This window comes from Methylomonas sp. ZR1 (assembly GCF_013141865.1).
GTDB lineage: Bacteria > Pseudomonadota > Gammaproteobacteria > Methylococcales > Methylomonadaceae > Methylomonas.
This window is the reverse complement of the sequence record NZ_RCST01000001.1, coordinates 3,971,421-4,086,763: the sequence shown is the minus strand read 5'-3', so window position 1 is coordinate 4,086,763 and position 115,343 is coordinate 3,971,421. Positions and strand designations below refer to the sequence as shown.

The following is a 115,343-nucleotide window of genomic DNA, read 5'->3' as shown; positions in this document are numbered from 1 at the left end:
AAAAACCAGACCTAGACAATAGACCGGCTAATCAAGCGAATCAACCCGCCAGGCCAAAAAACACTATTTGGCAATCTATTGGTTTGAACGAGAATTTAAGCTGGAAGGTTTCTCTACTAAGCGACCTGAAACATATTTGTGCAAAACACTGGCAATCAGTGTTTGATACGGAATACCTTCTTCCAACGCACGAGCCTGAATATCCATCAGATCGGGAGAAGACAATCGGATATTGACTCGTTTATCTTTGATGGTGGTGGCTAAGGCTGCGGTCTTGAATTTAGCCAAATCGGCTTTCGATGGCTTTGTCGATTCAAGTTCGCCCTGTTCATAGGCTGTCAGAAGATCTTGTTCAAAGTCATCAAGTTTTATCATTGGGTTTTTTCCTGGTCAGATAATCTCGGGTTGCTTTTCTGCTTGGAATGACTGTCTTCAAGAAAAAATAATTGGCTTCCTCGACGTAAGGTACCAAGTAAACATAACCATCCAGCGCTACCACGAGCACAAATTGATTGGGATATTTTTCCTGGTTGGGGTGGCTTAATTCATCCAGCAATCCGTCAGCTTCGATAGCCAATACTATTTCTTCGAAAGAGATGCTGCGTTCTTTCTTCAATAGTTCATTTTTCTCATGATTCCAGCGAAACGGTTTCATGGATAGAGTTTACGCCGGCGTGTGCCTATTGTCATCATTTATAGGGCAAATGCTGCCGCTCAAGAGTAAGCAATCAACGCCTCAAACTTAGCCAACGCACTCCCATCCGCCAACACCTGATGCGCCCGGCGAATCCCCGCATCCAGCGAATCGGCCAAATCGGCGGCATAAATCGCTGCGCCGGCGTTTAATGCCACAATGTCGCGGGCCGGGCCGGCTTGATTATTTAATACCGCGCGCATAATTGCCAGGCTATCGGCTGCGCAAGTAATCGACAAGGTTGCCAGGCTGGCGCGCGGCATGCCGAATTGTTCCGGGGTGACGGTGTAGCTGTGCACGATGCCGTCGATCAACTCGGCGACGTCGGTGGGTGCGGCGATGCTGATTTCATCCAGGCCGTCGCGCGCATGCACCACCAGCACATGCTTGCTGCCCAGTTTTTTCAAGACTTCCGCGACCGGCACCAACCATTGTTTATCGAACACGCCGATCAATTGATGCGGCGCATTGGCCGGATTGGAGAGCGGGCCGATCAGGTTGAACAGGGTGCGCACGCCCATTTCCTTGCGCGGACCAACCGTGTGGCGCACCGCGCTGTGGTGCTTGGCGGCAAACAAAAAGCCGACGCCGATGTCGTTGACGCATTGCGCCACTTGTTCGGCGGGCTTATCCAGATTGATGCCGGCGGCTTCCAATACATCGGCGCTGCCGCAACTACTGGATACCGAGCGATTGCCGTGTTTGGCCACCTTGCCGCCGGCCGCCGCGACCACGAAGGCGGCGGTGGTGGAAATATTGAAAGTATTGGCACCGTCGCCGCCCGTGCCGCAGGTGTCGATAACATGTTCACCGTGCACCGGTACTGGCCGCACCAACTCGCGCAATACGCTGACCGCCGCGGCGATTTCCTCGATGGTCTCGCCCTTGCAACGCAACGCGATCAAAAAGCCGGCGATTTGCGCGTCGGTCAGCTCGCCTTGCATCATGGTACGCATCACATCGCGCATTTCCTCGGTGCTGAGGTCTTGTTTATCCAGAAGTTTTTGCAGCGTGGCTTGGATTTGCATGGAGTGAATAGCCGGTGTTTTGGTCAAGGCAGGGATGATAACAAACGACGGCTCATATCGAAAACCTTGCGGGCCGTCAATCCCTCGCGAGCGAGGTCACTTGCTTACACCATCTCGAGAACGGGTAGATAAAAAGGCGATTTTATTCCAAGCCAGCTTATAAATTTCAAGTTTTATTGACGTAGCACATTGATTAAGCCGTTATGTTTTTATGGTAATTGACGGTGGTTAACTTAGCTGTTAAATGACGCTCAAGACTAGCATTTTAAATAAGCGGCTTATCGCAAAGAGCTAGTCTTGATCAGCATGGCAACGGTTTTTGGCCGTTTGGCCGTGCGCTGAAAATTTGTGCTCGTTAATCAATGGAGACATTACCATGAAACACCTTGCCAAGCCGATTCGGCGACCTTACTTTAAGACTAATCTGTTCAGCATTCTGGTGCTATCGCTTTGCCTTGCCCAATCTGCTGAGGCGGCGACGGTTTCTGCGAGCGCGGTCATTGACTGGAGTACCTTTAAAATTACCGCCATTGATATTGGCAATGGCCTGCCAACTGTGACCTGGAGTAATCAGTACGACACTAGCCAAGTGAATAATGGCTACTACAATAACGCCTATGATAGCGCGGCAAATTGGAGCTCAGGGACTTCGACTACAGAGTCACTGTCCACATCGACCTATAGCAGATCTGCTTCCAGCGCTACATCGATTAATCAAATCAACGCCAATGCCGCTCTAAACGGTTCTTTTCCGTATCAAAGCTTATCGGCCAGCAGCAGTAGCCAGCGATCCGGCAGTTTTACCGTGCAAGGCAGCGGACTGTTAATTTTCGAAGCGAACTACAGTTTGATGGGGGACCTGGGGGCCTCAAGTAATGCGTCGGCAAGCTTCAATTTGAGTTACTACAATGGCGGAAACTCCGGGTCAGTCAACCAAAATGTAAATCAGTACCTGTCAACCGGCTCCGCGGCCGTGACGGAAAACGATATATTGTCTGTTGCTTTGGTCTTTAAAGACGGTTGGAGCGGAAGTTTTTCCGCGAATACCAGTGCATCGGTTTACGGGTACGACTACGGAACCGGAGGCGGCGGCAGCGTGCCTCTACCGGGGGCTTTCTGGCTATTTGGCAGTGTATTGGCCGGAGCCGCCTCGTTGCGGTCGGCTAATACAATGCGCAGAATGCGGCCATTCGCAGAAGTCGCACGCTAAACAAGATGTTGAAGGGGTGGCGCCGGCTACCCCTTTTTTGCGTCCGGCTACGGAGTGGGGAGTTCTTTAAAACTTTTGATGCCGGTTTAGCCAGTCGCACACGCCCAGTCCGGCACTGCGGCCGGTAGCGAAGCAAGCCGAGAGCAAATATCCCCCGGTCGGCGCTTCCCAATCCAGCATCTCGCCGGCGACAAAAACGCCGGGTAGCGCGGTAAGCATAAGATTTTGATCAAGACTGTTAAAACTCACGCCGCCGGCGCTGCTGATCGCTTCGGCGATGGGCCGGGTGGCATTGACAGTGATGGGCAAGGCTTTGATCGTCTTCGTCAGAATGGTGGCATCGGCAAATTGCGCCTGGCTGAGCACTTCGCGTAGCAAGGCTGCTTTGACGCCGGAAATGCCAACCCGGCTCTGTAAATGGCTGGACAAGGACCGGGAACCCCTGGGGCGGCTGATTTCGGCCAACACCCGTTCCGCATCGCGTCCTGGCAGCAGGTCAACGGTGAAGGTGGCGCTGCCGTGAACATGCAGATATTCGCGCAGCCGCCGCGAAAATGCGTAAATCAGGCTGCCTTCCACGCCGTGCGTGCTAATCACCATTTCGCCTAGCCTGCGTTCGGTGTGGCCCTGGATGTCGGTAAAGGTTAGTGTGATCGATTTGAGCGGCGCGCCGGCAAACTTCTCGCGCAGATGCGCACTCCACGCTACTTCAAATCCGCAATTTGCGCTGCGCAAGGGTGCAACTTCCACACCGCGGGCCTGTAACCAAGTCACCCAAGCGCCATCCGACCCTAGTTGCGGCCAGCTGGCACCGCCCAAGGCCAACACGGTTGCCCGTGGCTTGACCGAAATTTCGCCATCCGGATTGCGCAGGCGCAACGCCCCATCGTCATCCCAGCCCAGCCAGCGGTGGCGCATATGAAAATGCACACCGTTTGAACGCAAGCGGTGCAGCCAGGCGCGCAGCAGCGGTGCGGCCTTCATCTCCGTTGGAAACACGCGGCCGGATGTGCCGACAAAGGTGGCTATGCCCAAGCCTTGCACCCAGGCTCTCAGGGCCTCTGGAGAAAAGGCGTTCAGCATCGGTTTCAGTGCGGCACGCTGTGTGCCGTAGCGAGACAAAAACGGCTCGAACGGTTCAGAATGGGTAATGTTTAATCCACCTTTGCCGGCCATCAAAAACTTACGCCCGGCAGAGGGCATTGCGTCATACACAGCGACGCTCAAGCCGGCCTGGCTTAGCACTTCGGCGGCCATCAATCCGGCGGGGCCGGCGCCGATGATAATTGCTGAATAGCTAATGGCGGCCACTTTGGGATCAGCGGTAATGATATTTACACGCGACAATTAGGCACTCACCATTTTGCACCCGGTAAACCAAACGATGTTCCTGATCGATTCTCCTAGACCAAAATCCTTGCAGCTGATGCTTCAAAGGCTCAGGTTTACCCAATCCACTATGAGGATTGCGGGCTATGTCGTTAATCAGCGAAACGATACGCTGGTAGATTTTTCTGTCGGTTTGCGCCCATTCATTGAAGTCTTGAAATGCACTTTGCTCGAAAGCGATTTTCATAGCTCGGATAGGTCAACGCGAACGATATTTTGCTTTTGCTCGATATTGTTAATGGCTGTTAGCAAGCGTTCGCTGTTAACCGGATTTTTCAGCAAATATGTGGTTTCGTCTTCTTCGGCCTCCAAGCTATCGCAAATGGCGATTTCCACTACTTTATCGTGGAACAAGGCTTTAACAGATTGCAGAAAATCGTCGTTAAGCTCGCTGGCTTTGAGTTTGTAAGTCGTGTACATGTTAATGCGCTCCGGAAATTTTGAGTTGGCGGTAACAAAGTCAGCATTAGTAACAGGAATTGCCGTTACTCCCTAATTCAAGAAGAGACTGGTTTTTAAAACTTGGGAAATCAGCATATGACATGTACAAGGTATTTTCCCTAGTTTTCAACCAAAGGCCATGACTGGAAATTTGGGTTACTTCAACGCTGAAAGCTGTATCGCTATCCGGAGCATCCGATCTGGGTGCCGTAGAATTTCTTCGGAGCTTTGAAATTTCCTGCCAAATAACAGGTATTGCGGCTAAACCCAAAATGAATTGAAACCAAAAAGCAAACCAGAACCATTCGGGACGTTTGTCAATATGAATAATCGAGCTACTGCGACCAAAACCGATTTCGCCGGTAAACAATGCTGTCAGACAGCTGTATACGAAATATAAGTCCCAAGCGAAAATCAAGAACCAAAAGCTCAAGCCAAGCAATGTTGGAATGCGGGACCTAGCTCCTGTAATTCCAATTTTACCGCGCCAAAAAATTCCGCAACATATCATGTCCATGCTCGGTCAGGATCGACTCGGGGTGGAATTGCACGCCTTCAATATCCAGCGTTTTATGTCTTACGCCCATGATTTCGTCGATGTTGCCGGCCTCGTCCTGGGTCCAGGCGGTCACTTCCAGGCAATCCGGCATGGTCGCTTGTTCGATCACCAGCGAGTGGTAACGGGTGGCGGTGAACGGATTGCTCAAGCCTGTGAACACGCCCAAATCTTTGTGATACACCGGCGATACTTTGCCGTGCATGATCTGCTTGGCGTGGATGATGTTGCCGCCGAAGGCGTAGCCTATGCTCTGGTGACCCAGGCAGACGCCAAGAATCGGGTATTTGCCGGCGTACCGGTGGATGGTTTCGACCGAGATGCCGGCCTCTTTGGGGGTGCAGGGGCCGGGGGAAATGACGATTTTGTCCGGGCGCAGCCCTTCGATGTCTTCCACCGTCACTTCGTCGTTACGCACCACCACCACCTCGGCACCCAGTTCGCCGAAATATTGCACCAGGTTGTAGGTGAACGAATCGTAGTTGTCGACCATCACCAATCTGACGCCGCTCATGTTTGTGCTCCTTTAGATTGAGCCGCGCTGCTCAGGATGCCGGCTTCGGCCATGCTGACGGCGCGGAACACCGCGCGGCCTTTGTTCATTGTTTCATCCCATTCGTTGCGCGGCACGGAATCGTAAACGATGCCGGCGCCGGCTTGAATGTGTAAGGTTTGGTCTTTGATGATGGCGGTGCGGATCGCGATCGCGGTATCCAGATTGCCGGACCAGGAGATGTAACCCACCGCGCCGGAATAAATCCCGCGCTTGACCGGCTCCAGTTCGTCGATGATTTCCATGGCCCGGATTTTCGGCGCGCCGCTGACGGTGCCGGCCGGGAAGGTGGCCGCCAACACGTCGAAGGCATTTTTACCTTCCTGCAATTCGCCGGTGACGTTGGAAACGATGTGCATCACGTGCGAATAGCGCTCCACGATCATTTTGTCGGTGAGTTTGACGCTACCGATTTTGGCGACTCGTCCGGTGTCGTTGCGGCCCAGGTCGATTAGCATCAAATGCTCGGCGATTTCTTTGGGGTCGGCCAGCAGTTCCTTTTCCAGCTCCAGATCCTGCTCGTGGGTTTCGCCGCGTTTGCGGGTGCCGGCAATCGGTCTGACAGTGACTTCATTGTCTTCCAGGCGCACCAGAATTTCCGGCGACGAGCCCACTACATATAGATCGTCCAGGTTCATGAAAAACATATACGGCGACGGATTCAAGCACCGCAAAGCCCGATACAAATCCAGCGGCGCGGCTTCAAACGGAATCGACATGCGCTGCGACAACACCACCTGCATGCAATCGCCGTCGGTGATGTATTGTTTGGCTTTTAACACCGCGTCTTCGTAGCCTTGCTGGGTAAAGCCGGAGACAAAATCGTGTTCGAGCACGTGTTTAACGGCAGGATGCGCTTGCGGATTGGCTTGCAGTTCGCGCAGTTTCACCACCAGTTCGTCGAGTCTGGCTTTGGCGTTTTCGTAGGCATTGGTTTGCGATGGATCTGCGTGGGTCAGCAACAGCATTTTGCCGGACAGGTTGTCGAATACCAGCAGGTCTTGCGACACCATCAACAAAATGTCCGGCGCGCCGATAGGGTCCGGCTTGCCGCTGGGCTTTAAACGCGGCTCGATATAGCCGATGGTTTCATACCCGAAATAACCGACCAGGCCGCCGTTGAAGCGCGGTAAACCCGGCACATCCGGCACATTGTAGTTCTGCCGAAATTCTTCTATCCATTCCAGCGGTTGAGCGTGCTCAAAAACTTGGGTGTCCTGGCCGTCTTTTTCGACCGTGATGCGGTGGTCGCTGATTTTGATCCGGGTTTTGCAAGGTAAGCCGATGATCGAATACCGTCCCCACTGCTCGCCGCCGTGTACGGACTCAAACAAATAGGAATAAGGGCCGTCGGCCAGCTTTAAGTAAGCGCTGAGCGGCGTGTCCAGATCGGCCAGCACTTCGCGGCAGATCGGGATGCGGTTGTAGCCTTGTTGGGCGTATGCGGTAAATTCGGCGGGTGTCATTATTATTCTCTTGAAGCAACCGGTTGTGCGACTCGCGATTGTAACGCACAACGCGCCCAGCAGCGACCCGCGCGGCTGAAAACTGAGCCTACTGCGAAATTGTAAACTGCTTGGACGTCCAAAATTAAACTGGCTGCACGTTGACAGCCTTATATTTTGCACCTCTATCTATCGGGCTGATAAAAATGGAGTTGTTACAGCGTGACATTGAGGCGCTGGAGCAGGAAAGGCATCAGCGCTTGGGACAAGACGCGGCAGCAGCTGATCAAGGGCCTTCGGCAGCTGATAGCCCTGTCGGCAAGGTTAAAACATTGGCGGTGAATAAAGAGTTTGGCGAATCCATGCGCATTTCGGGCATTGCACTTCGGTTTTGAATCTGCAGTTTGTGCCGAGCCATGCAAGGCGCAACGGTCGCGAACGATGCGCCTGTCGGCAGCATCCTATAGATCAGCGCACGTTATCGCGTTGGAACCAAAACTATAGCGAGGAAGATTTGATTTGACGGGCAAGGCCGTAAGACATACGGCGCAAACGCCCTACCGATTGCGACTTACGGCCTTGTCGTACTGGTGCTGGGTGGCATGGCCGTTAGCGTCCGTGACCTGGGTCAGGTTGCCGTTGGCGTCGTATTGGTAGCGTGTGGTCTGGTTGTAGGCGCCGATGTCTTGGGCCAGGCGGTTCAAGGCGTCGTAGACGCGGCGACGCTTCTTGAAATGCGGCTTATTCGCCGTAAACATGGTTAGTAGAAAAAGCACAATAAATTAGCCATGAGGAAAGGTTTTATCGTTTGCATCTGGTTATTTCCTATCACTAAGCCATGAAATTCCCGATTCGGTCAACGGCCATCCCCACAAACGTCTGCGGATTGTCTGGTGAATACCGGCATACGGGGGTGCCCAACATCCCTCCGATTACGCTATCGCTAATCGGAGCTTGTATTATCCAAGCGTGCTTTTCAAAGGATAATAAACCATGAAAACACACCTGAGGGGCACCTCAGGTTTGGGTCGCTGGATGCCGTATCGGAGCTTGGATTTCGAAATCCCCGGCGTAGATCTTTGCAGCAGCGACCCACTCTCGATCAACGATCGGACAGTCTCTTCGGCCCGGTTTCCGGCAGCCTGCATTCACAAGGTAGATCATTTGAGGTTTTCATGTCCCATTTTTATCTCGGTATCGATGTTGCTAAAGCCAAGTTGGATTGCGCATTGCGTCTGCACAGCGGTAAGTTTCGCGCCAAAGTCATTCCCAATTCTCTCGACGGCTTCGCGACGTTGTTGACGTGGTTGGCCGCTCAAAAGGCCGAATCGCCTCATGTCTGCATGGAGGCGACCGGCATTTATTGGGAAGACGTTGCTCAGCATCTGGCAACCGCTGGTTTCACCGTGAGCGTCGTCAATCCAGCACAAATTAAGGCCTATGGCGCTTCACGGCTCACCCGCAGCAAAACCGATACGGTCGATGCTAAACTCATCGCCGATTTCTGCGCCGAGCGCCAACCGCCTACTTGGCAGCCCCGTAGCGAGGCGGAAGTCACACTGCGCGCACTAGTATTACGGCTGGACGCCTTACAAACCATGCGCACCCAGGAAAACAACCGCTTGCTAGTGGCGCGCGAGGCCGTGCGTGAGGACATTCAACAGCATCTGAATTGGCTGGATACTGCGATCCAACAATTGATCGACGCCATCAACGATCACATTGATCGCCATCCCGATCTCAAGCAACAGCGCGAACTGCTCGATAGCATTCCCGGCATTGGCGAGCGCACCAGCGCCATCATCCTCGCGTTCTACGCCGATACCTCGCGCTTCGCCAATAGCCGACAAGCCGCAGCCTTTGCCGGACTCGATCCTAGGCAATACGAATCGGGCAGCAGCCTCAAGGGCAAGCCCAGGCTCTCCAAAATAGGCCATGCCTTCCTGCGCAAAGCGCTCTATATGCCGGCCATGGTGACGCTTTATAAAACAGCCTGGGGTAAACAATTCCGTGGACGATTAGCCGGTGCTGGTAAACCCAATAAGCTGATTATCGGTGCCATGATGCGTAAATTGATTCATGTGGCATTCGGTGTCTTGAAATCCGCAAAACCCTTCGACTCGGCTATTCATCTGGCTTGACTTGGATAACAGTATCTACGGCCCTAAGAAGACTCCAAGGCTATTTAATTCCAGTGTTGGGCAATGAGATTACCACCTCTCCTGTCGATTGTTCTTTTACTTGTCGAGCAGGTGGGACTGTGGGATTTTCTGGATATGTTTTGCCGTTAAATATGAGTTCCGCGTCGTAACCTGTTTTGATACTTCCACCCTGTACCCAGATACTAATGTTATGCCATCCATGTGATGTATTTGATAACACGCGAATAGGGGGGCGGCTAATAGTTATCTTTGTTACGATTTTCCAAGAGCTTTTGCCTTGCGTTAGGATTAATGTTGTACAACCACCACTTCCACACCATTTACTACCGGTCAAATAAACTATAGCTTCTGGTGTACCATCAGTATTAAGGTCTTGGAAAGCAGCGATATATCGTGTCGCCTTATCTCCATCCCAAGTTTGAATAAAGTCCTTAATCGATTCTTCTGTTGAAGATGTTTTGAAATCAGGTTGCGCCTGCACTCCTGCAAAACAAGTATTCATCAACAGTAATGAACAAATCATAGTAATAAGGAAAGCTATCAAGTATTGGGGAACAATTTTCATAGAATCCTAGCCTTTAAGGATTAAAACAATTAAACATTATATTTAGCACGTTGCTCCCGTAGTTATTGCCCGTACTTCCTATGTCTATAGTGTTCGGGTTGCCACTAATATTTCCAGTACCAAAATTGTAAGACGCAGCAGTAGCCTGTAACAGTTGAGACGAGTTTAGATTCGGGTGTGCAGCCGCTAAGGTACTCATATTCGTAGCCAGCATGTTCGCAGCAAAATTTGCGGAAAATGAAATGTTGTAAGCCTGAGATTGCGTGACAGATGGGTTTTGTCCTAAATCAATCTGAAATACCCCAGCACCAAGGCCACCGCCACTCTGCGGAATGTTTTGGAAACCAGACTCGCGAATGCCTATTGCTGCTAACAAATTGGGATTTATTCCATTAGCATCAGCGGCCCCTTGAATCGTAGCCCAGTTGTCATTGACTCGCGTAAGTGCGCTACTATTCGTATTGGCAACTAACAATGCATTCAAGCAGTTTTGAGAAGGGTTTGACGTAGCGCAAAGTCCAAGCAGATCAATGTAACGTAGTGGATTATTCCGTACATAGGTGTAGGTATTAATGCCCCCCGCCAAGCCAATCGGATCGGATTGCAGGTAGCGCCCGAGGTTAGGATCGTAGAAACGGGCGATATTGTAATGCAGGCCGGTTTCTTCATCGTAGTATTGACCGGGGAAACGCAGGTTCTGGGTGATGAAGGCCGTGGTCGGCGTGGCCTTGCCGAACGGATCGAAATCTGCTGCCCAACTGACGTTGCCCGTGCGGTCCGTGGTTTTTTGGGGCGTGCCCAACCGGTCGTTGTGGTAATAATGGATAGGCCAGGGTGTCTGGTTTGGATCCGAGTCCACGTCATAGTTGATCCGCGCCAGCGGCTCGCCTTCCAAGTAAACATAACTGTGTGAGAAGGCCGTCCCTCCCCACTTGGTTTCATCCAGCAGCGTTCCGCTCAGCACGTCATAATCAAACGCGACGTTACCGCTGTTTGTCAGTTTCATGCTGCGATAGCCGAAGGCGTCGTACTTATTAGCCTGAACCGAGACTAGGCTTCCGCCCGCCTCATCCTTGATGGCCGTCACCAAATGGTCGGTGGCCTGGTAAAAATGCCGGCTGCCTTTCTGGCTCGCGTCGCCGTTCGCGTCGTACTGGTAGCTGGCCTGCTGCGCGCCCGTGAGCGCCAGCAGTTTCTGGCTGCCGAGGTCGTAGGTATACGAGGTCTGTGCGCCATTCCGCTCGCTGCTCAGACGGTTGCCTACATCGTCATAGCTAAAGGTATGGGTGTTCACGCCGGTGGCGCTGGACAGCCGGTCCAGCGGGTCGTAACCGAAATTTCGATGACGCCCCGAGGGGCTTAATTCGTCGGCCACACTGTCGAGGTTACCGTTCAAGTCATAGCCATAGGTGGCGGCCATGACGCCCGGCACGGTGCGCCCGGTTTCCCGGTAGTCTAAGTCGTAGCGACGGCTGATCTGTTTGCCATTGCCGTAGGTGAGCGATTTGACCGGGCCGAACGGCAGATGGGTGATGTGAGTTGCTAGCGGTGTTGTTATGTCGTAGACCCAGCTAACGGTACCATCATCCCAGTCGTGCAGCGATACCGAGTCGACTTGGCCGGCCGCATCAAAGCCATAAAGAACTTCACGGTATCCCGAATGCGATATTTTTTCTACCTTGCCATCGGCGTCGTAGGCATAGTAAATAAAGCTATCGTAGGTATGCGGCAAACCCTTGGCGGTGATGGAAGTCAACCGTCCTGCCCGGTCGTACTTGAGAGTCCGGTTACCGTTGAAGCCCGAACGTAAGGCGCGCGACAGCTTGCCCAGGTTGCCGTTTTCGTCGTAATAAAACTGCGCGCCGCCATCGCCACTTTTAATCCGATTCAGCGCATCGTAGGTATATGTTACCGACACATTGGCCGCATCCGTTTTACCGATCCGGTTACCGGCGCTGTCGTAGCCGTATTGAGTAATCCCGGTATTGGGACTGTCCAGTTGCATCAGGTCGCCGAGGCCGTTGTAGCTGTAGACGGTGTCGTGGTTGTTGGCATCGGTGACTTGGGTGAGGCGGTCTTGGCCGTCGTAGCGATAGTCGGTCAAGCCGGCGAGAGCATCGGTGCTGCGGATCAGCCGGTTCAGGCTGTCGTATTGGTGCTGGGTGGCATGGCCGTTAGCGTCCGTGACCTGGGTCAGGTTGCCGTTGGCGTCGAATTCGTAGCGCGTGGTCTGGTTGTAGGCGCCCATGTCTTGGGCCAGGCGGTTCAAGGCGTCGTAGACGCGACTGCGGGTTTTAACCACTGCGCCGCTGCTATCGAGAATTTCCTCTTTGGTGCGGTTCCCCATCGCATCCAGCGTGTAATGAATCTTGCCGCCCAGGGCGTCGGTGATGTCGGTCAGGCGGTGCGCAGCGTCGTAGGTAAACGTATGGGTCACACCGGCTGCCGAGGTAGTTTGAGTCAGGTTGCCGGCTTTGTCGTAGGTGTAGGCGGTGGTGTTGCCGTCGACGGTTTTTTGGGTCAGGCGGCCGCGGGCGTCGTAAGCAAAGCCAATCACCAAGCCGTTAGGATCGGTCAGGCTCAGCAGGCGGCCGTTGGCATCGTAGGCGGTAAAGGTGGTGGTGTGGCCCAGGGCATTGGTGATTTTCCACAGGTCGCCGGGATGGTGAGTGGCCGTGGTATCCGAGTAATAGCTATAGGCGGTGATGTCGCTAACGTCGGTACGCGGGCCGTCGGCGCTCAGCACTTGGCCGAGGTTGTTGTAGGTGTAGGCCCATGTGCGGCTTTGCCCGGTCGCGGTATCGGTGACGGTTCTACTCAGCAGGTTGCCACCCGCGTCGTAATTGAAGGCGGTGCGCCGGCCGGCCTCGTCGATTTGGGTGGGCAGGCGGTAGTTGGCGTGCCACTGGGTACTGCGTTTGCGTTCGATGCTGTTCGGCGCCGGCGTGTAAGCACTGAGGTTGGCCGGGCAACTCGAACTGGGCGCCAGGCCTTCCACCCGGACGGTTTCCAGGTTGCGGCTCAGGTCGTAGGCATAGCAGCTGAGGTTGCCGTTGAAGTCGGTGCGGCTGGCAAGGTTGCCGTTGGCGTCGTAACTTTGGGTGTGGGTTGCCGCAACACTACCGGCTCCGGCGGGCTGGCTAATAGCGGTTAGTTTCTGAACGTTTAAGATAGTCTGAAACGTGTAATGCCGGCTGGCATTGAAGCTATCGACGACATCGGTGCTATTGTCGTTGTTATAGCTCAGCGCTACTTGTTCAACGTCGCCGGCATGTTTGGATAAATTGGCGCGGCCTTGGCTGTCGTAAGCCCAAGTCGCATAGCGGCTACCGTTTTCATCGGTGATGCCGGTCAGGGCATGCGGGAGGGAGGTGTTTTCGTAATGGTAAAGTTTGAAGCTGCCATCCTGATAGATCACTTTGCTGAGATTGCCGGCGCTATCGTATTGATATTGGCTACTCAGGCCGTCTGGGTAGGTGACGCTGCCGATTCGGTTGGCGCTGTCGTAAGCCAGTTGCAGGCTGTGGCCGAAGGGACCGGTGACCGTAGCCAAGCGTTGGCTGCCGTCATAGCTGTATGTAGTGGCGCGACCATTGGCTTCGGTGCGAGACACAATGCGACCGGCGGTATTGTAGCGTTCCACCGCACCCAGTTGATTGGTTAGGGTGTAGCCGCTAGCGTCTTGCGTCAGTCTTAACTGACTATCGGCATCGCCTTGCCAAAGGCCGTTGCTCAAAACAAACCATTCGGCGCGGCCATCCGCCTGATGGATAAAAATCTTGCCGGTTAGAATTTCCAGGCTGGGCGCTAGTTGGTGGCTCCAGCCGTAGCCTAGTGGACTATTTACGTTGAAAGCACCGCTGTTGTAATGGCGGGTGAAACCCAGGTCAATGACATCGCTATCAAAATCGGTTTCGGCTTGGTATTTGTTGCCGGTTGCTGGGTTACAAGGGTTGCCAACGCAGATTTGGGGTTTGCCTATGGTTTTGGGTGGGACGCTATAAGCGGTGTAGCATTGGTTGGTGGCAGGGTCTAGGGTTTGGCCGGTAGGGCAAGTAACAATGCATTGTGTACCCGATGCATCAAGAGTTTGATTTGCAATAGTACAGTTTGGTTTAAAACCATAAGCGCAAAATGTATGCGGTATGGAATATGCGGGATAGGCATAGTGCCAATATAGCCAAGCAGCGACTCGCCCGGTTGCACAAGACGGGCCAGAAGACCAGCCGCCGTACAACTTACATTCAGAAATATTCCAACCAATATTATTTCCAGTTGCTATGCAGGCATTATGGGCGCTAGATTCATCAACATATTCAGCCGGATATGCAAACGCGGTTGATGAGACTATTTGAATGATCAAGAAAAACAATTGTTTTGGGACAATCCGCACAAAAGCTCCTAATGCAATATTACTTTGCTTTTTCTAATAAAATGTTTAAAAAGTAGAACTCACCAACACCCCTTCTACGTTTTGTCAACTTAGCTTAGTCGCAAAAACTAATTTCAAGAGTGAGGTTACCCACTAACGGGTATTTTTGTGACTGAATCTACGCCAGGTCTATTATTATCAGCGCTTCAGCCAGCCCAACAAACAGAGAAAAAATCATGGGTAACAGCTCTGAAAACTAACCAAAAAACATATTAGCCAATTAACTAACGGGTAAAACGGGTCAAGCAACGGGGAATCAATGCGGTAGCTGAAAGGCAAAAATACGACCGAAAACTGTCACTTACGCGCCTCTCGAATCAGTGTGCTTCTTACCCGGCCTTAGAATGTTCCCGCCAGTCGATTTTATCCAGCCCGAAGCGCTCGATTTTTCGGTACAGCGTGGTGCGAGTTATGCCTAAGTTTTTCGCCGCCAAGGAAATATTGCCCGCGCATTCCCGCAGGCTGGCTTTAATGCCGTGTAACTCCCAGTCTTCCAGGGTCATGGTACGGCCCGCAGCCGCCGATATTGGATAAGTCAGCGTGTTGTCCAAAGCGTTATTGTCGTTCCCCGGCATCACCTTACCGAGTTCCTCGACAAAATCCAGCGGCAAATCCTGGCGGGTAATCAGCGTGTCGCCGGCGGTGTATAGCGTCGCCCTGATGACGTTGATCAGTTGGCGAATATTACCCGGCCACGGGTGCTGCTCGATCAAGGCAATGACGCTAGGGCAAATACTGATTGCCTGCGGATTGGGCAGATTAGCCAGTTCGCGCTGCAAGATGTGGTGAATGATGTCGAGTTTGTCTTCGCGTTCGCGCAAGGGCGGCAGATGAATTTGCGCGCCGTTCAAACGGTAATACAAATCGCGGCGGAAGCGGCCGGCTTCGACGGCTTCCAGCAAGGGTACGTTGGTGGCCGCGACTATCTGCACATCCACCTTGATCGGTTTGCTACCACCGACTGGCGTAAATTCCGAGGTTTCCAGCACTCGCAGTAAAGTCGACTGCAAATCCAGGCTCATATCGCCGATTTCGTCCAGAAACAGAATACCTTTGTCCGCTAACAGAAATTTCCCCGGTTTGCCGGCACTGCGCGCGCCGGTAAAGCTGCCGGCTTCGTAACCGAACAGCTCGCTTTCGATTAAGTCGTGCGGAATCGATGCACAGTTGATCGCAATCACAGACTGATTTTTCCGCGGTCCGGCGTGTTTCAGCAGATTGACGAAATGATCCTTGCCCACGCCCGATTCGCCGGTAATCAGCATGGGAATCTTATGGTGTTGCAGCTTCACCGCCTTCTCTACCAAGGCGGTTAATTGTTCGGACATTGCCGATTCGTATTGGCTGGGCGGCCTTTTGGCGGGTTTGAACGGGATTTTTTCCAACACCCGCGCTTGCGCAACCGGACTCCGGGTTAAGGGCAGATTGGTATTTAGGAGTACGCACAACAAATGCAAGAATGCGAACAAGGAGTTCATGCTTTCCTGTCTATCGCTGATCAAGCCGATCACGGCTTGGACGTTATCGTCCTCATCCAACAAGGGGTAACCGACCGTGGTGAAGGGGTGTAACAGGCTGACAAAATGCTCCATGCCCTGAAAAGCAATCGGTTTTTTCAGTTGCGCGGCGGTGCCGATGCCGTTATTGCCCAACACCGCTTCGCTCCAGCGGCTGTGCTTTTCGTACAAACTCAGCATGAAAGGGCTGGCAAACGGATTTTCGCCCAAGACTTGTAACAGGTGTCCGTCGGCATCGGTCAATACCAGCATGACGCCGGCTTCTTTCAAAAACACGTCGAACTGATGCCCCAAATGCCGGAGCATTTCGGCAATATCGTGAGCCGCACGGTTGATGCGCGGCTCCGGATCGGTGGTGAAACGCCAATGATCCCAGCGCGCGTAATTGCCCAATGGCAATTGGTATTCTTCCAGACAGCGGCGCCAGGATTCCGAGACTTCCGGGCGTACCCAGTCCGTGTGATCGGGCACGCAACGGCTCTGTGCCATCCAGCGCCAGGCCTGTATCGGGCGGTCAACTTCAAACGCTAGTGAGGTTTTGAACGCGCAGGCTTCTTTGATGATTTTAACGTTGTGGGGCAAGTGCAAGGCAATATCCATTTTTCCTCTTGTATTTTGGTGCGCCAATTTAGTATCGGCACAAAACAAAAATATAAAAAACAGAGGTTTAGCTGCTTTTTACGGCGATGTTGTCCAAAATAACAAAATCAAAAAAAGAGGCAATGCGACATAACGTCACATTGCCTTACTCCATTGCAGAATAATGGATAGCTCTAACTTTCGGAGAGAGGAGGTTGAGGTAGAAATAACAATTACATACGGGGATCTTCGCGGGTGGCGGCAGCCCATTCCGGCGAATAACCGGCCATGATGGACAAGTCCGGCACGTTCATGATCACCGTCTCGCTGCTGATCAAAGTAGCCACCACGCTCACTGCATTGCGCAAGGCGGTGCGCAACACTTTGACCGGATCGATAATCCCAATATCCAGAAAGTGCCCGTAGTGTAAATATTGCATATCCACGGCAAATGCCGGGTCAGCCTGGGTAGCTAAGCGCATCAGCACGTCTTCGTTGTTCAGGCCGCCATTGTTCAATAATTGCCGGAGCGGCGCGCCCAGTGCCTGCTTGACGATGGCGATGCCTTGCTGCTGCTCGGCATTTTCGGCAATCACTTCGTCCAGCACCGTGGTGCAACGCCACAAACCCACGCCGCCGCCGGGTAACACGCCTTCTTGCAGCGCAGCCTTGGCGGACAAATAGGCATTTTCGATGCGCACCAGCCGCTCTTTGATTTCCACGTCGGAGATACCGCCGACCTGGAAGCTGCCGGTTTTGCCGGACAGGATAGCGATGCGCTCTTCCAGCTCTTCGGCTTCGTGTAAATTGCCGGTGGCGGAACCTTCGCCGGGTTTACGGGCGCGAACTAGTGCCAACTCGCGCCGTAACGCCTCTATGCGCGTGTTAACCGGTTCGCGCGAACCCACGGCGCCGATGATAGTCGTATTACCTTCCAAGATGACCGCGCGCTGCGCCTGACCCAGTTGCGCCAGCGTGACGTCTTCCAGCCGCATGGCCCGCTCCTGCAAAATAGCGCTGCCGCCGGTCAACAGGGCCAAATCGTTCAGCCGATTGATACGATTGTCGCCAAAACCCGGCGGCTTGACCGCCACCACTTTAAAGACGCCGCGCACATGATTCAGCAATAAGCCCGTTAACGCTTTCTCGGCGACCGCTTCGGCGATGACCAATAAGGGCCGGCCTTCAGCAGCCACTTCTTCCAGAATAGGCACCAGATCCATAAAGTCACTGATTTCACGGTCGTACAACAGAATATAGGGCCGCTCCAAAACCGCTTCGGCGCGGGTTTTATCGGTGATGAAATAGGGCGATAAAAAGCCTTGCTCGTAATGGATGCCTTCCACAATTTCCAGCTGGTCTTCGCGGCCATTGCCCAGATGAAAGGTCAGGGTGCCCGCTTCGCCAAGCTCGGCCAAGGCCTGTTTCAACAACTTGCCGACACCGGCTTCGCCTTTAGTAGCGACCAGGGTGATTTTTTCGACCCAGTCATCCGTGCTGTCTGTGACAGCGGTTTTTTGCAAATGCTGCTCCACCAAAATCAGCGCCAACTCCATGCCTTTTTGCAATTGCAGGGGATGAAATCCGGCCGCGACGCTTTTCAAAGCTTCGACCGCCAGGCTGTGCGCCAGCACAATTGCCGTGGTGGTGCCGTCGCCCACTTCGCGAGACACCGCGCCGGCGACATCCCGCAACATGCGGGCACCCAAATCGGCAATCCGGTCTTCCATGACGATGGCATTGGCAACAGTGACGCCATCTCGGGTAAAGACGGGCATGATGCTGTCGGTTCGGTGTTGAATCATCACGGCAGGGCCGGCGCTACCCAGCGTAACGCTCGCCGCGCGTGCTACCGCATTGATGCCTTGCAGCAGACGTTGGCGAGCTTCCGGGTTGTAAATAACGTGTTTACTCATTTCTAGGGTGTTCCCATCGGTTAGAGGTGCGAATTTAATTTCATCAGGGTTTGCCCCACCTGGGCACGGGTTTGCCGAGCACGTTGCGCATTGGCCCAGGTACGCATCAAGATTTTGTCCCAGTAATCCAGGCTGCGTTTAAAGTCCTGCTCTTCTTCGGCAGTGAGTTCCTGATTCCAGAATTCCTTTAATTCCTGAACCCTGGCATCGCCCAATTTTTCAAAAATCTCCTGCTCATCTATCACCAGTTTTCTGATCGTTTCGTCTAGTTGCACCGCCATACCAACCAGAAACTCTACATCGTCGGCTTTCATAGTCGCCTCAGCGTGGTTGCGCGATTTTTCGATAGGAAAAAAAGGCTGATTTGGATCGGCAAACAGGGTGGCTGCGCAGAGAAACGGCAGCGCAGCACCCTGTTTGCCCGTGGCGTTAAGGCGAACCGCTAGGCAGGAATTTTTCAAGGTAGATACGTTCCTTAGGGATGCCCATTTCCGCGCACACCGCAAAGGTGGCGTCGACCATGCCCGGCGGCCCGCACAGATATAAATCGGGCTTGGCGCCGGTATCCTGCAAATCGCGGCGCAGGATGTCCACCACGCTGCCTTTTTCGCAATGCCAGTCGTCCGAACATTTCCAGACGCAGTTTCTCAGCTCCAGCGTCGGCATTTGTGCGGCCAGTTGATTCAGTTCATCCAGATGGAAAATTTCGGCTTCGGTGTTTACCCCAAAATAGATGATGCACTTTTGCGGTTCTTCCCATTCGTGCATCCGCCGCACCATCGATAATATCGGCGCCAGTCCGGTGCCGCCGGCCACAAAATAGCGCGGGGTAAAACCGTTTTCCTTCAAACCGAAAACGCCGGACGGGCCTTTGACGTTTAATTTCTGACCCAACTTGGCGTCGTTTTTTAAATATTCTGAAAATTTGCCGCCATCGACGATGCGAATCAAAAACTCCAGATCGCCGGTTTTATTGGACGTGTTGGCGGGGGAGTATGAACGGGTGATGGTGGTGCCGGGAATTTCCAAATCAAAAAACTGCCCGGAGTCGAACTTGATGGTTTGATCGTCGCCCGTGCGCCGCAGCAGCAGTTTCACCACATTGATGGAAATTGGCGTTAGCTCAATTACTTCCGCTACAAACGTCAAACCTTCCGGTGAGAATGAAATCCGGTCGTAGGTATAAGGTACTTCGACTTCTAAATCGCTTACGGGGTAACAGCGGCACAACAACACTTCGCCGGCCTCTTCTTCTTCGTAGGGCAAAGCCTGCGAACTGCATTTGCCCAAAACGTAATCGCCTTCCGCGCAAAATCCTTTGCAAGTCGCGCAACCGCCTTCGCGACACGACGACATCAAATAAATATCCTGCCGTACCGCCGCAGTGATGACATCCTCGTCTTCGTAACAATCAAAGCAAACGGATTCACCGTCTTGCGTAATGATTTTAATTTGATGGGCGCTCATATCATTCTCCAAGGCATTGGCTTTTGGCCGACACGCTGAAAAACGCCAATACGTGCTCAACCGCGCGCCGCGATGCGTCCAGGGTTAGCGAGCAACCTTCCTGCACCAATTTTTGGTCGCGGTAGATGGTCCAGCGCCACATGAACTCCAGATCTTCGCAGAAAGCAGCGTAAGGCGCGGTGTCGTATAGCGTGGTGAGTTTGTCGGCTTCACTGGGAAAAGCGGGCGCAACCGCCGACTTAAAATTTGAGAAAAAATCCATAATACTGATTCTATGAAATGGTTCGTTGAGATCGAAGCGCACACAAACGCCCTCTCGCTCACGGGGATGTAAGCGACGAGTAGGTTTTGTCCGCTATCGGTTTGTTGGCTATAAAGGATGCGCCACGCGCAAGTGCGGCGCATCCTGCCGAACGATTACTGCAAGGTGACCACTTTCACGCCGCGTTTCTGACGCAATGCCTCTAACGGCAAGGCGTAGTAGTCGGTGTTGCGCAGTTCCATCAACTTGGTCCCCAACTGGCGGTCGGTGTCCAGAAACACATTGACCGGCATCACAGGTGGTTTGCAGGCCAGTCTGAAATTGATGTGAATGCGCTCTGCTTCGTACATGTCCGTGCATGCCTCCATTTTGGCAATTACTTCATTTGCCACTTGCTGGGCATTGGCGCCGCAGGTGCAGTTGTTGAGCAGTTGAGTGTCATTGAATTCCTTGTGCTTCAATAGCGCCAGCTTCTCTTCGATTTTCAACTCAATCCACAGGCCATCCAATTCCAGCGACCAATCGGTTTTAAACGGGCTCATGTGCTTGGCGCGGAAGTCGGTAATGAAGGCGTGCGCTTTTGCCAGCGTATCCAGCGTGGCAATTTTGGCCATCCAGGCATTGCGGGTGGGGTTGTCATGAATATTTGCCATGGTGTTCTCCTACGCCGCAGCCAAGTCTTTCAGTTTCACGTCAAGACCCATTAACTCGGAAGTGATGGTGAAGGTCTCGCCCAGGGTATAAGCACGGCCGATGGTGGACGACACATCCACCAACAGGTCGTAAACACTGTAGTGCTTGCCCAGTAATTCCGAAACTTCGACGCAGTCGATCTCGATTTTGCCGGTCGCTTTCAGCCACCAGAAACCGGCGCGGTCTTCCACCACCAGCGTGGGGTTGTCCGCCTTGTGCGAACCTTGCAGAATTTCTTCCACCACGGTGTTGAGTTCATCGGATTTTTTTAAAACCAGCACCACTTCGTGGCTTTCATGCACGACCTGGTTATCTTCGGCAAAGTATTCATCGGCAAAGGCTTTGCCGGTTTTTTGCATAATGCCTGCGTTGTAAGCATTTGAACTTTTCGACATGAGTTTTCCTTATTTGAGTCCGCTTAACACGGTTTTGACGAGGGCATTGGTATCGACTTTAAAGTTGATCGGATCGGCAAAATCGCGTTTCCAATCGGCAAACACCCTAACCAGCGCCGCTTCGATGGCGGCTTTGTCGCTGACACCTTTGATTTCCGGAATGGTGGCGTAAATCGCCATGAAATCCTTCAGTGCATCGACGGTTCTGGGCAGCCACTTATTGGCCCAAGCCCGCATCAACCGGTTGTTGTAATCACCAAATTCCACGTCGGCACCGAGACAGGTATAGAACATGTCGGTGGTGATGCCTTTGGTTTGCGAGAAATACAACTGCATTTGATTGATAAAGAACGGGGTCAAGTTATCGCCGTAATAAGACGACAAACGCATAAAGAACTCTCTGCGTACAAATTGCCCGAAGATGGGGTCGCAAATCATATGGCCGGAGAACAGGATTTCGTTCCAGTCATAAGTCGCTTGCCAAATATCCTGGACCAGTTCCCTGGCGCCTTTGAAAATCGCCCCTTTAGTCCATTCCTGTTTAGGAATGTCGGTGGACTCGGGGAAACCCGGCACCAATTTAGACAAAAAGGTACGTTCCGCTTGAATCATTTGCGCGTTGTCGACCTTGTCCAAACCGATCATCGCGCTGCTCATCCGCAAGGTGTCGCCCAGGCAATCGCGCACCACCGAGGAATGCGCATTGAACAAGCCATACTCGTAAAAACCGAAAGCGCCGAGATAATCGCCCAATACTTCATCGCGCCAAACCGGATCGATCGAGCGCACATGGCCGTCGGCGGAATAGGCTTTCAGAAAGCGGTCGGTATAACGCCACTCTTCGGCTTTATCCTTGACATACAGCGCATGCCAACGGAAAGCCGGGTCGCGGTGCGCCAGCCAATCCGAGCTGCGCATTTCGGTGGACTCGTTACTCCAGGATGGGCGGCCGCCGTGGAATTTTTGGGTCCAATCGCCCCAGTCCAGGCCGCCGGGAATCCAGTCCGGCGTCGGTTGGCTATAGCAGCACAACACTTCGTATTCATTGATCCGCTTGCCGCGCGGCTTCATGAAGTAATTCATTTTGCGCTGGGTTTCCAGAGGCTTGTCCGGCACTGCGGCCATGATCACTGCGGCGATTTCCGGATCGGTCAGGCCGCGTCTGCCGCCATTTACTTCTATAGACATAAGCTATTTCCTTAAAGAATTGAAACGATTACAGGGCTTTCAACGGATCGGAAAACACGCAGTTAATCCGTTTGATGTCGTCCAGTGTCCACAGCTTGCCGTCCTTTTTGGTGTGCGGCTGGCTGATCAAGGTTTTGCCGTCGCTACGCACGCCAAAGCCTTCGGCAATCACTTCCGACAATTCGCGGCCTTCGTATTGTTCGAAGATGTTTTGGCACTCATAACGCTCGGGTTCGGACAGCCACATTCTTTCGCCCCATTGGTCGCTGAAGGAATGTTTTTTGCCGTTGTATTCCAGTACCCGCAAGGTGCTTTCGCCTTTGCAGTAACTAGGGCAGAACGGCACTTGCGAAACCCGGTCGATATAGATCGGATGGTTGTTTTCGATGAACCACTGGATGGGCAGGAAGCCGCTGCTGGGATCTTCGCAACCGCGCGCGCGCCATTCGTCGTAGACTTTGCCGTACATGTCGTACCAGCCAGGGTAATTGGCTTCGTACCACTCAGCCTCTTCCTGGGTTGGGAGGCTCAAACGGAAGAAACCGGTGGGCCACAAGGCATAAGCAATCAGGAACAAGTCGTGATGCGCCCAGTAAGCGTCTTTTTTGGCGTCGCGCAAGCTGCGTGGCGACTCGACGCCGTATTTGCCCAAACGGCCGATCCAGATACCGCCCCAATCTTCGTACACCCAGCGGTTCCAGGTTTTCACCCATGGCTCGACTTTGAAATGGCTGCCGTACTCGAACATCATGCCCAATACCGGGGTGAAGTATTTTTGTTGGGTCCAGAAGGCGTTGTTCAAATCGGTATTCAGATATTTCGAAGCCGCTTCGTCGTTGGCGATGGATACCACGGTTTGATAACCGTTAGCCATGTGGCGCAGCTCGTCGGTTTCGATGGACAAGAACACCGTCGGCGTCATTTCGTCGCCGTTGGCGGACGCCCATTCGGTCACGGCCACGATCAATGGATTGGTAAAGCAGGCTTCGCCGACCAATTGCAGATTGATGGAGCATTCCACCGCGTCGCCGGAAATAAAGCCGTCCGAGAATACCCGTTTCATGCCTTTCCACAGCGGACCAATCGCTCGAGTGCGGCGGGCATCGTTATGACCGGCGGCGTCTTGGCCTTGTTTGGCAAAGTAATAGTTGATGTAAGCGCATTGGTTGGTGTGGCGAATTTCGTCCAGCACTTGGCCCAAGTAACCGTTTTTTTGCTCGGGCGCGGTCGCCGAATCCCACAACATGCCGGTGGCGGCAATGGCGTTGTATTCGCCCACTTCCAGGAAGTTGGAGATGATCTTCATCGATTCATTCCATTTCGGATGCACGCGGTTCGCCGCATCCACCCGCGTCAAAACGTCTTGCAAGCTGCCGAATTGACGCTCGTCCTTCACCGATTCCATGCGCGCATATTCTTTAGCGATCAGCTTGAATTGCTCCTTGGTATCGTTGGCCATTTTGTATTTGGTCGAATACTTGGTGCGATTTTTATCAAAATCCCAGGTAAAGCTCTGCATCCAGCGGTGAACTTCCTGTGCACCCACACTGACGGGCGCCGGATTGGCGGCCAACGCATCGGTTGCGGCTTTTGTGGCGGTACTTATAGCCATATTGAATCCTCGTTGTGGTGTTATAAGAATGGCGAGGCTGTCGTCATTAAGCTAAGCGGTGACTTTCCGTTGCCTTAAAGCGCTGATTGGCCTGGACTGACGCCAGCCTCGGTGGTCAGATTGCAACACGTGTGCCAGTATTGCGTTATTTGATTAAGCCTTTTATTAACAATGCCTTAGGTGGCATTTCCTATAGCTCTGAGCCGGCGCTTTTTAAAGAATGAGCGTCCAATAACTGGACAGTGCTTAGAAATAAGACGTCCAGTTCGCGGGTTTTGCTGGGCGACACCGGCACTGCGATACAATGCGGATTTTGTTTGGGTGAAGAGTTGATTCGGTATGAAACTACTGAGCTATAAATACAATGGTCAAGTACATATAGGCGCACTGGTTGGCGCGCAAATCGTCCCGGCCGGCGCGGATTTGCCCGGCAATATGCTCGATTTTCTCGCGGCTGGAGAGTCGGCAAAACTAGCGTTGCAAAAGCAGATTGCTGCCGACGGCGAACGCATCGCTCTCAGCGACGTGCAGTTGTTGGCACCGATTCCGCGTCCCGGCAAGCTGTTGGGCGTTGGTTTGAATTACGCCGATCACATCGGTGAAACCGGAATGGAAAAACCGGAATATCCAACCTTTTTTACCAAGCAAAGTACCTGCGTCATCGCCGATGGCGAAGCGATTCATCTGCCGCCGGTGTCGGACAAGGTTGATTACGAGGGCGAGTTGGCGTTTGTGATTGGTAAGCGCTGCAAACAGGTGCCTGTCGAACAGGCGCATGAAGTCATCGCCGGCTACACCATTTGCAACGATGTGACGGTGCGCGATTGGCAGCAACGCACGCCAACCTGGACCTTGGGCAAATCCTTCGATACTCACGGCCCACTGGGGCCGTGGCTGGTGACGGCCGACGAAATCGCCGATCCGCATAATCTAAGTTTAAAAACCTGGGTGGGCGACGAGTTGCGGCAAAACGGTAATACCGGCGACATGATTTTTAATTGTTACGAGTTGATTGCTTATCTGACACAAGTGATGACGTTGGAGCCGGGCGATGTGATCAGTACGGGTACACCGGCCGGGGTGGGAGTAAAAATGAAGCCGCGCGGTTATCTCAAGCCGGGACAAACTGTGCGTATCGAGATAGAAGGCATCGGCGCGCTAAGCAATCCGGTGATTGCCGAGCCGGAACATTTTTTGGTCGGCGCCTCAGGTTAAGCATCGATTAAGTCTGCCTCGGATATGCTAAGCCTAACTTTACATTAGAGGGCCAACCAGCCAAGAGGCAGTCATGAAAACCATACAAGTCAGCATTCTTACCATCGCCGTATTAACCCTATCGGGTTGCGCGACCGGCTATTATCAGCGTGACTATGGTTATGGCAGTGCTTACTCGTCGCCCGGCTATTACCAAAGCTACGGACGTAGTTATGCCAGCCCAAGCACCAGTATTACTTACGGCCGCTATTATGTGCAGCCGAGTTATCGCCCGGAGCATCATCACGGCGATCATCATGACTGGCATCAACCAATGCCGCATTTCGATCATCGTGTTGGCGGTTGGCAGGGGCGGGACTTGGGGCGTCGGGACTTTGATCGTGAACGGCATGCCGAACAAAGATCCCTCCAACAACAATCGATGCCGGAGCGGCAGGAACGCGGTTTCGGGCGCAGGGACAGTGACGGCGACCATCAGCGCGGCGGCTGGGGCGGCCGTTTCGGCAGACGCGGAGACTAAGCGCGCCTAGGCAGTCAGTGGATTTCTACAATTCGATGCGGATTCCCAGCTCGATCACACGTTCGACGGGGATTTTGAAATACTCTATCGCACTACTGGAATTATGCGTTAAGAAACTGAACAAGGAGCGCCGCCATTTCGGCATCGGGCTTTTGCGGCGGAACGACAGTTTCTCGCTACCGATAAAAAACGATACGGTTTTTTGATCGATATCCAAGCCTTCGTGGCAGCAAAGTTGCAGGGCGCGGCGTACGTCCTGTTCCTCCTGAAATCCGAAATACAATTTCACCCGATAAAAGCCACCGCTATCGCCGAACATGCGGATTTTTACCCTATGCGCTTCATCGACATAAGGCTCTTCGCGGGTCACAATGGTCAGCACGATGAGTTTTTCGTGCATCACATGGTTGTGCTCCAGGTTGTGCAGCAAGACCTGCGGCACACCGTGTACGCTGCGGGCCATATAGATTGCCGTGCCGGGTACCGTAACCAGGGGCCGGTCTTTCAAACGTTCGTCCAAGTCCTCGAACAATACCCGTTTTTCGTCCAGGTATCTGGCTAATAATTCCTTGCCTTTGATCCAGGTGGTCATAATCAAGAAAAACACCGTACCCACCACCAGCGGCAACCAGCCACCGTGCGGGATTTTCAGACTGTTGGAAGACAGAAACAGCAGGTCGATAATCAAAAAGGTCGACAGAAAAGCAATGCTGGTGGCCTTGTTCCATTGCCATAGGGCTTGGATGACGATAAAGGCCAGGATGGTATCGACAATCATCGTGCCGGTTACGGCAATGCCGTATGCCGATGCCAATGCGGACGACGATCTGAAGCTCAACACTAAAATAAACACCGAGACCATTAGCAACCAATTGACGGCAGGTAAATAGACTTGGCCCATTTCGTCGCCGGAGGTGTGGCGAACATTCATCCTTGGACAGTAACCGAGTTGTATGGCTTGCCGGGTTACCGAAAACGCCCCGGAAATGACGGCTTGCGAGGCAATCACGGTGGACAGTGTCGCCAGGATCAGCAGCGGATACAGGGCCCAATGCGGTGCCATTAGATAAAACGGATTTTCAACGGCCTTGGGATTGCCGATCAACAACGCGCCTTGGCCAAAGTAATTGAGCAGTAAGGCCGGAAACACGAAATAGAACCAGGCGCGCCGAATTGGTTTCAAACCGAAATGTCCCATATCGGCATATAAGGCTTCGGCGCCGGTTATCGCCAACACCACTGCGCCCATGATTAAAAAGCCTTTCCAGCCCAATTCTATTAATAAGCTGACCGCGTAATAGGGGTTGACGGCCATCAATACATCCGGATGCTGGACAATACTGATGCCCCCCAAAAGACCCAGCGTGGCAAACCAGAAACACATGATGGGCGCAAACATTCTGCCGACTTTGCCGGTGCCTTTGGTCTGGATAAAAAACAGCACGCTGAGCACGATGATGGTGATCGGCAAAACGTAATGTTCCAGGCGCGGCGCCACGATTTGCAAACCTTCCACGGCGCTGAGTACCGAAATCGCCGGGGTAATCATGCTGTCGCCATAAAACAACGAGGCACCAAGCAGGCCGATGGTGACGATGAACGCTTTGCGTTCCGGATTATCTTTGGACCCCTGCAGCGCCAAGGCCATCAAGGCCATGATGCCACCTTCGCCTTTGTTGTCGGCGCGCATGATAAAAATGGCGTATTTGGTGGTTACCACCAAGGTGATGGCCCAAAAGATCAAGGACAGCACCCCGAGCACATGGGTGGCATCGGTCGGCAAGCCGCCGTGAAAAACCTCTTTTACCGCATACAAAGGACTGGTGCCGATGTCCCCAAACACCACGCCTATCGCGCTTAAAGCCAGTGTGTTGACTTGACCCTGGGGATGATCGGATTGTTTTACGGACATATGGAATCAATCGGAAATACAAGACGGGAGTGGAAATTATGCCACAGATTGTAATTTAGCCCGAAACCGTCATCAGCCAGTGGGGATTTTGACGGCTGAAACGTCTTAGTAAGGAATGGTTAGATAGTGTTGTTTCCTGTAAGGATGGCTGTCGCGCTAAGACGTATTAATTTACAATGCCCGGCTAAATTCGAATCGCGCTTAATTTTGTATTCAACAGTTTATATGTATTTATTTAAAAACCACGAGGATGCTTTGCAAAATAAAGAGTTAGCGTCGTTCGGCGGTTATCTGCCGGCAGTGGCAAGCGGTTCCGGCTCATTTTGGCGGACGCTATTGGGAGAAGAACGGCCCGCCAGCATGCTGAGGCTGTTAACGCTATTAGTCGCGTTGCTGCATGTTTGGGGTTTGCAGCAATTATTGAAACCCGAGGAAGAAGTCACGCCGGCGCAACCTTTGATGATGGAGGTGTCGATGATTGCGATGTCCGCGCCCAAGCCCGCCGCCGCGCCGCCGCCTCCGGCACCGCCGCCGCCCAAAAAAGAGCCGCCGCCGAAAAAGCCGCAGCCCAAGCCGGTTCCCAAAAAAGCGCCGCCCATCGTGCAAAAGGCGCCCGAATATGCGCCGGTTGAGCCGGTTTCCGAGCCGCCGCCGACACCGGTAAGCAATACAGCGAGCAGTGCGCCGGTAACGACTACGACGACCAATACGACCGCGACCAACGCCGAGCAGTTTACCGAAGCCAATTTTCGGGCAAACTACGCCCACAACCCCAAGCCGGAATATCCGATGATTGCGAAAAGCCGCGGATGGCAGGGCAAGGTGATGTTGCGGGTGCAAGTTTCGCCGGAGGGTTTAAGCGATTCGGTGGCGGTCGAGCACAGCAGCGGCCACGAGATGCTAGACGAATCGGCGGTGGAAGCCGTGAAAAAATGGAAATTCATTCCGGCCAAACGCGGCGAAACGCCGGTGGCCAGTTCGGTGATTGTGCCAATAATTTTTACTTTGCGTGAATAAAAATCGGAGAGATTAATGCCCTACCATATAGCCCCGGAAGCGGTTATCGACGCTACCCTTTACACATTGCTGGTGTTTTCGTTGATAACGTGGACGTTGATTTTTTTCAAAATCTGGCAGTTTGCCAAGAATAATTATTACAACAAACGATACGACAGCGCTTTTTGGGACACTACCGATTTAAATGCCGCCGAGCAACTGCCCGCCGAAACCGCGCGCGGCCCCAAAGCTCGGGTTGCAGCCTGCGGCTTTGCCTGGTTGGCGGAAATGACGCATCCGGAAACCTGCACCAGCCTGAAATTTCGTGGCTCTCCACAAGACTTGCTGGAACAAACCCTGCGTAAACAGACTCAGGACGAACAGCGCCGAATGGAAAGCGGCTTGACCATGCTGGCCAGCATTGGTAGCACCGCGCCGTTCGTCGGCCTGTTCGGTACCGTGCTTGGCATCATGCACGCCATGCACGACATCAGCGCCAGCGGTTCGGCCAGTTTGGACGTAGTGGCCGGGCCTATCGGCGATGCATTAATTGCTACTGCTATCGGTATCGCCGTAGCCGTACCAGCAGTGTTGGCCTATAATTTCTTCCAGCGTCGCGCCAAGCACCACCGGGCTTCGCTGGAAAATTTCGTCGAGGGTTTTCTCCACATCGCCTTCGGCGACTCAAACATCAATACCAGTAAAAACAAGGATTAATTACATGGGATTCAAAACAAACTCAGACGACGATGGGCCGGTTAGCGAGATTAATGTTACGCCGCTGGTAGATGTGATGTTGGTGTTGGTGATTATCTTGTTGGTCACCGCACCGTTGTTGACCCAATCGGTCAACGTGGCTTTGCCGAAAACGGCCTCCACGACCCCGGATTTGGAAAAGCAGCCTATGCAACTGGGTATCGACGCGCAAGGTGCCGTAACCCTGAATAAAAACGCCGTGGCCGATTTAGCGGCGTTGGATACCACGCTGAGGAACGAATTGGCCGGCAACCCCGAGCTAATCATTCACATTTATGCCGATCAAGGCGTGAATTACGGCAAGGTGGCGGAAGTGATGGCGACAGTACAGCATGCCGGGATTTCCAAGTTGGCATTCGTGACATTGGAAAAATAATCCATTTCGGCTGGGTTTCTCGCCCAACCCGCGATCCCCTCCAAAGCTTTAACGATTCTGTTGACTAAATCCGGGTTACCGATTACCCGGATTTATTTTTCCCGGCATTCTTTTCAATATATTCGATCATCAAGCCGGCAATATCCTTGTCGCTGGTTTTTTCTATGCCTTCCAAACCAGGGGAGGAATTGACTTCCATCACCAGCGGTCCGCGTTTGGAACGCAGCAAATCCACGCCGCAGACATTTAGACCCATGATTTTCGCGGCGCGCACTGCCGCCGAGCGCTCCTGCGGGGTCAGCCTAACCAGCGTGGCCGTGCCGCCACGATGAAGATTGGAACGAAATTCACCTTCACGGCCCTGGCGTTTCATTGCCGCCACTACCTTGTCGCCGATAACAAAGCAGCGAATATCACTACCCGCGGCTTCTTGAATGAACTCCTGCACCATGATGTTGGCGTTTAGGCCCATGAAGGCTTGAATCACACTATGCGCGGCGTTATGAGTTTCCGCCAGCACGACGCCTATGCCTTGCGAACCTTCCACCAGTTTGATCACCAGCGGCGCGCCGCCGACTTCGGCGATTAGATCTTCGATATTGTCCGGATTATGGGCAAACGCGGTAATGGGCAAATCGATACCCTTGCGGGCCAGCAACTGGCTGGACGCCAGTTTGTCGCGGGAGCGGCTGATCGATGCGGAATTGTTGAGAACAAAGGTGTTCATCACCTCGAATTGCCTAAGCACCGCCGTGCCGTAAAAGGTGATAGACGCACCGATGCGGGGAATGACCGCGTCGTAACCCACCAGATTTTCACCCATGTAATGAATGGACGGCTTCATGGAGGTGATATTCATGTAGCAGTGGGTCGGGTCCAGCACCCTGGCCTCGTGGCCGCGAGCGGCGGCGGCCTCCAGCAGCCGGACGCTGGAATACAGCGTCGCGTCGCGCGACAGAATTGCTATTTTCATAGGCAAATAGTGCGGAGTTTACAGATGAATGCCATCAAAATTGCTAACTTGCACATGATCAGTGCCGGAGTCGGGAAGCTGGTCGCGCACCAGCCAGCAAGTGGCGAAGCCGGCCTGGCGGGCGGCGTCCAATTCGTCCTTAATATCCGACAAAAACAGGATTTGTTCTGCCGGCAAGCCAAGCTCGGCGGCAATTCGCTCATACGATATTGCCTCTTTCTTGCCGCCGATGTGTGTATCGAAATAACCGGAAAATAAAGGGGTAAGATCGCCGAAGTCACTGTACCCGAACAACAGCTTTTGCGCCTGCACCGAGCCGGAGGAATAGACATAAAGCTTGTAGCCCAGGCCAAACCAGTTTCTCAAGTTGCGCACAGCGTCTTCATAGACATGGCCGGTGAAATCGCCGTTGCGATAGCCTTCCAGCCAGATCAAGCCCTGTAAAGATTTTAACGGCGTAATCTTTTGATCGGTATCTATCCAGTGGATGAGCTGTGCAATCAGTGCGTCGTCATCCAACTCACCGCCGGCTAACTGGTTGGCATCGGCCAATAATAGCTTGATCTCGGCTTGCTCTCGATGGCGTCTCACAAAATCCGGCAAGCGGGCGCGGGCATAAGGAAACAACACATCTTTGACGAACGACAATGACGACGTGGTTCCCTCAATGTCGGTAACAATAGCCTTGATCATAAGCCGGCGACGTATTGGTCCAGCGTCGGAAAACTTTCTGCAATCGGATTGCCGGTAAACTCCGCTACCCAACCGTCTTCGGTGGTGAACAAGCGTATGCATTTAAACGCCGGATTTTCCCCCATATCGAACCAATGTGTAGTATTGGCGGGTACGCTGATCAAATCGCCCTGCTCACAAAGCACCGCGTACACTTGGTCGCCGACGTGCAGATAAAACAGCCCTTTGCCTTCCACGAAGAAACGCACTTCAAAATCGCTGTGGGTATGCTCGGATAAAAACTTCTGCCGCAAGGCATCCTTATTGGGATGGTCGGCGTTCAGGCTGATGACGTCCACCGACTGAAAACCGTATTGCTGTTTGAGTTTGTCTATCGAGCTTTGATAAGCCTTTAGTACCGCATCGGCATCGTCTGCCGCCGAAAACTCGCAATCGGCCTGCCAGCGTTCGAACTGTACGCCTATGCCTTGCAGCTGCTCGGCGATGGCTGCAAAGTCGAGAAAGGTATGGCCTTGTTGCGGTTTATCGGCAGGGTAAAGGGTTAATGCGCTCATAATCGTGTTACTCCATGTAGGCGAATTTCAACGTCGAATAAAAATTCCAATGCTTCCAGGTGGCGCAAGGCATCATCTACCGATGCGCCCCAAGTATAAAAACCGTGGCCGGCAATAATATAGCCGTAAACGTCGTGCGTGTGATGGTCCAGGTAATTGTCCACCTTGTCGGCCAACCGGGGAATGTCCTGATCGTTAGCAAAAATCGGGATGGAAATGCGGGTCTCATGGGTATTGATGCCGGCAAACGCTTTGAGCAGTTCGTAATCTTTCAGCACGATCTCATGCTTGAACAAGCGCGCCGTTAACGTGGCGTTGATCGAATGCGGGTGCAGTACCGCCTGAACCTCCGGAAAACGTTGGTACAGCGAGGTGTGCAATAGCGTTTCCGCCGACGGTTTCTTACCGTCCAGCGAGTTGCCTTTGCTGTCGATCAGCATAATATCGTCGGCTTGCAAACGGCCTTTGTGCCGGCCGGATACGGTAATCGCAATATTGCCGTCGCTGAGTTTGGCGGAGAAATTACCGCTGGTGGCGGGCACCCAGCCCTTGCTGTCAATGAAGCGGCCGGCGGCAATCAACTGATCTGCCTTGCGGAAAAATTCGTCGGTTTTTGCTGTCATGGAGTATTTTGCGGATTGCAAAAGAAAAAGAAGAGAAAGAGTTGGCCTGTAAGCCGGGTTCTGTCTTGAACAGCCATTCATCTAGGCGTCAGATCACTCTGACGCTCAAGCAATCTACCCAGGAGCAGCGCGGGCCACGCCAATGCTCCTCTATTTGATCTTGCTCCGGGTGGGGTTTACCCTGCCACACCTGTTACCAGTTGCGCGGTGCGCTCTTACCGCACCATTTCACCCTTACCGGGTTCCGAAAAACCAGGCGGTATATTTTCTGCGGCACTTTCCGTAGGCTCACGCCTCCCAGGCATTACCTGGCACCCTGCCCTATGGAGCCCGGACTTTCCTCCCTTTTATTTGCATAAAACGGCGACTGTTCGGCCAACTCTGTTGTGGATTATACAGGCAAAGCCGGGAAATAGGGGTAATTGCACACTTTCGCTACCCAGAGAGGAATCAGACGGGATGTGAGGGATTCGGCAGCCGCAAAAATCGAGTATTGGAGATCGAGAAAGTTTGCTTGATGGGTGATCTCATCTTACCCGCATGTGGGAATGCTCTAAAGGCTGGAGCTTCCGGCCAATTTGAGCCTTAGAACATCTATAAGCCACTGACTACAACTTGGCTCAAATCCAACTAATAATGGTTTGGCTGGATCCATAGCCTAAATGCGTATCAAGCTTCAAATTACTGGACGGGGTTTTCTCCCGTATGCCGCGCCGAGTACCGGAGCTTTCGGCGGGATCAGCCCGTAGGGGCGACGCATGGAAGCGGCGCGTTGACGATGGGGCAGGAAGCCCCTTTCGTCAACCCCCGGCGAAAGCGAGGAACGCAGGGTGCAAGCGGCATCCGGGCCGCCTTTTCTTTGGATACTTTCTTTTGGCGGAGCACAAATTCGCCTGGAGCGAATTTGAACAGCCGGTAGGCTGGCCCGGAGGGCGAAAACCATGGACGGTTTTCGTAGCGAAAGTATCGCGGTCGTCGGTCCGCGAACCGACATTAAATACAGCCGTCGCGTCAGCGACACATTATTTCGAAATGCTTAAAATCCGCGTGGGCACAAAAACCGTGCCCACCCTACGAACTACGAAACTAGCCGGATGGCTCCGCATTTTTACCACCAAAAACGAACCGATTTCGATAGTCGAGCAACCTTTGCCCACGGTCTCGGCATACGTCAAGCATTTCTTCATCTTCGATAGTAAAGGCGATGGAAAAGGTTGATAGCTCTTTATACAACGGCTTGGAGTAAGGCAACGAGTGACCAAACTCACCATCGATCTGAAAATGCACCGATGTCCTTGATAGATTCAAAACCATATCCATAGAGCAAATAAGAAAGGTCGAATGTCCTGAGTCGGTATCGGCTGCTGCGGCATAGCCTCGAAGACAATCCATTGACCCCAAGCGATCACCTTTGCAACTCAGACGAAATATTGGTTGTCTCCGGACTTCGTAGAGCCATCGCTCCAGAACATTAACATTGAATATCGAGAAATCAAATATGCCACCGTATGAGCTGGTATCTCCTGCGGGCCTAGAGATCGCAAAACTTGTCGGAGACAAGTGAACACTTGGGCTCTCGTAGGATAATTCGGGATGTTGATCGATAGTGACTTGGCCAGTGACATCAGTTGACACTATTTCTTCCTCCTAAAGTTGATTGCGGAATAAGCGGTAATTGGTCAGAGCAAGAAACTCACTCACAAACCTCCACCTCAAACACCGTCCCCTTCACCGCCACGACCTTCACCTTAGCCCCCATTGGACTGTCTGCCCCATGCACCTTCCAAACCGTATCGTCGGCCTTAATCTTGCCCTGGCCATTCTCGATAGGCGCGATCAGAAAAAAGGTGCGGCCAATATACTGTGCACCGCGTTGATTCAATAAAGGATGATCGGTGGCATCGACGGCACGGGTACGGGCGTATTTGCGCCAGCCCAATACCGACAATACCGCCAGCAAGGAAAACATCAATAACTGCACGTTGAACGGCGTGGCCGGCACTAACAGCACTACCGCGCCGACGATGAACGCCGACACCGCCAACCACAGAAAAAAGAAGCCGGTGACGACGATTTCCAAGGCCAAAAAGCCGACCGCTAGCACCCACCAGTACCAAAATACGATGTCTTGATCCCCCATAATCAGGCCTTTTTGTTTAAGGCTTCTTTAGCCAGTTCGCCGATGCCGCCCAGCGCGCCGATGACGCTGGAGGCTTCCAGCGGCATGAAGATCAGTTTGCTGTTGTTGGCGGAGGCGACGTCTTTTAAAGACTCGATATATTTTTGCGCGACGAAGTAATTGATGGCTTGTACATCGCCTTTGGAAATGGCTTCCGACACCATCATCGTGGCGCGGGCTTCCGCTTCTGCCAGACGTTCGCGGGCTTCGGCGTCGCGGAACGCGGCTTCTTTGCGGCCTTCCGCATCCAAAATCGCACCTTGTTTCAAACCTTCGGCTTTCAGAATTTCCGCTTGCCGCAAGCCTTCGGCTTCCAGAATCTGTGCGCGTTTTTCCCGCTCAGCTTTCATTTGCCGGGCCATGGAATCGACCAAGTCCTTGGGCGGGGCGATGTCTTTGATTTCGATACGGGTGACTTTAATCCCCCACGGCGAGGTGGCCTCGTCGACTACATTGAGCAGGCGGGCGTTGATTTCATCACGGCGCGACAGCAGTTCGTCCAGGTCCATGGAACCCATCACTGTTCGGATATTGGTCATCACCAAGTTGATGATTGCCACGTCGAGGAAATTGACTTCATACGCCGCTTTGGCGGCATCCATGATCTGGTAAAAAATCACCCCATCCACCCGCACCATAGCGTTGTCTTTGGTAATGACCTCTTGCGACGGCACGTCCAGCACCTGCTCCATCATATTCAGCTTGCGGCCGATGCGGTCGATGATCGGCATGATGATATTCAAGCCAGGCGTCAAAGTCGCGGTATATTTACCGAAGCGTTCGACGGTGTATTCCATGCCTTGCGGAACAGATTTGACGCTCATGAACACCATCAAAACCGCAAATACCAACAACATTATTGCGAATAAACCAAAGCCGCCCATAGCGCCTCCTAAATTATGAAAATGAATTGTGTATTGCCAACGGTCACGCGGCTAATAATAATGTATGTCTCTTTAACTTGCTGGAAACAGGGTTCCGATTCATGAATACTTTGATCTACTACAGTTTTAACGTGATGATTTTGGCGGCGATTATATTGGTCGTCGGTCTGATTAAACCGAAGTGGATATTGTTGTGGATGGATAAGCCTGGCCGCCTGCCTATCATCGCGATTGCCGGCGCCATATTCATGGCCGGCGCGGTGATGTTCGGCGAAGGCAATAAACAAAAACAGCAGGAACAAGCCGCTGCCGCCGCCAAACAACCGGCGCAAAAAGGGGCTGAAGAAGTGCCGGATTTACATTAATCCGTCGCATAAATTCGCGCTGCAAATTTCGCTTTTTGCTTCCCTCACGCCAGCCCGCTCCCTGATGGCTATCAAGCAAATATGCCGAAATTTGCGGTGGGAAAGGTATATTTAAATCCTAAAGCGCGCGACTAGTCCTTTTAGAACCTGCAAATCGCCGGCTTCGCTGTCGGCTTGGTAGCGTAAGCGAATATAAAGCGCGGTGATCCGCTCAATCGTTTCGGCCAAATCCGGGCGCAGTTTTTTGGCGCGCTCGGCGACGGTTTGGGGGCCATCGCCAATGTCAACGCTTAAGCCGGCTTTAGCCAGCTTGGCACAAAATTGCCGGTACAAGCGCAGCGCCGGATCTTGGCGACGCCGGTTAGGCCGCAACAAGCGCCAGGCCACGACACCACCGATACCGGCAACGCTAATCACCAGCCAATAGCCAAGCTTGACGAAATTATCGATTCCCAGGCTCTGTAAAAACGCTTTCTGATTAACCGTGTCGTAGTTGATAACCCAGCGTTGCCAGTTGTAATCGACGCTTTGCCACAATTGCCGGCCGCGTTGCAGCCAGGACAAAGTCTTGGCGTCGAGTTGCACCGGGCTGAAATTCACCGCGCCGCTGGCAATTTGTAAATCTACATTCACCCCGCGCTCGATGCGTTCTGGGGCGATAGCGGCAGTCGGATCGAATCTAACCCAGCCGCGTCCTTCCAGCCAGGCTTCCGCCCAGGCATGCGCGTCCGCTTGCCTGACCTCCAGAAAGCCGCCGACTTGGTTAATCTGCCCACCTTGATAGCCACCCACCACCCGCGCCGGAATCTCCGCCACCCGCAGCAAATACACGAAGGCTGTGGCGTAATGGCTGCAAAACCCGGCGCGGCGCTCGAACAAAAACGTCTCTATGGGTTTATCCGGCATCGCCTCCGGGCTTAAGGTGTAATGAAAGTTTTCCTGGCGAAAATGCTGCAACAAATTGGCGATAAACAACTCGGGGCCTGCCTGCCGCCCTTGTAACTGCTTCACCAATTCGACGATTTTTTCCGACGCTTTGCCGGGTAGTTGCAAATTTTCCCAGCGCTCGGATTTACTGATGCCGCCGGTGTTATAGGCAGGCGACGAGCTCAGCCGATACTCGGCGCGGTCGCCGGGATTTTTGCTGGTAATTAGCTGATACAAGCCGTTGCGCCGCAAGCCGTCAAACTGGCTGGGCATTTCCAGCGCGAATACCCAATTTTGTTTCTGTGGCTCCATCATCAGCGTGTAATCGTAAGTCGCGCCCGTAAAAACAGGTTGATCCGGATTGTACTCCCGCCCTAACACCGGCGGCGCTCGCCAACTTACGCCATCGGTACTGGCGTAAATAGGTCCGCGCCAATAGCGCTGCGCCGGCGGCGGCATTTCTCCGTCAAATTTAACCCTGAACACCAGTTCCGGCGACAGGCTTAGTTCAGCGATGGAGCCAGGCTCCAATGTATTGCTTAAACCGCTTTTAGCATGCGTATCATCGTCCAACCAACTCCAGTGCGGCGCTTCCAGTCGCGGGAACAATACAAACAACACCAGAGCCAACGGCAGGCTTTGTAGAATGATCGCCGCCGAGGTTTTTAAGGCTGCCAGAGTTTGCCGCGTGTGGCTGTTTTGCGTAATCAGGGTAGCCAGCAAGACTCCGCACACCAGCAGGATATAAAGCGCCATCAAGATGCTTTCTTCGTACAAAAACTGCGTCACGGCGACGATGAATGCCAGATAAACGATCACATACACATCGCGCCGGCCGTGAATTTCCAGCAACTTCAAACCCAAGGCCACCACAAACAGACTGGTGCCGGCATCGCGGCCGAATACCGAGTGCTGCTGACTGTATAACAAGCCTATTCCCAGCAGCATCAATAAAAACACGCCAAACCGGTTTGGCAAGTAGCGGGGTTGCCAAATACTCAGCAAGCGCCAGAGCAGCAGTAGGGTAAAAAAGCTGAACAATACTGGCGGAATATGCCAGGCATGCGGCAAGGTAATCAGCCCTATCGAACCCAGCATAAACGACATCAATCGTGTGGAGGGTAAAAACGGCATGCTCAAAACAGCGCCAAGGCTTGCAGGCAGTGACGGTAATGCACGGCACCGTTGTCCGGCGGCAGACGCAAGCCGGGCAGTACCAATCCGTAGCGTAAGCCGGCTTGTTCGGCGTCCACTAGCCAACGGCATAACTGGCTGAGGCGTTCTTCGGTGTGATGCCCTGGCGCCTGTTGATAATCCAACCACAATTCACTGGCACTGGCGCCGCTGTAATATTTACTGTGTACGCCCTGGCCTTTAGCAAAGGCTTTCCAATGGATTTGCCGAATCGCGTCGCCACGCTGATACACTCTTACCCCATCAAATTCATCGCCGCTACGGCGGTTTTGGCCGGGTTTATCTTGACCGCCGTCGCTGTCCGGAAACGGCAGTAATTTACTGGCCGGCTTGGGATACACCAGCAGCGGGCTATCGAAACGTAGTGGCGCCCAAGCCCGAAATAAACCCAAGGGGTAGGTGCTGGAAAGGGTCAGTGTACCCGGCAACTGCCAGCCACGTTGCCGGGTGGGTTGATATAGCGTCACCGTTTGGGTTTGCTCGGCGGCCAAGCTTATGGATAACTCGGATTGCAAAGCCAAATCCAACGCAAAGCGCGGCTGCGAACCCGGATTGCTGATCTGGAAATTAAACGGCCCGGCCTGGCCGGCAAACACTGCTTGCTGCCGGGACGGCTGAATCGTTAGTCCGGCTAAGGCTTTGAAGCTGTGCAGGATGGTCACGAAAAAGATGCTGGCCAGTAAAAATCCCAGTAAATAAGCCAGATTATTGTTGTAGACAAAGCCGATCAGCACCAGCAACAGAATCAACAGTACAAAAGCCAAGCCGCGTCGCGTCGGTAAGATAAATACCCGTCGCTGCGTCAACACAATCGGTTCTACGGTCGGCGCCTCGCCGGTAAAAAAGCGCGACAGTTTAAAGCGCTGTTTTATGGATAAGGCCGCTTCGTTCAAAGTACCGGTACGTGCTTGAGAATGGGCGCGACGATGGCGGCCGAATCATTGGCGCCCACGTTTAAACGATGCCCGGCCACTGCCGGCAAAACCGCTTGCAGATCTTCAGGCAACACGGCCTTGCGCTTATCGATAAGCGCCCATGCCTTGGCGGCGGCCAACAAACCCAAGCCCGCACGCGGCGACAGGCCGCTGGCAAAGTCGTTGGATTGGCGGCTAAAGGCCAAAATAGCTTGCAGATAATCCAGCAAGGCCGGCGACACATGCACCTGATCCGCCGCCTGTTGCAACTCGGCCAATTGCGCGGGCAGTAAAGCCACCGGCAACTCGTCGATTAAGACATGCCGGGGTTGACCGCTTAGTAATTCCCGTTCGGCTTGCCGGCTGGGATAACCTAACTCGATGCGCATCAAAAAACGGTCTACTTGCGATTCTGGTAAAGGGAAGGTGCCGATTTGATGTGCCGGATTTTGCGTAGCGATGACGAAAAACGGTTGCGGCAAGGGGTAAGTCCGGCCTTCGACGGTTACTTGCCGTTCTTCCATCGCTTCCAACAAGGCACTTTGCGCCTTGGGCGTGGCCCGGTTGATTTCGTCGGCTAGGATCATTTGTTTAAAAATCGGCCCCGGATGAAAGCTGAAGAGCTGTTGATGGGCATCGAATACCGAGGATCCGACGATGTCGGCCGGTAAAATATCGCTGGTGAATTGAATCCGTTGATATTCCAAACCGAACAAACGCGCCAGAGTGTGGGAGAGGGTGGTTTTGCCAACGCCGGGAATGTCCTCGATCAGTAAATGCCCGCGCGCTAATAAGCAGCAAACGGCTAGGCGAATTTGTGATTGTTTACCGAGAATGACTTGATTGGCGGCGGCGAGTAAGCGGTCGAGAGCAAGGTCCATTGTGCAAAAAGCTAGAAATGTCGATGACTCGAGTATAGATCAGCTTGGTTGCACCTGCTATCGGCTTCATTGTATAAACCAGGGATTGACATCCGGCCGACAGAAGCCGGTTATTAAACCATGCAGCCCTGCTGCGGAGAGCACCATGAAAGACTATACCGATGTACGCGACCAACTATTGAATATGCTGGAAGACTTGGACGACAGGCTGGGGAAAATCACCGAAGACGTCAGACACACCGAGAAACCGCTGGCCCAGGACTTTTCCGAACAGGCCGTCGAAACCGAAAATGACGAGGTATTGGACGCCTTGGGCAACGCCACGCGCGACGAAGTCGAAAAAATTAAACAAGCCATTTCCCGTATTGATGCCGGCACCTACGGCATTTGCCTGAGCTGCGGCGAACCCATAAAAAAGGAACGCTTGGCTGCGGTGCCGTATGCCAATCAATGTATTCATTGCGCCGAAAAAAGCCAGCACCGCTAGGCCGACCCACTATCCACTAGCATAAGGGTTGATGCTATGAAGGAATAAGCCGGCCGGTTTTGAATTGTGTACTATCCTTGCCGACGATCATTCCTTTTATTGTTGGGACATAAATCATGGATATCGCCGAACTCTTGACCTTTTCCGTCAAAAACAAAGCCTCCGACTTGCATCTTTCCGCCGGCCTGCCGCCGATGATTCGGGTGGACGGCGACATCCGCCGCATCAATATCCCATCCTTAAATCACAAAGAAGTGCATGCGCTGATTTACGACATCATGAACGACAAGCAGCGCCGCGATTACGAAGAGTTTCTGGAAACCGACTTCTCGTTCGCGCTGCCCGGCGTGGCCCGCTTCCGGGTGAATGCCTTCAATCAGGATAGAGGCGCCGGCGCGGTATTCCGGACCATTCCGTCCAAGGTGTTAACCCTGGAAGACCTGGATGCACCGAAGTTTTTTGCGGAGCTATGTACCAAACCGCGCGGCCTGATTCTGGTCACCGGCCCGACCGGTTCCGGCAAATCCACCACGCTGGCGGCGATGGTGAACCACATTAATACCAACGATTACGCGCATATCCTGACCGTCGAAGACCCTATCGAGTTTGTTCACGAAAGCCAAAAATGCCTGATCAACCAGCGCGAAGTACATCGCGATACCTTAGGTTTCAACGAAGCCTTGCGCTCGGCACTGCGGGAAGACCCGGACATCATTCTGGTGGGCGAGATGCGGGATTTGGAAACCATCCGCCTGGCCTTGACCGCTGCGGAAACCGGACACTTGGTGTTCGGCACCCTGCATACCACGTCTGCTGCCAAAACCATCGACCGGATTATCGACGTATTCCCGGCCGCCGAAAAAGACATGATCCGGGCCATGTTGTCGGAATCCTTGCAGGCGGTCATCTCGCAAACGCTATTGAAAAAAGTCGGCGGTGGCCGGATTGCCGCCCACGAAATCATGGTCGGTACCCCGGCCATCCGCAACCTGATCCGCGAAGCCAAGGTGGCGCAGATGTATTCGGCGATCCAAACCGGCCGCAAAGACGGCATGCAGACGCTGGATCAAAACCTGAAGGAGTTGGTTGATAAAGGCCTGATTACCGCGAAAGGCGCGATGGTTAAAGCTGTCAACAAAGACATGTTCCGTTAATTTTAAGGAGGCGTCATGGACTTTAAAGCCCTATTGGCCCTGATGGTGGAAAAGAAAGCGTCCGACTTGTTTATCACCGCCGGTCGGCCGCCGTCGATGAAAGTCAACGGCAAGGTCGTCGAAGTGTCCAAAACCGTTTTAACTAGCGAACAGACCATGATGCTGGTGCTCAGCATTATGTCGCAGCGCCAACGCGACGAGTTTGAAAACACTCACGAATGCCAGTTTGCCTTAAGCGCCCACAGTTTGGGCCGGTTCCGGGTCAGCGCCTTCACCCAGCGCGACTCGGCCGGCATGGTGTTACGCCGCATCGAAACCACCATCCCCAGCGCCGAGGAATTGCACCTGCCGCCGGTGTTGAAAGAACTGATCATGTACAAGCGCGGTCTGGTGATGTTTGTCGGTGCCACCGGTACCGGTAAATCCACCTCGCTGGCGGCTTTGATTCGGCACCGCAACGAAAACAGTAGCGGCCATATTATTTCCATCGAAGACCCTATCGAGTTTATCCATCCGCACAAGGGCTGCATCATTACCCAGCGCGAAGTGGGCCTGGATACCGAATCGTTCGAAGTGGCTTTAAAAAACACGCTGCGGCAAGCGCCGGATGTGATTCTAATTGGCGAGGTTAGGAGCCGGGAAACCATGCAACATGCGATCACCTTCGCGGAAACCGGCCATTTGTGCGTTTGCACCTTGCACGCCAATAACGCCAACCAGGCCATCGACCGGATCCTGCATTTTTTCCCGGAAGAAATGCACAGCCAGCTGTTCATGGATTTGTCTTTGAACTTGCGCGGTATCGTCGCCCAACAATTGATTCAGCGCGCCGACGGCAAGGGCCGCTACCCGGCTATTGAGATTTTGCTGAATACCCCGCTGGCATCAGACATGATCCGCAAGGGCGAAGTACACAAATTAAAAGAACTGATGAAAAGCTCCCGCGAGCATGGCATGCAGACTTTCGACCAAGCGCTTTACGATCTGTATACGGCGGGTAAAATTGGTTACGATGACGCCTTGCACGCTGCCGACTCCCGCAACGAGGTGCGCCTGATGATTAAACTGGGGGCCGAGAACGTCAACTTCGAAACCGCCGGCATGACCCTGGCCGAAAACGACGACGAGGGAGGCAGTCTTTTTAAATAGCCCTGGATATAACTCGCTTGTATACATTTAGTACTAGTAAAGTCTCTCTACAAACCGCCGGTTCGGCACTGTTAATTGCAGTATTGGCGGGTTGCGCCTCGCAGCCGCCGGCCGGTGATAAAGCCAATAACCGCGTCCGCACACCCACCCAACAAACCGCGCCCAACCAGTCGCGCCAAGCCACCCCGGATTTGCGGCCGTTCGCCAGCGTCGGCGCTTATCATGCCACCGCAGTCACCGGTGATTACGCCGGCTATCCGGCTTTGAACCAGTTCATCGAACAGATGGTGCAAAAGCACGGCTTTAACCGCGAGTATCTGCAAGGCCTGTTCTCGCAAGCCAAACGCAAGCAATGGACGTTGGATTATCTGGCCAAATCCGATCAGGGCATGAAAGGTAAACCCAGCAAAGGTGGCTGGACCCGCTACCGCGCGCAATTTCTGGACGACCGCCATATCAACTCCGGCATCAGCTTCTGGCAACAGCATCATACAGCCCTGCAACGCGCCAGCCAGCAATACGGCGTACCTGCCGAGTACATCCTCGGCATCATGGCGGTGGAAACCACCTTCGGCAGCTTCGTCGGCAACCATAGAATCATCGACGCCCTGACGACATTGGGTTTTGATTATCAGCGGCGCGGCGAATATTTCCGCAGCGAACTGGAAAATTTTCTGGTGATGAGCCGCAGCGAAGGCCTGGACCCCGGCAAACCGGTCGGCTCATTCGCCGGCGCGATGGGCCTGGGCCAATTCATGCCCGGCAGTTTTTTGCAATGGGCGGTGGACTTTAACGGCGACGGCCGCCGCGACCTGTGGAATCCGGAGGACGTGATCGGCAGCGTGGCCAATTATTTTGCTCAGCACGGCTGGCAAGCCGGTCAACCCATCGTCTCGGCCACACGCGGCAGCTTCCATGGCATCGACAGCCTGGAACCCGGCGCGGACCATGCTTATTCTTTGGATACCTTGGTTAAAGCAGGTGTGGAACCGGCTGACACATGTGCTTGCGATTATCCGTTGCGGCTGTTGTTGCTCAGGCATCAAAGCAAAGACGAATACTTGCTGGGACATCCTAACTTTTATGCGATTACCCGCTACAACCAGAGCACGCACTATGCGATGGCGGTGCATGAGTTGGCGTTGGCGATTAAGAGGGGGTATCAGAGGGTGGCTGTTAATCGGTCTGATGCTGGGTAGGATTTTTGTGTCGCTGGCGCGACGGCTTGATTTAATGTCGGTTCTTGGACCGACAACCGAGATACTTTTCTTTGCTTGTCCAAAGAAAAGTATCCAAAAGAAAAGACACCCGGATGCCGCTTTGATCCTCCGCTCCTCGCTTTTGAACGGGGTTGCCGAAAGGGGCTTCCTGCCCCTTCGGCAACGCGATGCATCCCTGCATCGCCCCTGCGGGCTATTCCGCTCAAAAGCTCCGGTGCTCGGCGCGGCATACGGGAACAAAACCATCCCGATTTCACGATACCCCGTAGATACTGTTATCCAAGTCAAGCCAAATGAATAGCCGAATCGAAGGGTTTGGCGGATTTTAAGACGCCGAACGCCACATGAATCAATTTTCGCATCATGGCGCCGATAATGAGTTTATTGGGCTTACCGGCGCAGGCTAATCGGTTCCTGAATTGTTTCCCCCAGGCGGTTTTATACAATGTGACCATGGCTGGCATATACATGGCTTTTCGCAAGAACGAGTGGCCTATTTTGGAGAGTCTGGGTTTGCCCTTAATACTACTACCCGATTCGTATTGCCTAGGATCGAGTCCGGCAAAGGCTGCGGCTTGTCGGCTATTGGCGAAGCGCGAGGTATCGGCGTAGAACGCTAGGATAATAGCGCTGGTGCGCTCGCCAATGCCGGGGATGCTGTCGAGTAATTCGCGCTGTTGCTTGAGATCGGGATGGCGATCAATGTGATCATTGATGGCGTCGATCAATTGTTGGATAGCGGTATCCAGCCAATTCAGATGCTGCTGAATGTCCTCGCGCACCGCTTCGCGAGCCACCTGCAAACGGTTGCTTTCTTGGGTGCGCATGGTTTGCAGGGCGTCCAGGCGCAGCACTAGTGCGCGTAACGTGACTTCCGCCTCGCAACGGGGTTGCCAAGCGGATGGTTTGCGTTCGGCGCAGAAATCGGCAATGAGTTTAGCATCGACCGTATCGGTCTTGCTGCGGGTGAGCCGTGAAGCGCCATAAGCTTTGATTTGTGCCGGATTGACGACGCTGACAGTTAAGCCGTTGGTTGCCAGATGCTGAGCAACGTCTTCCCAATAAATGCCGGTCGCTTCCATGCAGACCTGCACGGATTCAGCTTTTTGGGCGTTTAGCCACGTCAACAAAGCTGTAAAGCCTTCAAGCGAATTGGGAACCACTTTGGCGCGAAACTTACCGTTGGACAAGCGTAATGAGCAATCCAGCTTGGCTTTTGAAACATCGATACCGAGATAAAAATGGGACATTGAAAACCTCAAATGATCTACCTTGTGAATGCAGGCTGCCGGAATCCGGGCCGAAGAGACTGTCCGATCGTTGATCGAGGGTGGGTCACTGCTGCAGGGGTCTACGTCTCGGGCTTCAATAGTCCAAGGTCCGATACGGCATCCAGTGACCCAAACCTGAGGTGCCCCTCAGGCATGTTTTTCGAGATTTCATTATCTCCTGAAAAACACGGGTGGATAATACAAGGTACGATTAGCGGAGCGTAATCGTACGCAAGACTCACATCCCCCCGATTACGCTTCGCTAATCGGGGCTACGATGCTATAGATAAGTGTCAATCCTTTAGTCTCCATCGGGTAAAACCAGCTGGATTTAATGAGTTGGCCTTTTTGGTCATCGGTTACCGTTGTCATAGTTTTCCGCTGTTTGTATGTAAGTTAAAATTTAAAGTAAGCTTCATGGTTCCATGTATTTTCTAAGGCCCTGTAAATCATCGGGTATATTGGATACATTGGTGCCACATTCATCTTGATTGTTTTCACCGCAAAGCAATTGTTTTAGATTGCTATATTTACTCATTTTTTTTTCAAAAAATTGAAAAAAAATAGAGTCTTGAATAGTAATATTAATGAATTTATCTTTATAGGCGATAAAAACACGCCAAGGTACACTTACACTTTCCTTTGCCCGCTCAAGCTTTTTTGAGGCATCAAATGGAAGCGATAAAAATACATCCACCAGTTCATTCAACTGCTCTGCTGTCATCTGTGCATAGCGGTCTTCGGATTCACTACCAAAATCAGTTTTGTTGCGGTGAAAATGGACTTTGCCATCGGGATATATTTTGATAACGGAAGTAGGAACGCCGCCCCAGGTATGCGTCAACTCGAAAACAGGCTCGGGATTAGTTTCTGCCAAGCTGTTTTGGCATGACAATAAGGTGAAACAGAAGGCTGCAAGGCGCAATAACCAACAGGCATTGCGCTGTATTTTCAAACTATTCAAAATCATATAAAACTCCATCAATTACCGTTATCACGCGCAATAGGGGCCAGGTCTTGCATTAACGCATTATTATTTTTCATGCGGATAATCTCCAGGTTTTATCATTTGCCGCATTGCCAACGGCGGAGGCGTTGACTCCTGTCCATCCGTTGAGCCGATCAACGGTATTATCTCGTTCCCACGCGCCGCGTGGGAATGCAAACCAGCCGCGCTGCGGTCAGCTAAAACCAATCCCGATAAACCGGCAACAATCCATCCTGCCCCGCATAATTCCGGGCACTCGAATACCGCCAATGCTCCGGTAAATCGACATAGCCGCGTTTGACCGGATTCAGGTGGATATAGTCTAATTTCTGCCGCAAGACGTCGGGGTTGTCGATCAACTGCGGATGACTACCTTCTTCCCACAACTGATAATCCCGGTCGGTTTTATGAGCCTTGCGAAACCAGTTCAATTGCTTCAATAAGCGCTCGGCGTTAATGGCTTGCAAATAATCGATCAGCTGGCGCGCGGTGTATAATTTGAAGTGGGCCAATTGATGGGATAAATCGTCAACTTGTACCAGCAAATGCAAGTGATTTTCCAAAATGACGTAGCCGTAAATTCGCCAATTGTGCTGCTGTTGACGGTAAATCAAGGCGTCCAGCACGATTTGCACGGTAGCCGGGCGCGTGAATAACGGTATCCAGTTAAGTACGGTACAGGTTATGAAATGCGGCTGCTGGGATTGGAGAATGCGGTAACGACTGCGGCCCATGGGTTTGACCTCGTTTGCTTGCTTTGTCGTATGTTACCGCTGGCGCGGATAGTCTGCGTTCCCACGCGGCGCGTGGGAACGAGGAAATACTAAATAACATCCAAAGCGAGGTACGGTTTTCTCCCGTATACCGCGCCGAGCACCGCAGCTTTTGAACGGAGCAGCCCGTAGGGGCGATGCATGGATGCATCGCGTTGCCGAAGGGGCAGGAAGCCTCTTTCGGCGACCCCGTTCAAAAGCGAGGAGCACAGGGAATAAGCGGCATCCGGGTGGCCTTTTCTTTGGATACTTTCTTTTGGCGAAGCACAAATTCGCCGGGAGCGAATTTGAACAGCCGTCAGGCTGGCCCGAAGGGCAAAAACCAGGGATGGTTTTCGTAGCGAAAGTATCTCGGCTGTCGGGCCGAGACCCGACTTACAAATAACCCGTCGCGCCAGCGACACAAAAAAACCAAACTCCAGCAAAATCAGGCTTAACTTATTCGGACTGACCAGAGTCATCCAACAACTCAAACTCCTCCCCCTCCCGAGCCAAACAAACCGAAACCTCACCAGTCTGCAAAAGCGATGCAAAAATCGCCTCCAAATCTGCATCACTCCGCGTCGGCTCGTGGTGCGTCAAAAATAAGCGTTTAGCGCCCGCCTGGGCCGCGAAATTCATCGCCGAACGATAAGTACCGTGGCCCCAGCCATGCCGGTTGGCGTATTCGGCGTCGGTGTAGGAGCTGTCCATAATCAACGCATCGACACCTGCCATCGCCGCAATCACCTCTTCGTGCTTTTGTTCTATTAATTCCTGCATGGCCGGGTAGCCGGGATGATCGGGCTGATAAGGATTAAGCTGCGGCTCGTAATCGCCGGTGAAAAACAAGGAGCTGCCGTCAGCGTCATCCAGACGATAACCAAAGTTGTAAACCGGATGATTCAGTACCGTTGGCGTCACCCGTACGCTACCCACGGTAATCGGCGCGCCGGCTTTCAGTGTGAAATAACGCACCTCGGCCTTTAACTGCGCTTCGCTGATCGGGAAGTAACTGTGCTGCAACTGCACATGCATCGCCCGCTCGATGCCTTGATGCGTCAAAGGTTCCAGGCCGCCGTAGATGTTGATGATATTGCCGGCTTTGAACATCGGCAGGAAAAACGGCAAACCCTGGATGTGATCCCAATGGGTATGGGTAATCAGGATATGCGCTGTCAACGCTTGTTGGGGCAAGCTTTGCGCCAGTGCGTGGATGCCGGTGCCTGCATCCAGAATGATTAAATCGCCGGCACTGCTGGTGACTTCGATACAGGTGGTGTTACCGCCGTATTTAACCGTGCTTGGCCCCGGCGTGGCAATCGAGCCGCGCACTCCCCAGAACTTGAATTTCATGGCCCGACAGCCTCAGCAATGCTCAATGCGCTTCGTCCCAATTCTCGCCGCTACCCACTTCCACCAGCAAGGGTACATGCAGCTCGGCGGCGCCGGACATGATGCCGCGGATGGTTTCCATATGTTCGGTCAAGCGCACTTCGGCTACTTCGAACACCAATTCGTCGTGTACCTGCATGATCATTTTTACGTCCGGATTGTCTGCACCTATCCAGGCGTCGCAAGCCAGCATCGCCCGCTTGATGATGTCGGCGGCTGTACCTTGCATTGGCGCGTTGATCGCGGTGCGCTCGGCGTACTGGCGCATCGCGGCGTTGCGCGAGTTGATCTCCGGCAAATACAAACGCCGGCCGAAGATAGTTTCCACGTAGCCTTGCTGCTTGGCCAGTTCCCGGGTGTTGTCCATATATTGCTTCACGCCGGGATAACGGCTGAAGTACAGATCGATATACGCCTGGGCCTGGTTGCGGGGCAAGCCCAATTGCTGAGCCAGTCCAAACGCCGACATGCCGTAAATCAAACCAAAATTGATGGCCTTGGCCGAACGGCGCAAATCGTGAGTCACCTGATCCAGTTCCACTTCGAATACTTCCGCCGCCGTCGCGCGATGCACGTCCACACCTTGCGAAAACGCCGCCAGCAGGCCGGCATCGCCGGATAGATGGGCCATGATGCGCAGTTCGATCTGCGAATAGTCGGCGGCGACAATTTTATAGCCGGGCGGGGCGATAAAAGCCTGCCGAATTTTGCGACCTTCCTCGCTACGAATCGGGATGTTTTGCAGATTGGGGTCGGACGAGGACAAACGGCCGGTCGCGGCCACCGCTTGATGATAGGAGGTATGCACCCGGCCGGTGCGATCATTGATCTGCTGCGGCAATTTGTCGGTATACGTGGATTTCAGCTTGCTCATGCTGCGAAAATCCAAAATCAACCGGGGCAAAGCATAATCCACCGCCAGTTCCTGCAATACCGATTCGTCGGTGGAAGGCTGACCTTTCGGGGTTTTCTTTAACACCGGCAAGTTCAAGCGGTCGTACAATATTTCTTGAATCTGCTTGGGCGAACCCAGGTTGAACGCCGAGCCGGCCAGGTCGTGAGCTTGCTGTTCGATGCCTATCATCCGGTTCGCCAACTCCAGACTTTGCTGGGCCAGCATTGCACTGTCGATCAACACGCCGTTTTCCTCGATGCGCGCCAACACGCCGATCAGCGGCACTTCGATTTCGTTATACAACTCCCACAAACGAGGGTGTTGTTGCAATTGCGCGGACAGGGTTTGATGCAGGCGCAAGGTGATGTCGGCATCCTCGGCGGCATATTCGCTGGCTTGCTCGATAGCCACTTCGGCGAAGCCGATCTGCTTGGCGCCCTTGCCGGCCACGTCTTCGAAATGAATGGTATCCACCCCCAGGTAATGCTTGGCCAGATCATCCATATTGTGTTTGGTCGCGGTGCTGTTCAGCACATACGATTCCAGCATGGTGTCGTGTTGGATGCCGCGCAACGCGATGCCGTGATTGACCAACACATGGCTGTCGTATTTCAGGTTTTGGCCCAGCTTGGCTTTTTTTGGGTCTTCCAGCAAGGGCTTTAAGGCATCCAATACACTTTGCCGGTCAAGTTGGGCCGGTACGCCGGGATAATCGTGCGCCACCGGCAGATACGCCGCTTGACCGGCTTCCACTGCAAACGACACGCCGACGATTTGCGCGTCGCTGTAATTTAAACTGGTGGTTTCGGTGTCGAAGGCAAATAGATCGGCATTTTGCAGCTTGTTCAGCCAAGTATTGAAATCGGCTTGGGTCAGGATGGTTTGGTAATCCCTAGCTAACGCAGCCGTCGGCTCCTTCTCTCCAGCGTGAGAGAGCTGGACTGAGGATTCCGAAGAGTCGTTTTTTGCTTGCCCCCTCACCCCTCCCTCTCCCGCTGGAGAGGGGGTTGAACCGTCGCCATTCAAAGTCTTTAGCCAACTGCTAAACCCCAAATGCCCCAATTGATTTTTCAGGGCAGCCATGTCCGGCTCCTTGCGTTTCAAATCGTCCAGACTGTAATGCAAAGCCACGTCGCATTTAATCGTCGTCAACTCACGCGACAGCGGTAATTGGCCCAAGGCCTCGCGTAAGTTATCGCCGATCTTGCCCTTGATCTCGTCGGCGCGGGCGATCAGATTGTCCAGCGTGCCGTATTCCTGCAACCATTTGGCGGCGGTTTTCGGACCGACTTTCGGCACGCCGGGGATGTTATCCACCGCATCGCCCATCAGCGCCAGATAATCAATGATTTGCTCCGGCTTGACGCCGAATTTGTCCTGCACACCCTGAATATCCATGCGGGTGTTGGTCATGGTGTTTTCCAGCGTGATTTGCTCGTTGACCAGCTGCGCCATGTCCTTGTCGCCGGTGGAAATGATCACTTCAAAGCCTTGGCGCGCCGCGTTTTGCGCCAGACTGCCGAGCACGTCGTCGGCTTCCACGCCGTGTTCGATAATCAGCGGTAAACCCAAGGATCGGATCAAATCGTGCAAGGGCGCAATTTGCACCCGCAAGTCGTCCGGCATTGGTGGCCGATGCGCTTTGTATTGATCGTACAAATCATGTCTGAAAGTCTTGCCTGGCGCGTCGAACACCACGGTAATATAGGGCGTGTTGTAGTCATTGATCAGCTTGCGCAACATGTTGGAGACGCCGTAAACAGCGTTGGTCGGCTCACCCTGAGCATTGGTCAACGGTGGTACGGCGTGAAAGGCGCGAAACAGAAACGACGAGCCGTCGACCAGGATCAATTTGTTGGGAGCGGAATCGGACATGTAAAGTCAACAAGCAAGAATTAGGGTTCCCGCAACGATACAGGGCCACGCTGATGGCTGCAAGTGCGTTATTACCAGTTGGCGCCGGGACGCTTGACTGCCAGGCCGGCTATCGACTATGTTGCATCACACCGTTTGAAAACTGCTTTCCTCGTGAGTTCAGCCATGGCATTACCGCACTCCCAGCGCAGCATTAGCCCGGAAGAATATCTTCGGGGATAACTACAGCCCACAATCAAACATCAATTAATCGATGGTGAGGCTTATGGGATGGCGGACGCCAGCGAAAACCATAATTTACTCGCTGGCATCAGCCTCTTAAGCTTAATCCTGCAACACCGTTTTTTGCAGTCTGGCCCGGCGTTTTTTCAGCCAGATGACTACTCCGGTTACTGATAGCATCACAATCACCAGCCCCAGCAGACACACAAAAATCCGGTAAGGCATGCCGAACACGTTGGCCATGTGCAAGGCCCCCAACCAATTGGTCACTGTGTTGCCGGCATATTGGCCGCGGGGCAGTAACAGCAATTTTTCAGCACCGGTGGTTGCGTCGATTACCAAACGGGTAGTGCCGTGCTTGTCCTGTATATCCAGGCTAGTGCGCACCTGATAAACATAAAACCCTTTGGCCGGGTTATAGCGAAAGCCTGACGGTGACTGAATCACAAATCCTTGCTCACGCGCCGCTTGGCCCATCTGCTCGACGGCTATCCGGTAAGCGTCAGACCAGGCAATTGCTGGCTGCTCCAAGGGTTTGTCCAGATCAGGAAAATCGATCCAGGGTTCGTGATAATCGGTGAATACCGCCCGGGTGACCGGCGCGTAAACAGTATCTGCCAGATTCATATAAACGCTGGACCAGGCGAACACCAACAGCATGGCCCACACCCATAAACCACCGGCCCGATGCAAATCAAAGTTTATGCGGAAGCGGGAACCGCGCGCTTTGATTTTCCAGGCCGGCGCCCAGCGTTGCCAAAACGAACGCGGCTTTCCGTGGGCAGCCGGCGAGGTGTGTCGTTTTGCAACGGGCAGCGTCAGATAAAACCCCACGAAGCAATCCAAGGTCCACACCAGCGCGGTAACGCCCAAAATCCAGCCGCCGATTTCATCCAACGCCAGCGCATAATGCAACTTGTAAACAAAGGGCATCAGGTTGATCCAGCCTTCGGAAATCGCTCCCCAAGTGCGGCGGCCCAGTTCTTCGCCGGTATAGGGATTAAGGATCAACTGGGTGAAGCCGAGTTCATAAGGTTTACCGTTAGCAGGATTGCTAAGGGGCTCCAGGTCAACATTCGCGGCATCGTGCTCCAGCCATATTGCCACGACGCTAGCTTGCGGCACCAACTGTTCGGCCTTGGCTTTCAGCAACGGCGGACTCAAGCGCGGCGAAGCGGATGCCGGAGCGAATAACTGCGGACTGATCAGCTGTTCCAATTCGCTGTAAAACGCCAATAGACTGCCGGTCAAACCGACGATGATCAAAAACACCGTCATCGCCAGCCCGGCGTAACGATGCACAACTACCCAAAAGGGGCGGATTTTCATAGCGGCTCCAGGATTTCCATTTCAAGCCGGCAAAGTGCCGGCCATCAGCGGATAAGACGTATCAGACAGTGAAATTCCCACCGGGCTAGCCTAAAAATTTTTGGATCGGGGTTGGAAGCCCCGAGCCGCTATGGCGTGCGGCATCAAAACTCCACCCGCACCGAACCCAGAAACGTCAACGGTTCGCCGGGGCGAATATTCAGCCGATTGCTGGAATGGTCGTAATAGGTTTTGTCGAGTAAGTTGTAGACATTGAGTTGCGGGGTGATTTTGGTGCCACCGTGTTTGAAACTGTAACTAATGCTGGCATCCCAACGCGCATAGCCAGGCAATTGGAAGCTGTTGGCGTTATCGCCCTGCCGCTGGCCGCGGACATAAACGCCGGTACCGAAGTTCAAGCCCCGCAAAAGGCCGTTGTCTATGCCATATTTGGCCCACAGACTGCCAGAATGGCGCGGTGCCGTGGGCAGTTGGTGGCCGGTGTTGCCCGAGTTCGTGGCAATGGCGTTGCCGTCAGCATCATAGGTCGCCGCCGAATCCTTGGTGATTTTGGTATCGGTATAGGCATAAGTGCCGATCAAACTCAGGTTCTCGGTAACCCGGCCGGTTATGTCGAGCTCCACGCCACGGCTACGGGCTTCGCCCACCGCTACGCTAAACAAGGGGTTGTTGGGATCGGTGGCCAGCGTGTTTTGTTTGGTCAGATGATAATAGGCCAGTGTGGAACTCAGGCGGCCATCGAAAAATTCGGTTTTAATACCGCCCTCGAATTGGGTCGCGGTCTGCGGTCCGAACGGTTGGCCGGAGGCGGAGCGCCCGCCATTATTACTGCCTATGGACTCCACGTAATTACCGTATAGCGACAGCCATTGCCAAGGCTGATAGAGAATGCCGACCCGAGGGCTGAAAAATTCGCTACGGGTATTTTTCATCGAGATTGCGGCATGCGAATTCGACGATTCGCCGCTACCATTTTCCGCCCAGTCGTGGCGGCCGCCGCCCAGAATATGCAGTTTGTCCCACAAGGTGATCTGATCCTGAAAATAGACGCCGTACCAGTTATCTTGGGATTTATAGTAAAAGTTTTTCGCGCCGGCCAACGCCGATAGATCGACGCCGTACGCCGGGTTGTTGATATTGATATCCAGGTCCGAATAAGCATCGGCATAGCCCGAAAATCCGCCGCCGTCCTGACTGTTAAAGCGATTTAAATCGAAGCCGACCAATACATCGTGGTGGGCAAATCCGGTATCGAACTTGCCGGTCAAATCCAGATTGGTGCTGTAGGTCATCCGGTGGATGGGTGTATGCCACAGGCCGCGAGAAAGCGTTTGATTGTCATCCGCCAGGCTATCCGCCCAGAGTATCGATTGATGATATTGCGCGTCGATGTATTGGAAGCGGTTTTTCAGCTTCCAGTCTTGGTTGAACTGATACGACCAATCGAAACCCAACAACACCTTATCCTGAGTATTCGGGTTTTGGCGATTGAACACTGCATCGCCCAGATAGCGATTAATCGGGAGATTGGCCGGACGGTTGCCGATAGCCGGAATGCCGCTATCGCTACCGTCTTCCACCCAGGTATCGTGCTGATATTCGATGTCGAGATTGGTTTCGAAACGGTCGTTGGGACGCCAGGTTAGCGAAGGCGCGACAAACACATGCTCCTGATGCGCGAAATCCCGAAAGGTATCGTTGTCTTTGTATGCGATATTCATCCGGTACAACAGCGATTTATCCGCCAATAGCGGTCCCGTCGCATCGACCGTGGTGCGGAAGAGGTCGTAAGAGCCGAACTGCTGTTGAACGGAATAATAAGGGGTGTCGAGCGGACGCTTGGTCGCCAGGTTGACCAAACCGCCGGGTTCGATGCGGCCGAATAAGATCGATGCCGGCCCTTTCAGGACCTCCACCCGATCCAGATTGGCGGTTTCCAGGTTGGTGATATAAGGTTGGCGCAGACCGTTACGATAGGTGCTTTGCCCGGCATCGAAGCCTCGGATCGTGGCGTTGTCGTAAAAACTATAGCCCCCCGATTGCACGCCGCTGACGTTTTTTAAGGCATCGCCGACCGAAATCGCTTGTTGATCGTCCAGCACCGCGCGCGGAATCACTTGGATCGACATCGGCGTTTCCATGATGGGGGTATCGGTTTTGGTCGCGGTACTGGCGATGGGCCGATTGTAGTCGCGGCTATAAGGGTCCGTGAGGTCATACGCAGCCTTACCGGCCACCGTCACCGTCGGCAAGGTATTGGCGCCAGATTGCGGCTCGGGTGCGGCGATTTTTTCCAAAGTCACCGTGCCGTTGCGGCTGGATTGCACCGCCACACCGGTGCCCGCCAGCAATTTTCGTAAAGCCTGCTCCGGCGCATATTGGCCGGATACGCCAGGAGAAATAGCGCCGGCGGTCAATTTGCCGTCGGCCACCACTTGAATGCCGGATTTCAGCGAAAACTCCACCAAGGCCTTGTCCAGGGTTTGGGAGCGAATCCGGTAGTCGGCCGTTTGTTCGGCCAGGGCTGTCGAGGCCGGTTCTACACCGTGCGCGGCATGGAATGCCGCCAGCGAAAGTAGCAACAGGCCGCCGGGCAGCCGCGCAGGTGTTTCGGACTTGCGCCGTGGCAAGCGGGTGGCGATAGGTGTTTGATCAGGCATTTACATCTCCGCAAGATAAATCGTCATCAGGGTTGCTGGGCGATTCGGCCCATTAACCAGCAAGGACGATGGCTTAGCGCATATCCCTAGGCAAAATTAAAAATATTTCACCTCTACGCCACGCTGTGTTTATTGTGTTAAGAAACGCGAGTCATTAAACTGTTATTCACGATGTTTTTCGAACAACGGAAGAAGCCGCCATGCCTGTTACCTTACAAATAAATCCCGAACTAAAAGCCCAATTGAGCGCGCTTGCCAAGCAAACTCATCGAGATGAAACGGAGCTAGCGAATCAAGCCATCGGCAATTTCATTGCGTGGGAAAATGGCATGCTGGATAAAATCAAGGAAGGGCTTGCTCAAGCTGACCGTGGAGATTTCGTTGACGACGCGGAAATGGCCGCGTTTTTTGAACAACATTCGTTGCCATCAATGAAATGAGACTCCGCTATACCCGGCGAGCCAAGACCGATTTGAGCGAGATATACGACTTTGTGGCTCAAGACAACCGCAATGCTGCAACACGAATTATTACCAAAATTCACGACACGCTGAATAGCTTACTCGCAAATCCTTTCATGGGCCGTCCGGGCCGTATCGACGGCACCCGAGAACTGATCATTACGCATTTTCCGTTCATTGTTGTTTACCGTGTACAGGATAAGGACATTCATGTGCTTGCCATTATTCATACGGCCGGACTTTGGCCGGACACGCTCTAACTTTACCCCAGCAACACCCAATAATCGGCAATACGCCGGGCTCGAATGCCGAAGGTTTGCTCCAGCGCGGATACCGCATCGCCCAACTTGTCGATATTAAACACCGCCGTGATCGGCCGATTCTCCAATTGCGGGTCTGTGACGATCAAACGGCCGGGGCGATATCGATTGATTTGCGCCACCACCTCGGCCAGCGGCGCTTGCACGAATACCATTTGCCCTTGGCGCCAGGCCAATTCGCGCGGTATGTCGGCCGTGTGCTTGGCGGAGAGCCGGGCCCCTCTATAATGCGCCGACTCGCCCGGTGTCAAGGCTGTGATCTGTTCGGGATGGCTTTCGGTGCTGGTTTCCACTCGGCCCTCGGCGACGGTGACGGCAACATTTTCCGAACGGCGGCCGACGCTGAACGCGGTGCCGGTGACTCGGGCGCGGGCGTCGCCGGCCACCACCCAAAACGGCCGTTGCGGCGCGCGCGCCACTTCGAAAAACGCTTCGCCGCGCAGCAGCGTAACCCGGCGTTCAGCGGCGGTCATTTCGATGCCGACCGCGCTGTCGGTATTCAGCAGCAGCCGGGAGCCGTCGGTCAACGTGACTAGGCGCTGTTCGCCGGTGGCGGTGTGATAATCGCTTTGTAGGTTTTGCAGAAGTGTCGATTGCGGGAGCACGGCGATCAAGACCGCGCAAGCGGCCAAGGCCGCTGCCATGCTAGCGGTTCGCCGGCGTCGAGGACGCTTGGCGGTCAAGGGTGCCGCGGTTTGCAGGCGAACGGCCTTGGCGGGGGCTTCCAAATCCGCGAACAACGCTTGCACAGTGTCCCAGGCCTCCGCATGCAAGGGGCTGGCGGTCAGCCACGCGGCAAACCGTTCTCGCTCGGCGCGGCCGGCATCGTCCGCGCGCAGCCGAAAAAACCAGGCATTGGCTTCGGTAAAGATGCGGTCGGAAGCGGAGGATGATTCGATTGGGTGAATGGCGGGACTCCGGGTAGTCGGCGGCTAAAAGTTCGGTTGAGCGCGATTGTAAAGCAAAGCCCGAGCCGCTTCGACCGGGTATATTTTCAGCATGGATACTTGAATGGGGCGCGGCTGCGTCGAGTGCTATTTAAACAGCGCTAAGTATTGGTCAAAAAACGCCGGCACAGCAGCAGCGCTTGGCGCAGATGATATTCGACGGTGCGTTCGGAAATATCCAGTCGCGCGGCGATCTGTTTGTAGCTCAGCTCGTCGGCACGGTATAACAGAAAAATTTCCCTGGTTCTGTCCGGCAAGCTGGTGATGGCTTGTTGCAATTGTTCTCCCAGATATTGCCTGGCGACGATGTCTTCCGTGTGCGGTTTCGAGTCGGCTATGTCGGTATCCAGCGGCACCATCTCGCGATGTTGCTGGCGTTTGATACCGCGCAGATGGTCTCGCGCCAGATTGGCGGCAATGGTAAACATGAACGCATTCAAATCCAGAATTTGCCGGGGCTCTTGTTTCAAAAACCGCAGATAGGTTTCCTGCGCCAGCTCCTCTGCCACTTCCCGCGAGCGGACCTGCCAATACAGATATTTTTGCAGTTGCGGGTGGCTGGCGTTAAAAAAATCGGCCAATTCCTGACTGGTGGCGGCGTTGTGTGGTTGAGTCATGCCAAATCGAATTCATGCGAGAATTCAATTTTCAGCAAGCTACATGCCATGGTGGCGGAATGCCCGAAATGTAAGGTGTTCCGGAAGGCGAGGCAATTTAAGTTGGGGCTAAAACCAAGGCATATGACTAATGCAGTGCGTGATATGACATAGTTATTTTGTTAGCGCCGCTGCTGTTCGGGTTGGTCGACCAAGGCTGCAATCACCAAATCGCCGCTAACATTTAAAGTCGTGCGGCACATATCCAGGAAGCGGTCCACGCCCAAAATCAAACCCATGCCCTCGGCTGGAATCCCGACCTGTTGGGTCAATATCATGATCAGCGGTAACGAGCCGCCGGGTACTCCGGCCGTGCCGATACCGGCCAATATCGACATCAACACCACTTGTACCTGCTGCGCCAGCGATAAATCGACACCATATACCTGTGCCAGAAACAGCACGGTAATGCCTTCGAACAAGGCTGTACCGTTCTGATTGGCGGTGGAGCCTATCGTCAACACAAAGCGCGCCACTTCCGGCCTAAGTTTTAAATCCTGTTCCGCCAGTTCCAGCGAGCGCGGCAAGGTGGCGTTAGAGGATGCGGTGGCAAAGGCGTAAAGATAGACATCCCGGCATTGTCGGAAAAAACTCAGCGGCTTGATGCGGGTAAAAAAGCGCAGCAGCATGCTGTAAACCACGGTTTGCTGGATCAGTAAACCGGTCACCACCACCAGCACGTAAAACCCCAGCGAAAACAAAATGTGATGCCCAAACTTGAACGTCGATTGAAACACCAGCGCAAACACCGCAATTGGCGCCAGCTTCATCGCGGTATCGACGACCAACAAGCAGGCGGCATAAGTTTCTTCCAATAAGCCAACCCAACGCGACGGCTTGTCGCCATTCGTCGCGGCCAGGGCCGCACCGAAGGCCAAGGAAAAGAACATCAACGACAACATCTCGCCTTCCAATGCTTGAGTAGCACTGGCGAAGGGATTTTTGGGAATGATCTCCAATAAGGATTGCACCACCGGCTTGGCTTGGGCGACGTTTTGCTGGATTTTATTCACGCCGCTGCTATCGCCCAACATCTGCGAAATATCCAGCCCCATGCCCGGTTGCGCCAGATTGACCAGCGAAATCCCCACCGCCACCGATGCCGAACTGGCCAACAGTGTAAAAAACAAAGTGCGCTGGGCGACCCGTGCCAATCCGTGATGATTACTGAGCTGGTACACCCCCAACATCAAACCGCTCATCACCATCGGTACCACGATCATGAAAATCAAGCGCAGGAAGATTTGGCCGATGGGTTCCATCAAGTAAAGGTTAAAGATTTGCAATGCCTCGCTGTTGGCAAAGCCGTGGCAGACCAGTCCGGCGCACGCGCCCAGCACTAAACTCAGCAGTAATCGGTGGTGGTTTTTCATGACGGAATTAGAACAGTTAGCGGGGATGCTTTGATCTTAGGGGTTTTGCGGATGCTTTGCTTGATTTCTCGCCATGATGGGTTTTGGGTCGGATGAAAATGCTCTGACAATCGATACCACCCCCGCAGTTATTCGGGTCTGCATTTAGCGAGGTAAATGGCGGTGATCATGGCACCTGAATGACGGGAAACAACATTAAACCAATAAAACTAACGGGAGAAGTACCAAGCAGTCAGATGGAGAATGGGGTCGGAAGGGGCGTAAATGGTGGCAAAAGTACCGCCGTAGCGAGTGTCGAGGTGAATTATTAACTGCTAATAATGTAATCTTGGCGGGGTGTCACGAGCAGCCCTAAAAATAGAGTGTTCCGCGGAAATGCGGGTGGAGTTAGAGTGACGCGCAGCGAGCCGGCAGAAGCACGGGTGGTTCTGGGCGGTCTGGCGGGAGAGCAAGTCAGAGAGGTTGTAGCGAACAGCCTAACGCGAGCAAAGTGCAATCCAATGACTACATCTTTTCAATGGCGAAAACACGAGGGTCGTAGTGCGTAACCACGAAATACTATCGCTAACTTGCGGGATTAAGTGCTAGTGACTAGCGAGTGCTTTAACGCTGGGTTGAGCCCATGCCGGAAGGGCATGGGCTCGGTATTTCATTAATCAATGGCAGTTCTTACTTTTCCAACAACGCAAATTTACCGGGTTTGCCGTTCCATTCGTCGGCGTCTGGTAGAGAGTCTTTCACTTCCGTAATGATAGGCCATTGTTTGGCCAGTTCCGCGTTCAGCGCTGCGAAGTGTTCTTGGCCTTCCGGCAATTCGTCTTCCGCGTGGATGGCGTTGGCTGGGCACTCGGGTTCACAGAGGGTGCAATCGATACATTCGTCGGGATCGATAACCAGAAAATTGGGACCTTCATGAAAGCAATCGACGGGGCATACGTCAACGCAGTCGGTAAATTTGCATTTGATGCAGTTTTCGGTGATTACAAAAGCCATATTGTTCTTCCAAGGTTAGGTAAATGAACAAGCTGCCGTGCATGGCGGAAGCTTTATGGTTAAAAATGCACCTGCCGCTTAACGCGGCAGGTGGCTGATCGGCAATATTAAGCAGAATAAGGGCCGACAAGATCAGCCCGTATAATGCTTATTTGTCTTTGTTACGTTCCTTAACTTCCTTGATCACCTCTTCCGCGACATTGCGTGGGCAAGCGGTGTAATGCGAGAACTCCATGGAGAACTGGCCGCGACCGGAAGTCATGGTGCGCAAATCGCCAATGTAACCGAACATGTCGCTCAGCGGCACGTCGGCTTTAATACGCACACCGGTAACACCGGCATCTTGCGATTTGATCATGCCGCGGCGACGGTTCAAGTCACCGATTACGTCACCGACATGCGCATCCGGTGTGAATACGTCCACTTTCATGATCGGCTCCAGCAATTGCGGACTACCTTTTGGGATCGATTGACGGTACGCGGCACGGGCAGCGATTTCGAAAGCGATGGATGAGGAGTCGACCGCGTGGAAAGCACCGTCGGTCAGAATGACTTTGAAGTCCAAGCAAGGGAAGCCTGCCAACACACCTTTGTCGATACTGGCTTTAAAGCCTTTTTCGACAGCAGGCCAGTATTCGCGAGGTACGTTACCGCCGGTCACTTGTGATTCGAATACGAAACCGCTGCCTGCTTCGCCTGGCTCGATGACGTAATCGATTTTCGCGTATTGACCGGAACCGCCCGATTGTTTTTTGTGGGTGTAGCTGTCTTCGATGCGTTGGGTAATGGTTTCGCGGTAAGCCACCTGTGGTTTACCCACGTTGACGTCTACACCGTGGGTACGGCGCAAGATGTCGACTTTAATGTCAAGATGCAGCTCACCCATACCTTTGATGATGGTTTCGCCGGATTCTTGGTCGGTTTCAACGCGGAAAGAGGGATCTTCTTGCACCATTTTGCCCAGCGCAATACCCATTTTTTCGTTACTGCCTTTGTCTTTCGGTGCAATCGCAATGGAGATAACGGGATCCGGGAATACCATCGGCTCCAATGTGGCCGGTTTGTCGGGGTCGCACAGGGTGTGGCCGGTTTGCACGTTTTTCAAACCGATCAACGCGACGATGTCGCCGGCTTGTGCGGTTTCGATCTCGTTACGGTCGTTGGCGTGCATTTCCACCATCCGGCCCACACGTTCGGTTTTGCCGGTGTAGGTGTTCAATACGGAGTCGCCTTTTTTCAGCTTGCCGGAATAAACACGGACGAAGTTCAGGGCGCCGAAACGGTCGTCCATGATTTTGAAAACCAGCGCGCGGAACGGACGTTCTGGATCGACAATCGCGTGTTCGCCGGTTGGTACGCCTTCGATATCGGTTTCAGGCTGCGGGTTAACTTCGGTAGGATTCGGCAGATATTCGATAACACCGTCCAGTACCAATTGCACGCCTTTGTTTTTGAACGAAGAACCGCAATAGGTCGGGAAGAAATCCATCGCGATGGTACCTTTACGGATGCAGCGTTTGATTTCTTCGATGGTGGGTTCTTCGCCTTCCAGATATTTTTCCATGATGTCGTCATCTTGGTCGGCGACTGAATCGATCAGTTTCGCGCGCCATTCTTCGACTTGTTCCACCATGTTGGCGGGCACATCTTGGATTTCGTATTTCATTGGATCGCCGGAGTTATCCCAGACCCAGGCTTTGCGAGTCAACAGGTCGACCACGCCGACGAAATTGTCTTCTTCGCCGATAGGCAAGGTCATGACGACCGGTTTTGCACCGAGTACGTCTTCGACTTGCTTGACGACGCGGTAGAAATCCGCGCCCAATCTGTCCAGCTTGTTGACGTAAATGATACGAGAAACTTTGGAGTCGTTCGCATAGCGCCAGTTAGTTTCGGATTGCGGTTCAACGCCGCCGGAACCGCAGAATACGCCGATACCGCCGTCCAATACTTTCAAGGAACGATAAACTTCGATAGTAAAGTCAACGTGGCCCGGGGTGTCAATGATGTTGAAGCGGTGTGGTTCAAATTGCTTGGTGCTGCCCGCCCAAGAACAGGTAGTGGCCGCTGACTGAATGGTGATACCGCGCTCGGCTTCCTGAGCCATGAAGTCCATGGTTGATTCGCCTTCGTGAACTTCACCGATTTTGTGGATTTTTCCGGTCAGCTTCAAAATCCGCTCGGTTGTCGTGGTTTTACCGGCATCGACGTGAGCGAAGATGCCGATGTTTCTGTAAAGCGATAGATCAGTCATGGTTATACTCTAAAAATGGACATAAAAACTTTTAAACCCCAGCACCATTGCCACGGTTGGTTGTGGATCACATAGCTGCTAGTCTAGCGAAGTATGCGGCCGGTCTTCGCTTTGCAAGGTCTGAGGCGAAATTCACACGGCTTCTTCAAAGACAGGGTCAATGAAAATCTTCACATTCTAACCGAAAAATAACAAAAAGCAGAATGTCAATTGTGTGAATTAGCTAAGAAGGCTATTAGAACGGATTTGCAGCTCCCGGAGTTGCATCAATACATAAAGCGACTGCAGGCAAGGACAGTCTAAACCTTGCCGCTGGGCGGCGCGCACCGCGTTGCCGAGAATGGCTTCGGTTTCCATGGTCTGTCCGCGTTCGAAGTCCAGCAGCATGCTGGTTTTATAGGGTGGCATATCACAGGTCAGAGCAATGTGTTTTTCGACAATATCGGTCGGGAGCGGATGGCCGCAAGCCGCGGCAATACTGCAGACTTCCTGCATAACGCGGCGCACAAAATTTTCCTGATTCTGCAATATCGCCTGAGTTGCCAATCCGCCGGACAGTACCGATAGCGGATTAAACGGCGCATTCCACACGCATTTTTGCCAGCGGCTGGCGACAATATCTTCACTAATCGCGCATTCGATGCCGGCTTGTAGGAACAAATCGCGCAAATGCGATGTTTTAGGTTCGTGGCTATCTGACAGATTACCCAGAATCAACTTGCCGTAAGCCAAGTGGCTAATCTCGCCGGGAGCCAGCCGGTTACAGCAAATAAATGCCAAGCCGCTGATTAACAGATTGTCCGGGAAAGCTTGTTGCAGCTCCTGTTCAATCTCGACACCGTTTTGGATCAGCACAATCGCCGTGTGTGGAGCTACCGCATCGCGAAGCAGTGCCACCCGGTCGATATCCGGGGTTACCTTGCTGCATAAAATCAGGTAATCGGCTTGACCATCGTAATCGGCGGCATTGCGCAATACCTGACTAGGCATGAATTGCCAGCAACCCAAGTCATGGCTTTTTATACGGTAACCCTGTTGTTTGACGATGTGATAATCGGAGCGGCACACCACCGAGACCTCTGCGCCAACCTTAGCCAGCAGGCCACCGTAAAAGCCGCCGATAGCGCCGGCACCTACGATCAATACTTTGCTACTCATGTTTCGTCAGCCAGAATTTGCTTTAAAAACGGGATAGTTAGCTTGCGTTGCGCGGCCAAGGTAGCGCGGTCGATTTTTTCCAGAAGTAACCATAGCGCTGCTAAATCGTGAACATAATGATTCAATAAAAACCGCCCCACTGCCGGCGGAATGTCGAAGCCCAAAAAATGGGCTTTATAAGTCAGTGCCTCGATTAATTGATCGTCGCGCAAAGGCTGGATTTTTAAGGTCAGTCCCCAAGCCATCCGGGTTTTCAGGTCGGGTAAGTCAAAGCCCAAAAACTTTGGCGGGCAATCGGCAGCCAGCAGCAATTTATGATTGTTCTGCCGATGCGTATTATAAAAAGCAAACAGCGCGTGTTCCCAGTCGAGGTGGCCGGCCAGCGCTTGCATATTGTCGAAACAGACCAATTCCAGATCTTCCAGGCCGTCCAACAAGGTCGGTGCCGGCAAATGGTCGATGTCAAAAGCCAGATAGAACGGGTCTTTACCCGCCAGTTTGGCTTGCTGGCAACAGGCCTGCAACAAGTGGCTTTTCCCGCTGCCGGCATCGCCCCAGATAAAAATTTGCTGTTCCTGGCCGTTCTCTGCCAGGGCCTTTAATTGCGTGACGATTTCGGCGTTATTGCCGGGAAAAAAACTGGCAAAGGTCTGATCGTTCTGAAACTCGAATTGTAACGGGACTTGCATGCCGCCGGTGCTCAGGCTTTTTCCGCTTTGTAGACATACAGGCCGGCGCCGAAGCACAGCAGCAGGCTGAACAACACTTCCAGCAGCGCATAAGGCCGTTCTATTTGATTGACATAGGCTTCAGCGGCGCCATGCGCGAAATACGGTAGGCTCAAATAACACATCCAGGTGCAGCTTTTCAGGTTGCGGTTTAATAAACCTTTAAACGGCAGCAATAGCGGTCCGGCCGAGATTAACAACAGCAATGCAGTGGGCAACTTGTTCGATGGTGACAATAGCGTATGCCAAGCCATCATTAACAAAAACAGGCCGAAGAAGCCCATCAAGGCCGCGTAATAGTAATAGATTCGTTGCATGAGAGCGGCAAATGGCCAGAGTGATAGAGTTAAGCTGATCTATTATCACAAAGTCTCTGCAATAATGCAGTGTCGCTCGTTTTTTTAACCCACAAAGGACATAGTCATGATTCGAAAACTTTGCTCCATAACCGCTGCCGGCCTGATGAGTTTTAGCGTGTTGGCCGCCGATAGCTATACCATCGATAGCCATCACACCTTCCCCAGCTTTGAAATCAGCCATTTGGGTTTTTCCACGCAACGCGGCCGTTTTAACGAAACCAGCGGCAAAGTGACGCTGGATACCGCAGCGGGTAAAGGCAGCATAGACATCAGCGTCAACACCGCGTCTATCAGTACCGGTTTGAAGGAGTTGGAAGAGCATTTGCGTGGCAAGGAGTTTTTCGATAGCGGGCAATATCCGCTGATGGCCTTTAAATCTGACACGCTCAGTTTTCAAGGCGAAAAATTGGTCGGTGCGGATGGCATTTTGACCTTGCACGGCATCAGCAAGCCGGTGCATTTGGACGTTGAGCACTTTTACTGCGGGATGAATGTCATCAGATTAAAGTACACCTGTGGCGCCGATGCGGTCGGCACGATAAAACGCTCGGAGTTTGGTATCGACAAATATGTGCCGGCAGTGGGCGATGAGGTCAAGGTGCTCATCCAGGTTGAAGCTGTTAAGAATTAAGTTGCCCAGCGTTTTGCTCAATGCCGAACCAATCTTTACCTTGCGCCGAAATCGGGTGTTACACAATGCTTTTAATGCTTAGCCGGAGACGGGGATGGAAATAAGCTTAGCCAATGCGGCCGACATCCCGGCGCTTTGTCAGCTACTAGGCGAATTATTCAGTCAAGAAGCCGAGTTCCAGCCCGATTATGCCGCTCAGCATCGGGGCTTGGCGCGCATCATTGCCGACCCAAACATCGGCCATATTCTGGTGGCGCGGCATGAATGCCAAATTGTCGGTATGGTGAATCTGCTTTACACCGTCTCCACCGCGCTGGGCGAAAGGGTGGCCTGGCTGGAAGATATGGTCGTGTCAAGCGAGGTTCGCGGCCTAGGTCTTGGTAGCCGGTTGTTGGAACACGCGGTCGCGTTTGCCCGCCAAAATGGCTGTCGCCGGCTCAGCTTGTTGACCGACGCCGATAATCTGCAAGCTCAGCGCTTTTACCAGCGACAAGGTTTCAGCGCGTCTCAAATGTTGCCGATGCGCTTGTTTTTTTGAATAACAGTGCCGCATTGCGCAAAAATGGCCCGCTTTGGTGGTCGGGGGCAACGTGCGGATGGGTAATGATGTTTATCCCGCTTTATCCCTGGGTTGCAGAAAAACGGCTGGCGGCGATGTTTTTTCCATGTCGGCGGTGATCATCAAGGGCGTGCTGCCGGTCCTACTCAACAACTCGCCCGGTTTGTCGCCGATTACTACCCGGCCCTCAGCTCGAACGGAATGTTCGGGATAAATAGGGCCTGGTTAAGAGGATTTCGTAAAAAAATAACGTCCCGAATGACTTTTCCCGCCAAACCGTTCATGCTCGATTCGCATGGATGCAGGAGTGAGAGCAAGTGTCGAGAATTCAGTCGATACATGAACGGTTTGGGGCGGTGGATGCGCGGAGTTTTCCGTCCATCCTTATCCTTAGCGGCTTTTAGAACTCATATTTCAACGAACCCAATACGCTGATGGGTGAACCTGGAATGCTGGTGTGGCGTCCACCGGAGGTGTTTGCGTAGTAATCCTTATCCAAAACATTATTGATGTTCAGCTGCAAAGTAAGCTTGTGTTGACCAATGCGAGGGCTATACGCCGCCATCGCATCCACACGAGCGTAGCCGGGCAACGAGCAGGTATTGGCGGTGTCGCATGGCCGGCTACCAACTGCAACAGCACCTAAGCCCGCTTTAAAAGTATCGGTAAACTGCCAGGTGCCCCACAAGCTGCCCTGGTGCTCGGGTACATTCTCCAAGCGATTGCCTTTTAGTCCGCTGAAGCTTTGCACATAGTTGACCTGGGTATAGGCATACGTCCCCAACAAATGCAGCTGATCGGTAATTTGCCCGGCCAGATCCAACTCAATACCTTTACTGCGGATTTTGCCGGCCAGAATCTGGTAGTCGGGATTGGCTTCATTGGGATCGTCGGTTAGCAGATTGCTCTTGGTTAAATGAAAAAACGCCAGGGTCGATGAAAAGCGCTTGTCCTGCGACTCTGTCTTCAGGCCGATTTCATATTGCTTACCAATCTGCGGCTCAAAACTGGTGCCGCCGACGCTCACGCCATTGTTGCCGCTGAAAGATTTAGTGTAACTGCCGTAAATCGACAGCCAATCCTGGACTTGGTAAAGAATACCGGCTCTCGGGCTAAAAGCGTTGTCTTCCCGCTCTATCCGTCCGGCTTTGGCCGCATCCAGGGAGGCCGTCGAAGCGATAGCGCCGGTGGTGACGTTGTCGTAGCGGCCTCCCAACAAAATGTGCAGCTTATCAAATAGCGTTATCTGGTCCTGGGCGTATGCGCCCACCCACGATTCCTCGCGATAAAAGAATCTGTTGTAGGTCGACAAGGCGGCAAAGTTTACTTGCCCATAAACCGGATTATATATGTCGATAGAAGCAGCCGAGCCGTTTGCCGATGGCGCCTCGGTCGTGGCGTGAAAGCCGTCGACGCCAACCAACAGATTGTGCTTGCTGCCCAGGAGTTCGAATTTACCGTTCAAATCGATGTTGCCGGAATGGGTCCTTACATCTTGTACACCCACGGAGGCGGAACGATTCAGAATGCGGTTGTTAGCCTGTAAGCCACCGTTGAAAATGGCCGGACCGCTTAGCGACCAATCCTTAAACAGATAACGCTGGGTGATTTTCCAATCGTCGTTAAAGTGGTAAGTCCAGTCGTAGCCCACCAGCGTACTTTCCACGGTTTGGCGCTGAAAGCCATCTTTTAGGCTGCGGTCGAAGGGAATGGCTGCCGGGCGGTTGCCAATCGCGGGAATGCCGAAATCCGCGTTAAAGTTGTCATGCTTGTATTCAAGCTCGAGATTACTTTCGAACTTTTCATTCGGCCGCCAGGTAACGACCGGTGCCACAAACACGCGCTCGTTGCCGACAAAATCCCGGAACGACTGATTATCCGTGTAAGAGCCATTGAATCGATAAAGCAGCGTCTTGTCGTCATTAATTGGTCCGGTGGCATCGACCAAGGTGCGATATTGATCGTAAGAGCCGAACTGTTGTTGCAGAGAATAGTAAGCAGTATCCAGCGGTTTCTTGGTCACATAATTCACCAGGCCGCCGGGCTCGATCCGCCCGTAAAGCACTGCGGCCGGGCCTTTTAATATCTCCACCTGCTCGATATTGGCAATATCGTAAATGTCTTGGCGATTGAACAAGCCATTGCGGTAGGCATCGCCAAAACCGGAACCGGCAAGGCCGCGAATGATGAAGTTGTCGTACAAAAAGCCGCCGCCCGTGCGGCCCAATACGCCGCTGACATGGCCGTTGACCGCATCGGGCAAGGTCATGGACTGTTTGTCCGCCAGCACGGCTTTAGGCACTACCTGAATCGAAACCGGGGTTTCCATGATCGGGGTATCGGTCTTGGTGGCCGTCGTGGCATTGGGGCGGTTGTAATCGGTATTGTAGGGATCGGTGGCGTTGTAAACCGTCTGACCGATAACATTCACCGGTTGTAACATCGTCGCGTCCTTGCCCGCCGCCTTGATCGATACCGAACCGTCACCGGCAATCGCAAAACTCAGGCCGCTGGCCGACAGCAGTTTACTGAGTGCTTCGTTTAGCGTCATCGTGCCTCGTAACGCCGGTCCGTTGCGGCCTGCCACACTATCGTGAGCGTAAAAAATTTGTACGCCGGATTGCGCCGCCAGTTTCGGCAACGCCGCCGCCAGTTCCTGGGCCGGGATGTCAAAGCTGTAGGTAGTTTCGGTTGCCCGCACTTCGCAGGCAGTGGCCAATAAGGCGCCGAGCAACGCCGGTTGTATTAAAAACTTCATCCATCTTCTCCTTTTACTTGGGTTTCCAGAATGAAACGCACCAAGCCGAAAAAGACGCCAAAAATTATTGGAGGGGAAGACGCGCTGTGCGGTCTTGGCGGCCTCAGCGTCCGGCCAATATTACCTGTCCCGGCGAAGGCCGCTGAATATTGACCGGCAGCGTCATCGCGATCACATTCAGCGCGCCGTCGAGATTACCGATATGGAAGGTGCCGCTGACCCTTAGCTTGGCCAGGCTCGGGTCGGCCAGGGTCAAGCGCGTGTCGTGAAAGCGTTCCAGTTCGCTTAATACCTCATCCAGCCGCCGGTTTTCGAACACCAGTTGGCCGCGTAGCCAGGCTGTGATAGTGGCCGGTTTGTCTTGGCTTTCCAGAAAGTCGCCGCGCTGATCGTAAGCGAGTACTTGATTGGCGCTGATTTCCCGGCTGCCGCTCGTCACAATCTTTACCGCGCCTTCCAGCACCGCGACAGCGACCTGCCGATTTTGCAAGCGCACGTCAAACTCGGTGCCAATATCAACGATACTGCCATGGCCGGCCTGCACCTCAAACGGCTGTTGCGGGTTGTGGGCCACACTAAAAAATGCCTCGCCCTTGATCAATTCAACCGAGCGCCGCCAACGGTTGACTCGCAGAGTCAGCTCGGTATCGCCGCTCAGTTCCAAACGCGAGCCGTCGGCCAGATGTACGGTTTGGCGGCTGCCGCGCTCGGCCGCATAGTGGCGAGGGTAGCCGTACCAGCCGTACTCCGAAAAAGTGGCGATGCCCAAGCCCAATAGCAGCGAAGCGGCTAACGCCAGCGTGCTAAGGCGGCGCGTTCGCTTGTGAGGTGCCCGGTAGCTCAGCACTTGCCGACGCACCGGAAAATCCCGGCCCTTATAGCGATCCAGTTTGTTCCAACGGCTGGCCAACTGCTGATAAATGCGTCGCCGGTCTTCGCCTAGCGCCAGCCACTCTGCGAAGGCCTGGCGATCTGCAGGCGTGCAGGTAGCCGAATCCAGCCGCAGAATCCACTCTATGGCTTGTTGCTGGATAACGGTTGAGGTCTGGATGTTGGGCATGTTAAACAGAGGACATTAGGTTGCGCTTGGCGAGCATTATCACGTAGCCGCCCAACATTTAAAATCCGGCAAATGAAGCGGTGAGAAAAGCCGTTGCGCCGCCCATGCGCTCAGTCATCCAACGAAGCAAAGCGCAGCAGAACGTGTTGCGCGGCGATCCCGAGCAAGCGTACGGAATTACGTTCGGAAACGCCCAGTCGCCGGCCAATTTCCTTGTGTGACAACCCTTCCAGCCGGTAAAGCACGAAGACGTTGCGGGTTGCCTCCGGCAATTCCTGCAAAATGCTGTTTAAGGCATGCAACTCCTGTTGCGAGGCTAATTTATCTTCCGGTAATGGCTCGGGAGTCGGTATGTCATGCAGTACCTGGTCGTCGTCGTTGATTTCGGCATGAAAACGGTCGCGGACGTTTTGCCGGCGATGTTGATCGACGCTGAGATTGGCGATCGTTCGATATAGAAAGGCCCTGGCATTATCGATTGATTCCGGTTCGGGATGCTGCATCAGCCGCAAATAAGCTTCCTGTACCAAATCCTCGGCAAACTCATTGCCGCTACGCAGGCCGGCAAACACCCGGAGTTCCTGGCTATGCCGCTGAAATAGCCGATCAAACAGCGATGGTTTGGATTTTGGCACTAACAAGACTCGGTGACGAAAAAGATAACGGTTAGGCAAACTACCAAGCTGGACTTAACGGCGTGGCAGCCGGACCAATTCCGGTTTGGTGGGGTTGATCGAACGGAATACCTCGCAAAAAACATTCCATCCGGCCGAATTCAAATCGATAGACAGGTTTTGGCTGCGATTAAACCGTTTGCAAACAGTTGCTTGAGTTACCCGTAACGGTGGTTGCTTGTGTTTGGGCGGCGGGAGTTTTTGTGGAACCGGGTGCGTTAGATCACGCAAAATGGCTTTTAGATACGCCAAATCACACAGGTTTTTTTCCGCATTATCAATTTCAGGGGCAATTGCCGAGCGCGGCATGCTCAAACCTGAGCAATCCTGCTGCCGTTAGTCGAGAATTCCCCCTTGTATTCCCAGGCCAGGTCCCTAACAATATCTTCAAGCAACGCAAGCATAGTTGGGAGCGAGTCATGGCGTTACAGCAAGAACAAGACAGTTTTTATCTGAGCGAAGAGGAGTATCTGGCTACCGAGATACATTCCGACGTTAAGCGCGAATATATCGACGGCCGGATTTATGCGATGGCCGGGGCCGGCTATAACCACAACTGTATCTCGGCCAATATTTTGGGCGAATTCCGAAACCACTTAAAAGGCACGCCCTTTGCAACGTTCATGGCCGACATCAAAGTGCGGATGGGTAAGGATTACGTGTATCCCGATGTACTGGTGGATTGCAGCAAAATGGCCGGCGACGATGTTTTCTCTACGTCTCCTGTGATCATCGTCGAAGTACTGTCGCGCTCGACCCGCAAAACCGACACCACCACCAAACTGCTGCGCTACATCAATTTGCCGTCCTTGCAGGAGTATGTGTTGATAGAACAGGACATCGTTTCGGTGCAGGTGTTGCGCCGGAACAAGCACTGGCTGTCGGAATATTATTTTTTGGGCGATGCGGTCACATTCGAATCCATAGGTTTGACCTTAAACGTGGAAGACATTTACGACCGGGTCGATAACCGCGATATGAATGAATTCAGGCAAGATAAGCTTTGATCCGTCGCCGGCGTCAAAACGATGAAACGTAGGCCGAGTTGCGCTTTATCGAGCTAACCCGGCCTATGTGACTAAAACTCCACCTTTACCGAGCCCAAGAAAGTCCGTGGGGCACTGGGCATGGTTTGGTAAATAAAATTACCGTAACCGTTGCTGGATGCGATGTATTCCTTATTCAAAAGATTTTCTATATTAAATTGCCAGGTTATACGGGAAGGTCCGGCTTTGTGCTGGTACTTCAACATCGTATCGACGCGGGTATAGCCGGGTATTTCGAAGCTGTTATCGACATCCCCTGAGCGCTTGTCAACCACGTATACACCTGCCCCGGCGCTGAAGCCCTGTGCCCCCAGACCTGAAAAATCATAGGTGGACCATAAACTGGCGGTATTTCTGGGGATATTCTCCAGGCGATTGCCGGCTTTGCCCACGCCGCTGAACGGAGACTCGTTGCCGCTGGTGACAACTGCGCCGATGTAGGTATAAGTGCCAATGATGTTCCAGTAATCGGTCAACTGCCCTTGCAAGTCGAACTCGATGCCTCGACTGCGTGCCGCGCCGATTGTGGCGTAAAAGCTGTTGTTAGGGGCCGGCAGTTGCGATTTGATATTGCTTTTGGTCAATTCGAAGAACGCCAGATTGGCGCGCAATTGTCCATCCAACCATTCGCCTTTCAAGCCAAACTCCATTTCCTTGGATTTTTCCGGGGCGAAGGCGGAACCGTCGATAGGCCGTCCGGCATTAAAGGCGTTGAAGCCGTTGACGTAATTAACATAAGCACCCAGCCACGGCACGGGTTGGTACAACAAGCCTATGCGCGGACTAAAGTTGTCGTCGTCGGTGTGATTAGTTGAAACGCCTTGCGCATCGTAATTGCTGTGCATGGCATTATCGAAGCGTCCGCCCAGCAATAAATGCCATTGATTCCACAACGAGATTTGGTCCTGAATGTATATGCCATACCACTCATTGACGGTATCGTTCTGTCCTCCTAGTGGCAGGCCCAGCAACTCGGTATATCCGTATTGCGGGTTGAAGATATTGATATTGGGAGCGGTCGCATAAGCGCTAAACAGATTTCTGTTCTTGGAATGATAGTAATCAGCACCCAGCAAAACAGCATGTTTCAACGCTCCCGTCTCGAAGTGACCGGTTATATCCACGGTGCCATAGTGATTTTGAAAATCGTCGCTGGTTTTGATAAACCCTCTAGCCAAATTTCCCAAAAGATCGGTGTTTTCATTCGAAGAAGTCTGCGCGGTTAAAAACGTTTGGTTATGGGTTGAATATTTTGCCCGCACTTTCCAGTCTTGATTAAACTCGTGGGTCAGGGTTAAGCCGCCGGTATAAGCCTCTTTGTTGGCAAAGTCGGTTGGTTCGTTGCCGGAAAAGTGAAATGGAATTTTGCCGGGGATTGCTCCCGACTGCTGCAAGCTGTAAGGGATGCCGGAATCGGCGACATCTTTGATGTTCTGATACATAAAATCCAGATCAAGCCGGGTATGGTCGGTAATGTTCCAGCTTAGGCTGGGCGCCACAAAGTCGCGAGTGACCGGATGATTGTCCCTAAACGTCGCGCTGTCCAAATGCTCGTAATTCAGACGATAGGCCAATGCACCGTCTGCGGTGATTTTATTGGTGGCATCCAGCAGGGTGCGGTAAGTATCGAAGGAACCAAATTGCTGTTGAAGCGAATAATAAGCATCGGTACGGGGCCGTTTGGTGACGATATTGACCAGACCGCCCGGTTGGGCGCGGCCGTATAACATGGCCGAAGGCCCTTTAAGCACCTCAATGCGTTCGGCGTTAGCCAGTGAAATAGGCGTGTTGGGAGTTAAAACGCCGTCACGATAAATATTGTTGGTGTTGGCGAAGCCGCGAATATAGAGATTTTCGTCTTTGTCGTTACCGAATCCCCAGCCTTTCGCGACGCCGCTGACGTTTTTCAGGGCGTTTTCCAGGCCGATGGCTTGCTGGTCGTCGATGACGGCTTTGGGTAGCACTTGTACGGAAATCGGGGTATCGAACAGCGGCGTATCGGTTTTGGTGCCGGTCACGGCGTTGGAGACTGCGTAATCCTTGTTGTAAGGATCGCTCGGGTCACTCGTGCCTTTGACTAACACCGCGCCTAACGTTGTCGCATCGCTGCCGGAAGGTGCTGGTTTCAACGTCACAGTACCATCTGCGCCAATACTATAAGTCAAGCCGCTGCCGTTTATTAACTGACGGACGGCTTCCTCGACGCTAAATTCGCCTTGCAGCGCCGGGCTGGTCTTGCCGGCGGCGGATTGTTCGGCATACAGCATCGCTCTGCCGGATTGATTTGCCAGTTGTTGAAGCGCGGAGGCCAAACTTTGGGCGGGAATATCGAAATGGCGTTTGTCGTCCTCGGCGTAGGCTTGCGCCGAGATCAGCGCGATTGCGGTCGCCAGGCGTTTTATCGTCAATGTCATGTTCCATGTCTCCATTGGTTAAGGGGTCATGGGCATAGACGCAGTCGATCAAAAAAGCCGCCAGCAAAACGATAGTTTATTTTGCGACGACCAGGCGTTAGGGGCGAATGATTGAGTCGGCCTTAGGTATGGCAGCTATTCCCGTTTGGGCTGGGCGCTTTGGCTGTGCTCGTGGCTGGTGTTGTCAGTGCCCGTTGGGTCACGTCTTAAACGGGTATGTAGCTAAGCCGCATAAAGGCGAACAGTTTTCAAACCCCGAGTCAATCATTCGCCCTGCGCGATGATGCCGCTTCCAGCACGATTTCGCGCTCGCCGACATGTTTGACTTTGACCGGCAATAACATGGCAACCGCGTTCAGCATATTGTCCAGTTGCTCGGTGCGGAAGCTGCCGTTGACGCGCAGTTCGGCCAGTTTAGGATCGGGCAGGCGGATTTGTACGTCGTGATAACGGCCGATTTCCGCCAGCGCTTCGCCAAGAGGCCGGCCGCGAAAAATCAGCTGGCCCTGCCGCCAGGCAGTGACGGTGGCGATGTCGGATTGCAAGGCTTCGACGAAGCGCTGGTCATGGCTATACGCCAACTGCTGACCGGCGTGCAATTCGCGGCTGCTGCCTTGGCCGGTCATTTCCACCAAACCGTCCTGCACAGCGACGCTGACCCGGTCGGATTGTTTGTAGACATCGAATGCCGTACCGATGTCGCGCACGCTGAGATTGCCAACATGCACGGTGAATGGCCTTTCGGCATCGTGAGTCACGTTAAAAAAAGCCTCGCCGCGCACCAGATCGACATGGCGCTGACGACGGTTGAAATGCACTCGCACCTCGGTGTCGGTGTTGAGTTCCAGGCTGGAGCCGTCTGCTAGCGTCACGGTCTGTCTTTGGCCCTTGCCGGTGCCATAGCTATGGGGGAATCCGTACCAACCTTGCGGCGAGAATAACGCCAGGCCGACGCCCAGCAAGACAATCGCGGCAGCGCTATAGCTTGCCCAACGCAGCCAAACCGGCCTGCGAGTAGGCGGCCGGTAACGCAAGGCCTCGTTGCGCGCCAGGAAGGCCTGTTGTTTGAACGGTTCCATCCAGGCCCATTGCGCTTCAACCTGTTGGTAAGCCTGCCCATGCAGTGGATCGGCTGCCAGCCAATCAGCAAATTCCTGGCGGATTTGCGGGTTGCCGGGCGCATCGCGCAGACGCAGCAACCAGCTTATCGCTTGCTCGCGGGTCGCTTGGCTGCAAGATTGAATGCTGGTCACGCTGGTCTTCTGTTCAATTGAGTGGGGCAGCAGTTTACCGGACATAGGCATAGACGGGCTAGACGGCAATTACCGCCAAGCATGCTCCGGTTCTGCACTGAGCTTGGCGCTGATGTGCTGCATTGCCAGCATCACGTAACGCTCGGAGCAACGTACCGAAATGCCCAGGCGCTGGGCGATTTCGGCATGGGAACAGCCTTCTATGCGGTATAAAACAAAGGCGTGGCGGCGCAATTCCGGTAGTTCGTCCAACCAGCTGGAGAATTTCTCCAATTGCTGATGAGTTTGCCAATAATGCTCGGGCGAAAGGTTTTGGTCGGCAACATGCTCAATGTCGGCGTCGGCTTCATCGAAGCGTGCGCGCGTTGCGCGGCGGCGATGACGGTCAACCGTTAGATTGGCGGCGGTCTGAAATAAAAACGCCCTGGGGTTTTGAATGGTTTGCGGATCGGGATATTGCGATAAGCGCAGAAAAGTCTCCTGCACAATGTCGCTTACATCGGGCTCTCGCGGCCAACGGCCGCGTAAAAAGCTGCCGATTTCGTGCGCGTGTTGCAGAAACAGCGTGTGCAGAAATCCGGAAAGGTCTTTGGGCATTGGCGATTGTTTGCGGAGGGACGGCTGGCGCGAAACCAGCAATGTTCAGGCCATGACGCTGAAAACGACCTGAGGTAGCGGTTTGCGCCGACCGCTACGCTAGCTTGCGTCGGTGCTTGGCTATACCCACTGATTGAGCGCTGTGTGATATGCCGCAGTTTTTGAAAAAGTCGCGGCATATCACACGGCAAAATCTTTGCGGCTATTTTGGCCGGCTCTGCGCTTTTGCCGCCAGCGGATCACGCCGGTGACGAATAGAACCGGACAGGCCAGACCGGTGATGAACACCAGAATCCGTCCAGCCATGCCGAAGGCCTGGCCGGAGTGTAAGGGCCATTGCCAGTGGGTGAAGATTTCACCGGCCGTAGCAGTCGGCAAGCTAGGGTCGTCCAGGTCCAGAATCTTGCCGCTGTAGCGGTCGATCACCGTGCAACGCCTTTGCAGGATGCTGCCTGGCGCATCGACGCCGTCCTGACAAACCGTATAGGTCTTAGTAGGCTCGGTGGCACCGTATATCCAGTGCGGCCGGCCCGTTGGGTATTGTTTCAAGGCAATCGCCACCGCGTCATCCATTCCGATGGCCGGTGCATTTGGATAAGGCGGTTGGGATTGAAACCAGTAGCGGTAAGTCACCGGCGAGAACAGTTCCAGCACCGGCACCACGTTGTGCGGCAGCACCATGTAAATCCCTGAGAACAGAACCGGCAACATTACCAGCAAGGTGTAAAAACCGCTGGTTTTATGCAGATCGTAATTGAAGCGCACTTTACCGGCCTTGGCCTTGAAGGTTAATGCGTTGCGCCAATGGCCGGTCAACGGCCACCAGACGATCAGGCCGGTCAAGGTCGAAATAATTAATAACGCGGCGGACATACCGACTATCGGCTCGCTGAGTTCTCCCGGAATCAACAAGGCGAAATGCAATTCAAACATCAAGCCGATAAAAGTGCTGGGCAGCCAGTCGCTGGAGCGCCTCTTGAGTTGCTTACCCGAGATATTAGTCGTATACGGGTCAACGGCAACTTCCCAGTTTTCCAGCGAGCCGTCAGCACCAGCAACCGCGTACCGCAGTTTGAAGGCCGCGAATTCGTTGCGCGGATAAGTGGCGAAGGTATGCTTCGCGGCTGGCGGCATCGCCTGCTTGCCGGCTGCGAAAATTTCCGCCAAGGGTCGATATTCGGCATGCGCCAGTGGCTGCACCGTCAACATCTCGGGATGCAACCATTCGTCGATTTCGGCATGAAACACCAGGATGCTGCCGGTGATGCCGTAAATCGACAGGAGCAAACCCAGCGTCAGACCCAACCATAAATGAACGGTCAGCCAGCGTTGGCGGCGGGCTTTCAGGCGAGACAACTCTCGGTTTTGCGGCTTGGATTGGATAAGCGTGTCAGGTTGATAGAGATTACTGTTCATGATGGGAGTACGGTTATCGTCAATATTCGAAAAAGAAGCCAGGGAACCAGATACTGCTCTTGTCCGGATCAAGCGCTGGCTGCCTTTCTTGCATAAGACGTTTAGGCGTAGGAAATCCGCATCGTATCGACCGGGTTTGGCGGGAACTAAGTGCCATTCCCACCGTCATTTCGGGCCGGAGCGGTATGCCCCGGCACGTTTAGGCCTACTAATTGACAACCCGCCAGTGCTTAAAACCGGTATTCCACGCCACCGAATACCGAGCGGGTCGCGCCGGGATTGAACTGGTCCAAATCGGCACCATTCGCATTGCCTAGAACCCACACCGACGACGCATAATGCTCGTCGGTCAAATTTCGGCCATCGACGAACAACTTCCAATGTTTGCCGTCATCCCAACCCATGCGTGCGCCCAACAGCGCATAAGGTTTGGCGGCCAGGGTGTTGGCGAAGTCCGCATAATTGGAACTGACGATGCGGGCATTGGGGCCGATGTAAAAGCCGCTGGGATGCTGGTACAGCGCTTCGACGAAAGCATTGTGTTCGGGAATGCCGGGCAAGCGGTTATTGCGAAGCGCGGGGTCGCTGTCAAACGTAAAGTCATTCCAGGTGTAGTTGCCGCTGAGCCGTAAGTTATCGCCCGACGCCGCCAGATTTAGCGGTAAAGTGGTTTCCAAGCCGAGTTCGACACCACGATGCAAGGTCGTGCTATCGGCGTTGGTGGAGGAAAAGGCCGTTGGATTTCTGGGATTGGAAACAATCAAGTACTCGTTGTTAACCCAGGACTGATAAAAAGCCAAGTCCCATTTCAAGCGCTGGGCTTGCCCGCGCGTGCCAATTTCCACGGTGCTGGCAGTTTGCAGATTTCGTTTGGGTTGGAGATAAATGTTGGCAAGATCGGCCATTTTTGGCGGTTCAGCGCTACGGCTGACATTGCCGTAAATCTGTGCTTCGTCGGTGGCTTGCCAAGTAAAGCCCAGCTTGGGGTTAGCCGTGAAGAAATCTTGATTGGCTTGGTTGCTGGGTCTGGCGGCACTAGCCACATAACCTTCGTACCGTTCGTAATTCACATCGCGATAATTCAATTGAATGCCGGCAATCAAGGTAAACCTGTCGGTCAAACTCAATTGATCTTCCATAAACGCTTCGACATTCAGCCAGCGGTCACGCTCCGCCGTCAACAACGGCCCAAGCTGTCTGCCGACGATGCCGTAGTTTTTATCGTTGATAAATTGCCATTGGGTCAGACCGCCCCAAACTACCCGGTTATTTAAACCCAATAACTGGCCGTTGATCTCATGCCGCCAGTTAAAGCCGACATCCTGCCACTGGTCGTGATTGCCGCTATCGGTATAGTCGTAACGATAGTTATTGATCGAGTAATAAGTGCCGACATCGAGTCGATCGCCGCCATGCAATTTTACCGAATGCTTTAGATCGAAGCGGTAAGATGAAAAGCCGTTAGGTAAGGACCAATCGTTGGGGTTTTGCTGGGGATTTTGGTCGATTTGTCGCTTGCTCAGCGTTGCCGGCCACAAGAAATTATGGTTTTGCGCATCGAAATACAAACGGGTTTCGTGATTTTCGTTCCAGCGGTAGCCGACATTGCCATGGCCTAAAAACTGCTCTTGATGATTGTTTTCCCGGGTCGTATCGGTATTGACGTAGGAAAACGTGCCGAAAACATCCAATCCGTTTTCAAACGCTTTACCGCCGCTGAAATAAGGTCGGTAATAATCGTTGGTGCCGCCGACGATGCCGATTTTCAACCCATTGGCGGTATACCCGGTCGGCGTGATGTAGTTGATGGCGCCGCCCAAATTGCTGCCGCCGTATTCCAAGGCATTGGCACCGCGATAGACTTCGATATGCTCGATAGCATAAAGATTGAGCGCCTCGACATCGAACGTCCCGTTGGCGTGAGTAAACGGCATGCCGTTGCGCAGAAATTTTATTCCGCGAATCGGCGAAATATCGGAATTGCCGTCCGAACCGCGGATGGAGATGCGCGATCCACCGGTCGCGCCGGCACTAATGTCGCCCACATAAACGCCCGGCGCCGTCGCCAAGGCATCGCTGACCGACAAGGGCGCGCCTTCTTCGATCCGCTTGCCGTCGATCACCGACGTACCGCCCGCCACGCGATTCAGTTTGATTTGCGATTCTTGGAGCGATGGCGTAGTCAGGCTTGGGCTTTCGCTTGCTAAGGCTTTACCCGTCACCGTCATCGTCGGCAAGGTTGTCGTACCGGCGGCGGACTGCGGTTCCACCGCCGCCGCCTTTTCCAAGGTGACGGTATTGCCGTTGCTGAACCGGTACTGCAGCCCGGAGCCGCGCAGCAAGTTCCGCAGAGCCTGTTCCGGCGTATAACGGCCGATTAATTCCGGCGCGGTGATGCGCTCGGCAATGTCGCCTTCATACAGCACTTGCAAGCCGGTGAGTGCGGAAAACCGGATCAGCGCGGAGGACAGCGCTTGGGAGCGAATATCAAAGGTTTGCGCGGTTTGCTCGGCAGACAGGATAACAGTAGGCGTCAATAGGCCGGCAGCAAGTGCTAAGTAGAGTGGGGCACGGCAAGTGTGTGCGGGGTATTTCATGCGTCTATCTCCTTTGTCGATGGCAGGTGTTACCGACAAAGACGACGCGGGTTCGGGCTTACCCTTAGTGCCGAGAAAAATATTTTTATATTCGTTGGCTAACGGCGCAAGGCGCGCCCATCTATTACGTCAATACAACAACACCCAATCGCCCGGCATCCGCAAGGCCTTGGCTTGCAGCGTGGTGGTCAGCGCGGCCAGCACAGCATCGGGGTCGGCGTTGTTGAAGACACCGTTGACCACCCGCTCGGCCAACCGCGGATTGACCGCGACAATCCGGCCGCTGCGATAGCGGTTAATTTCTTCCAATACTTGCGTCAAAGGTTGGCGGTGAAACACAGTTTGGCGTCGTCGCCAGGCCAATGCATCGTCGTTGTCGAGCCGAGCAACGGCTTGCAGCCGGCCTTGCCGGTATTCGGCTTGCTCGGCGGCGTGCACCAACGCCTTAGCACTATCGGCGTCAACTTCTACGGTGCCTTCGCTAACAACGACGCGCAACTCGTCGGCTTGTTTACGAACGCTGTAGGCGGTACCGACGGCGCGCGCGGTCGCCTGACCGCCGTCGACGACGAACGGCCGTTGCTTATTAGGCGCGACTTCGAAATAGGCTTCGCCGCGCAACAATTCGATCTCCCGCAAGTTGTCGCTGTAACGGACCGCCAGTGCCGTATCGGTGTTCAAAGTCAGCCGAGAGCCGTCTTCCAATTCGATACTGAGTTGCTGACCGGCTGCGGTATGGTAATCGCTGCGCCAGTTTTGCCAGTGCTCCGGTAAGCGCCAGCCGGCCACCAGCAACAACAGCCCCAGGCAGGCTGAAGCAAAACGCAGCAGGTTTCGGCCGCTCGCCGACGATTGTAAGCGCCCCACACCCAGCGCCCTTCCGGTGGAAAAAGTCTCGGTTTTAAATTGGGCGGCATCCGCTTGCAGGCGTTGTTGAACCCGCTCCGCCGGCTGTTGCAGCAGGCTCCATAGCTTGCGGGATTTATCGTAGGCTTCGGCGTGCCGAGGATCGGCGTGGTACCAAATTTCAAATTGGCGGCGCACATCGTCGCTGACGTCATCCGCTTGCAAGCGGGCAAACCAGGCGAGTGCCTGGTCCGAGAGCAAATCGGAAGACGCGGATTGGAGCTTATCGGACATGGTTGGGAGCACGAAGCGTTGAGCCGAGGCAGGCATGATGCCACGATTTTAGAACGGGGTTAAGTTGCATGATACGAACGCACGGCGCATCAAAGGAAATCGATGCGGTCTTTCAAATGCTTCAAGGCCTTGTACATATGGGCCTCCACGGTACGTATCGATATGCCCAGCTCGGCGGCGATTTCGGAATAACGCTTGCCTTCCACTCGGCACGACAAGAACACCTTGCGGCATTGCGGCGGCAGTTCGTAGATGAGTTTTTCGAACAATTCCATTTGTTGCTGCCCCTCCAGCATGCTGTCCGGTTGCGGTTGTCTGCAAACGAGGTCTTCCTCGACCAAGCCGCCGTCGCGTTGCTCGTGTCTGGCCCGGCTGCGCAAATGGTCCAGGGCCAGATTGTCGGCGATGCGGAACACAAACGCCCGCTGGTTGACGATCTCGCCGTCGGCGGAATAGCGGGCGATGCGCAGATAGGTTTCCTGAATCAAATCGGCCGCGGTTTCCGCGCAATTGACCTTATGCGTCAAAAATTGCTGGAGCTCCTTCTGATAGAGCAGAAAGCTGGCCAGTAAATCGGAATCGGTAATTGCATCCATGAACACATAGTCGGCAATGAAACGTCTTCCGCTGCAGCAACTTTTAAGCCACTAACCTGGGAAGTCAGTGTTGTACGGCGCTTGATCCGTCAGTCGGCGGGATTGATGCCAAAACCCTCGAAAGCGCGACGAGCAAAGTGCGGCATATCACGCACTTTTAAATTGCGCATCCTGCTTCTAAGCACGCCTTGCGGAGCGGCAAATTCAGGCACCTCGTGTCGGTCGAAAATATTGACCACTCGTTTCGGCACCTGATAACGGATCGGAATCAGCCCTTCCGTACTTGCTTGGTCCTGGATTTTTGCCGCCAGCGAATCACCCCGGTGACGAATAGCACCGGGCAGGCCAGTCCGGTGATAAACACCAAAATCCGCCCGGTCATGCCGAAGGCCTGGCCGGAATGCAGCGGCCATTGCCAATGGGTGAAGATTTCGCCGGCCGTGGCGGTCGGCAGGCTGGGATCGTCCAAGTCCAGAATCTTGCCGCTGTAACGGTCGATTACCGTGCAGCGGCGTTGCAAGATACTGTCGGGTGCATCGACGCCGTCCTGGCATACAGTGTAAGTCTGGCTGGGATTCGGCGCGCCGTAAATCCAGTGTGGCCGGCCTGTTGGGTATTGTTTCAATGCAATAGCCACGGCTTGATCCATGCCGATGGTCGGCGCATCCGGCGTAGATGGCGTGGAATGAAACCAGTAGCGGTAAGTCACCGGCGAAAACAATTCCAGCACCGGCACCACGTTATGCGGCAACACCATGTAAACCCCGGAAAAAAGCACCGGAATCATCACCAACGCGGTGTAAAAGCCGCTGGTTTTATGCAGGTCGTAATTGAAGCGCACCTTGCCGGCACCGGCTTTAAATACCAGTGCTTGCCGCCATTTGCTGGTCAGCGGCCACCAGACGATTAGGCCGGTCAGCGTGGAGATGATCAATAATATGCCGGACAGGCCGACCACTACTGTGCTGATGTCTTTGGGCAACAATAAGGCATAGTGCAACTTGAACATTAGGCCGATGAAGGTGTTGGGCAACCAATCGCCGGATCGTTCCTGGAGCTGTTTACCGGTGACTTTCGCGGTGTAAGGATCAACGCCTACTTCCCAGCGTTCCACCGCACCGTTGGCATCCGCCACCGCGAAGCGCAGCTTGAAGCTCGCAAACTCGTTACGCGGATACGTGGCGAAGTTGTGTTTGGCTTGTGGTGGCATGGCAGCTTTGCCGGCCGCGAAAATTTCAGCCAGGGGCCGATACTCGGCATGTTCCGGCGGTTGTACCGTCAACATCTCGGGATGCAACGATTCGTCGATCTCGGGATAAAACACCAAGACGCTGCCGGTGATGCCGTAAATAGACAGTAACAAGCCAAGCGTCAGCCCCAACCAAAGATGCACGGTTAGCCAACGTTGGCGGCGGGCTTTGAGGCGGGCAAGCGAATGGTGCTCTGGTTCGCTGCGAACGATAAGGCCGGATTGAGGATTGGTTACATTCATCGCAGTAACAGATTTGAGTTGAGAATTTGAAGAGTCAGGGCTTTGTATCCAAGCTCACCAACCCTTGTTTTTATGTGTTTCATTTGGATAAGACGTTTCCCGGCCAAAATTCCTCACGCGCTACGAGTTAGACCGGCAAGGCGTTAATCGGAATTTCTCCAAGCCAAATACCTTTACCTTGAAACCAAGCCGATCATGGTTTGAACTGGCTCACCATGATCGGCTTGATAGGATTACCGAGCCATCCGGCGTCAGAACTCCACGCGGATCGAGCCCATGAAATTGCGCGGCGCGCCCGGCTGAGTCAAATAGCTGTTAAATGCCGATGTTTCGTAAATCGTCTTATCCAACAGATTATTGACGTTCAACTGCGCGGTCACTTTAGACTTGCCTATCTCCCAGGAATAGCCGAGCAAGGCATCGACTCTGACGTAGCCCGGCATTTGCCAATTATTCAAATTATTACCTTGGCGCTCGCCAACCAGATACGCGCCGGCGCCAACATTTAGGCCACGCAAAGCGGGATCTTGAAATGCGTATTTGGCCCAGAAGCTGCCCGAATTTGCCGGCACGTTCCATAGCTTGCGGCCTTGATTACCGCTGTTATCCTGTGTGATGACTGCGTCGGTATAGGCGTAAGTCGCGATCAAGTTCAGGCCATCGGTAATCTGGCCCGATATGTCTACTTCGATACCACGGCTGCGGGCCTCGCCGGTTTGCACGGAAAACCGGGTATTTACCGGGTCCGGCGTCGCGATGTTTTGTTTGGTCAATTCGTAAAAGGCAACGGTGGTCATCAGCCGCTTATCGAACCATTCGGTTTTGAATCCAACCTCGTGCTGCTGCGCGGTTTCGGCATCCAGCGGTTTGCCGGTTGATGCCAACGCGCTGTTCGCCCCGCCCAGCGATTCCGTATAATTTCCGTACAGTGATAGCCAGGGCCAGGGTTGATAGACCACACCCACGCGCGGACTGAAAGCCTCGTTTTTAACTTCAGTCTCACTGTTTCTGGCAGCTGCGATGGAAGTCGAGGCTGCGCCGCTGCTGCGCGTTGCCCAATCGTAGCGCCCGCCACCCATGATATGCAGCTTGTCAAACAGGGTGATTTGATCCTGAAAGTAAGCGCCGTACCAATATTGTTCTAAGGTGCTGAAATTATTGAAACCCCGGCTGGCAGCGGATGGAACCTGTCCGTAGACCGGATTAAAAATATCAACCACCGGCCTATGGCTGGCGGGAGCGGGCGCACCAAAGAACCCCTGACCTTCAAAGTCTTCCCAAAAGTAATCGAATCCCGCCAATACCCGATGCTCGGTTCCAAATAGTTTGAATTTGCCGGTGAGATCGATACTGGTCGCGACGGTATCGGTAATGTCGATGGGCCTATCGGTCACATTTCTTACCGAGGTGCGATTATTCGCGGGATTGACCGGTCCTGGGAAAAATGAAGAATTGTTGATTTGGTAATCCAGCTTGTAGTAGTGAAAGCGATGCTGGATTTTCCAATCGTCGTTGAATTGGTGCGACCAATCAAACCCGATCAAAAACTTGTCGAATACCGATTTTTCATTATCCGAGCCAAAACCGTAGTAACGGCTGATCGGTACATTGGCCGGACGGTTGCCCTGTACCGGCAAGCCGGTATAACTGGTGCGGGTATCGTAGAGATACTCCAAATTCAAATTGATTTCGGTGCGGTCGCTGGGCTTCCATGTGAGGGACGGCGCGAAAAACACCCGTTCCTGATCCATTTTATCGATGAAAAATTCATTGTTTTGATAGGCCAAATTGACTCTGTAAAGCAAGGAACGGTCTTGGTTGATCGGTCCGGTTGCATCGGCTGTAGTACGGAACATATCGTACGAACCAAACTGCTGCTCCAATGCGTAATAAGGGGTATCCAACGGTTTTTTGGTAACAATGTTGATCAAGCCGCCCGGCTCGATCCGACCATACGCCGCCGCAGCCGGACCTTTCAGAACTTCCAAGCGTTCCAGATCGGCAACCTCTTGTACGGCACGCCGGATGCGCAGTCCGTTCCGATAAACCGTGGTGGTGCCATCGGTCTGAAAACCGCGTAACTGAAAGCCTTCGTACATCGGGTCGGTCGCCCAGTTTATGCCGCTGACATTTTTCAGCGCATCCTTGATTCGAATTGCCTGTTGGTCTTTCAATATCTGCTTAGGAATGACCTGTACCGACATCGGTAATTCCATGATCGGCGTATCGGTTTTCGTGGCGGCGCTGGCGTTGGGTAGGTGATAGTCCGAGTTATAGGGATCGTTAGGGTCCGACAGGGTTTTGCCCAGCACCGTCACACTCGGCAAAGTTGTCGTACCGGCTGCCGATTGCGGTTCGATTGGCTTTGCCGACTTTTCCAGCGTCACGGTGCCATCGGTCGCGGTTTGTGGTGTCAGACCGGTTCCGCTCAACAGTTTGTCCAGCGCCTGTTGCGCTGTAAAGCGGCCTTGTACGGCGTTGCCGCGCAGGTTGCCGGCCAATTGAGAGCTGAAGAACACCTTGATGCCGCTGGTTTCGGAAAATTGCAGCAAGGCATCCGCCAACGGTGCGGCCGGGATGGCAAACTCGATGGCAGTTTCCGCCGCACACCAGGGGCTGGCGCTCATCGCGACGGCAAAAACGGTTAAACAGAACGGGTTAAAGGGCGGTATTGTGCGCTGACTCATTGGGCATCCTGGCTTGTGATTGTGATGACGGCGGTTGGCGAGGGAAGGTGTTCCGTCGGCGTATCCGCAGGGGTTCCAAAGCAAAGACGAAGGGAGGGATGGGTTTTATAACCTGGCTGAGAAAATATTTTTGGCCGAGGGCGCAGCGCAATGCCCTCAGCGACCGGATGGGGCCTAGGCTCGGCGCCACGCCGCTCCGTAAAAGCTATGAAATTCACCCGGTCAATAATCCCGTGTAGGCAGTACTGGCGAATTTATCCAGGGCTTATTGGCAGGGGCTAAAAATTATTAATCCGGCCCAAAAATGCCGTTCACCTTTATGCCCCTGAGGGTGCGAACGGCATTTCACCGATAAATAGGGCCGGGTCAATAATGGCGGTGCAGAACGATTAATGCGTCGGTCAGACGGGTTTCGCTAACCGCCAAGGTGGTCTCGATAACCGTCAACGCCGCTTCCGGGTCGTTGGCGTCGAATACGCCGGTCACCAAATGCGCGGCCAAGTCGGGATCGGCGATGACGATTTTTCCCGGACGGTAGCGGTTTAGATCGTCGATGACTTGTTGCAGCGGCTTTTCCTTAAACACCAGGCGCCGCTCCTGCCAAGCGGCGGCTTGCCTGAGATTGGCCTGTTCCGGCGCGCCGCTTTTACCGTCGAGCGACGCGACGCGCTGACCCTCCGGCAGGCGCTCGATGGTCGCGCCGTCGGCAAACGCAACGCGCACACTGTGCTCGTAAACGGTGACTGCCAGGTCGCCTTGCCACTGTTTGACGTCAAATGCCGTGCCCAAGGCGCGAACCCTACCGCCGCCGGCAACGACCTCAAACGGTCTTGCGGCATCGGCGGCCACTTTGAAATAGGCTTCGCCGCCGTGCAATCGAATCACCCGCTGCTGTTCGGAAAAATCCACCGACAGCGACGAAGCGGTATTCAGAATCACCATCGAGCCGTCGCTGAGCTGAATTCGGCGCTGCTCGCCGGTGCCGGTGCGGAAGTCGGCAAAATAGCCGGCGTTAAACGCCCAGCCCAAACATAATGCCAGCATCAGGCAGGCGGCAATGGGCCAGCGCCATAGACCCGCCCCGGCCGCAGCTGCTCTGCCGGCTTTTTGTACTGATCGTTCGATTCGGCGAACTTGGGCCGGATTCAAGGTCTCCACGCGCCGAAAAAAAAGCTGTGTTTGTTGCCAGGCTTCCCGATTCTCTCGGCTGGCCGCCAGCCAGGCCAGCCACAATTTTTCCTGCTCACTGTCGTAGAACGGCGATTCGCGCAGGGCCAGCCAGTATTCGGCTTGCTCTTCGGCGCTGGCGTCGGGAAAAGGCGGGAAGGAAGGGTTCATATCGAAAGTGGCTGTGCTGTCAACTCGGTGTCCTGATTATAAAACGCTTGTTGTTAAACTCAGGCCCGATGGGCAAAAACTATTCACCCGACCTGAAATGCCGCTGGCCCGGCGTGTGTTGAAGGACACAGGGTCAGCCGAGTGTCGGGAATGGTCATGGATGGCTTAATAAACAAACCCGGTCAATCCAGATCGCCAACCTTCGCTCGGCAATGGCGCATGGCCTGGGTCAAATATTTAAAGATCATGGTTTGTGATATGCCCAGCCTTTGTTCCACCTCTGCGTAACTGCAATGCTTGAGTTTGAGCAAGATAAACACTTCTCGGCATTTGGGCGATAAATCATCCAACGCAGTGACCAGTTGCTCTAGTTGTTGTTGCGACATGACAGTCCGTTCGGCGGATAGCGCAGATTGTACGCCTACTTCAGCCTCTTCATTTTCGGCGGCTTCCAGGTCTGGGCCGGCATGGCGGCTGTGGCTGCGCAGATAATCGGTAGCCAGATTGGCGGCGATGCGGAAAATGAAGGCGCGGGGATTTTCCACGCTATCTTTGCCGCCGTAACCAGCATAGCGAATGAAGGTTTCTTGAAAAATATCCTGCGCCGTATCCGTACAGCTGATGCGTTGCGATAAAAACCGCAATAACTCGTGGCGATGCTTGTGCATCAGATCGGCAATGTCGGCGGCAGTCAATTCAAGCATCGGATAGTTTAGGTAGGCGGCCAAATAGGGTGTTGATTAAACCGGCCCTATTTGTCGCGGGTATGCCGTTCGGGCTGGCTCAGTACCTTAAGAGCGCTAAGGCGAGCGACATTAAGGGCTGGGTTAATAAGCAAGCAATATTTGCACCCAAACTTAGAAAAGAGAGGTTTTTTAGCGTGAGATTGTCCGGAAAGCCCGCCGGGCTTGAGGGATGGCGCAAACCGCTAAAGGCAATTGGGAGAAGTCGGCGGGCAATACGCGGCGAAACAACTGGATAAACTGTGTCATATCCCGCGTTTGGGAATGCTGGCGAAGGGCTCGGGACGAGAATATCTCAAGACCAATCTGCTCTTTTAGGGGCTTGTTTAGTCGAGGGATAAACTGACCAGGCGTACTTTCTTCTGAAGCGGATCGGTCCAGGCGACAAAAGCATGCTTGCCGACGCGGGCCAGCGCCAGGTATTTGCTGGGCCATTTCGGGAAGCTGCCGCGATACACCGTGGTTTGCCGGCTGACTTTGCCCTTGCTGGTCACTTTCGCAACCCTTAGCTCATCGTCGGGACCATTGCGGCCGCGCCAGCTGACCAAGGCCGAGCCGTCGTCCAGCAGCAAGGCGTTGGTATAGCCGCTGGCGTCGGCATCCAGCTCGATAGGCGAATTAAAATGCGCGCCTTGGTCAGTGGAGAAAGCCAATTTCACCCGGCCTTTGCCGTCGGCGGCAGTGAACCAAGCCGCCACACCGGCGGTGGGCGTCAGATCAATGGATGGCCCATTACTGGGGCAACCGCCGATCACCCAGCCGTCCGCATGCACGTTAGCGATTTGCGGATTGCCGCCAGCCTGCCAGCGCACTGCGCTGATGTCGCGAATTTCCCCGGTGGCATGATCGCGGTAGACCGTGACCAATTGCTCGCCTTGTGCGTCGGTATAGCTGCGGCAGCAGGAGCAGACATCGTCATCCAGCACGATCTCCGGGCTGGCTTGCCAGTTTTTGTCGATGACGCTTGCCATCAGTTGATAGCGGTTGGTTTTCTTATCCGCCGCCGGGTCGTGGCTGGCGTGGCGCATGTCGGTCCAGACCAGCGCCAGCCGTGCATCGGGAAGCGCGGCCAAAGACATTTGTGCGTCATAAATTCGCGCCGCGTCGCCGTATGGTTTTAACGCCGGACTCCAGCTTAAACCACCGTCGATAGAACGTGCCAGTAAGATGTCCGCCGCATAGCGATCAGTAGCACCTTGCCGATAAGGCATCCAGGCCGCCGCCAGGCTACCGTCGCTCAAGCCGATCACCACCGGCGGATCGGCCAGCTTGCCTTTCACTTGGACGACGGCGAGCGGGATGCTCCAGCCCCCTTCTTCCAGTATCGCAAACTTGGCGGTACTGGTTTCGGCGTCGGTTTCCACCCAGCTGACAATCAAATGCTCATCGGCGGTCTTGGCCAAATGGTGCTGTTGGCTGAAACCGGCCACCGGCAGGTCCAATTCGCGGAACGGCAGCGGTTTGGCCAATAGCGATTGGCTGATGCCGGCAAACAGCAACAGGCCGGCAAGGATGTTTGTAATCAATTTGGCGTGGCGCATGATAGTTCTCGACGGTGGCGGACAGGTGGGCAATTTACCTCAATATTCCACCCGAATCGAGCCGATAGCCGTCAGCGGCGCACCGGGATAAACGCCGAGGGCCGGCGCGACGTTGGAATCGGGGTCGGTGGACTCGTAATATTCCTTGTCCAGCAAATTGCGGATGTTGAACTGGGCGGTGATGCGGGAACCGCCGACTTTTTGCTTATACGCCAAAAAAGCGTCCAGCCGCACATAGCCCGGCATCTGGAAAGTGTTGGTATTGTCTCCCTCGCGTTGGCCGGCAGCAACACCGCCAAAACCCGCGCTCAAACCGTCCTTGGCGGCGTAGCCATTCATGTCGTAACGCAGCCACAGGCTACCGGAATGCTCCGGCACGTTGCTCATTCGATTGCCCTGAGTGCCGCCGCTGTAGTCCTTGATGATCCTCGCATCAGTAAACGCATAGCTGCCGATCAAACTGAATTTGTCAGTCAAATACCCGGTGGCGTCCAACTCAATGCCTTGGCTGCGTTGCAGGTTGGCGATACGGTCGAAAGGATCGGGGGTTGCATTATTGGCAACCAGAATATTGTCTTTTTCCAGATGGAAATACGCCAAGGTTGCCAATAGCCGTTGGTCAAACAATTGAGTTTTCAAACCCACTTCGAATTGCTCGCCGATCTGCGGATCAAAACTGCGGCCATCAGCGGCTGGCGCGTTGTTAGCGCCGAACGAAGTGGTCCAGTTGCCGTATAAGCTGAGTTCGTCCATGGCCTCGTACAGGATGCCGACTTTGGGACTGAAACCCTGGTCCTCGCGTTTGAACTGGTTGATACGACTCTCGGCGGTAGCAAAATCAAAGCCGTTGCCGCGGCCGGTTTCGGTCCAGTCGTAACGGCCGCCGCCCATGATATGCAGTTTGTCCCAAAAGGTGATTTGATCTTGGAAATACACCCCGTACCAGCTGTTGTAGATTGAAGCGCGATTACCGATGCCGCCATTCGCTGCGGTGCCGAATGTGTCGCCAGTAGTCGCAAATGCGCTATTGAATGTCGACTGGGAAATGCCGTAGCTGGGATAGGGGTCGTAGATGTTGATCGCCAATGCCGGATTGGCGCTCTTCCAACGACCGTCGCCGCCATACTTGTTGAACGTGCGGTAAAAGTCGAATCCGACCAACACGTCGTGTTTTAGAGCACCGGTTTGAAATTTGCCGGTGAGATCCAGGTTGGTAGCGTAATGCTCTTGATCGGTGATTTGCCGGAAGATATTGCGTTGCATCAAGCCGGTAGTCTGGTTCAGCGCTGCTGCGGCATCAAATGCGGGCCCCGGATTGACAAACGTAGTACCTCCTTCCGCGAGACTGGCCAGAAAGCGGTTGTGTATCGCCCAGTCGTCGTTAAAACGATGATTGATTTCGCTGCCGATTTTGACGCCGGATTGCTCGCCGTTCGGCGTATTCGGATCGCCCAGGTTGCGGCTGATCGGAATTGAGGCGGGGCGATTGCCGATAAACGGAATCCCAAAGTCGGCCGGCGCGGTTTTATCTGTGCCCTCAATGTCAACGGTCACATCGGTGTCATCGCTGGGCCGCCAAGTGACGCTGGGGTTGAATACCATCCGGTCCACCGACACAAAGTCACGAAACGAACCGTTGCTTTGGTAAGCGCCGGAAAAACGATATACCAGCGATTTGTCGCTGGTCAGCGGCCCGCCGGCGTCCCATTGGGTCCGGTAGTGGTCGTAGTTGCCGAACTGCTGTTCCAGCGAGTAGTACGCCGTATCCAGGCCGCGTTTGGTGGTGAGATTGATCATGCCGCCGGGTTCGGTGCGGCCGTAAAGTTGTGCCGGGCCTTTGATTACTTCGATGTTTTCCAGGTTGGCGGCGTCGAAGTCGCCAAAAAAGGCCTCGCTGGCCATCAAGCCGTTACGGTAAATATTGTTGTTGCGAAAGCCGCGCACGATGAAGCCCACGCCACCACCCAGCGACGGATTGGCACGCACGCCACTGACGTTTTCCAACGCGTCCTTGACCTTGGTGGTTTTCTGGTCGTCCATCACTGCTCGCGACACCACTTGCACCGATGTCGGGTTTTCCATCAGCGGCGTGTCGGTTTTGGTGGCAGCGAAGGATTTTGTTACCACATAGTCCTTGCTGTAAGGATCGGCGGCATTGTTGCGGGTGCGATTGCCGGACACCGTGACCGCCGACAGCGTTGAAACGTCATTGTGTGAATCCGGCGCTCTTTGTAGCGTAATAGTGCCGTTACCGGTGGCACCGGCTACTACGCCGGTGCCGGCCAGCAGTTTTTGTAAGGCTTGCCGGACTGTCAATTGGCCGCTGACACCGGGCGATTTCAAGCCCGCCGTCATTTCCGCCGGATAACTGAGCTGTACATTGGCGGTGTCGGCAAAGGCATTTAATGCGCCGCTTAAGCTTTGTGCGGGGATGTCGAAAGCGATGTTTTGTTCGGCGGCCATGACGGCAGGTGTGCTGAGCACAGCGGCGATTGTCAGCGACAAAGGCCAACGATTATATTGCGTCGGCTTGCCTTTGCGGTGGGCATTGCGGAACGGATAAGATGCCATTAGATTCTCCCTTAGCGAATGAATTGATCCCCCGAAAGATTGGGGTTGCAATGGAGACGGGCGAAATGCGTTTTCCCTCAGCTTGACGGTAAAACTATTTTTTGAAGCTAAGAAGATATGGCTGAATGGCGGCTAGCTTTGTCGGGCGATTTGGCTAGGCGATAAGCTTTGCGATGCTCAAGCGATCACCACCAGCCACGGTGTAAATCGGTAAATCCGGATTGGCAGGGTTTGTTGTAACGACTCCAGGGTTTTATCGGTGTCGCGAATATCAAAGCGGCCGCTGACTTTCATGTCCTGCAATACCTGATTGCGGATTATCAGGCTACCGCGCCGATAGCGGCCAATTTCCGCAATCACCTTCTTGAGCGGCACATTATCGAACGAGACGCTGCCTTTTAACCATGCCGTGGCGTTGTCGGCGGGCTGGTGGCGGATTTCGCCTTGGTGGCGAGCGCCGACCTCCACGCTGTCATTGGCGTTCAATGTGGCCGGATTTTGCCGATCCCGGCTGACTTCCACCACCCCATTCACCACGCTGACCGTGTCGCTGTCGGCGTCTTCCTTAACCACGAAACGCGTACCCAATACCCGCGTGTTGCTATAACGGCCATCCACCTGAAAAGGATGTTGAGCGTCGTGTTGCACCTCAAAAAACGCTTCGCCCCGGGCTAGCTGGACATAGCGCTGGCCATTACGCATGTTAACGTTTAGCGCGGTACCGGAGTTTAAAGTGACTTGGCTGCCGTCGCCGAGCTGTACGGTTTTTATTTCGCCGACGGCGGTGCAGTAGTCGGCCTGCCAGCAGCTTAATGCCGGCTGATAAATAAGCGCGGCGATGACTAGACAGGCGGCTGCGGCTAACAACGGTTTGGTGCCGGGGGCGATACCTAAACGCCGCCTTGGGCTGTTGGCTGGTTTACTATTCAGCGAAATCTGTGGCGACAGCTTGGCGGCGTCCAGCGTGGCGTGGAAATCGGCATCCTCCCAAAATGCAGCGATTTCGGCATAGGCCTCGCGGTGAGCAGGGGCGGCTTGGTGCCAGATTTGAAATAGCCGGCGTTCGTCTGCCGCTACCGACTCGGCACGCAGCCTCACAAACCATGTCATCGCCTGCTCGCTAATGGCATCGGGCTTATCAGAGTCGGCGGACGGTTGGTTTTCAGTCATGGCTGCATTATAAGACGCTGGGGTAGGCGTATACCTTGGAGAAAAGGTAAGACGGTTTAGGCCGTAAAAACCTCAGTCGGTCCGATACGGGCGGCCGAAATGACTGCCTAGCTGTTTGCGGCAATACATTAAGCCTTTGAGGATGTGTTTCTCCACGGCGCTCTCGGAAATATCCAGAAAATTAGCCACTTCCCGGTAGCTTAATCCATGAATTTTATGCAGGATAAATGCATCACGGCAGCGCGGCGGCAATTCGTAGATAGTTTGGTGCAACAAGGTCCGCCATTGCTGATCGGCTAATTCGGCTTCCACTCCGGCCAGTTGCGGCTCGTCCAGATGCCGCGTCGCTTCCTGATGACGCTCGACGACTTTATGGTGGCGCAGGTGATCCATCGCCAGATTGCTGGCGGTGCGGTATAAAAATCCGCGCGGGTGGTCTATGGAGGTATCGTTGGCGGTGCGGGCCAAGATCAGATAGCTTTCTTGCAGCAAATCTTCCGCGGTTTCCGGGCATTTGACTATCCGCAGCAAATGGTGCAGCAGCTCCTTGCAATGCAGTCGATACAGCGAGCTGATGTCCGGGGTCATGAGGCAGGGTTGGGTTTCAGTGGTTTCAGAAGCTCCGTCCCATGCCTGATTCGTGCCAGTAATGATTCAAATGCCGGCCAAGGCGCCGAATATCCTGATATTGCTGGCTTGGAGCAAAGATCGGCGGTTCGCATTCGCGCTACCCGCACACATTTAACTGGTGTTGAATAGGTTATATGGCGCATCTGGCGCGGCATATAACCTATTTTTTGATGGTGGCCGGTACGATACCGGAAAGCAAAATAGGGGGCTGATTAGCGGCTTAGCGAAATGCCGAGAAAAGCGTTCGAAGTGTTGGAGCCTGCAATGTCAGCAGTAGCCACTTAGTTGCCATGAATTTTTGTGCCTCACCTCCTGTTTTATGCCTGTCGTGCGTCAAAACAACGATAGTCATTATTTAACAACAGCGAGGGAAATTCATGGCGTTGAAACAAACATTTAGCGGCGGCCTGTTTGGACATGCTTCGGCACTGGTATTGGGGGCTGTGTTGGCGGTTTCCGGTACCGCGGCGGCAGATAGTGTCAGTCGGGCTTTCAGTATCTCCGCGGGCTCTCTGTCTACCGCGCTGAATCGCTTGGCGGAATCGGGTGGCTTGCAACTGGTCTACGACACGGCAATCACTGAGGGTTTGCAAAGCAAGGGCCTTAGCGGCAATTACACGCCGGAAGCCGCGTTGCAACGTCTGCTGGGAGACAGCGGTTTGAGTTACCGCATTGCTGAAAACGGCAATATTTTGATCGAAAGGCAGTCTCTAAATTACAAACAGGACCCTACGGCGTTGCCGGCGGTGAATGTAGTGGGCAAAAAGCTATATGACCCTAACGATCCTTTCAGCCAAATCTATGCGGTGCCGAATGCCTCAACGGCGACCAAAACCGATATTGCGATTATGGACACCCCGGTATCTATCCAGGTTGTGCCCAAATCGATTATGAACGATCAGCAAGCGATCCGTATTGAAGACGCCTTGACGCAAAACGTCAGTGGGGTGCAACGGGCTTACGGTACGGCGGATATGTACGAAAGCTTCATTATTCGCGGCTTTGCTTCCGACGATCAAATGTACCGCAATGGTTTCAGGCGCTCGATGGGCAAGTTCGATCCGGCGAATATCGAACAGCTCGAGGTATTGAAAGGCCCGGCATCCGTGCTTTATGGAAGGTTGCAACCCGGCGGTATGGTTAATTACGTGACCAAAAAGGCGTTGGATGTGCCTTACTATTCCTTGCAGCAGCAATTTGGCTCCTTCAGTGAATTTCGTACCACGGTGGATGCAACCGGGCCGCTGGATAAGGATAAAACCCTGTTGTACCGGTTTAATGCCGCTTACGACGAAGGTAATTCTTTCAGAGATTTTGTTGATCACGAGCGGGTATTTATTGCGCCGAAATTAACTTGGCGGCCCAACGACCGCTTCGAGGCCAATGTCGAAATAGAGAAACGCCATGAAAATTACACGGAAGATTATGGTGTGCCGGTATCGGGCAATCGGCCTATTACAAACCGCAGATCCTTATTTACCGGCGATCCGGCCATCAAACCCAGTCAGGACACTACGCTGATTTATGCGGATTGGAGCTTCAAATTTAATGATGACTGGGGGCTCAGGCATAAATTTCAGTGGGACGAGACCGACATCGTATTCGGCGGCGTTGCGCCTAATAGTAAAATTAACGCGGATGGGCATACTCTGGATCGATTTGGCATCCTCGGCACCAGTAACCGCCGCTCTTACTCTACCAGCCTGGATCTCACCGGAAAGTTTCAAACTTTCGGCCTCAAACATAATGTTTTAGTGGGGGGCGATTGGTTCTTTTTTAACCAGGATGCGCCGGACAATAACTTTAGTTACGGCACCATACCGACATTCGATATCAACAATCCCCAATACGGCAATTTCGACATGGCCGCCCTGCGCGCCGAGCCCGCCAATTGGTTTTGGCGCTCACGCGACGATTGGTACGGGGTGTATTTTCAAGACCAAATTACCTTGTGGGATAAGCTGCACATCATGGGCGGCGGGCGTTACGATATGGCAGGTTACGGCGGCTACGGCGGTACTTCCTGGGATGAAACCAAGGCTGGATTCAGTATGCAACACGAAGACAAATTCAGTCCGCGGGTAGGTATCGTTTACCAGCCTTGGGATTGGTTGTCTGTATATGGCAATTACGTTGAATCATTCGGTACGAATAACGGCCGTTCCGCTACCGGCGGCAATTTTGCACCGCAAGCTGCCGAGCAGTACGAAATCGGTTTCAAAACCGAGTTTTTCGATAAACGCCTGTCGTCAACAGTAGCGTATTATCATTTAACGAAAAATAATCTGATGACTTTCGACTTAAGCACGCCGGACCCCACCGATCAAAAAACTATCGGCGAAGCGCGTAGTCAGGGCATTGAAGTGGATATTAAAGGTCAGGTCACCGACGAATTCAGCCTGGTGACGACCTACGCTTACACTGATGCAAGATACACCAAGGATTACAGCGGCTTGCAGGGCAATCGGTTGTTGAATGTGCCTGAGCATCAAGCCAGTCTGTGGGGTACTTATCAATTCACTGAGCACTTCAAGGCTGGTCTCGGCGGTGTAGTCGTCGGCAAGCGCGAAGGCGACAACACCAATACCTATCAATTGCCAGGCTATACCCGGCTGGACGCCATGATGGCCTACGTGCAACCTATAGGTAAAACCCGTCTGACCGCGCAAGTCAATGTCTATAATCTGCTGGATAAGGAATACTACACCGGCTCAACTTCTTGGTTACCTACCGCCAACGTTGGCGCCCCTATTTCCGCCATGGGGTCATTGAAATTAGAATATTAATTCAATACGGGTTGATGGTGCTGCTGATAGAGCAGTGCCGTTAGCCCCTTTCGAATATCGTCGTGCAAGAGCTTTATTTGGGATAAAGGATGGGCATATGGACAATTCAGCCTTGCGGCTCACGCCAAGTTGATTTGGATATTTACTGATTGTTTGGAGCAGGCAGGAGGCATCGCGGGCTTGGCGTCATCCCTGCCCGGATAAAAGCGGTTTTCCGCGCTTTTATCCAGGTATCCTTGGCGTCTTGTTTTCCATGTTCACGGGGGAGAGAACTTAAACATCCTTGACACCGGTCTTTATATAACAATATCCATGCCAAACCCTAAAGGCTATGTGATTCAGGGGTTTTCGCTAAAATCGACGGCTACTCTATTAGTTTCTATGTTATTTGCCGCAATAAAGGCTTTGCTTTGCGGCATTTCCCGCAAAAGCCGCAGTTAGTCAATTCCGTGTTCAATCATGGATAATAAACATCCCAGTCACAACGCTCGAATCGCTCGTGAAGCATTTCCGCCATCCGGCCCGCTATCGCCAATTTTGGCGCCAACCCAAAACGGCGCTTTCTTTACCGCAACGTTGCAAGCGCGGACTGGTTTATGCGGCGCTGTTTTTTGTGCTCAGTTCGCTGCTGCTGGTAGGCGTATTGCGGTACCTGCCCGCGCCGACGTCGGCATTCATGCTACATCAGCATGTTGACGACCTGGTCGAAGGCCGACACTATAGAGGCATTGATCAGCGCTGGGTCAGTCGCCGGCATATTTCGCCGCACGCCTTTGCTGCGGTGGTCGCGTCTGAAGATCAATTGTTTTATCAGCATAACGGCTTTGATGTTGACGCCATCACCAAGGCTTTTAACCAATATTTGCGCGGCGGTAAACTGCGTGGGGCCAGTACGATCAGTCAGCAAGTCGCGAAGAATTTGTTTTTAAGCCCGGCTAAAAACTTCGGCCGTAAGGCGCTGGAGATCTGGTTTACGTTATTAATAGAGGCTATTTGGGACAAACAGCGGATTCTGGAAATGTATTTGAATATTGCCGAGTTCGGCGATCATTTATTTGGTATAGAAGCGGCCAGTCGCCGTTATTTCGGTATTTCCGCCCAGCAGTTATCTGCCAATCAGGCTGCGCTGTTGGCGGCCACACTGCCGAACCCTATACTGCTGAAGGCCGATCAGCCCAGCGCTTATGTACATAAACGCCAAAGCTGGATCTTGGGCCAGATGCGGGTATTGGGGAATTGATCGCGTGTTAATCCTCGGCATCCTGATTATCCTGCGCGTCCTCGTCAGAGGGCGGCAGGCCGGATGCATCGGCAATCAGTTCTTTCAGGTATTTGTATAACAAGCGCGCCGACTTAGGCGGTTTGGCTTCCTTGGCTTCTTTTTGCGCGTTGCGTTGCAATTGGCGCAAATGTTGGCTATTCGCGCCCGGAAATTCTTCCATAAATTGGGTCAGTTGCTGATTGCCATTGGCTGCCAGCAACAAATCGCGCCAGCGTTCGGCCTGATGATGTTCTCTGACTGCATGGGCGCTGCGGTTTTTCATCCGCGCCAATTTTTCATGAATCGCGGCGGTATCCAGCTTTCTGAGTTGCGCGGTGATGTATTTCAACAGGCGCTTTCTGGCGGAGTTTTGCCCCATTTTGCCGGCGTCGCGCAGGGCTTGTTCTATGCTCTCGGGAAATTCGAATTCGGCAATATGTGCAGGGGATAGAGCGCAAATTTCTTCAGCCATCGCAAATACTTCGGCTATTTCTTTTTTGATGCGGGTCTTGTTGGGACGTATCGCATAATATTCGACTTCTTCTTCGTCGATTTCGCCGTCGTCCTCCTCGTAATGGGTTTCGTCGTAATAATCTTCTTCTTCTTCGAATTCTTCTTGGTAATCTTCGTCGTTCATGTCAAACCATTGCTATTAAGAAAAGCACGAACATCACCACCATCAACAGAGGCACAATAACGCTGGGCCAATCGGACGGTGTTTGTTTGCTGCGCGCAATTGCGGCTTTGATGCCAGGCTGCATCCAGAACAAAAGCAGCAGCGCCAGGGCGCCGAGTATCAGGTTTTCCCAGGTTGACAGCATGATGTGACCGCTTTGTTGTGAGTGAGGGACTTTACTATGCGGCATTCTAACAAACCTTGCCACGCAATAAGACATTGCTTGCTGCGACAAATTAAAAGTTGTTTGTCTGGATTTATCGCTAAGTGATTATTGCGGTTGGGTAAATTCAGTTATTCACAGAAGCTGTGGATAACTCTGTGTATTAAATGTCGAAAGCCTTTGCTGGTCCCCGGTAGCTCTGGGCTGCGGTCAAATTGTATAGTATTAGGCCACTATCATTAGTTGATAATAATCAATGATTTACAAATGATGCTTTGTATTTCAACGAGTTATTTTGTCAAGCGTTTTATGACCTTGTCGTAAGCAGTTTAATGTGCATAACTTGTTTACACGCTAAGCAAATTTGCGGCCAAACTGTGTTTTTTAGCTAGTCTTTAGATGGGTCGGTTTATAAGGTGTGCGTAAATTTGCGATAATGGCCGGTTTTTAAAAAAGAGTCATTTCATGTGGTTTAAAAATCTTGCTGTCTACCGTTTTACCGAGCCATTTACTCTGGATGCTGTTGCTTTGGAGCAAAAACTGCAACAACAACCGTTCCGATCTTGTGGTAGCCACGATGAGTTCAGTTTTGGTTGGACTGCGCCGCTCGGCAGGGCCTCGGATGCGCTGGTGCATGCCAATAACGGTTTCTTGATGCTATGCGGCAAGAAGGAAGAAAAGGTCGTGCCGGCATCGGTGATCAACGAAATGCTGCAAGAGCGGATCAATGAAATTGAAGAACGCGAGGCGCGCAAATTACCTGCGAAAGAGCGTAGTCGGATCAAGGACGAATTGATATTCGAACTGCTACCGCGGGCGTTTTCGTTTTCCCGCAAAACCTATGCTTATATCGATAGCCAAGGTGGCTGGCTGGTCGTGGATGCGGCATCGGCTAAAAAAGCCGAAGACATGCTCAGCCAGTTGCGTAAATGTCTGGGTTCCTTGCCTATCGTACCGCTCACCGCTACCGCCAAACCGGCTAGCGTGATGACGCAATGGTTGATCGACAACACCTCGCCGAAAGATATTTTAATCGAAGACGAGTGCGAGTTGCGTTCGCCGGAGGAGGAAGGCTCGATTATTCGTTGCAAGCGTCACGACTTGGCTTTGCCGGAAATCAAGAATCATCTGGATAGCGGCAAGCAAGTGATTAAGTTGGCAATGAGCTGGGCCGAACGCATTTCGTTTGTGTTGGATGAGAATTTGGCGGTCAAACGGCTCAAGTTTCTTGATCTTATCCAGGAGCAAGCCGCCGATATTGAGGCATTCGACGAAGTCGAGCAGTTTGATGCCGATTTTTCTATTATGACTGCGGAACTTGCTCAGTTTTTGCCGCGTCTGCTTGAATTATTTACTGCTGAAGGTAACGCCTAATGAAAAACCGTTTGTTATTCAGCTTGCTGCTGACAGCCAGCACTGTGGCGTCTGCGCTGACGCTGCCGGCACCGGATAGGCCGGGTGACAGTCTGATAGGCAATCCACCGCATGAGGTCAAATATGTCGCTGCCAAGCAGGAAGATACTCTGATCGATATAGCGGTAAATTTTCGGCTTGGGCAAGATCATATAGTATTGGCCAACCCCTATGTGGATCGTTGGTTGCCCCGCGAAGGTACGCAAGTGCGCATCCCCAGCAGCTTTTTGTTGCCGAATGCGCCAAGAGAAGGAATTGTCGTTAATTTGCCGGAAATGCGGATCTACTTTTACCCGGATGCCAGTCGGGTTGTGACTTATGCCATCGGTATCGGCCGGGAAGATAACTGGAAAACGCCGTTAGGTAAAACGAAAATTACCGGCAAAACTGATAAGCCTTCCTGGACGCCGCCGCCATCCATTATTGCCGAGCATTTGGCTGATGGTGATGTGTTGGATCCTTATTACCCGCCTGGTCCGAATAATCCGTTAGGTCTGTTTGCGTTTAAATTGGGGATCCCCGGCTATCTGATTCACAGTACTAATGTTGTGAATGGTATTGGCATGCGGGTTAGTCATGGGTGTATGCGGATGTATCCTGCTGACATTGAGCAGTTTTTTCCAATGGTTAAAGTGGGCACCACGGTCAATATTGTCAACCAATCGATCAAGGTGGGCTGGTATCACGATACCTTGTATATGGAAGTGTATCCAGAGCTGGAAGAGACGCCGGCGACCTATGAGCAGCGCTTGCATACGGCATTGAATTTGATAGAGCAAGCCAATGGCGGGCAAATGCCGGTAATCAAAGGTTCTGTGCTAAAAGCGGCGGTAGAAAAAGCGGCGGGTATTCCGGTGGCTATTTATGAGCGTCCTACTCAGGCTGCTCCTGTCGTTCAAAGCCAAGCTGCGCCGGCAACAAAATAGAGGCAACAAAAAAGCCCGTGGCCTTGCGGCTCACGGGCTTTTTAAAATCAACAACAGCAATAATGCTTATTTGTGTTGTGATTTTTTGAACATACGGTCCAATTTGCTGTTGGTGTCTTGAGCATATTGAGCAGCACGGTTAGCAGCAGCTTCAGCAGCAGCAGCTTTTGCAGCAGCTTCAGCAGCAGCGGCTTTTGCAGAAGCAGCGTCAGCAGATGCAGTAGCAACTTTGCCTTCCAAAGTGCCAACTCTTGCGTCCAAAGCTTCCAGGTCTGAAGTGCTTGCGCAACCGGTTGCCAAAGCTGCAATTGCAACAACTGCTGATAATGTAATAGCTCTCATCATGGTTTTCCCCTTGATTGTGGTTTCAAAAAATAATAAATGAAAAACGGTGGTAATTGTCCAACATTTTTTTGGATTTTACCAACATTATTTCACCGTTACGAGTGTCCCTTTTTCTACCCATTGACTTAACTGATCGATTTGATCGTTAGTCAACGCGATACATCCGTGTGTCCAATTCATGGATCTGTGGATGGACAGACTACCGCTGCCCAAGCCATGAATACCGATTTGCCCACCGAGATCGGTATTTTGCGGCGGAATTTGTCCGGCAGAATGCGCTCTGGCAATAGCTTCGTAAGTGTCGAGATCGATTTTGCCTTTTTTCAAGGCATTATCGGCATTGTCTACATTGGGATAGGTCAGGCCGAAGAATTTACGGAAAGCGCTTCTTTCGTTGATCCAGCCGATCCGATAGTTACCGAGCGGTGTGATGTCATCGCCGCGATGATTTTTTTCGCCGGCGCCATTTCGGCCAATGGCGATATTTTCCAGTACGGCAACTGTCTTGTCGCCCTTCCTGACTTCCATGCTTTGCGTCTGCGTATCGACCAACAACCAAACATCCTGGTCAGCGAAACTGCGTGCTGATACGGTACAGCCCATCACAATCAAAACACCTAATAATTTTTTCTTTATCATGGCAATCTGTAAATAATCAAAGTTTTGGTGTAATTTAACCCTTTCGAAACGAGGTATTACAAAGGGTAGCATATGACAACAACAATCACCAAAACGACTCCCTACGATGATCAAAAACCCGGTACATCGGGCTTACGCAAAAAAGTCAAAGTCTTCCAGCAACCCAAATATCTGGAGAATTTCGTCCAATCCATCTTCGACAGTCTGGAGGATTTTCAGGGCAAAACCTTGGTGATTGGCGGCGATGGCCGCTACTTTAACCGTAAGGCTATCCAGATCATTATAAAAATGGCGGCAGCCAACGGCTTCGGTGAGCTCATTATAGGCCAAGGCGGCTTGTTGTCCACTCCTGCCGCATCAAATATTATTAGGAAATACAATGCGTTCGGAGGCATTGTTCTATCAGCTAGTCACAATCCCGGCGGCCCTGAAGAAGATTTTGGGATCAAGTACAACGTCGGCAACGGCGGCCCGGCTCCGGAAAAGTTTACCGACAAACTGTACGAGAATACCAAAACCATCACTGGCTACAAAAAGGCCCGTTTCGGCGATATAGATTTAGACGTTATCGGTGAAGTCGAGAAAGGTGGTGTGAAAATTCGAATTATCGATTCGGTAGCCGATTACGCTGAACTAATGGCAAAAATATTCGATTTCGACCTGCTCAAACAAAGCATCCATAACGGCTTTATCACCTTGCGTTTCGATGCGATGCATGCTATCACCGGCCCCTATGCCAAGCATATCTTGGAAGATACGTTGGGCGCAGCACCTGGCTCGGTATTTAATGCCGTGCCGCTGGAAGACTTCGGCGGCGGCCATCCCGATCCGAACATGGCTCACGCCCACGAACTTTGTGAAATCATGTTCGGCGCCGATGCACCCACATTCGGTGCTGCGTCAGACGGCGATGGTGACCGCAATATGGTGATGGGCGCGAACATATTCGTTACTCCCAGCGACAGTCTGGCGATCATGGCCGCCAACGCCAAGTTGATTCCGGCTTATGCTAAAGGCATCAGCGGCGTGGCCCGTTCCATGCCGACCAGCCAGGCGGTTGACCGCGTTGCCGATAAACTAAGTCTGCCTTGCTACGAAACACCAACCGGCTGGAAGTTTTTCGGTAACTTGCTGGATGCCGATAAGATTACTATCTGCGGCGAGGAAAGTTTCGGCTCCGGCTCCAATCATGTCCGCGAGAAAGATGGCTTATGGGCCGTATTGTTCTGGTTAAACCTGATCGCTCGCAAGCGCGAATCCGTGGCAGACATCGTCCATGAACATTGGCAGAAATACGGTCGGGACATTTACTGCCGCCACGATTACGAAGCGGTCGATTCCGAGATTGCCAACGGCATTGTCGCCCATTTGCGTAGCCAATTAAGCAGTCTGCCCGGTAAAAGCTGGGGCGATTATGAAGTCAAATATGCTGATGAGTTCAGTTACACCGATCCGGTCGATGGCAGTGTCAGCAGCAACCAAGGCATCCGCATCGGTTTTGTGAACGGCTCGCGCATCGTGTTCCGGCTGTCCGGTACCGGTACGGTCGGCGCTACTTTGCGTATTTATTTGGAACGCTACGAGCGTGATGTCAGCAAGCACGATCAGGATGCCCAAGTCGCGCTGGCGGAATTAATAGAGATTGCCGAGCAGCTCTGCGAAGTCAAAAAGCGTACCGGCAGGACCGAGCCTGACGTTATTACTTGATCGAACCCGGCGGCATAATACGTTAGGTCTGGCTGAAGCGCCTGATCTAACGGCTCTGCCCGTAAGCATCCCGTAAAATCTGCTCCGCAGTTCGACCGCCCTCCGCCAAAGCCTGAGCTCTGTCGATGGATAAGCCCAGGCCGTGTCCGGCGCCTATGCCTGCAAATTGCCAGGTCTGACCATCGGCAGCTGTTACCGAATCAGGGCAAGAAGGTAGCTTCAGGGTATTACGAAAAATCTCGCAACTGAGCAACTCTTCGCTGGTCGGATAAAATAGCCGGATAAACAACTCGCCGTCCTTGCGCCGTTCGCGGCGAATATCCAGAATTTGATTTTCCGCAAATGCCCGGCTTAGCTCCGCGCTTGAGAGCTGCCGTTGCCAGTGCTGATCACCGCCGTTGGCAAACGGTAACCAGTTCAATCCGGATTTGGCCGCCAGTTGGTCCAAAAGCGTCAGTAACGCAATATCGGTGTGGCTGCTGCGTCGCGGCTTGTCCTCAGGCAACTCGCCGAGATAGACCATGCAATGCGTGGTGTCGCAAAGTGAGCTGGATTCATTGTGCCTATGGCTGCCGTGACTGCCGTTCCAGGCAATCACAGCCCGCATCGCTTCGCGTGCACTGCCTGCTAAATTTTGGGCCTCGGCAGCCAATACGCCATCGACATAGCTGTCGAGATCAGTTTCCAGCACGGTTACTCCGTGTTCATCAGTTTGTCGTAGAACACCTTTCACCACCCGCTCGGATCGGCTGCCACGTGCGCTGGAAACGATCCTGATTTGCCCGCAAACCGTAAAGCGCCCGTGTTGGTTAGCCACTAACGGACAGTCCGGCTCCGCACTCCAGCTATCTGGATCGGTAGGCGTTAACAAACTAACCCTAACTGCCGCAAAGCGGCTGGGATAGTCGTGTTGCCAAGTGCTCAGCAAGGCGGCAGCTTTGCTTAATATTGCTGCGCCACTGACGCCGCGTTGCCGAAATATCGCCAGAAACACCGGGTGCGTAGCTGGCCAGGCTAGCATTAAGTGGCCTGCCAAGGGGTGGCCGTCAACAGTCGATACCGTGCCGGTTTTTGCTAGAACTTGAAGTTGGCGCAACAATTTTTTATCGGTTTCGCGTTGCCCCGCCAAGGTGGAGTTGGGCAGGATACCGTTTTGACTCAGGCCGCGAAAATATTCCGGCTTCGATAGCAAGGCCGCCCGCATTGTTAGTGCCAGTTCGGGCAAGTTGGTCTGTAAAGCAAAATCGCCGTCGGCGTTACGTTCGCCCAGGTAAGATCGCCAGGTCTGCAGGTCCGATGGTTCAGTTTGCGCCGGAAGTTTTTGGTCTTTAATGGGCGACAATAACAGACGATAGCGTTCGCCTTGAAATTGCTCGCGGCGCCGCAAAAGCTTTTCGGTATCGCTCGCCGCCAGTTCTGTACCTAGCAAATCCGGATCGGCTTGCGCCAATGCCGCCGCATAGGGAATTTTCAACAAGGAACCCGGGGGTAAGCGGCTGACTTGGTCGCCGCCGCTTACCAATATCCGCCCGGACAGCAGGCTCATCAACAGAAAGGAGCTATCCCCCGCATCATCAAATGCCTGACCAAGCATTTCATTTAATTTTGCCGACACGGCACACGGTTCGTTCGGCCAGCCGGTATTGACCAAGATTCGGGCCAATGCCTCGCGGTCATTGCTATCTAACTCGGCGCCTTGCCTAACCCGGTTTTTGATGCGTTGCAGTTCAAGCGATCCGGGCCAGTCTCCAGGTGCTAGGCTCGCCAATTCGCCGCTAAAATACATCGCCCCCGCTTCTTCAGCCCAAGCCGGTAAGCGGCCGCCACAGCTGCGATGACTGGCTTCGTGAAATAGTTCGTGACGCAGATATACCGCCTCGCTCAGCCCGCCTTGCGGTTGTTGCCGCAGATAAATACTGCCGGGCCGCCAGCCGCCGGCATGGCGGCCGCTGAACGCTCCACTGGTCAACGCGGGAAACACCCGCACCGGATCGTCCTCGCTAGGTATCTTGTAGCCTTGCGCCGCTAGTTCACTAACGGCAATAGTCGCGGCTTGTCTTAATTCAGCTTGCTGGGTTAGCGCCCCGAAAAACAAAATCGCCGCGCCAACATCAAACAAATATTGCCGTCTGATGCATCGCTTTAATGAAGCATTCATTGGTAGTTAAAGGTTTATGCTGAGCATGAGGAATCCCGCAAATTGCCGAATAGCGAAGATAAGTCCTGAAGTATCTAAATATTGGATTTTACGATTTAAATTGACAATCAGTCGAATCAGCCTAGAATGCAAGCCAGCTAGAAAATACGATTTACCCTTTGTCTACCAGCTCGATGTCTCTTCAGTAGTCCTTCGTCCTAGTTTTTCATTAAGTAATTTCCACATTTACCAGCGTGACCCGCCTTACTTTAGCTAGGGCATTATCTAAATTTTAATAGGACTTATTATGTCTACAATGACAACTGGCGTCGTAAAATGGTTTAACGCAGACAAAGGCTTCGGCTTTATCGAACAAAAACAAGGCCCTGACGTTTTCGTACATTTCAAAAACATTCTGAACCCAAACAACAGCTACAGAACGCTGGACGAAGGTCAGCATGTACAGTTCAAATTGGGCCGCGGCCCTAAAGGCCCACAAGCCGAAGAAGTAACCATCGTTTAAAGATTAAGCCGTAGTTGCCAATTGGTACCTACGGCTTTTTTGTTAGATAGAGTGGAAATCAAACGCGGTTTCCACTTTCGTTCTTCCCACCGTTTCATTTCAACGTACTGGATTGCTTTTAAAAGCTTCTAGCAAAGCATTCAGCAGACTAAACTTTAGTTGTCCGCAATGGTCCAAAGTCTTTGTAATTTTAATCAAGTAAAGAGGTGGGGCATGTCGTTAAAAAACGAATTTGAAAGTTTGCTCGTTAATCTGGATTCGGTTCGCGAGGAACTGCAACTGAAGTTGCATCTGGCTTCAATGGATGCCAAGGATGAATTTGCAGAAGCGGAAAAACAGTGGTTGCAGATTAAAAGTAAAGCCGCTGAAATTGCCGACGAATCGATAGAGACTTCCGAAGAGTACATCGCCAAGGCTAAAATCGTTGGAGAGGAGTTGAAGGAAGCTTATCAGCGAGTAGCCAAGCGCCTTTCCGAGTGATCTGCCAAAACTCAAAAAGCTGGCAAATTTAATTTGGTACCAGCCTTGCCGCTAGTGCGGGCTGGTTCATAAGGCTATTGCCTTTGGTATGCAATAAGTTGGAACAGGTAGCCGCCAATTGTGCTGACCATGGCGGCTTGGAGCCTATCAACTCAACGGCGGTTTTTGCAGTGTGGTTAAGCTATTGAATTAGCAACGCGACTTCAGCTGTAGATCTAGCTTCCTCAGCTGTCCGAAACTATTGTACTGCCAAGCTTAGATCCGCAATTTTGGCAATATTGTTGATCAACCGAAACCTTCGCTTCGCATGCGGGACATGTATTGGATGATTGGGTTTTATGTCCGCAGGCATTACAAAAATGAGTATTTGCGGTAATGTCGGCGCCGCATTGCTGACAGGCCGGGTTTTGCTGGGGGAGAAGCCTTGATAACATTTTAACCAGCTTGGCAATGGTATCGATCAGGTAAGTAGCATGGCTATAGGCCCTGAACACAAACCAAATGCTGACGCTTACAATCAGAATGATCGCGCTACTATGGTAAATCGTTCTTCCCAAGCTATCGACGAACGGCGCCAATAACTCCCAAAACAACGTCTGTACGGTAATCAAAATCAACAGAGCGGTTAACGGCTCCGCAATGCCTTTGGCAAACGACAACGCACCGCCGCTGTTGGGAATGGCCTCTATCACGTAGCCGGCAAAAAAATAAAACAAGATTAATGCTGCCAGCCTGGCAAAAAACCAGACTACGGCCGCGGCCTTGAATACGCCGGCCACTTCCAATTCCGTCATTACCGGTACTAGTGCAATTAGCTGGCCTATTGTCAGGATGCTGGCAATGGTAATGAATAGCTGGGCGGCCCGCTGCCATGCGTTGCTAGATGAGGAAATCAGAGAAAACATAAGCATTGCAACTCCTGTTTGTAGGGGACTGAATTTGATCAATCATTTAGCTCGTTGGACGGGCTTGATTCCTTAAATAGAGAATATCACACAAAAAAGCGGATAACCTTCCTTGCTAAACAACCTGGCAGGGTACTCAAGCATTGTCTGGCTATTTCCGGCTCGGATATCACTGGCGCAAAACGGCTTTTGCCTTATCTAAATCCTTTACGGTACTATCCGGTGGCTATGCCTAATTGATTTTTCCCTTTCACCCAAGCGACATGTCCCCCGAACAATTCCAACAAAAGCTCTTTAATTGGTTTGATAGCCATGGCCGCAAGGATTTGCCATGGCAACTGGACATTAATCCTTATCGAGTGTGGGTGTCGGAGATTATGTTGCAGCAAACGCAAGTAGTCAGCGTGATTGCATATTTCAATCGCTTCGTCGCCAGATTTCCGACGGTACAAAGCCTGGCAAGCGCAGAACTGGACGAAGTCTTACAATACTGGTCCGGGCTTGGCTATTATGCGCGCGCCAGAAATCTGTACAAAACTGCGCAAATCGTTGCCGGCAATGCCGGCGTATTCCCGCAAACCGTCGCAGAGCTAAGTGCCTTGCCTGGCATCGGCCGCTCCACTGCGGGGGCGATACTCAGCATCGCTTGCGGGCAAAGCCAGCCCATATTGGACGGCAACGTCAAGCGCGTGTTGGCGCGGTTTCATGCCGTGCATGGCTGGCCAGGTGACAATAAAGTGGCTGCGCAGCTTTGGCAAATTAGTCAGCGCTATACGCCGACGCAAAGAACCGGCGACTACACGCAAGCGATGATGGATTTAGGTGCCACGCTCTGCACCCGCAGTAAGCCGCTATGCGAGATCTGCCCCGTTGCAGAAGGCTGTCAGGCTAGGCAGTTGGCCTTAGTAAAACAGTTACCAGGCCCCAAGCCTCGCAAGGACGTACCGGTCAAACAACTATATTTTTTGCTGTTACTAGACAAGGAAAACCGGGTTTTATTGGAAAGGCGGCCACCGACCGGCATTTGGGGTGGGCTATGGAGTCTGCCGGAATTTGACGATCCGCAGGCTTTGCAAGATTGGTGTCTGCAACGCCATTACCAAATGCATGCTTTGCAGACTTTACCAGACCAGCGCCACAGTTTCTCGCATTATCATCTGGACTACACACCGATCCTGGCAAAGTTGGAAAACCCCATAAACAATGTGATGGAAGGCGAGCGGGCGGTTTGGTATAAAACCGCCGAGATTACTACTTTAGGTTTGCCGGCGCCGATCAAGCGTCTGCTGCAACAACATGTCACAGAGGATCAAAATGACGAGAATGATTACATGCGTAAAACTGGGCGTTGAGGCTGAGGGTCTGGATGCGCCACCGTTTCCGGGTGTCAACGGCCAACGCATTTTCGAGCATGTGTCGAAACAGGCCTGGAAGGACTGGTTAGCGATGCAAACCATGATAATTAACGAGCAGCGGCTGTCCAGTTTCGATCCGGCTGCGAAAAAAATATTGGAAGCCGAGCGCGAGAAATTTTTGTTTGCCGGTGGTTTCGAGTTGCCGGAAGGCTATGTGCCGAAAAAATAGTGCCGTTTGGGCTTTAGGCGCTTTGTCAGATGGTTAGTATTTGTAAAGTTGCGTGTATGGCTTTTGTATAGCGTTAATCCGGTTAAAAGGTTGACAAAAACACCGTGACTGGAAAGCTCGGGATGTCTATTAAAACTATCATCCGGAGAAAAATATGAACGCAACTGTAGCACCTCAGATCCATGCCTTGCGCGCAGCTCTCAGCGACCACGTCCTGATGGGTAAAATAGTCGATGTGTTTTATGCAAAAATGCTGGACGACTATCGGATTAACCGCTTCTTCTTTACCCGCCCGGCTGCTGAGCAGGCTGATGCGCTAAAAGCCTATTTGAAAGCTTACTTCAATAGCTTAAATAGTGACGATGATAGAGTATTAGAGGCATTGGATGGGTATTTTACGGCAGCGTTTGCCCGCACCAACGCCAAACCGAGTTTGGTTACCGGCAACGATTTTGCCTTCCTGCTGGATATCGTTGGCGGGCAAGAGATTAGAAGCATCACGTTGTTAACGCCGGCTCATAGTTTTTTGATCAAGCTCGGTCCTGACGATTTCCATTACGACATCGTGATGGAGCATTTGGCCGCCTCTTTAAAGCAATTGAATATCGCCGAAGATTTGGCTTATCAAATCCTGGCTTTGGCGGAGAAAGGTCGAGATGGCTTGTTGGCTAGAGGCGTAGAAGTTAAGAAAGCCGCTTGAATAGCGTTTTAGTGGTTCGGGTTTCGTTCGCTTAGGCATTGCCTAAGCGAACAATCACTAGCTGTCTTCCTTGATCATGGCAACAAGAAAATCTACGAAGCTCTGAATGGCTAAGCCGGTGCCCACTGCGGTTGCCATGTTTGCCAGTAATTTGCTGACAACACCCAAAAGTCTTTCAAGCAGTTTGTGGCCGCCGATAATTTCTATTCCGTACAGCAAAAATTCGCCTAAAAAATGATTGATGACGGCGAGCTTTAGATTTAGCTGGGTTCCCAATAAGCCTTGCGCTAACAAGGTGTGGGTTTCCGCACGTTGCAAGCCGTCTTTTAGCGCCGAAAAGTTTGGGTTAAGCTCAATCCAGGCTTTTTTATAATCGTCGCGAAATTTCGGCTGAAAATACTCGCCGTTATTTATCACCTTCTCTAAAAACTGCTGCAGAGCATCAACGAAATTCAGCAACCTTTTTCTGTCATCTTCGCCAGCCCCAAAGACAAATTTTTCCACTCGCTGTTCCTTCTATATGATGTCGGCGTTCTCACCAAAAAATGGCAGGCTGACGTTTAACTCACTCACGAATTTTGCGTTTAGCAAAATAAGCACTATTTCTTTACATACAGGTCGGTAATCGTTCCCTCTATCATTTCCGCTGCAAACGCAAAGGTTTCCGATAAAGTTGGATGCGGGTGGATGCTGAGGCTAATGTCTGTCGCATCCGCGCCCATTTCCAAAGCCAGCACGGCTTCTGCCACTAATTCTCCGGCACCGGGGCCGGTAAAGCCGGCGCCGAGAATACGGCCGGTGGTTTTGTCGGTCAGGATTTTAGTAATACCTTCGCTGCGGCCCAGTGCCAAAGAGCGGCCACTGGCGGCCCATGGGAATACGGCTTTGTTGAATTCCACGCCTTGCTGCTGCGCCTGGGTTTCGGTTAGGCCCATCCAAGCTACTTCCGGATCGGTGTAAGCGACCGAAGGAATGGTTAGTGCGTCGAAACCGGCTTTGTGCCCGGCAATGACTTCGGCGGCGATTTTGCCTTCGTGCGTGGCTTTGTGGGCCAGCATTGGATTGCCGACGATGTCGCCGATCGCAAAAATATTGCTGACATTGGTACGGCCTTGCTTGTCCACCGGGATGAAGCCACGCTCGTCTACATTGACGCCCGCCTTATCGGCGTCGATCAATTTACCGTTCGGCCGGCGGCCCACCGCCACTAAGACCGCATCGAACACTTCGGATTCCGGTGCGCCTTTGCCTTCCATCGTGACTTTAATGCCGGCATCGGTAGCTTCCATCGCCTTAACGCTGGTTTGTAGCCACAGATTCTCGTACTGCTTTTTGATTTTGCGTTGCAGTGGCGTGACCAAGTCTTTGTCGCAGCCGGGGATAATCTGATCCATCAATTCCACGACACTGATTTTCGAACCCAGCGCATGGTAAACAGTCGCCATTTCCAGGCCGATAATACCGCCGCCGACGATCAATAGTTTTTCCGGTACCGATTTCAGTTCCAGTGCGTCGGTGGAATCCCAAACGCGAGGATCGTCATGCGGAAAGCTGGGGATTTTAGTTGGCTGCGAGCCGGCGGCGATGATGGCATTGTCGAAGGTGACGGTTTGCACGCCGGCCTCGCTGGTCACCGTTAAGCTGTTGGCGGTGGCAAATTTACCCACGCCATGGATTACAGTGACTTTACGTTGCTTGGCCAGTTTGCCCAAGCCTTGATTCAGGCTTTGGCTGACGCTTTGTTTCCAGGCACGAATTTGGTCCAAGTCAATGTTTGGCTTGCCGAAACTGACGCCGTGTTCCGCCATCGCCTCGGCTTCGTGAATAATTTGCGCAGTGTGGAGCAGAGCTTTGGAGGGAATGCAGCCGACATTTAAGCAAACACCGCCTAAAACTGGATAGCGTTCGACCAATACGACTTGCTTCCCCAAATCGGCAGCGCGGAAGGCAGCGGTGTAACCGCCGGGGCCGCCGCCCAGAACCAAAACTTCGGCGTGTGTAACGGAATTAGTCATAGGATTTGTCTCCAGTGAGGATGTCTATTTAGGTTATTTTATCAATTCAAAATCGTCCGGCAGGCTTAAGCCGTCAGTGTAATGCCGGTAATTGTGCATTTATCATGGCCGAATATTCCGCCGTTGGTAATATCGCTTCGGCAATTATTTGTTTTGCTTGCGCGGCTACCGATTGAAGTTCAGTGTTTTCGAGTTGCTTGTTCGCAAGTTTTATCACCGCAATTAATTGATTAATCAACGCAAGGTGGCTACGCCGCTTTTCATTCAACGCTTCTCTATCTAATCCCACAACAGCAATCGTTGCTTTGCCGTAGATATTGCCGTCAATCGCATAGGGAATCTCTTGCCGAAAGCCGATATATTGCCGAGGATCGGTGGCGGAAGGGTTGATTAACAGTGGCTGTTCCAACGTAATGTCGTCGTGGTGGTTAAGTGCTCGCTCCTGCGGGTCCAACAAAGGAAACAGATTTTTCTTAAATTGTTGATTGCATAAGGTGCAGCTCAGTAACAAGTTTTCCCAAGTATAAGGCAACCAATAATAGCCAGGAGCATGAAATTCGTCCTGTTCCGCTTGTTTGTAGCCGCCCTTGGGCCGGTAATGCTCCACATCGCCATAACTAATATGGGAAATTTTCGACTCGCAAAAACAGCACTTGTCACACTGCATTTTTAATAACGCGGTTTTAACGGTGGGATTTCCGTAAATCGCACTATCGAATTTAAATTCGCGTTTGCCAGCATCATAAGCCTCACAAAAAGCCTGTTGTTCAGCTTTACCCTTGTTTTGCAATACGGCGGGTTCCTGGCTGCGCTGGATAAAAATCATCGGACCTATTTCAACAGCTCTGCCGCACGGCGAATAATATTCATCGCGTCAATATCTTCGGGGGTTTCCGCTGTGGGCAGTTCTCCTATTTGACATTCCAGTTCAGACAATTTGGCTTGATCGGTACCGGTCAATTGCGCTTGGCTCAAAATCTGCCGGCGTTGGTTCAACAGGTTTTCATAATGCGGCGAACGGGCGCTGGGCAAATCGAACAAGTCGCTGGTTAATAACTGGTCGATACGCCAACCTTTGACGTCTTGCGGATGTTGATGAATTTTAACCGAGTCGCCTTCGCGCTTAAGCACCACGATATTGGCATTTTCCGCAGCCTGCACGATTAAGGGGCTATGGGCGGTAACAATAAACTGAGTATTGACGAAGCGTTCGCTCAAATAAGCCATGATCGTTCGCTGCCATTTGGGATGCAGATGCAGGTCGATTTCGTCGATCAATACCACCGCAGGTTCGGCGATAGGGTTGGCGCTATTGGGATAATGCTTGAATAACTGTGCGGCCAGATCGACCATCCAGGCGGTCATGGTTTGATAGCCAAGACTGAGCTGAGATAACAACAGCCAGCCGTCGGGTAGATTGAATTCGACCCTGGGGTTTGGCGACTTTTCGCTGGGTGTCGAGATGCGAATATCGCTGACGTCCGGTAATAAAGCAATCAGCGTGTCTTTAATAATCGTCAGACGTTCTTGGTAACTCGCCTGAATCTCGGATGGTTTATTAGCAATATAATCGGTTTGGAGTAGCCATTCTTCGGCATTGATTAAATTGTCTGGTTCATCAATAGGTAGTTCGACATCCCCACCTCCAAAATCAAATTCATATTTCCTAGCTAACCTTCTGCTGGCGGAATAATAAAATATTGATTGGTAGTCAAATATTTCATCAAAATTTTTCTGCCCTTGCATCGTTTCACGAATATGTTGGCCTCGAATAAACGGTTTAAAGGCGTATTCTAGTTGTTGCGATACAACCGAATCCAAGCCATCGCTTTTCCCAAATTGTAAATTCGTATTAGCGGACGAGTTGTTTAACCTAATAAGATTTTTATCTAGCCAAGGTGTACTTTGTTTGATATTCAGCGCATCCAGCAAAGTAGATTTGCCCGTTCCATTTCCCCCCAAAATCACCGTCCACTGCGCCGGCCTAGCGTTGCCATCCGACAAATCCAGTGTCTGTTTCTCGGCAAAACAGCGCACGTTTTCCACCGATAACGACAGGAAATAAACGCCTTGATTGCTAGGATTTTCGGCCATGACTTTGACTATTCGCTATTAAAATGCCGATTTTTAGGAGATTGGGTTAAATAAAAGGATTGATTAGCTGTAAACCGTTTATGTTTAAACCACTAAGCATGTCTTCAGAGTAAATGCTTCGGCAATCGGTTACTATTGCGGAAGCGACCACCAAACTATCCCAATAGGACAAACTGAACGATTCGCGTAATTCGGAGGCCCGGCGTACATCATCCAATGTGACGGTATGTATCGGATAACGTTGCCGGAAATTATCCACGGTTTGTCGAATCTCTTGCTCGGTGTATCCGGCTTTTCGCAGCAGATTGTTGCAGATCTCGTTCACAACTTGAGTGCTAAGCATTACGCCGGGCTGTGCGATAACCTTTAAAGCTTGTTGGTGTTTGGGCGAACTCTCATCCATGAAAGCATAAAGCCAGACGTTGGAATCGACAAAACAGTTAACGCTCATACACCGCTTCGCGTGGCAGCGGCTCGAATGGTTTAACCAAGCGAGGCGCTAATGGCGCTGATTCCTTAAGGTCTTGTTGTTGCCCCGCGTATTTTTGCAACAAAAATTGATAAAAATCCTCCAATTCATGCCTGGCAAAATCCGGTAGTTTCTCTAAATTCAGTGTTTGCATACTGGGCCTCCCAAGAAAATTGATCCTTGCCGTTTACAACAACAAGCGCCGAATGTCGCCCAGATAAGATTTCAATGCTTCCATGAAACGTGCACCCTCGGCGCCGTCTATGACGCGGTGGTCGTAGGTGATGTCCAGCGGCAGCATCAGTTTCGGTTCGAATTCCTTGCCGTTCCACACCGGTTGTACCTTGGAGCGGGTGACGCCCAAAATCGCCACTTCCGGGGCGTTGACGATGGGCGTAAACGCGGTGCCGCCGATGCCGCCCAGGCTGGAGATGGTCATACAGCCGCCTTGCATATCGGCAGGTTTCAATTTGCCGGTTCTGGCCAGTTCGCTTTTTTCGGCTAGCTCGTTGGATAATTGGAAAATACCTTTTTTATCGACATCGCGAATCACCGGCACGACTAAGCCGTTCGGGGTATCCACGGCAATACCGATATGGAAGTAATGTTTGAAGATCAGTTTTTCGCCGTCTGGAGACAATGAGCTATTGAAGGATGGGTATTTTTGCATTGCCGCTACCAGCGCCTTCATGATGAAGATTAGGCCGGTGACTTTAACGGCGTCCTTCGCTAAGCCAGCGTTGACCGATTTGCGGAAGTCTTCCATCGCGTCGATGGCCACTTCGTCGTGATAGGTCACCAGAGGCAGGTTTAACCAGACACGGGTCAGGTTTTGGCCGGTCAGACGCTTGATTTTGCTGAGCGGTTTTTCCTCGATTTCGCCAAATTGGGTGAA

The 115,343-nt window shown here is 53.0% G+C and carries 107 protein-coding genes and 1 other RNA gene (1 of these 108 only partly in view); 28 read left to right on the top strand and 80 right to left on the bottom strand.

The window, feature by feature from the left end; all coding sequences use genetic code 11:
• Positions 1-75: 75 nt before the first annotated feature.
• The 3 genes from DDY07_RS18530 to trpD are packed head-to-tail and all read right to left on the bottom strand — an operon-like array spanning position 76 to position 1,722.
• Positions 76-375, bottom strand: a complete 300-nt coding sequence (locus DDY07_RS18530) for a hypothetical protein (RefSeq protein WP_171696948.1) — start codon at positions 373-375, stop codon at positions 76-78.
• A complete protein-coding gene (locus DDY07_RS18525) occupies positions 362-655 on the bottom strand; it encodes a BrnT family toxin (protein ID WP_171696947.1) in 294 nt (97 codons plus the stop codon). The genes DDY07_RS18530 and DDY07_RS18525 overlap by 14 nt, the downstream gene beginning before the upstream one ends.
• 59 nt (positions 656-714) lie before the next feature.
• Complete coding sequence (gene trpD, locus DDY07_RS18520) at positions 715-1,722, bottom strand: anthranilate phosphoribosyltransferase (protein ID WP_171696946.1); 1,008 nt, start codon at positions 1,720-1,722, stop codon at positions 715-717.
• Positions 1,723-2,098: 376 nt separating this feature from the next.
• Between trpD and DDY07_RS18515 the strand changes: the two genes are divergently transcribed.
• Positions 2,099-2,932, top strand: a complete 834-nt coding sequence (locus DDY07_RS18515) for a hypothetical protein (protein WP_171696945.1) — start codon at positions 2,099-2,101, stop codon at positions 2,930-2,932.
• Between the two features lie 66 nt (positions 2,933-2,998).
• On the opposite strand, the gene DDY07_RS18510 is transcribed toward DDY07_RS18515, so the two are convergent.
• From DDY07_RS18510 to trpE, 6 genes are read right to left on the bottom strand one after another with little or no spacing between them, the layout of a single operon-like run.
• Positions 2,999-4,243 (bottom strand): TIGR03862 family flavoprotein, encoded by a 1,245-nt coding sequence (locus DDY07_RS18510; RefSeq protein WP_367650923.1) that lies wholly within the window; start codon positions 4,241-4,243, stop codon positions 2,999-3,001.
• Positions 4,244-4,250: 7 nt separating this feature from the next.
• The gene (locus tag DDY07_RS18505; RefSeq protein WP_171696943.1) at positions 4,251-4,508 is read right to left on the bottom strand and encodes a Txe/YoeB family addiction module toxin; all 258 of its coding nucleotides are present in this window, start codon (positions 4,506-4,508) and stop codon (positions 4,251-4,253) included.
• Positions 4,505-4,741, bottom strand: coding sequence for a hypothetical protein (locus DDY07_RS18500; protein WP_033157508.1), 237 nt, complete (start codon positions 4,739-4,741; stop codon positions 4,505-4,507). Before DDY07_RS18500 ends, DDY07_RS18505 begins: the two co-directional genes overlap by 4 nt.
• Positions 4,742-4,787: 46 nt before the next feature.
• A complete protein-coding gene (locus tag DDY07_RS18495) occupies positions 4,788-5,279 on the bottom strand; it encodes a hypothetical protein (RefSeq protein WP_171696942.1) in 492 nt (163 codons plus the stop codon).
• Positions 5,242-5,832: an aminodeoxychorismate/anthranilate synthase component II gene (locus DDY07_RS18490; RefSeq protein ID WP_033157507.1), complete on the bottom strand. Its 591-nt coding sequence runs from the start codon at positions 5,830-5,832 to the stop codon at positions 5,242-5,244. Before DDY07_RS18490 ends, DDY07_RS18495 begins: the two co-directional genes overlap by 38 nt.
• Positions 5,829-7,337: an anthranilate synthase component I gene (gene trpE, locus DDY07_RS18485; protein WP_171696941.1), complete on the bottom strand. Its 1,509-nt coding sequence runs from the start codon at positions 7,335-7,337 to the stop codon at positions 5,829-5,831. Before trpE ends, DDY07_RS18490 begins: the two co-directional genes overlap by 4 nt.
• A 140-nt stretch (positions 7,338-7,477) precedes the next feature.
• Between trpE and DDY07_RS18480 the strand changes: the two genes are divergently transcribed.
• The gene (locus tag DDY07_RS18480; RefSeq protein WP_133120707.1) at positions 7,478-7,711 is read left to right on the top strand and encodes a hypothetical protein; all 234 of its coding nucleotides are present in this window, start codon (positions 7,478-7,480) and stop codon (positions 7,709-7,711) included.
• A 162-nt stretch (positions 7,712-7,873) separates the two neighbouring features.
• Here the strand turns inward: DDY07_RS18480 and DDY07_RS18475 are convergent, their stop codons facing one another.
• The gene (locus DDY07_RS18475) at positions 7,874-8,074 is read right to left on the bottom strand and encodes an RHS repeat domain-containing protein (protein WP_171696940.1); all 201 of its coding nucleotides are present in this window, start codon (positions 8,072-8,074) and stop codon (positions 7,874-7,876) included.
• Positions 8,075-8,491: 417 nt separating this feature from the next.
• Between DDY07_RS18475 and DDY07_RS18470 the strand changes: the two genes are divergently transcribed.
• Positions 8,492-9,457, top strand: coding sequence for an IS110 family transposase (locus tag DDY07_RS18470; RefSeq protein WP_171696939.1), 966 nt, complete (start codon positions 8,492-8,494; stop codon positions 9,455-9,457).
• Between the two features lie 40 nt (positions 9,458-9,497).
• Here the strand turns inward: DDY07_RS18470 and DDY07_RS18465 are convergent, their stop codons facing one another.
• The 11 genes from DDY07_RS18465 to mmoX form a co-directional block, all read right to left on the bottom strand.
• Entirely contained in the window at positions 9,498-10,043 is a 546-nt protein-coding gene (locus tag DDY07_RS18465) for a hypothetical protein (RefSeq protein ID WP_171696938.1), read from the bottom strand.
• A gap of 13 nt (positions 10,044-10,056) precedes the next feature.
• A complete protein-coding gene (locus DDY07_RS18460) occupies positions 10,057-14,436 on the bottom strand; it encodes an RHS repeat-associated core domain-containing protein (protein WP_171696937.1) in 4,380 nt (1,459 codons plus the stop codon).
• 368 nt (positions 14,437-14,804) lie between these two features.
• The gene (locus DDY07_RS18455; RefSeq protein ID WP_171696936.1) at positions 14,805-16,592 is read right to left on the bottom strand and encodes a sigma-54-dependent Fis family transcriptional regulator; all 1,788 of its coding nucleotides are present in this window, start codon (positions 16,590-16,592) and stop codon (positions 14,805-14,807) included.
• A 212-nt stretch (positions 16,593-16,804) separates the two neighbouring features.
• Positions 16,805-18,487 (bottom strand): chaperonin GroEL, encoded by a 1,683-nt coding sequence (gene groEL / locus DDY07_RS18450; RefSeq protein ID WP_171696935.1) that lies wholly within the window; start codon positions 18,485-18,487, stop codon positions 16,805-16,807.
• Between the two features lie 20 nt (positions 18,488-18,507).
• The gene (locus tag DDY07_RS18445; protein WP_171696934.1) at positions 18,508-18,801 is read right to left on the bottom strand and encodes a hypothetical protein; all 294 of its coding nucleotides are present in this window, start codon (positions 18,799-18,801) and stop codon (positions 18,508-18,510) included.
• A gap of 115 nt (positions 18,802-18,916) precedes the next feature.
• Positions 18,917-19,954, bottom strand: a complete 1,038-nt coding sequence (gene mmoC / locus DDY07_RS18440; protein ID WP_171696933.1) for an aromatic/alkene monooxygenase hydroxylase FAD-binding subunit MmoC — start codon at positions 19,952-19,954, stop codon at positions 18,917-18,919.
• Between the two features lies 1 nt (position 19,955).
• On the bottom strand, positions 19,956-20,216 hold the full coding sequence (gene mmoD / locus DDY07_RS18435; RefSeq protein WP_171696932.1) for a soluble methane monooxygenase-binding protein MmoD: 261 nt from the start codon (positions 20,214-20,216) through the stop codon (positions 19,956-19,958).
• Between the two features lie 155 nt (positions 20,217-20,371).
• Complete coding sequence (gene mmoZ, locus DDY07_RS18430) at positions 20,372-20,869, bottom strand: aromatic/alkene monooxygenase hydroxylase subunit gamma (protein WP_033157498.1); 498 nt, start codon at positions 20,867-20,869, stop codon at positions 20,372-20,374.
• Between the two features lie 9 nt (positions 20,870-20,878).
• On the bottom strand, positions 20,879-21,304 hold the full coding sequence (gene mmoB / locus DDY07_RS18425; protein ID WP_033157497.1) for a methane monooxygenase regulator MmoB: 426 nt from the start codon (positions 21,302-21,304) through the stop codon (positions 20,879-20,881).
• A gap of 9 nt (positions 21,305-21,313) precedes the next feature.
• On the bottom strand, positions 21,314-22,492 hold the full coding sequence (gene mmoY / locus DDY07_RS18420; RefSeq protein ID WP_171696931.1) for an aromatic/alkene monooxygenase hydroxylase subunit beta: 1,179 nt from the start codon (positions 22,490-22,492) through the stop codon (positions 21,314-21,316).
• A 28-nt stretch (positions 22,493-22,520) separates the two neighbouring features.
• Positions 22,521-24,104, bottom strand: coding sequence for an aromatic/alkene monooxygenase hydroxylase subunit alpha (gene mmoX / locus DDY07_RS18415; RefSeq protein ID WP_033157495.1), 1,584 nt, complete (start codon positions 24,102-24,104; stop codon positions 22,521-22,523).
• Positions 24,105-24,443: 339 nt separating this feature from the next.
• Between mmoX and DDY07_RS18410 the strand changes: the two genes are divergently transcribed.
• Together DDY07_RS18410 and DDY07_RS18405 are read left to right on the top strand one after the other, a co-directional pair.
• Positions 24,444-25,319 (top strand): fumarylacetoacetate hydrolase family protein, encoded by an 876-nt coding sequence (locus DDY07_RS18410; protein WP_171696930.1) that lies wholly within the window; start codon positions 24,444-24,446, stop codon positions 25,317-25,319.
• A gap of 73 nt (positions 25,320-25,392) precedes the next feature.
• On the top strand, positions 25,393-25,839 hold the full coding sequence (locus DDY07_RS18405) for a hypothetical protein (RefSeq protein ID WP_171696929.1): 447 nt from the start codon (positions 25,393-25,395) through the stop codon (positions 25,837-25,839).
• A 25-nt stretch (positions 25,840-25,864) separates the two neighbouring features.
• On the opposite strand, the gene DDY07_RS18400 is transcribed toward DDY07_RS18405, so the two are convergent.
• Positions 25,865-27,751, bottom strand: a complete 1,887-nt coding sequence (locus DDY07_RS18400; RefSeq protein ID WP_171696928.1) for a potassium transporter Kup — start codon at positions 27,749-27,751, stop codon at positions 25,865-25,867.
• A gap of 225 nt (positions 27,752-27,976) precedes the next feature.
• Between DDY07_RS18400 and DDY07_RS18395 the strand changes: the two genes are divergently transcribed.
• From DDY07_RS18395 to DDY07_RS18385, 3 genes are read left to right on the top strand one after another with little or no spacing between them, the layout of a single operon-like run.
• The gene (locus tag DDY07_RS18395; RefSeq protein ID WP_253734532.1) at positions 27,977-28,768 is read left to right on the top strand and encodes an energy transducer TonB; all 792 of its coding nucleotides are present in this window, start codon (positions 27,977-27,979) and stop codon (positions 28,766-28,768) included.
• A gap of 15 nt (positions 28,769-28,783) precedes the next feature.
• Positions 28,784-29,464, top strand: a complete 681-nt coding sequence (locus tag DDY07_RS18390; RefSeq protein WP_033157490.1) for a MotA/TolQ/ExbB proton channel family protein — start codon at positions 28,784-28,786, stop codon at positions 29,462-29,464.
• A 4-nt stretch (positions 29,465-29,468) separates the two neighbouring features.
• Positions 29,469-29,879: a biopolymer transporter ExbD gene (locus DDY07_RS18385; RefSeq protein ID WP_033157489.1), complete on the top strand. Its 411-nt coding sequence runs from the start codon at positions 29,469-29,471 to the stop codon at positions 29,877-29,879.
• 82 nt (positions 29,880-29,961) lie between these two features.
• Here the strand turns inward: DDY07_RS18385 and rimK are convergent, their stop codons facing one another.
• The 8 genes from rimK to DDY07_RS18345 all read right to left on the bottom strand — a co-directional run bounded on the left by rimK (position 29,962) and on the right by DDY07_RS18345 (position 35,785).
• Complete coding sequence (gene rimK, locus DDY07_RS18380) at positions 29,962-30,852, bottom strand: 30S ribosomal protein S6--L-glutamate ligase (RefSeq protein ID WP_171696927.1); 891 nt, start codon at positions 30,850-30,852, stop codon at positions 29,962-29,964.
• Positions 30,853-30,870: 18 nt separating this feature from the next.
• On the bottom strand, positions 30,871-31,545 hold the full coding sequence (mtnC, locus tag DDY07_RS18375) for an acireductone synthase (RefSeq protein ID WP_171696926.1): 675 nt from the start codon (positions 31,543-31,545) through the stop codon (positions 30,871-30,873).
• Positions 31,542-32,099, bottom strand: a complete 558-nt coding sequence (locus tag DDY07_RS18370) for an acireductone dioxygenase (RefSeq protein ID WP_171696925.1) — start codon at positions 32,097-32,099, stop codon at positions 31,542-31,544. Before DDY07_RS18370 ends, mtnC begins: the two co-directional genes overlap by 4 nt.
• The gene (locus DDY07_RS18365; RefSeq protein WP_171696924.1) at positions 32,096-32,722 is read right to left on the bottom strand and encodes a methylthioribulose 1-phosphate dehydratase; all 627 of its coding nucleotides are present in this window, start codon (positions 32,720-32,722) and stop codon (positions 32,096-32,098) included. Before DDY07_RS18365 ends, DDY07_RS18370 begins: the two co-directional genes overlap by 4 nt.
• A gap of 33 nt (positions 32,723-32,755) precedes the next feature.
• Positions 32,756-33,105: RNase P RNA component class A (rnpB, locus tag DDY07_RS18360), an RNA gene on the bottom strand.
• A 703-nt stretch (positions 33,106-33,808) separates the two neighbouring features.
• Positions 33,809-34,357, bottom strand: coding sequence for a hypothetical protein (locus tag DDY07_RS18355; protein WP_171696923.1), 549 nt, complete (start codon positions 34,355-34,357; stop codon positions 33,809-33,811).
• 58 nt (positions 34,358-34,415) lie between these two features.
• Positions 34,416-34,862 (bottom strand): NfeD family protein, encoded by a 447-nt coding sequence (locus tag DDY07_RS18350; RefSeq protein WP_171696922.1) that lies wholly within the window; start codon positions 34,860-34,862, stop codon positions 34,416-34,418.
• Positions 34,863-34,864: 2 nt separating this feature from the next.
• Positions 34,865-35,785 carry an SPFH domain-containing protein gene (locus DDY07_RS18345; RefSeq protein WP_033158304.1) on the bottom strand — a complete coding sequence of 307 codons (921 nt, stop codon included), beginning with the start codon at positions 35,783-35,785 and terminating at the stop codon, positions 34,865-34,867.
• 101 nt (positions 35,786-35,886) lie between these two features.
• Here DDY07_RS18345 and DDY07_RS18340 point away from each other — a divergent pair, with 101 nt between their 5' ends.
• On the top strand, positions 35,887-36,150 hold the full coding sequence (locus DDY07_RS18340; RefSeq protein WP_171696921.1) for a hypothetical protein: 264 nt from the start codon (positions 35,887-35,889) through the stop codon (positions 36,148-36,150).
• A gap of 111 nt (positions 36,151-36,261) precedes the next feature.
• Here DDY07_RS18340 and DDY07_RS18335 read toward each other — a convergent pair whose 3' ends face one another.
• The 3 genes from DDY07_RS18335 to DDY07_RS18325 are packed head-to-tail and all read right to left on the bottom strand — an operon-like array spanning position 36,262 to position 40,066.
• Entirely contained in the window at positions 36,262-38,211 is a 1,950-nt protein-coding gene (locus DDY07_RS18335) for a DUF3488 and transglutaminase-like domain-containing protein (protein ID WP_171696920.1), read from the bottom strand.
• 2 nt (positions 38,212-38,213) lie between these two features.
• On the bottom strand, positions 38,214-39,164 hold the full coding sequence (locus DDY07_RS18330; RefSeq protein ID WP_171696919.1) for a DUF58 domain-containing protein: 951 nt from the start codon (positions 39,162-39,164) through the stop codon (positions 38,214-38,216).
• A complete protein-coding gene (locus tag DDY07_RS18325; RefSeq protein ID WP_171696918.1) occupies positions 39,161-40,066 on the bottom strand; it encodes a MoxR family ATPase in 906 nt (301 codons plus the stop codon). Before DDY07_RS18325 ends, DDY07_RS18330 begins: the two co-directional genes overlap by 4 nt.
• 145 nt (positions 40,067-40,211) lie before the next feature.
• Here DDY07_RS18325 and DDY07_RS18320 point away from each other — a divergent pair, with 145 nt between their 5' ends.
• The 4 genes from DDY07_RS18320 (at position 40,212) to mltB (ending at position 44,055) form a co-directional block, all read left to right on the top strand.
• Positions 40,212-40,553: a TraR/DksA family transcriptional regulator gene (locus tag DDY07_RS18320; protein ID WP_171696917.1), complete on the top strand. Its 342-nt coding sequence runs from the start codon at positions 40,212-40,214 to the stop codon at positions 40,551-40,553.
• Between the two features lie 116 nt (positions 40,554-40,669).
• Positions 40,670-41,707, top strand: a complete 1,038-nt coding sequence (locus tag DDY07_RS18315) for a type IV pilus twitching motility protein PilT (RefSeq protein WP_101053853.1) — start codon at positions 40,670-40,672, stop codon at positions 41,705-41,707.
• Positions 41,708-41,722: 15 nt separating this feature from the next.
• Entirely contained in the window at positions 41,723-42,856 is a 1,134-nt protein-coding gene (locus DDY07_RS18310) for a PilT/PilU family type 4a pilus ATPase (protein WP_171696916.1), read from the top strand.
• Positions 42,857-42,873: 17 nt separating this feature from the next.
• On the top strand, positions 42,874-44,055 hold the full coding sequence (gene mltB / locus DDY07_RS18305; RefSeq protein ID WP_171696915.1) for a lytic murein transglycosylase B: 1,182 nt from the start codon (positions 42,874-42,876) through the stop codon (positions 44,053-44,055).
• Between the two features lie 305 nt (positions 44,056-44,360).
• Here the strand turns inward: mltB and DDY07_RS18300 are convergent, their stop codons facing one another.
• The 8 genes from DDY07_RS18300 to DDY07_RS18265 form a co-directional block, all read right to left on the bottom strand.
• On the bottom strand, positions 44,361-45,326 hold the full coding sequence (locus tag DDY07_RS18300) for an IS110 family transposase (RefSeq protein ID WP_171694354.1): 966 nt from the start codon (positions 45,324-45,326) through the stop codon (positions 44,361-44,363).
• Between the two features lie 436 nt (positions 45,327-45,762).
• Positions 45,763-46,317, bottom strand: a complete 555-nt coding sequence (locus DDY07_RS18295) for a hypothetical protein (protein WP_129871319.1) — start codon at positions 46,315-46,317, stop codon at positions 45,763-45,765.
• Positions 46,318-46,532: 215 nt separating this feature from the next.
• Entirely contained in the window at positions 46,533-47,069 is a 537-nt protein-coding gene (locus DDY07_RS18290; RefSeq protein ID WP_033158295.1) for a transposase, read from the bottom strand.
• A gap of 89 nt (positions 47,070-47,158) precedes the next feature.
• Complete coding sequence (locus DDY07_RS18285) at positions 47,159-47,569, bottom strand: hypothetical protein (RefSeq protein WP_165385903.1); 411 nt, start codon at positions 47,567-47,569, stop codon at positions 47,159-47,161.
• Positions 47,547-48,443, bottom strand: a complete 897-nt coding sequence (locus DDY07_RS18280) for an MBL fold metallo-hydrolase (RefSeq protein ID WP_171696914.1) — start codon at positions 48,441-48,443, stop codon at positions 47,547-47,549. Before DDY07_RS18280 ends, DDY07_RS18285 begins: the two co-directional genes overlap by 23 nt.
• A gap of 22 nt (positions 48,444-48,465) precedes the next feature.
• Positions 48,466-51,252 (bottom strand): DNA polymerase I, encoded by a 2,787-nt coding sequence (gene polA / locus DDY07_RS18275; protein WP_171696913.1) that lies wholly within the window; start codon positions 51,250-51,252, stop codon positions 48,466-48,468.
• A 324-nt stretch (positions 51,253-51,576) separates the two neighbouring features.
• Positions 51,577-52,803, bottom strand: coding sequence for a PepSY domain-containing protein (locus tag DDY07_RS18270; protein WP_171696912.1), 1,227 nt, complete (start codon positions 52,801-52,803; stop codon positions 51,577-51,579).
• A 143-nt stretch (positions 52,804-52,946) separates the two neighbouring features.
• Positions 52,947-55,463, bottom strand: coding sequence for a TonB-dependent receptor (locus DDY07_RS18265; RefSeq protein WP_171696911.1), 2,517 nt, complete (start codon positions 55,461-55,463; stop codon positions 52,947-52,949).
• 200 nt (positions 55,464-55,663) lie between these two features.
• On the opposite strand from DDY07_RS18265, the gene DDY07_RS18260 reads away from it, so the two are divergent.
• The gene (locus tag DDY07_RS18260; protein WP_171696910.1) at positions 55,664-55,903 is read left to right on the top strand and encodes a CopG family ribbon-helix-helix protein; all 240 of its coding nucleotides are present in this window, start codon (positions 55,664-55,666) and stop codon (positions 55,901-55,903) included.
• Entirely contained in the window at positions 55,900-56,184 is a 285-nt protein-coding gene (locus DDY07_RS18255) for a type II toxin-antitoxin system RelE/ParE family toxin (protein ID WP_171696909.1), read from the top strand. The genes DDY07_RS18260 and DDY07_RS18255 overlap by 4 nt, the downstream gene beginning before the upstream one ends.
• A gap of 2 nt (positions 56,185-56,186) precedes the next feature.
• Here the strand turns inward: DDY07_RS18255 and DDY07_RS18250 are convergent, their stop codons facing one another.
• From DDY07_RS18250 to DDY07_RS18215, 8 genes are all read right to left on the bottom strand, one after another.
• Positions 56,187-57,116 (bottom strand): FecR domain-containing protein, encoded by a 930-nt coding sequence (locus tag DDY07_RS18250; protein ID WP_367650922.1) that lies wholly within the window; start codon positions 57,114-57,116, stop codon positions 56,187-56,189.
• A gap of 176 nt (positions 57,117-57,292) precedes the next feature.
• The gene (locus DDY07_RS18245) at positions 57,293-57,808 is read right to left on the bottom strand and encodes an RNA polymerase sigma factor (RefSeq protein WP_171696908.1); all 516 of its coding nucleotides are present in this window, start codon (positions 57,806-57,808) and stop codon (positions 57,293-57,295) included.
• A 161-nt stretch (positions 57,809-57,969) separates the two neighbouring features.
• Positions 57,970-59,220, bottom strand: a complete 1,251-nt coding sequence (locus DDY07_RS18240; RefSeq protein ID WP_171696907.1) for a dicarboxylate/amino acid:cation symporter — start codon at positions 59,218-59,220, stop codon at positions 57,970-57,972.
• 669 nt (positions 59,221-59,889) lie between these two features.
• Positions 59,890-60,213, bottom strand: coding sequence for a ferredoxin FdxA (gene fdxA, locus DDY07_RS18235; RefSeq protein ID WP_033158287.1), 324 nt, complete (start codon positions 60,211-60,213; stop codon positions 59,890-59,892).
• Between the two features lie 148 nt (positions 60,214-60,361).
• The gene (gene fusA / locus DDY07_RS18230) at positions 60,362-62,467 is read right to left on the bottom strand and encodes an elongation factor G (RefSeq protein WP_033158286.1); all 2,106 of its coding nucleotides are present in this window, start codon (positions 62,465-62,467) and stop codon (positions 60,362-60,364) included.
• 219 nt (positions 62,468-62,686) lie between these two features.
• Positions 62,687-63,625, bottom strand: coding sequence for a ketopantoate reductase family protein (locus DDY07_RS18225; protein ID WP_033158285.1), 939 nt, complete (start codon positions 63,623-63,625; stop codon positions 62,687-62,689).
• A complete protein-coding gene (gene hda, locus DDY07_RS18220) occupies positions 63,622-64,314 on the bottom strand; it encodes a DnaA regulatory inactivator Hda (RefSeq protein ID WP_033158284.1) in 693 nt (230 codons plus the stop codon). The genes DDY07_RS18225 and hda overlap by 4 nt, the downstream gene beginning before the upstream one ends.
• A gap of 11 nt (positions 64,315-64,325) precedes the next feature.
• Positions 64,326-64,670 (bottom strand): DUF2069 domain-containing protein, encoded by a 345-nt coding sequence (locus DDY07_RS18215; protein WP_033158283.1) that lies wholly within the window; start codon positions 64,668-64,670, stop codon positions 64,326-64,328.
• Between the two features lie 106 nt (positions 64,671-64,776).
• On the opposite strand from DDY07_RS18215, the gene DDY07_RS18210 reads away from it, so the two are divergent.
• The gene (locus tag DDY07_RS18210; protein WP_171696906.1) at positions 64,777-65,343 is read left to right on the top strand and encodes a YceI family protein; all 567 of its coding nucleotides are present in this window, start codon (positions 64,777-64,779) and stop codon (positions 65,341-65,343) included.
• A gap of 94 nt (positions 65,344-65,437) precedes the next feature.
• Positions 65,438-65,881, top strand: a complete 444-nt coding sequence (locus DDY07_RS18205; RefSeq protein ID WP_171696905.1) for a GNAT family N-acetyltransferase — start codon at positions 65,438-65,440, stop codon at positions 65,879-65,881.
• A gap of 421 nt (positions 65,882-66,302) precedes the next feature.
• Here the strand turns inward: DDY07_RS18205 and DDY07_RS18200 are convergent, their stop codons facing one another.
• The 3 genes from DDY07_RS18200 to DDY07_RS18190 form a co-directional block, all read right to left on the bottom strand.
• The gene (locus tag DDY07_RS18200; protein WP_171696904.1) at positions 66,303-68,660 is read right to left on the bottom strand and encodes a TonB-dependent siderophore receptor; all 2,358 of its coding nucleotides are present in this window, start codon (positions 68,658-68,660) and stop codon (positions 66,303-66,305) included.
• 103 nt (positions 68,661-68,763) lie between these two features.
• A complete protein-coding gene (locus tag DDY07_RS18195; protein ID WP_171696903.1) occupies positions 68,764-69,720 on the bottom strand; it encodes a FecR family protein in 957 nt (318 codons plus the stop codon).
• A gap of 110 nt (positions 69,721-69,830) precedes the next feature.
• Positions 69,831-70,355 (bottom strand): RNA polymerase sigma factor, encoded by a 525-nt coding sequence (locus DDY07_RS18190; RefSeq protein ID WP_240348127.1) that lies wholly within the window; start codon positions 70,353-70,355, stop codon positions 69,831-69,833.
• 458 nt (positions 70,356-70,813) lie between these two features.
• Here DDY07_RS18190 and DDY07_RS18185 point away from each other — a divergent pair, with 458 nt between their 5' ends.
• Positions 70,814-71,401, top strand: a complete 588-nt coding sequence (locus tag DDY07_RS18185) for a Uma2 family endonuclease (RefSeq protein WP_171696901.1) — start codon at positions 70,814-70,816, stop codon at positions 71,399-71,401.
• Positions 71,402-71,472: 71 nt separating this feature from the next.
• Here DDY07_RS18185 and DDY07_RS18180 read toward each other — a convergent pair whose 3' ends face one another.
• From DDY07_RS18180 to DDY07_RS18110, 15 genes are all read right to left on the bottom strand, one after another.
• The gene (locus DDY07_RS18180; protein ID WP_171696900.1) at positions 71,473-73,854 is read right to left on the bottom strand and encodes a TonB-dependent receptor; all 2,382 of its coding nucleotides are present in this window, start codon (positions 73,852-73,854) and stop codon (positions 71,473-71,475) included.
• A gap of 260 nt (positions 73,855-74,114) precedes the next feature.
• A complete protein-coding gene (locus DDY07_RS18175) occupies positions 74,115-75,107 on the bottom strand; it encodes a FecR domain-containing protein (protein ID WP_367650890.1) in 993 nt (330 codons plus the stop codon).
• Positions 75,108-75,176: 69 nt separating this feature from the next.
• Positions 75,177-75,704, bottom strand: a complete 528-nt coding sequence (locus tag DDY07_RS18170; RefSeq protein ID WP_171696898.1) for an RNA polymerase sigma factor — start codon at positions 75,702-75,704, stop codon at positions 75,177-75,179.
• Positions 75,705-75,884: 180 nt separating this feature from the next.
• On the bottom strand, positions 75,885-77,120 hold the full coding sequence (locus tag DDY07_RS18165) for a PepSY domain-containing protein (RefSeq protein WP_171696897.1): 1,236 nt from the start codon (positions 77,118-77,120) through the stop codon (positions 75,885-75,887).
• 230 nt (positions 77,121-77,350) lie between these two features.
• The gene (locus tag DDY07_RS18160; protein ID WP_171696896.1) at positions 77,351-79,717 is read right to left on the bottom strand and encodes a TonB-dependent receptor; all 2,367 of its coding nucleotides are present in this window, start codon (positions 79,715-79,717) and stop codon (positions 77,351-77,353) included.
• 129 nt (positions 79,718-79,846) lie between these two features.
• Positions 79,847-80,857, bottom strand: coding sequence for a FecR family protein (locus tag DDY07_RS18155; RefSeq protein ID WP_033158273.1), 1,011 nt, complete (start codon positions 80,855-80,857; stop codon positions 79,847-79,849).
• Positions 80,858-80,946: 89 nt separating this feature from the next.
• Complete coding sequence (locus DDY07_RS18150) at positions 80,947-81,453, bottom strand: RNA polymerase sigma factor (RefSeq protein ID WP_033158272.1); 507 nt, start codon at positions 81,451-81,453, stop codon at positions 80,947-80,949.
• A gap of 268 nt (positions 81,454-81,721) precedes the next feature.
• The gene (locus DDY07_RS18145) at positions 81,722-82,945 is read right to left on the bottom strand and encodes a PepSY domain-containing protein (protein ID WP_051670272.1); all 1,224 of its coding nucleotides are present in this window, start codon (positions 82,943-82,945) and stop codon (positions 81,722-81,724) included.
• A gap of 251 nt (positions 82,946-83,196) precedes the next feature.
• The gene (locus tag DDY07_RS18140) at positions 83,197-85,632 is read right to left on the bottom strand and encodes a TonB-dependent receptor (RefSeq protein WP_033158271.1); all 2,436 of its coding nucleotides are present in this window, start codon (positions 85,630-85,632) and stop codon (positions 83,197-83,199) included.
• 366 nt (positions 85,633-85,998) lie between these two features.
• A complete protein-coding gene (locus tag DDY07_RS18135; RefSeq protein WP_171696895.1) occupies positions 85,999-86,970 on the bottom strand; it encodes a FecR family protein in 972 nt (323 codons plus the stop codon).
• 182 nt (positions 86,971-87,152) lie between these two features.
• The gene (locus tag DDY07_RS18130; RefSeq protein ID WP_171696894.1) at positions 87,153-87,674 is read right to left on the bottom strand and encodes an RNA polymerase sigma factor; all 522 of its coding nucleotides are present in this window, start codon (positions 87,672-87,674) and stop codon (positions 87,153-87,155) included.
• 365 nt (positions 87,675-88,039) lie between these two features.
• Positions 88,040-89,254, bottom strand: a complete 1,215-nt coding sequence (locus DDY07_RS18125; RefSeq protein ID WP_171696893.1) for a sialidase family protein — start codon at positions 89,252-89,254, stop codon at positions 88,040-88,042.
• A 39-nt stretch (positions 89,255-89,293) separates the two neighbouring features.
• The gene (locus DDY07_RS18120) at positions 89,294-91,825 is read right to left on the bottom strand and encodes a TonB-dependent receptor (protein ID WP_171696892.1); all 2,532 of its coding nucleotides are present in this window, start codon (positions 91,823-91,825) and stop codon (positions 89,294-89,296) included.
• 177 nt (positions 91,826-92,002) lie between these two features.
• Complete coding sequence (locus DDY07_RS18115; RefSeq protein WP_171696891.1) at positions 92,003-92,995, bottom strand: FecR domain-containing protein; 993 nt, start codon at positions 92,993-92,995, stop codon at positions 92,003-92,005.
• Positions 92,996-93,067: 72 nt separating this feature from the next.
• Positions 93,068-93,583, bottom strand: a complete 516-nt coding sequence (locus DDY07_RS18110; protein ID WP_171696890.1) for an RNA polymerase sigma factor — start codon at positions 93,581-93,583, stop codon at positions 93,068-93,070.
• A gap of 419 nt (positions 93,584-94,002) precedes the next feature.
• On the opposite strand from DDY07_RS18110, the gene DDY07_RS18105 reads away from it, so the two are divergent.
• Positions 94,003-96,411, top strand: a complete 2,409-nt coding sequence (locus tag DDY07_RS18105) for a TonB-dependent receptor (RefSeq protein ID WP_171696889.1) — start codon at positions 94,003-94,005, stop codon at positions 96,409-96,411.
• Positions 96,412-96,910: 499 nt separating this feature from the next.
• Positions 96,911-97,651: a monofunctional biosynthetic peptidoglycan transglycosylase gene (gene mtgA / locus DDY07_RS18100; RefSeq protein WP_033158262.1), complete on the top strand. Its 741-nt coding sequence runs from the start codon at positions 96,911-96,913 to the stop codon at positions 97,649-97,651.
• Positions 97,652-97,658: 7 nt separating this feature from the next.
• On the opposite strand, the gene yjgA is transcribed toward mtgA, so the two are convergent.
• Complete coding sequence (yjgA, locus tag DDY07_RS18095) at positions 97,659-98,309, bottom strand: ribosome biogenesis factor YjgA (protein ID WP_171696888.1); 651 nt, start codon at positions 98,307-98,309, stop codon at positions 97,659-97,661.
• 1 nt (position 98,310) lies between these two features.
• The gene (locus DDY07_RS18090; protein WP_020484262.1) at positions 98,311-98,493 is read right to left on the bottom strand and encodes a hypothetical protein; all 183 of its coding nucleotides are present in this window, start codon (positions 98,491-98,493) and stop codon (positions 98,311-98,313) included.
• A gap of 483 nt (positions 98,494-98,976) precedes the next feature.
• Between DDY07_RS18090 and rdgC the strand changes: the two genes are divergently transcribed.
• Together rdgC and DDY07_RS18080 are read left to right on the top strand one after the other, a co-directional pair.
• Positions 98,977-99,885, top strand: a complete 909-nt coding sequence (gene rdgC, locus DDY07_RS18085) for a recombination-associated protein RdgC (protein ID WP_171696887.1) — start codon at positions 98,977-98,979, stop codon at positions 99,883-99,885.
• A complete protein-coding gene (locus DDY07_RS18080) occupies positions 99,885-100,850 on the top strand; it encodes a L,D-transpeptidase family protein (protein WP_171696886.1) in 966 nt (321 codons plus the stop codon). The genes rdgC and DDY07_RS18080 overlap by 1 nt, the downstream gene beginning before the upstream one ends.
• Before the next feature lie 66 nt (positions 100,851-100,916).
• On the opposite strand, the gene DDY07_RS18075 is transcribed toward DDY07_RS18080, so the two are convergent.
• Together DDY07_RS18075 and DDY07_RS18070 are read right to left on the bottom strand one after the other, a co-directional pair.
• Positions 100,917-101,195 (bottom strand): Lpp/OprI family alanine-zipper lipoprotein, encoded by a 279-nt coding sequence (locus tag DDY07_RS18075; RefSeq protein WP_165385904.1) that lies wholly within the window; start codon positions 101,193-101,195, stop codon positions 100,917-100,919.
• 84 nt (positions 101,196-101,279) lie between these two features.
• Entirely contained in the window at positions 101,280-101,834 is a 555-nt protein-coding gene (locus DDY07_RS18070; protein WP_033158317.1) for a L,D-transpeptidase, read from the bottom strand.
• A gap of 72 nt (positions 101,835-101,906) precedes the next feature.
• Here DDY07_RS18070 and DDY07_RS18065 point away from each other — a divergent pair, with 72 nt between their 5' ends.
• Positions 101,907-103,541: an alpha-D-glucose phosphate-specific phosphoglucomutase gene (locus tag DDY07_RS18065; protein WP_171696884.1), complete on the top strand. Its 1,635-nt coding sequence runs from the start codon at positions 101,907-101,909 to the stop codon at positions 103,539-103,541.
• Positions 103,542-103,587: 46 nt separating this feature from the next.
• Here DDY07_RS18065 and DDY07_RS18060 read toward each other — a convergent pair whose 3' ends face one another.
• Positions 103,588-105,699: a hypothetical protein gene (locus DDY07_RS18060; RefSeq protein ID WP_101053916.1), complete on the bottom strand. Its 2,112-nt coding sequence runs from the start codon at positions 105,697-105,699 to the stop codon at positions 103,588-103,590.
• Between the two features lie 295 nt (positions 105,700-105,994).
• Here DDY07_RS18060 and DDY07_RS18055 point away from each other — a divergent pair, with 295 nt between their 5' ends.
• Together DDY07_RS18055 and DDY07_RS18050 are read left to right on the top strand one after the other, a co-directional pair.
• Positions 105,995-106,201: a cold-shock protein gene (locus DDY07_RS18055; RefSeq protein WP_033158255.1), complete on the top strand. Its 207-nt coding sequence runs from the start codon at positions 105,995-105,997 to the stop codon at positions 106,199-106,201.
• A 213-nt stretch (positions 106,202-106,414) separates the two neighbouring features.
• Positions 106,415-106,681: a hypothetical protein gene (locus tag DDY07_RS18050; RefSeq protein WP_020484270.1), complete on the top strand. Its 267-nt coding sequence runs from the start codon at positions 106,415-106,417 to the stop codon at positions 106,679-106,681.
• 224 nt (positions 106,682-106,905) lie between these two features.
• On the opposite strand, the gene DDY07_RS18045 is transcribed toward DDY07_RS18050, so the two are convergent.
• Complete coding sequence (locus tag DDY07_RS18045) at positions 106,906-107,592, bottom strand: zinc ribbon domain-containing protein (protein WP_171696883.1); 687 nt, start codon at positions 107,590-107,592, stop codon at positions 106,906-106,908.
• Positions 107,593-107,849: 257 nt separating this feature from the next.
• Between DDY07_RS18045 and mutY the strand changes: the two genes are divergently transcribed.
• From mutY to DDY07_RS18030, 3 genes are all read left to right on the top strand, one after another.
• The gene (gene mutY, locus DDY07_RS18040; RefSeq protein ID WP_171696882.1) at positions 107,850-108,938 is read left to right on the top strand and encodes an A/G-specific adenine glycosylase; all 1,089 of its coding nucleotides are present in this window, start codon (positions 107,850-107,852) and stop codon (positions 108,936-108,938) included.
• Complete coding sequence (locus DDY07_RS18035; RefSeq protein ID WP_033158252.1) at positions 108,901-109,170, top strand: oxidative damage protection protein; 270 nt, start codon at positions 108,901-108,903, stop codon at positions 109,168-109,170. The genes mutY and DDY07_RS18035 overlap by 38 nt, the downstream gene beginning before the upstream one ends.
• 154 nt (positions 109,171-109,324) lie before the next feature.
• Positions 109,325-109,870, top strand: a complete 546-nt coding sequence (locus tag DDY07_RS18030) for a hypothetical protein (protein ID WP_101053919.1) — start codon at positions 109,325-109,327, stop codon at positions 109,868-109,870.
• A 57-nt stretch (positions 109,871-109,927) separates the two neighbouring features.
• Here DDY07_RS18030 and DDY07_RS18025 read toward each other — a convergent pair whose 3' ends face one another.
• The 7 genes from DDY07_RS18025 to DDY07_RS17995 form a co-directional block, all read right to left on the bottom strand.
• A complete protein-coding gene (locus tag DDY07_RS18025; RefSeq protein WP_033158250.1) occupies positions 109,928-110,374 on the bottom strand; it encodes a hypothetical protein in 447 nt (148 codons plus the stop codon).
• 95 nt (positions 110,375-110,469) lie between these two features.
• On the bottom strand, positions 110,470-111,885 hold the full coding sequence (gene lpdA, locus DDY07_RS18020) for a dihydrolipoyl dehydrogenase (RefSeq protein WP_033158249.1): 1,416 nt from the start codon (positions 111,883-111,885) through the stop codon (positions 110,470-110,472).
• 73 nt (positions 111,886-111,958) lie between these two features.
• Complete coding sequence (locus tag DDY07_RS18015; RefSeq protein WP_051670268.1) at positions 111,959-112,711, bottom strand: hypothetical protein; 753 nt, start codon at positions 112,709-112,711, stop codon at positions 111,959-111,961.
• Positions 112,712-112,716: 5 nt separating this feature from the next.
• Positions 112,717-113,979 (bottom strand): AAA family ATPase, encoded by a 1,263-nt coding sequence (locus DDY07_RS18010; RefSeq protein WP_033158248.1) that lies wholly within the window; start codon positions 113,977-113,979, stop codon positions 112,717-112,719.
• 46 nt (positions 113,980-114,025) lie between these two features.
• Positions 114,026-114,430: a PIN domain-containing protein gene (locus tag DDY07_RS18005; protein ID WP_171696881.1), complete on the bottom strand. Its 405-nt coding sequence runs from the start codon at positions 114,428-114,430 to the stop codon at positions 114,026-114,028.
• Entirely contained in the window at positions 114,420-114,602 is a 183-nt protein-coding gene (locus DDY07_RS18000; RefSeq protein WP_033158246.1) for a hypothetical protein, read from the bottom strand. Before DDY07_RS18000 ends, DDY07_RS18005 begins: the two co-directional genes overlap by 11 nt.
• Before the next feature lie 33 nt (positions 114,603-114,635).
• Positions 114,636-115,343, bottom strand: the 3' portion of a protein-coding gene (locus DDY07_RS17995; protein ID WP_033158245.1) for a 2-oxo acid dehydrogenase subunit E2. The gene runs 588 nt beyond the window's last position; only the last 708 of its 1,296 coding nucleotides appear in the window; the start codon falls outside the window, past its right edge; the stop codon is at positions 114,636-114,638.

What these genes read in the sequence shown, in the direction of transcription:
- DDY07_RS18530 (WP_171696948.1), bottom strand. Translation starts at nt 375, where the DNA reads ATGATAAAACTTGATGACTTTGAACAAGATCTTCTGACAGCCTATGAA.
- DDY07_RS18525 (WP_171696947.1), bottom strand. Translation starts at nt 655, where the DNA reads ATGAAACCGTTTCGCTGGAATCATGAGAAAAATGAACTATTGAAGAAA.
- trpD (WP_171696946.1), bottom strand. Translation starts at nt 1,722, where the DNA reads ATGCAAATCCAAGCCACGCTGCAAAAACTTCTGGATAAACAAGACCTC.
- DDY07_RS18515 (WP_171696945.1), top strand. Translation starts at nt 2,099, where the DNA reads ATGAAACACCTTGCCAAGCCGATTCGGCGACCTTACTTTAAGACTAAT.
- DDY07_RS18505 (WP_171696943.1), bottom strand. Translation starts at nt 4,508, where the DNA reads ATGAAAATCGCTTTCGAGCAAAGTGCATTTCAAGACTTCAATGAATGG.
- DDY07_RS18500 (WP_033157508.1), bottom strand. Translation starts at nt 4,741, where the DNA reads ATGTACACGACTTACAAACTCAAAGCCAGCGAGCTTAACGACGATTTT.
- DDY07_RS18495 (WP_171696942.1), bottom strand. Translation starts at nt 5,279, where the DNA reads ATGGACATGATATGTTGCGGAATTTTTTGGCGCGGTAAAATTGGAATT.
- DDY07_RS18490 (WP_033157507.1), bottom strand. Translation starts at nt 5,832, where the DNA reads ATGAGCGGCGTCAGATTGGTGATGGTCGACAACTACGATTCGTTCACC.
- trpE (WP_171696941.1), bottom strand. Translation starts at nt 7,337, where the DNA reads ATGACACCCGCCGAATTTACCGCATACGCCCAACAAGGCTACAACCGC.
- DDY07_RS18475 (WP_171696940.1), bottom strand. Translation starts at nt 8,074, where the DNA reads ATGTTTACGGCGAATAAGCCGCATTTCAAGAAGCGTCGCCGCGTCTAC.
- DDY07_RS18470 (WP_171696939.1), top strand. Translation starts at nt 8,492, where the DNA reads ATGTCCCATTTTTATCTCGGTATCGATGTTGCTAAAGCCAAGTTGGAT.
- DDY07_RS18465 (WP_171696938.1), bottom strand. Translation starts at nt 10,043, where the DNA reads ATGAAAATTGTTCCCCAATACTTGATAGCTTTCCTTATTACTATGATT.
- DDY07_RS18455 (WP_171696936.1), bottom strand. Translation starts at nt 16,592, where the DNA reads ATGGATATTGCCTTGCACTTGCCCCACAACGTTAAAATCATCAAAGAA.
- groEL (WP_171696935.1), bottom strand. Translation starts at nt 18,487, where the DNA reads ATGAGTAAACACGTTATTTACAACCCGGAAGCTCGCCAACGTCTGCTG.
- DDY07_RS18445 (WP_171696934.1), bottom strand. Translation starts at nt 18,801, where the DNA reads ATGAAAGCCGACGATGTAGAGTTTCTGGTTGGTATGGCGGTGCAACTA.
- mmoC (WP_171696933.1), bottom strand. Translation starts at nt 19,954, where the DNA reads ATGAGCGCCCATCAAATTAAAATCATTACGCAAGACGGTGAATCCGTT.
- mmoD (WP_171696932.1), bottom strand. Translation starts at nt 20,216, where the DNA reads ATGGATTTTTTCTCAAATTTTAAGTCGGCGGTTGCGCCCGCTTTTCCC.
- mmoZ (WP_033157498.1), bottom strand. Translation starts at nt 20,869, where the DNA reads ATGGCAAATATTCATGACAACCCCACCCGCAATGCCTGGATGGCCAAA.
- mmoB (WP_033157497.1), bottom strand. Translation starts at nt 21,304, where the DNA reads ATGTCGAAAAGTTCAAATGCTTACAACGCAGGCATTATGCAAAAAACC.
- mmoY (WP_171696931.1), bottom strand. Translation starts at nt 22,492, where the DNA reads ATGTCTATAGAAGTAAATGGCGGCAGACGCGGCCTGACCGATCCGGAA.
- mmoX (WP_033157495.1), bottom strand. Translation starts at nt 24,104, where the DNA reads ATGGCTATAAGTACCGCCACAAAAGCCGCAACCGATGCGTTGGCCGCC.
- DDY07_RS18410 (WP_171696930.1), top strand. Translation starts at nt 24,444, where the DNA reads ATGAAACTACTGAGCTATAAATACAATGGTCAAGTACATATAGGCGCA.
- DDY07_RS18405 (WP_171696929.1), top strand. Translation starts at nt 25,393, where the DNA reads ATGAAAACCATACAAGTCAGCATTCTTACCATCGCCGTATTAACCCTA.
- DDY07_RS18400 (WP_171696928.1), bottom strand. Translation starts at nt 27,751, where the DNA reads ATGTCCGTAAAACAATCCGATCATCCCCAGGGTCAAGTCAACACACTG.
- DDY07_RS18395 (WP_253734532.1), top strand. Translation starts at nt 27,977, where the DNA reads ATGTATTTATTTAAAAACCACGAGGATGCTTTGCAAAATAAAGAGTTA.
- DDY07_RS18390 (WP_033157490.1), top strand. Translation starts at nt 28,784, where the DNA reads ATGCCCTACCATATAGCCCCGGAAGCGGTTATCGACGCTACCCTTTAC.
- DDY07_RS18385 (WP_033157489.1), top strand. Translation starts at nt 29,469, where the DNA reads ATGGGATTCAAAACAAACTCAGACGACGATGGGCCGGTTAGCGAGATT.
- rimK (WP_171696927.1), bottom strand. Translation starts at nt 30,852, where the DNA reads ATGAAAATAGCAATTCTGTCGCGCGACGCGACGCTGTATTCCAGCGTC.
- mtnC (WP_171696926.1), bottom strand. Translation starts at nt 31,545, where the DNA reads ATGATCAAGGCTATTGTTACCGACATTGAGGGAACCACGTCGTCATTG.
- DDY07_RS18370 (WP_171696925.1), bottom strand. Translation starts at nt 32,099, where the DNA reads ATGAGCGCATTAACCCTTTACCCTGCCGATAAACCGCAACAAGGCCAT.
- DDY07_RS18365 (WP_171696924.1), bottom strand. Translation starts at nt 32,722, where the DNA reads ATGACAGCAAAAACCGACGAATTTTTCCGCAAGGCAGATCAGTTGATT.
- DDY07_RS18350 (WP_171696922.1), bottom strand. Translation starts at nt 34,862, where the DNA reads ATGGGGGATCAAGACATCGTATTTTGGTACTGGTGGGTGCTAGCGGTC.
- DDY07_RS18345 (WP_033158304.1), bottom strand. Translation starts at nt 35,785, where the DNA reads ATGGGCGGCTTTGGTTTATTCGCAATAATGTTGTTGGTATTTGCGGTT.
- DDY07_RS18340 (WP_171696921.1), top strand. Translation starts at nt 35,887, where the DNA reads ATGAATACTTTGATCTACTACAGTTTTAACGTGATGATTTTGGCGGCG.
- DDY07_RS18335 (WP_171696920.1), bottom strand. Translation starts at nt 38,211, where the DNA reads ATGCCGTTTTTACCCTCCACACGATTGATGTCGTTTATGCTGGGTTCG.
- DDY07_RS18325 (WP_171696918.1), bottom strand. Translation starts at nt 40,066, where the DNA reads ATGGACCTTGCTCTCGACCGCTTACTCGCCGCCGCCAATCAAGTCATT.
- DDY07_RS18320 (WP_171696917.1), top strand. Translation starts at nt 40,212, where the DNA reads ATGAAAGACTATACCGATGTACGCGACCAACTATTGAATATGCTGGAA.
- DDY07_RS18315 (WP_101053853.1), top strand. Translation starts at nt 40,670, where the DNA reads ATGGATATCGCCGAACTCTTGACCTTTTCCGTCAAAAACAAAGCCTCC.
- DDY07_RS18310 (WP_171696916.1), top strand. Translation starts at nt 41,723, where the DNA reads ATGGACTTTAAAGCCCTATTGGCCCTGATGGTGGAAAAGAAAGCGTCC.
- DDY07_RS18300 (WP_171694354.1), bottom strand. Translation starts at nt 45,326, where the DNA reads ATGTCCCATTTTTATCTCGGTATCGATGTTTCAAAAGCCAAGCTGGAT.
- DDY07_RS18295 (WP_129871319.1), bottom strand. Translation starts at nt 46,317, where the DNA reads ATGATTTTGAATAGTTTGAAAATACAGCGCAATGCCTGTTGGTTATTG.
- DDY07_RS18290 (WP_033158295.1), bottom strand. Translation starts at nt 47,069, where the DNA reads ATGGGCCGCAGTCGTTACCGCATTCTCCAATCCCAGCAGCCGCATTTC.
- DDY07_RS18285 (WP_165385903.1), bottom strand. Translation starts at nt 47,569, where the DNA reads ATGACTCTGGTCAGTCCGAATAAGTTAAGCCTGATTTTGCTGGAGTTT.
- DDY07_RS18280 (WP_171696914.1), bottom strand. Translation starts at nt 48,443, where the DNA reads ATGAAATTCAAGTTCTGGGGAGTGCGCGGCTCGATTGCCACGCCGGGG.
- polA (WP_171696913.1), bottom strand. Translation starts at nt 51,252, where the DNA reads ATGTCCGATTCCGCTCCCAACAAATTGATCCTGGTCGACGGCTCGTCG.
- DDY07_RS18270 (WP_171696912.1), bottom strand. Translation starts at nt 52,803, where the DNA reads ATGAAAATCCGCCCCTTTTGGGTAGTTGTGCATCGTTACGCCGGGCTG.
- DDY07_RS18265 (WP_171696911.1), bottom strand. Translation starts at nt 55,463, where the DNA reads ATGCCTGATCAAACACCTATCGCCACCCGCTTGCCACGGCGCAAGTCC.
- DDY07_RS18260 (WP_171696910.1), top strand. Translation starts at nt 55,664, where the DNA reads ATGCCTGTTACCTTACAAATAAATCCCGAACTAAAAGCCCAATTGAGC.
- DDY07_RS18255 (WP_171696909.1), top strand. Translation starts at nt 55,900, where the DNA reads ATGAGACTCCGCTATACCCGGCGAGCCAAGACCGATTTGAGCGAGATA.
- DDY07_RS18245 (WP_171696908.1), bottom strand. Translation starts at nt 57,808, where the DNA reads ATGACTCAACCACACAACGCCGCCACCAGTCAGGAATTGGCCGATTTT.
- DDY07_RS18240 (WP_171696907.1), bottom strand. Translation starts at nt 59,220, where the DNA reads ATGAAAAACCACCACCGATTACTGCTGAGTTTAGTGCTGGGCGCGTGC.
- fdxA (WP_033158287.1), bottom strand. Translation starts at nt 60,213, where the DNA reads ATGGCTTTTGTAATCACCGAAAACTGCATCAAATGCAAATTTACCGAC.
- fusA (WP_033158286.1), bottom strand. Translation starts at nt 62,467, where the DNA reads ATGACTGATCTATCGCTTTACAGAAACATCGGCATCTTCGCTCACGTC.
- DDY07_RS18225 (WP_033158285.1), bottom strand. Translation starts at nt 63,625, where the DNA reads ATGAGTAGCAAAGTATTGATCGTAGGTGCCGGCGCTATCGGCGGCTTT.
- hda (WP_033158284.1), bottom strand. Translation starts at nt 64,314, where the DNA reads ATGCAAGTCCCGTTACAATTCGAGTTTCAGAACGATCAGACCTTTGCC.
- DDY07_RS18215 (WP_033158283.1), bottom strand. Translation starts at nt 64,670, where the DNA reads ATGCAACGAATCTATTACTATTACGCGGCCTTGATGGGCTTCTTCGGC.
- DDY07_RS18210 (WP_171696906.1), top strand. Translation starts at nt 64,777, where the DNA reads ATGATTCGAAAACTTTGCTCCATAACCGCTGCCGGCCTGATGAGTTTT.
- DDY07_RS18205 (WP_171696905.1), top strand. Translation starts at nt 65,438, where the DNA reads ATGGAAATAAGCTTAGCCAATGCGGCCGACATCCCGGCGCTTTGTCAG.
- DDY07_RS18200 (WP_171696904.1), bottom strand. Translation starts at nt 68,660, where the DNA reads ATGAAGTTTTTAATACAACCGGCGTTGCTCGGCGCCTTATTGGCCACT.
- DDY07_RS18195 (WP_171696903.1), bottom strand. Translation starts at nt 69,720, where the DNA reads ATGCCCAACATCCAGACCTCAACCGTTATCCAGCAACAAGCCATAGAG.
- DDY07_RS18185 (WP_171696901.1), top strand. Translation starts at nt 70,814, where the DNA reads ATGGCGTTACAGCAAGAACAAGACAGTTTTTATCTGAGCGAAGAGGAG.
- DDY07_RS18180 (WP_171696900.1), bottom strand. Translation starts at nt 73,854, where the DNA reads ATGACATTGACGATAAAACGCCTGGCGACCGCAATCGCGCTGATCTCG.
- DDY07_RS18170 (WP_171696898.1), bottom strand. Translation starts at nt 75,704, where the DNA reads ATGCCCAAAGACCTTTCCGGATTTCTGCACACGCTGTTTCTGCAACAC.
- DDY07_RS18165 (WP_171696897.1), bottom strand. Translation starts at nt 77,120, where the DNA reads ATGAACAGTAATCTCTATCAACCTGACACGCTTATCCAATCCAAGCCG.
- DDY07_RS18160 (WP_171696896.1), bottom strand. Translation starts at nt 79,717, where the DNA reads ATGAAATACCCCGCACACACTTGCCGTGCCCCACTCTACTTAGCACTT.
- DDY07_RS18155 (WP_033158273.1), bottom strand. Translation starts at nt 80,857, where the DNA reads ATGTCCGATAAGCTCCAATCCGCGTCTTCCGATTTGCTCTCGGACCAG.
- DDY07_RS18150 (WP_033158272.1), bottom strand. Translation starts at nt 81,453, where the DNA reads ATGGATGCAATTACCGATTCCGATTTACTGGCCAGCTTTCTGCTCTAT.
- DDY07_RS18145 (WP_051670272.1), bottom strand. Translation starts at nt 82,945, where the DNA reads ATGAATGTAACCAATCCTCAATCCGGCCTTATCGTTCGCAGCGAACCA.
- DDY07_RS18140 (WP_033158271.1), bottom strand. Translation starts at nt 85,632, where the DNA reads ATGAGTCAGCGCACAATACCGCCCTTTAACCCGTTCTGTTTAACCGTT.
- DDY07_RS18135 (WP_171696895.1), bottom strand. Translation starts at nt 86,970, where the DNA reads ATGAACCCTTCCTTCCCGCCTTTTCCCGACGCCAGCGCCGAAGAGCAA.
- DDY07_RS18130 (WP_171696894.1), bottom strand. Translation starts at nt 87,674, where the DNA reads ATGCTTGAATTGACTGCCGCCGACATTGCCGATCTGATGCACAAGCAT.
- DDY07_RS18125 (WP_171696893.1), bottom strand. Translation starts at nt 89,254, where the DNA reads ATGCGCCACGCCAAATTGATTACAAACATCCTTGCCGGCCTGTTGCTG.
- DDY07_RS18120 (WP_171696892.1), bottom strand. Translation starts at nt 91,825, where the DNA reads ATGGCATCTTATCCGTTCCGCAATGCCCACCGCAAAGGCAAGCCGACG.
- DDY07_RS18115 (WP_171696891.1), bottom strand. Translation starts at nt 92,995, where the DNA reads ATGACTGAAAACCAACCGTCCGCCGACTCTGATAAGCCCGATGCCATT.
- DDY07_RS18110 (WP_171696890.1), bottom strand. Translation starts at nt 93,583, where the DNA reads ATGACCCCGGACATCAGCTCGCTGTATCGACTGCATTGCAAGGAGCTG.
- DDY07_RS18105 (WP_171696889.1), top strand. Translation starts at nt 94,003, where the DNA reads ATGGCGTTGAAACAAACATTTAGCGGCGGCCTGTTTGGACATGCTTCG.
- yjgA (WP_171696888.1), bottom strand. Translation starts at nt 98,309, where the DNA reads ATGAACGACGAAGATTACCAAGAAGAATTCGAAGAAGAAGAAGATTAT.
- DDY07_RS18090 (WP_020484262.1), bottom strand. Translation starts at nt 98,493, where the DNA reads ATGCTGTCAACCTGGGAAAACCTGATACTCGGCGCCCTGGCGCTGCTG.
- rdgC (WP_171696887.1), top strand. Translation starts at nt 98,977, where the DNA reads ATGTGGTTTAAAAATCTTGCTGTCTACCGTTTTACCGAGCCATTTACT.
- DDY07_RS18080 (WP_171696886.1), top strand. Translation starts at nt 99,885, where the DNA reads ATGAAAAACCGTTTGTTATTCAGCTTGCTGCTGACAGCCAGCACTGTG.
- DDY07_RS18075 (WP_165385904.1), bottom strand. Translation starts at nt 101,195, where the DNA reads ATGATGAGAGCTATTACATTATCAGCAGTTGTTGCAATTGCAGCTTTG.
- DDY07_RS18070 (WP_033158317.1), bottom strand. Translation starts at nt 101,834, where the DNA reads ATGATAAAGAAAAAATTATTAGGTGTTTTGATTGTGATGGGCTGTACC.
- DDY07_RS18065 (WP_171696884.1), top strand. Translation starts at nt 101,907, where the DNA reads ATGACAACAACAATCACCAAAACGACTCCCTACGATGATCAAAAACCC.
- DDY07_RS18060 (WP_101053916.1), bottom strand. Translation starts at nt 105,699, where the DNA reads ATGAATGCTTCATTAAAGCGATGCATCAGACGGCAATATTTGTTTGAT.
- DDY07_RS18055 (WP_033158255.1), top strand. Translation starts at nt 105,995, where the DNA reads ATGACAACTGGCGTCGTAAAATGGTTTAACGCAGACAAAGGCTTCGGC.
- DDY07_RS18050 (WP_020484270.1), top strand. Translation starts at nt 106,415, where the DNA reads ATGTCGTTAAAAAACGAATTTGAAAGTTTGCTCGTTAATCTGGATTCG.
- DDY07_RS18045 (WP_171696883.1), bottom strand. Translation starts at nt 107,592, where the DNA reads ATGCTTATGTTTTCTCTGATTTCCTCATCTAGCAACGCATGGCAGCGG.
- mutY (WP_171696882.1), top strand. Translation starts at nt 107,850, where the DNA reads ATGTCCCCCGAACAATTCCAACAAAAGCTCTTTAATTGGTTTGATAGC.
- DDY07_RS18035 (WP_033158252.1), top strand. Translation starts at nt 108,901, where the DNA reads ATGACGAGAATGATTACATGCGTAAAACTGGGCGTTGAGGCTGAGGGT.
- DDY07_RS18030 (WP_101053919.1), top strand. Translation starts at nt 109,325, where the DNA reads ATGAACGCAACTGTAGCACCTCAGATCCATGCCTTGCGCGCAGCTCTC.
- lpdA (WP_033158249.1), bottom strand. Translation starts at nt 111,885, where the DNA reads ATGACTAATTCCGTTACACACGCCGAAGTTTTGGTTCTGGGCGGCGGC.
- DDY07_RS18015 (WP_051670268.1), bottom strand. Translation starts at nt 112,711, where the DNA reads ATGATTTTTATCCAGCGCAGCCAGGAACCCGCCGTATTGCAAAACAAG.
- DDY07_RS18010 (WP_033158248.1), bottom strand. Translation starts at nt 113,979, where the DNA reads ATGGCCGAAAATCCTAGCAATCAAGGCGTTTATTTCCTGTCGTTATCG.
- DDY07_RS18005 (WP_171696881.1), bottom strand. Translation starts at nt 114,430, where the DNA reads ATGAGCGTTAACTGTTTTGTCGATTCCAACGTCTGGCTTTATGCTTTC.
- DDY07_RS18000 (WP_033158246.1), bottom strand. Translation starts at nt 114,602, where the DNA reads ATGCAAACACTGAATTTAGAGAAACTACCGGATTTTGCCAGGCATGAA.